This window comes from Rhizobium favelukesii (genome assembly GCF_000577275.2).
In the GTDB taxonomy this organism is placed as follows: domain Bacteria; phylum Pseudomonadota; class Alphaproteobacteria; order Rhizobiales; family Rhizobiaceae; genus Rhizobium; species Rhizobium favelukesii.
Genome location: NZ_HG916852.1, coordinates 4065671 through 4181013 on the forward strand (window position 1 = coordinate 4065671; position 115343 = coordinate 4181013).

The 115343-nt window shown below is 59.5% G+C and carries 99 protein-coding genes, 1 tRNA gene and 2 pseudogenes (2 of these 102 running past the window's edge); 54 read left to right on the forward strand and 48 right to left on the reverse strand.

The genetic code is table 11. The features are described 5' to 3' along the window. Together LPU83_RS58605 and LPU83_RS58610 are read right to left on the reverse strand one after the other, a co-directional pair. On the reverse strand, positions 1–1137 hold the 5' portion of the coding sequence (locus tag LPU83_RS58605) for an MFS transporter (protein ID WP_024313315.1). Its footprint begins 57 nt before the window's first position; 1137 of the gene's 1194 nt are visible here — the first part of the coding sequence; it begins with the start codon at positions 1135–1137; its stop codon lies off the left edge, out of view. 58 nt (positions 1138–1195) lie between these two features. Next, complete coding sequence (locus LPU83_RS58610; protein ID WP_029709897.1) at positions 1196–1972, reverse strand: DeoR/GlpR family DNA-binding transcription regulator; 777 nt, start codon at positions 1970–1972, stop codon at positions 1196–1198. Between the two features lie 246 nt (positions 1973–2218). Between LPU83_RS58610 and LPU83_RS58615 the strand changes: the two genes are divergently transcribed. The 3 genes from LPU83_RS58615 to LPU83_RS58625 all read left to right on the forward strand — a co-directional run bounded on the left by LPU83_RS58615 (position 2219) and on the right by LPU83_RS58625 (position 4534). Continuing rightward, positions 2219–2992, forward strand: a complete 774-nt coding sequence (locus LPU83_RS58615; protein WP_024313313.1) for an amino acid ABC transporter substrate-binding protein — start codon at positions 2219–2221, stop codon at positions 2990–2992. A gap of 103 nt (positions 2993–3095) precedes the next feature. Further along, positions 3096–3776: an amino acid ABC transporter permease gene (locus LPU83_RS58620; protein ID WP_024313312.1), complete on the forward strand. Its 681-nt coding sequence runs from the start codon at positions 3096–3098 to the stop codon at positions 3774–3776. Next, on the forward strand, positions 3773–4534 hold the full coding sequence (locus LPU83_RS58625; protein WP_024313311.1) for an amino acid ABC transporter ATP-binding protein: 762 nt from the start codon (positions 3773–3775) through the stop codon (positions 4532–4534). The genes LPU83_RS58620 and LPU83_RS58625 overlap by 4 nt, the downstream gene beginning before the upstream one ends. A gap of 22 nt (positions 4535–4556) precedes the next feature. Here LPU83_RS58625 and LPU83_RS58630 read toward each other — a convergent pair whose 3' ends face one another. From LPU83_RS58630 to LPU83_RS58640, 3 genes are all read right to left on the reverse strand, one after another. Beyond that, positions 4557–5117 (reverse strand): NADPH-dependent FMN reductase, encoded by a 561-nt coding sequence (locus LPU83_RS58630; protein WP_024313310.1) that lies wholly within the window; start codon positions 5115–5117, stop codon positions 4557–4559. Positions 5118–5180: 63 nt separating this feature from the next. After that, complete coding sequence (gene pyc / locus LPU83_RS58635) at positions 5181–8645, reverse strand: pyruvate carboxylase (protein ID WP_024313309.1); 3465 nt, start codon at positions 8643–8645, stop codon at positions 5181–5183. Positions 8646–8761: 116 nt separating this feature from the next. Next, positions 8762–9502, reverse strand: coding sequence for a helix-turn-helix transcriptional regulator (locus LPU83_RS58640; protein WP_024313308.1), 741 nt, complete (start codon positions 9500–9502; stop codon positions 8762–8764). A gap of 322 nt (positions 9503–9824) precedes the next feature. Here LPU83_RS58640 and LPU83_RS58645 point away from each other — a divergent pair, with 322 nt between their 5' ends. The 3 genes from LPU83_RS58645 to LPU83_RS58655 all read left to right on the forward strand — a co-directional run bounded on the left by LPU83_RS58645 (position 9825) and on the right by LPU83_RS58655 (position 14161). Continuing rightward, complete coding sequence (locus LPU83_RS58645) at positions 9825–11588, forward strand: glucan ABC transporter ATP-binding protein/ permease (protein WP_024313307.1); 1764 nt, start codon at positions 9825–9827, stop codon at positions 11586–11588. Positions 11589–11700: 112 nt separating this feature from the next. After that, positions 11701–12054 (forward strand): VOC family protein, encoded by a 354-nt coding sequence (locus tag LPU83_RS58650; protein ID WP_024313306.1) that lies wholly within the window; start codon positions 11701–11703, stop codon positions 12052–12054. Between the two features lie 220 nt (positions 12055–12274). Then, positions 12275–14161: an MFS transporter gene (locus LPU83_RS58655; RefSeq protein ID WP_024313305.1), complete on the forward strand. Its 1887-nt coding sequence runs from the start codon at positions 12275–12277 to the stop codon at positions 14159–14161. Between the two features lie 72 nt (positions 14162–14233). Here the strand turns inward: LPU83_RS58655 and LPU83_RS58660 are convergent, their stop codons facing one another. After that, entirely contained in the window at positions 14234–14992 is a 759-nt protein-coding gene (locus LPU83_RS58660; protein ID WP_024313304.1) for a phosphatase PAP2 family protein, read from the reverse strand. A 118-nt stretch (positions 14993–15110) separates the two neighbouring features. Next, positions 15111–16223 (reverse strand): 3-isopropylmalate dehydrogenase, encoded by a 1113-nt coding sequence (gene leuB / locus LPU83_RS58665; RefSeq protein WP_024313303.1) that lies wholly within the window; start codon positions 16221–16223, stop codon positions 15111–15113. A 180-nt stretch (positions 16224–16403) separates the two neighbouring features. Between leuB and LPU83_RS58670 the strand changes: the two genes are divergently transcribed. After that, positions 16404–17336, forward strand: a complete 933-nt coding sequence (locus LPU83_RS58670; RefSeq protein ID WP_024313302.1) for a pyridoxal-phosphate dependent enzyme — start codon at positions 16404–16406, stop codon at positions 17334–17336. Between the two features lie 57 nt (positions 17337–17393). Here the strand turns inward: LPU83_RS58670 and leuD are convergent, their stop codons facing one another. The 3 genes from leuD to LPU83_RS58685 all read right to left on the reverse strand — a co-directional run bounded on the left by leuD (position 17394) and on the right by LPU83_RS58685 (position 18924). Continuing rightward, entirely contained in the window at positions 17394–18002 is a 609-nt protein-coding gene (gene leuD, locus LPU83_RS58675) for a 3-isopropylmalate dehydratase small subunit (protein WP_024313301.1), read from the reverse strand. 139 nt (positions 18003–18141) lie between these two features. Next, positions 18142–18570, reverse strand: a complete 429-nt coding sequence (locus LPU83_RS58680) for a VOC family protein (protein WP_024313300.1) — start codon at positions 18568–18570, stop codon at positions 18142–18144. A 111-nt stretch (positions 18571–18681) separates the two neighbouring features. Next, complete coding sequence (locus LPU83_RS58685; protein ID WP_024313299.1) at positions 18682–18924, reverse strand: hypothetical protein; 243 nt, start codon at positions 18922–18924, stop codon at positions 18682–18684. Between the two features lie 113 nt (positions 18925–19037). Between LPU83_RS58685 and LPU83_RS58690 the strand changes: the two genes are divergently transcribed. After that, positions 19038–19946: an HpcH/HpaI aldolase/citrate lyase family protein gene (locus LPU83_RS58690; RefSeq protein ID WP_024313298.1), complete on the forward strand. Its 909-nt coding sequence runs from the start codon at positions 19038–19040 to the stop codon at positions 19944–19946. A 13-nt stretch (positions 19947–19959) separates the two neighbouring features. After that, positions 19960–20166: a DUF1737 domain-containing protein gene (locus tag LPU83_RS58695; RefSeq protein ID WP_018855932.1), complete on the forward strand. Its 207-nt coding sequence runs from the start codon at positions 19960–19962 to the stop codon at positions 20164–20166. A gap of 14 nt (positions 20167–20180) precedes the next feature. Here LPU83_RS58695 and LPU83_RS58700 read toward each other — a convergent pair whose 3' ends face one another. Next, positions 20181–20618, reverse strand: coding sequence for a metallopeptidase family protein (locus LPU83_RS58700; RefSeq protein ID WP_018855933.1), 438 nt, complete (start codon positions 20616–20618; stop codon positions 20181–20183). 161 nt (positions 20619–20779) lie between these two features. On the opposite strand from LPU83_RS58700, the gene LPU83_RS74290 reads away from it, so the two are divergent. The 5 genes from LPU83_RS74290 to bfr are packed head-to-tail and all read left to right on the forward strand — an operon-like array spanning position 20780 to position 27544. Next, entirely contained in the window at positions 20780–21727 is a 948-nt protein-coding gene (locus tag LPU83_RS74290) for an ImuA family protein (protein WP_024313297.1), read from the forward strand. Between the two features lie 10 nt (positions 21728–21737). Next, positions 21738–23183: a Y-family DNA polymerase gene (locus LPU83_RS58705; RefSeq protein WP_225039859.1), complete on the forward strand. Its 1446-nt coding sequence runs from the start codon at positions 21738–21740 to the stop codon at positions 23181–23183. After that, positions 23183–26611: an error-prone DNA polymerase gene (locus LPU83_RS58710; RefSeq protein ID WP_029709896.1), complete on the forward strand. Its 3429-nt coding sequence runs from the start codon at positions 23183–23185 to the stop codon at positions 26609–26611. The genes LPU83_RS58705 and LPU83_RS58710 overlap by 1 nt, the downstream gene beginning before the upstream one ends. 59 nt (positions 26612–26670) lie before the next feature. Next, positions 26671–27093 (forward strand): (2Fe-2S)-binding protein, encoded by a 423-nt coding sequence (locus LPU83_RS74295; protein ID WP_082321269.1) that lies wholly within the window; start codon positions 26671–26673, stop codon positions 27091–27093. Next, positions 27059–27544, forward strand: a complete 486-nt coding sequence (gene bfr, locus LPU83_RS58720) for a bacterioferritin (RefSeq protein ID WP_024313293.1) — start codon at positions 27059–27061, stop codon at positions 27542–27544. The genes LPU83_RS74295 and bfr overlap by 35 nt, the downstream gene beginning before the upstream one ends. 36 nt (positions 27545–27580) lie before the next feature. Here the strand turns inward: bfr and LPU83_RS58725 are convergent, their stop codons facing one another. The 6 genes from LPU83_RS58725 to rsfS form a co-directional block, all read right to left on the reverse strand. After that, on the reverse strand, positions 27581–28114 hold the full coding sequence (locus tag LPU83_RS58725) for an RNA pyrophosphohydrolase (protein WP_024313292.1): 534 nt from the start codon (positions 28112–28114) through the stop codon (positions 27581–27583). A 13-nt stretch (positions 28115–28127) separates the two neighbouring features. Next, positions 28128–29333, reverse strand: a complete 1206-nt coding sequence (locus tag LPU83_RS58730; protein WP_024313291.1) for a divergent polysaccharide deacetylase family protein — start codon at positions 29331–29333, stop codon at positions 28128–28130. 81 nt (positions 29334–29414) lie between these two features. Beyond that, entirely contained in the window at positions 29415–30737 is a 1323-nt protein-coding gene (locus LPU83_RS58735) for a S41 family peptidase (RefSeq protein WP_024313290.1), read from the reverse strand. Then, positions 30727–32190, reverse strand: a complete 1464-nt coding sequence (locus tag LPU83_RS58740; protein ID WP_024313289.1) for a murein hydrolase activator EnvC family protein — start codon at positions 32188–32190, stop codon at positions 30727–30729. Before LPU83_RS58740 ends, LPU83_RS58735 begins: the two co-directional genes overlap by 11 nt. Before the next feature lie 92 nt (positions 32191–32282). Then, positions 32283–32765, reverse strand: coding sequence for a 23S rRNA (pseudouridine(1915)-N(3))-methyltransferase RlmH (gene rlmH, locus LPU83_RS58745; RefSeq protein WP_024313288.1), 483 nt, complete (start codon positions 32763–32765; stop codon positions 32283–32285). Positions 32766–32880: 115 nt separating this feature from the next. Further along, entirely contained in the window at positions 32881–33324 is a 444-nt protein-coding gene (rsfS, locus tag LPU83_RS58750; protein WP_007791018.1) for a ribosome silencing factor, read from the reverse strand. Positions 33325–33528: 204 nt separating this feature from the next. Here rsfS and LPU83_RS58755 point away from each other — a divergent pair, with 204 nt between their 5' ends. Next, positions 33529–33888: a winged helix-turn-helix domain-containing protein gene (locus LPU83_RS58755; protein ID WP_024313287.1), complete on the forward strand. Its 360-nt coding sequence runs from the start codon at positions 33529–33531 to the stop codon at positions 33886–33888. Here LPU83_RS58755 and modC read toward each other — a convergent pair whose 3' ends face one another. From modC to obgE, 7 genes are all read right to left on the reverse strand, one after another. Next, entirely contained in the window at positions 33889–34956 is a 1068-nt protein-coding gene (modC, locus tag LPU83_RS58760; protein WP_024313286.1) for a molybdenum ABC transporter ATP-binding protein, read from the reverse strand. It lies immediately after the preceding gene. Then, on the reverse strand, positions 34953–35654 hold the full coding sequence (gene modB / locus LPU83_RS58765; RefSeq protein ID WP_024313285.1) for a molybdate ABC transporter permease subunit: 702 nt from the start codon (positions 35652–35654) through the stop codon (positions 34953–34955). Before modB ends, modC begins: the two co-directional genes overlap by 4 nt. A gap of 74 nt (positions 35655–35728) precedes the next feature. Continuing rightward, complete coding sequence (modA, locus tag LPU83_RS58770) at positions 35729–36514, reverse strand: molybdate ABC transporter substrate-binding protein (RefSeq protein ID WP_024313284.1); 786 nt, start codon at positions 36512–36514, stop codon at positions 35729–35731. Between the two features lie 488 nt (positions 36515–37002). Beyond that, complete coding sequence (locus LPU83_RS58775; protein WP_210363345.1) at positions 37003–37596, reverse strand: nicotinate-nucleotide adenylyltransferase; 594 nt, start codon at positions 37594–37596, stop codon at positions 37003–37005. Positions 37597–37633: 37 nt separating this feature from the next. After that, positions 37634–38917: a glutamate-5-semialdehyde dehydrogenase gene (locus tag LPU83_RS58780; protein ID WP_024313282.1), complete on the reverse strand. Its 1284-nt coding sequence runs from the start codon at positions 38915–38917 to the stop codon at positions 37634–37636. After that, the gene (proB, locus tag LPU83_RS58785; protein ID WP_024313281.1) at positions 38910–40079 is read right to left on the reverse strand and encodes a glutamate 5-kinase; all 1170 of its coding nucleotides are present in this window, start codon (positions 40077–40079) and stop codon (positions 38910–38912) included. The genes LPU83_RS58780 and proB overlap by 8 nt, the downstream gene beginning before the upstream one ends. After that, positions 40066–41148, reverse strand: coding sequence for a GTPase ObgE (obgE, locus tag LPU83_RS58790; RefSeq protein WP_024313280.1), 1083 nt, complete (start codon positions 41146–41148; stop codon positions 40066–40068). The genes proB and obgE overlap by 14 nt, the downstream gene beginning before the upstream one ends. Before the next feature lie 84 nt (positions 41149–41232). On the opposite strand from obgE, the gene LPU83_RS58795 reads away from it, so the two are divergent. Further along, positions 41233–42096, forward strand: coding sequence for an endonuclease/exonuclease/phosphatase family protein (locus tag LPU83_RS58795; RefSeq protein ID WP_024313279.1), 864 nt, complete (start codon positions 41233–41235; stop codon positions 42094–42096). Positions 42097–42138: 42 nt separating this feature from the next. On the opposite strand, the gene LPU83_RS58800 is transcribed toward LPU83_RS58795, so the two are convergent. From LPU83_RS58800 to rplU, 4 genes are all read right to left on the reverse strand, one after another. After that, positions 42139–42687 carry a GNAT family N-acetyltransferase gene (locus LPU83_RS58800; protein ID WP_037070134.1) on the reverse strand — a complete coding sequence of 183 codons (549 nt, stop codon included), beginning with the start codon at positions 42685–42687 and terminating at the stop codon, positions 42139–42141. A gap of 35 nt (positions 42688–42722) precedes the next feature. Then, positions 42723–43379, reverse strand: a complete 657-nt coding sequence (locus LPU83_RS58805) for a GNAT family N-acetyltransferase (RefSeq protein WP_007790983.1) — start codon at positions 43377–43379, stop codon at positions 42723–42725. 126 nt (positions 43380–43505) lie between these two features. Beyond that, positions 43506–43775: a 50S ribosomal protein L27 gene (gene rpmA / locus LPU83_RS58810; protein WP_004127267.1), complete on the reverse strand. Its 270-nt coding sequence runs from the start codon at positions 43773–43775 to the stop codon at positions 43506–43508. A 35-nt stretch (positions 43776–43810) separates the two neighbouring features. Next, complete coding sequence (gene rplU / locus LPU83_RS58815; RefSeq protein WP_024313277.1) at positions 43811–44128, reverse strand: 50S ribosomal protein L21; 318 nt, start codon at positions 44126–44128, stop codon at positions 43811–43813. 305 nt (positions 44129–44433) lie between these two features. Here rplU and LPU83_RS58820 point away from each other — a divergent pair. Then, positions 44434–44523, forward strand: a tRNA-Ser gene (locus LPU83_RS58820). A gap of 44 nt (positions 44524–44567) precedes the next feature. Here the strand turns inward: LPU83_RS58820 and LPU83_RS58825 are convergent. Next, positions 44568–44852 (reverse strand): annotated as a pseudogene (locus tag LPU83_RS58825) (IS481 family transposase); the annotation flags it as partial. Positions 44853–44996: 144 nt separating this feature from the next. Here LPU83_RS58825 and LPU83_RS58830 point away from each other — a divergent pair. The 4 genes and pseudogenes from LPU83_RS58830 to LPU83_RS58845 form a co-directional block, all read left to right on the forward strand. Further along, positions 44997–45149 (forward strand): annotated as a pseudogene (locus LPU83_RS58830) (site-specific integrase); the annotation flags it as partial. A 251-nt stretch (positions 45150–45400) separates the two neighbouring features. After that, positions 45401–45730 (forward strand): ArsR/SmtB family transcription factor, encoded by a 330-nt coding sequence (locus tag LPU83_RS58835; protein ID WP_024313275.1) that lies wholly within the window; start codon positions 45401–45403, stop codon positions 45728–45730. After that, entirely contained in the window at positions 45727–46206 is a 480-nt protein-coding gene (locus LPU83_RS58840) for an SRPBCC family protein (RefSeq protein ID WP_024313274.1), read from the forward strand. The genes LPU83_RS58835 and LPU83_RS58840 overlap by 4 nt, the downstream gene beginning before the upstream one ends. Before the next feature lie 17 nt (positions 46207–46223). Continuing rightward, the gene (locus LPU83_RS58845) at positions 46224–46637 is read left to right on the forward strand and encodes a GFA family protein (protein ID WP_024313273.1); all 414 of its coding nucleotides are present in this window, start codon (positions 46224–46226) and stop codon (positions 46635–46637) included. Positions 46638–46815: 178 nt separating this feature from the next. On the opposite strand, the gene LPU83_RS58850 is transcribed toward LPU83_RS58845, so the two are convergent. From LPU83_RS58850 to LPU83_RS58890, 9 genes are all read right to left on the reverse strand, one after another. Continuing rightward, complete coding sequence (locus tag LPU83_RS58850; RefSeq protein WP_141652535.1) at positions 46816–47412, reverse strand: hypothetical protein; 597 nt, start codon at positions 47410–47412, stop codon at positions 46816–46818. Between the two features lie 270 nt (positions 47413–47682). Then, the gene (locus tag LPU83_RS58855; RefSeq protein WP_225039760.1) at positions 47683–47988 is read right to left on the reverse strand and encodes a hypothetical protein; all 306 of its coding nucleotides are present in this window, start codon (positions 47986–47988) and stop codon (positions 47683–47685) included. A 592-nt stretch (positions 47989–48580) separates the two neighbouring features. Continuing rightward, on the reverse strand, positions 48581–50017 hold the full coding sequence (locus tag LPU83_RS58860) for a DUF6880 family protein (protein WP_024313269.1): 1437 nt from the start codon (positions 50015–50017) through the stop codon (positions 48581–48583). 216 nt (positions 50018–50233) lie between these two features. Beyond that, on the reverse strand, positions 50234–51010 hold the full coding sequence (locus tag LPU83_RS58865; protein ID WP_024313268.1) for a crotonase/enoyl-CoA hydratase family protein: 777 nt from the start codon (positions 51008–51010) through the stop codon (positions 50234–50236). Further along, the gene (locus tag LPU83_RS58870; RefSeq protein ID WP_051166626.1) at positions 51010–51897 is read right to left on the reverse strand and encodes a hydroxymethylglutaryl-CoA lyase; all 888 of its coding nucleotides are present in this window, start codon (positions 51895–51897) and stop codon (positions 51010–51012) included. The genes LPU83_RS58865 and LPU83_RS58870 overlap by 1 nt, the downstream gene beginning before the upstream one ends. After that, positions 51894–53879 carry an acetyl/propionyl/methylcrotonyl-CoA carboxylase subunit alpha gene (locus LPU83_RS58875; protein ID WP_024313266.1) on the reverse strand — a complete coding sequence of 662 codons (1986 nt, stop codon included), beginning with the start codon at positions 53877–53879 and terminating at the stop codon, positions 51894–51896. The genes LPU83_RS58870 and LPU83_RS58875 overlap by 4 nt, the downstream gene beginning before the upstream one ends. A gap of 7 nt (positions 53880–53886) precedes the next feature. Continuing rightward, complete coding sequence (locus LPU83_RS58880) at positions 53887–55494, reverse strand: carboxyl transferase domain-containing protein (RefSeq protein WP_024313265.1); 1608 nt, start codon at positions 55492–55494, stop codon at positions 53887–53889. A gap of 35 nt (positions 55495–55529) precedes the next feature. Further along, positions 55530–56693, reverse strand: coding sequence for an isovaleryl-CoA dehydrogenase (locus LPU83_RS58885; RefSeq protein ID WP_024313264.1), 1164 nt, complete (start codon positions 56691–56693; stop codon positions 55530–55532). 457 nt (positions 56694–57150) lie between these two features. Continuing rightward, complete coding sequence (locus tag LPU83_RS58890; RefSeq protein WP_024313263.1) at positions 57151–57465, reverse strand: DUF6074 family protein; 315 nt, start codon at positions 57463–57465, stop codon at positions 57151–57153. A gap of 235 nt (positions 57466–57700) precedes the next feature. On the opposite strand from LPU83_RS58890, the gene LPU83_RS58895 reads away from it, so the two are divergent. The 11 genes from LPU83_RS58895 (at position 57701) to LPU83_RS58940 (ending at position 68969) form a co-directional block, all read left to right on the forward strand. Beyond that, positions 57701–58345, forward strand: a complete 645-nt coding sequence (locus LPU83_RS58895) for a lysophospholipid acyltransferase family protein (RefSeq protein ID WP_024313262.1) — start codon at positions 57701–57703, stop codon at positions 58343–58345. Continuing rightward, positions 58342–59292 carry a phosphatidate cytidylyltransferase gene (locus tag LPU83_RS58900; protein ID WP_024313261.1) on the forward strand — a complete coding sequence of 317 codons (951 nt, stop codon included), beginning with the start codon at positions 58342–58344 and terminating at the stop codon, positions 59290–59292. The genes LPU83_RS58895 and LPU83_RS58900 overlap by 4 nt, the downstream gene beginning before the upstream one ends. Next, the gene (locus LPU83_RS58905; protein ID WP_024313260.1) at positions 59289–59681 is read left to right on the forward strand and encodes a hypothetical protein; all 393 of its coding nucleotides are present in this window, start codon (positions 59289–59291) and stop codon (positions 59679–59681) included. The genes LPU83_RS58900 and LPU83_RS58905 overlap by 4 nt, the downstream gene beginning before the upstream one ends. Then, on the forward strand, positions 59678–60331 hold the full coding sequence (locus LPU83_RS58910; RefSeq protein WP_024313259.1) for a CDP-alcohol phosphatidyltransferase family protein: 654 nt from the start codon (positions 59678–59680) through the stop codon (positions 60329–60331). Before LPU83_RS58905 ends, LPU83_RS58910 begins: the two co-directional genes overlap by 4 nt. 436 nt (positions 60332–60767) lie before the next feature. Then, positions 60768–60857 carry a K(+)-transporting ATPase subunit F gene (locus tag LPU83_RS58915; RefSeq protein WP_037070139.1) on the forward strand — a complete coding sequence of 30 codons (90 nt, stop codon included), beginning with the start codon at positions 60768–60770 and terminating at the stop codon, positions 60855–60857. 61 nt (positions 60858–60918) lie between these two features. Continuing rightward, positions 60919–62622: a potassium-transporting ATPase subunit KdpA gene (gene kdpA / locus LPU83_RS58920; RefSeq protein ID WP_024313258.1), complete on the forward strand. Its 1704-nt coding sequence runs from the start codon at positions 60919–60921 to the stop codon at positions 62620–62622. A gap of 8 nt (positions 62623–62630) precedes the next feature. Continuing rightward, entirely contained in the window at positions 62631–62786 is a 156-nt protein-coding gene (locus LPU83_RS73170) for a hypothetical protein (protein WP_167546216.1), read from the forward strand. Positions 62787–62827: 41 nt separating this feature from the next. Next, positions 62828–64915, forward strand: a complete 2088-nt coding sequence (gene kdpB / locus LPU83_RS58925; RefSeq protein ID WP_024313257.1) for a potassium-transporting ATPase subunit KdpB — start codon at positions 62828–62830, stop codon at positions 64913–64915. A gap of 12 nt (positions 64916–64927) precedes the next feature. Next, the gene (gene kdpC / locus LPU83_RS58930; protein WP_024313256.1) at positions 64928–65497 is read left to right on the forward strand and encodes a potassium-transporting ATPase subunit KdpC; all 570 of its coding nucleotides are present in this window, start codon (positions 64928–64930) and stop codon (positions 65495–65497) included. A 62-nt stretch (positions 65498–65559) separates the two neighbouring features. Continuing rightward, positions 65560–68268, forward strand: coding sequence for a sensor histidine kinase (locus tag LPU83_RS58935; RefSeq protein WP_024313255.1), 2709 nt, complete (start codon positions 65560–65562; stop codon positions 68266–68268). Continuing rightward, complete coding sequence (locus LPU83_RS58940) at positions 68265–68969, forward strand: response regulator transcription factor (protein WP_037070141.1); 705 nt, start codon at positions 68265–68267, stop codon at positions 68967–68969. Before LPU83_RS58935 ends, LPU83_RS58940 begins: the two co-directional genes overlap by 4 nt. A gap of 6 nt (positions 68970–68975) precedes the next feature. Here LPU83_RS58940 and LPU83_RS58945 read toward each other — a convergent pair whose 3' ends face one another. Continuing rightward, positions 68976–69758 (reverse strand): class I SAM-dependent methyltransferase, encoded by a 783-nt coding sequence (locus tag LPU83_RS58945; protein ID WP_024313253.1) that lies wholly within the window; start codon positions 69756–69758, stop codon positions 68976–68978. A 332-nt stretch (positions 69759–70090) separates the two neighbouring features. On the opposite strand from LPU83_RS58945, the gene galE reads away from it, so the two are divergent. Next, a complete protein-coding gene (galE, locus tag LPU83_RS58950; protein ID WP_024313252.1) occupies positions 70091–71074 on the forward strand; it encodes a UDP-glucose 4-epimerase GalE in 984 nt (327 codons plus the stop codon). Between the two features lie 155 nt (positions 71075–71229). Here galE and LPU83_RS58960 read toward each other — a convergent pair whose 3' ends face one another. Beyond that, positions 71230–71739, reverse strand: coding sequence for a DUF1993 domain-containing protein (locus LPU83_RS58960; protein WP_024313251.1), 510 nt, complete (start codon positions 71737–71739; stop codon positions 71230–71232). Positions 71740–72061: 322 nt separating this feature from the next. Between LPU83_RS58960 and LPU83_RS58965 the strand changes: the two genes are divergently transcribed. The 17 genes from LPU83_RS58965 (at position 72062) to LPU83_RS59040 (ending at position 95859) form a co-directional block, all read left to right on the forward strand. Further along, entirely contained in the window at positions 72062–72991 is a 930-nt protein-coding gene (locus LPU83_RS58965; protein WP_024313250.1) for a sugar ABC transporter substrate-binding protein, read from the forward strand. A gap of 70 nt (positions 72992–73061) precedes the next feature. Next, entirely contained in the window at positions 73062–74603 is a 1542-nt protein-coding gene (locus LPU83_RS58970; RefSeq protein WP_024313249.1) for a sugar ABC transporter ATP-binding protein, read from the forward strand. Positions 74604–74634: 31 nt separating this feature from the next. Next, entirely contained in the window at positions 74635–75660 is a 1026-nt protein-coding gene (locus LPU83_RS58975; RefSeq protein WP_024313248.1) for an ABC transporter permease, read from the forward strand. Between the two features lie 158 nt (positions 75661–75818). Beyond that, entirely contained in the window at positions 75819–76877 is a 1059-nt protein-coding gene (locus tag LPU83_RS58980; protein ID WP_024313247.1) for a dipeptidase, read from the forward strand. 48 nt (positions 76878–76925) lie between these two features. After that, positions 76926–78569, forward strand: a complete 1644-nt coding sequence (locus LPU83_RS58985) for an ABC transporter substrate-binding protein (protein WP_024313246.1) — start codon at positions 76926–76928, stop codon at positions 78567–78569. Between the two features lie 18 nt (positions 78570–78587). Continuing rightward, positions 78588–79655, forward strand: a complete 1068-nt coding sequence (locus LPU83_RS58990) for an ABC transporter permease (protein ID WP_024313245.1) — start codon at positions 78588–78590, stop codon at positions 79653–79655. Beyond that, positions 79652–80587, forward strand: coding sequence for an ABC transporter permease (locus LPU83_RS58995; RefSeq protein ID WP_024313244.1), 936 nt, complete (start codon positions 79652–79654; stop codon positions 80585–80587). Before LPU83_RS58990 ends, LPU83_RS58995 begins: the two co-directional genes overlap by 4 nt. After that, complete coding sequence (locus tag LPU83_RS59000; RefSeq protein ID WP_024313243.1) at positions 80584–81417, forward strand: ABC transporter ATP-binding protein; 834 nt, start codon at positions 80584–80586, stop codon at positions 81415–81417. Before LPU83_RS58995 ends, LPU83_RS59000 begins: the two co-directional genes overlap by 4 nt. Further along, complete coding sequence (locus tag LPU83_RS59005; RefSeq protein WP_024313242.1) at positions 81414–82163, forward strand: ABC transporter ATP-binding protein; 750 nt, start codon at positions 81414–81416, stop codon at positions 82161–82163. The genes LPU83_RS59000 and LPU83_RS59005 overlap by 4 nt, the downstream gene beginning before the upstream one ends. A gap of 160 nt (positions 82164–82323) precedes the next feature. After that, a complete protein-coding gene (locus LPU83_RS59010) occupies positions 82324–82518 on the forward strand; it encodes a hypothetical protein (protein WP_024313241.1) in 195 nt (64 codons plus the stop codon). 122 nt (positions 82519–82640) lie between these two features. After that, complete coding sequence (locus LPU83_RS73175) at positions 82641–82805, forward strand: hypothetical protein (RefSeq protein WP_167546217.1); 165 nt, start codon at positions 82641–82643, stop codon at positions 82803–82805. 307 nt (positions 82806–83112) lie between these two features. Then, positions 83113–83277 carry a DUF1328 domain-containing protein gene (locus LPU83_RS59015; protein ID WP_024313240.1) on the forward strand — a complete coding sequence of 55 codons (165 nt, stop codon included), beginning with the start codon at positions 83113–83115 and terminating at the stop codon, positions 83275–83277. Between the two features lie 360 nt (positions 83278–83637). Continuing rightward, the gene (locus LPU83_RS59020; protein ID WP_024313239.1) at positions 83638–92157 is read left to right on the forward strand and encodes a GH36-type glycosyl hydrolase domain-containing protein; all 8520 of its coding nucleotides are present in this window, start codon (positions 83638–83640) and stop codon (positions 92155–92157) included. 100 nt (positions 92158–92257) lie between these two features. Continuing rightward, the gene (locus LPU83_RS59025; RefSeq protein ID WP_024313238.1) at positions 92258–93478 is read left to right on the forward strand and encodes an OpgC family protein; all 1221 of its coding nucleotides are present in this window, start codon (positions 92258–92260) and stop codon (positions 93476–93478) included. Between the two features lie 11 nt (positions 93479–93489). Continuing rightward, a complete protein-coding gene (locus LPU83_RS73500) occupies positions 93490–93720 on the forward strand; it encodes a hypothetical protein (RefSeq protein ID WP_024313237.1) in 231 nt (76 codons plus the stop codon). Between the two features lie 112 nt (positions 93721–93832). After that, the gene (locus tag LPU83_RS59035) at positions 93833–94867 is read left to right on the forward strand and encodes an aspartate-semialdehyde dehydrogenase (RefSeq protein ID WP_024313236.1); all 1035 of its coding nucleotides are present in this window, start codon (positions 93833–93835) and stop codon (positions 94865–94867) included. Positions 94868–95040: 173 nt separating this feature from the next. Further along, positions 95041–95859, forward strand: coding sequence for a lytic murein transglycosylase (locus tag LPU83_RS59040; protein ID WP_024313235.1), 819 nt, complete (start codon positions 95041–95043; stop codon positions 95857–95859). Positions 95860–95917: 58 nt separating this feature from the next. Here the strand turns inward: LPU83_RS59040 and LPU83_RS59045 are convergent, their stop codons facing one another. Next, positions 95918–96559 carry a carbonic anhydrase gene (locus tag LPU83_RS59045; RefSeq protein ID WP_024313234.1) on the reverse strand — a complete coding sequence of 214 codons (642 nt, stop codon included), beginning with the start codon at positions 96557–96559 and terminating at the stop codon, positions 95918–95920. A 73-nt stretch (positions 96560–96632) separates the two neighbouring features. Further along, on the reverse strand, positions 96633–97508 hold the full coding sequence (gene pdxY, locus LPU83_RS59050) for a pyridoxal kinase PdxY (RefSeq protein WP_024313233.1): 876 nt from the start codon (positions 97506–97508) through the stop codon (positions 96633–96635). A 253-nt stretch (positions 97509–97761) separates the two neighbouring features. On the opposite strand from pdxY, the gene LPU83_RS59055 reads away from it, so the two are divergent. Continuing rightward, positions 97762–102537: an NAD-glutamate dehydrogenase gene (locus tag LPU83_RS59055; protein WP_024313232.1), complete on the forward strand. Its 4776-nt coding sequence runs from the start codon at positions 97762–97764 to the stop codon at positions 102535–102537. Positions 102538–102564: 27 nt separating this feature from the next. Beyond that, on the forward strand, positions 102565–103953 hold the full coding sequence (locus LPU83_RS59060) for an MFS transporter (RefSeq protein WP_024313231.1): 1389 nt from the start codon (positions 102565–102567) through the stop codon (positions 103951–103953). A gap of 15 nt (positions 103954–103968) precedes the next feature. On the opposite strand, the gene purH is transcribed toward LPU83_RS59060, so the two are convergent. From purH to htpX, 4 genes are all read right to left on the reverse strand, one after another. Next, positions 103969–105585: a bifunctional phosphoribosylaminoimidazolecarboxamide formyltransferase/IMP cyclohydrolase gene (gene purH / locus LPU83_RS59065; protein ID WP_024313230.1), complete on the reverse strand. Its 1617-nt coding sequence runs from the start codon at positions 105583–105585 to the stop codon at positions 103969–103971. Between the two features lie 95 nt (positions 105586–105680). Continuing rightward, positions 105681–107345 (reverse strand): heparinase II/III family protein, encoded by a 1665-nt coding sequence (locus LPU83_RS59070; RefSeq protein ID WP_024313229.1) that lies wholly within the window; start codon positions 107343–107345, stop codon positions 105681–105683. Between the two features lie 110 nt (positions 107346–107455). After that, positions 107456–108850 (reverse strand): RsmB/NOP family class I SAM-dependent RNA methyltransferase, encoded by a 1395-nt coding sequence (locus LPU83_RS59075; protein WP_024313228.1) that lies wholly within the window; start codon positions 108848–108850, stop codon positions 107456–107458. Next, positions 108841–109803, reverse strand: a complete 963-nt coding sequence (htpX, locus tag LPU83_RS59080) for a zinc metalloprotease HtpX (RefSeq protein ID WP_024313227.1) — start codon at positions 109801–109803, stop codon at positions 108841–108843. The genes LPU83_RS59075 and htpX overlap by 10 nt, the downstream gene beginning before the upstream one ends. Positions 109804–109926: 123 nt before the next feature. Here htpX and LPU83_RS59085 point away from each other — a divergent pair, with 123 nt between their 5' ends. After that, positions 109927–110151 carry a DUF1674 domain-containing protein gene (locus LPU83_RS59085; RefSeq protein WP_024313226.1) on the forward strand — a complete coding sequence of 75 codons (225 nt, stop codon included), beginning with the start codon at positions 109927–109929 and terminating at the stop codon, positions 110149–110151. Between the two features lie 496 nt (positions 110152–110647). Here LPU83_RS59085 and acs read toward each other — a convergent pair whose 3' ends face one another. Then, positions 110648–112603: an acetate--CoA ligase gene (gene acs / locus LPU83_RS59090; protein WP_024313225.1), complete on the reverse strand. Its 1956-nt coding sequence runs from the start codon at positions 112601–112603 to the stop codon at positions 110648–110650. Between the two features lie 228 nt (positions 112604–112831). On the opposite strand from acs, the gene LPU83_RS59095 reads away from it, so the two are divergent. Next, the gene (locus LPU83_RS59095) at positions 112832–113530 is read left to right on the forward strand and encodes a DUF1013 domain-containing protein (RefSeq protein ID WP_037070148.1); all 699 of its coding nucleotides are present in this window, start codon (positions 112832–112834) and stop codon (positions 113528–113530) included. Positions 113531–113587: 57 nt separating this feature from the next. Here LPU83_RS59095 and LPU83_RS59100 read toward each other — a convergent pair whose 3' ends face one another. Further along, positions 113588–115343, reverse strand: the 3' portion of a protein-coding gene (locus tag LPU83_RS59100) for a propionyl-CoA synthetase (protein ID WP_024313223.1). It continues 155 nt past the right edge of the window; the window shows 1756 of its 1911 coding nt (coding positions 156–1911); its start codon lies beyond the right edge, outside the window; it ends in the stop codon at positions 113588–113590.

The window sequence follows — 115343 nt, forward strand, 5'->3', positions numbered from 1 at the left end:
TACGACCACCAAGAGCACCGGCAGTGCCATGAACACGACGGTGAAGCCAATATGCTCGGCCACGAAGCCGATTGCCGACGGCGCGACCAGCATGCCGGAATAACCCATGGTGGTGACGACAGAGAGCCCGATCCCGGCTTTCAGACCTGGAATGTTGCCGGCGGCGGAAAAGGCGATCGGCACCATATTGGAAATGCCGATGCCACACAGGGCAAAGCCGACGATCGCCGTTTCGGCATCGGGCGCAAAGGCTGCAAGCAACATGCCGGCGATGGCAAAAAGCGTGCAGATGCGCAACGTTTTCACTCCACCCAGGCGATCACGAACGAGATCCCCCGCAAATCGCATGATGGCCATCGTCAGCGAAAACGCCGCAAAGCCAAAGCCGGAAAGGGCAATCGAGGCATCCAGCTCCTGCCGAAGATACAGAGCGCCCCAATCGAGCACTGCGCCTTCCGGAACCATTGAAAACAACGCCATGAGGCCGAGTAGCCAAGGAAGCGGTACAAGCGGCAGCCGCGCCTTCTCTTTCCTCTCGTCAGGATGCGGCGGATCGGCAAGGATCATCGGCCAGGCGACGCCCAGGAAGATTGCCGCAAGCAATGTTGCCAACTCGGCATGCCCGAGCACGCCGAGCTTGGCGATCAGCAGGCCACCGAGGCCCGAACCGATCAAGCCGCCCAGGCTCCAGAAGGCATGGCAGGACGACATGATCGCGCGCCGCATCGATTTCTCGACGGCGACGGCATTGGCATTCATCGCAACATCCATTGCGCCGATGAAGCCACCGAACAGAAAGAGCGAAACCGCTCCCGTAGCAATATTGGGCGCCAGAGTGAGCGCCAGAAGGATCGGCAGCAGGCAAAAGGCGGCCGCTTGCACGACGAGCCGCGAGCCATGGCGTGCAATTTGCGCGCCGGCAATCGGCATCATTGTCAGTGAGCCCAGACCGAAGACCAGGATCATGAGTCCAAGCTGGAACTTGCTCAGCTGCAGGCGTTCAGCAAACTCCGGGATCTTTGGCGCCCAGCAGCCGACAAGGAAACCGTTCATCAGGAAGAGCAGCGAAACGGCCGCTCTATTCTTCGTTACAAAACCGGTTCTGACGGCCGACGCCATTTTCGTCTGAGTATCCATCTCTTCTTCCGATATCCCACGAGCATCCGGCTTAAGGCCGATTGCCGCTTTGAATGAATTACGCCGCCTCGCCAGCGACAATCGTTCTGCACCCACGGTCGCGATATTGCGCAAGCACGTCAGGCTCGACATCGCGCTCGACAACCAGGCATTCGCAATGGGCCACCGGCAGCACCGCATGAGGCGCCGCCGTCCCGAATTTTTCTGACGTGGCGGCAACCATAACCTTCCGGCTCCTTGACGTCGCAAAGCGCTTGAATTCGGCGTCCTCGAAACCGAATGTGGTCACTCCCGCAGCCAGGTCGATGCCGCAAGCTCCAAGAATACAGAGATCCGGCGACAGGGATTCCATATCGCGCATCGCCTTGGCGCCCAGCGCGCCGCCAACCTGTCGATCGATCATCCCGCCAATGAGGATGACACTGATCGCAGGTTTCTCGATCAGCGCCGCGGCGATTGCGGGTGCGTTTGTCGCCGCGGTCAGCGTCATGTCCGGAGGTAGCGCGGCCGCAATGGCAAGGTTAGTGCTTCCCGCATCGAAGAAAACCATTGAACCAGGCGTAATCTGTGACACTGCAGCCAGCGCCAGCGCGCGTTTCCGATCACTTGCAACACCCATGCGATGCTTCATGCTGCCACCAGCCGAAGAAACCGGCAACGCGCCCCGGTATACACGTTCGCAAAGGCCCGCAGCCGCCATCTCGCGAAGGTCACGGCGTACCGTATCCTCGGACACGCCGAACTCTACCGCCAGTGTGGCAGCCAGAACGCGCCCATCGGTTTGCAGCTTGCGGGAAATGGCGCTTTGCCGCTCTTGCATCAGAAGTTCGTTCATGTTCGTGCCGGTTCTGTCGATCTCGCCCTCAATTGTGTATAAATACGCATAAACAAGTATGATCGCGCACGCAAGACCCGTCACTGACACGTTTCCTCGCAGCCTGAAACAAGCCGCGCCAAACTCGCCATAAATGAGAAAAATATTCGCACGTGCCCATTTTCTTTGCAGTTTTCTACGCTTCCCCTCACATGCTTTTCTGCGATTTTCGAAACATCGAACACACCGGGTGAATTGGATACAAAAATGAACCTTCTGAAGACCATCGCCGCCGCAGCGCTCATTCAGGCCGCCGCGCTTCTTCCTGCCGTTGCCGGCGAAAACCTCGCCGCCATCAAATCATCAGGCGTCTTCAAGATCGGCACCGAGGGAACCTACGCTCCGTTCACCTATCATGACGACAGCAGCAAGCTCGTCGGCTTCGACGTGGAGATCGGCGAAGCGGTTGCTGCCAAGCTTGGCGTCAAGGCAGAATTCGTCGAAGGCAAATGGGACGGGCTGATCGCCGGTCTCGATGCGAAGCGCTACGACACCGTCATCAACCAGGTCGGTATTACCGAGGCGCGCAAGCAGAAATACGACTTCTCCGAGCCGTATATTGCGTCAAAGGCCGTCCTCATCGTCCGCGATGGCGACGACAGCATTAAGGGCTTTGCAGACCTCAAGGGCAAGAAGTCGGCTCAGTCGCTGACCAGCAACTTCGGCAAGCTCGCCGAGCAGTCCGGCGCCGAACTCGTCGGCACCGATGGCTTCGACCAATCGATCCAACTCGTAATAACCAAGCGCGCAGACGCGACGATCAACGACAGCCTTTCCTTCCTCGACTTCAAAAAGCACAAGCCGGAAGCTCCGGTGAAGATCGTCGCCCAGCAGGAAAATGCCGACTATTCCGGTATCATCATCCGCAAGAGCGAGCCGGAACTGCTGGAAGCAATCAACAAGGCGCTTGCCGACATCAAGGCTGACGGCACCTACAAAAAGATCTCCGACAAATACTTCGGCCAGGACGTTTCGAAGTAAGTCATACCGCCGGCGGCTTGCTGCCGCCGCCACATCCTTTATATGTGCCTGAAAAGCGTTCAGCGAAATCTCGCTGGACGCATCTTTCTTTGGGGATTGCACCGTGCCGAACTGGCTTCAATTGATGGCGGATTCGCTCGGACCGCTCCTCTGGGCCGGCCTGATCTTCACGATCCCGCTGACACTCCTTTCCTTTGCGTTCGGCCTGATCCTCGGGCTGATCACCGCAATCGGGCGGCTCTTCGGACCAGCGCCGGTTGCCGCGATCGCCCGCTTCTATGTCTGGGCTATCAGAGGCACGCCGCTTCTGGTGCAGCTTTTCGTGATCTTCTATGGACTGCCGAGCATCGGCATCCTGCTCGATGCCTTTCCGGCAGCACTGATCGGCTTCACCCTCAACATCGGCGCCTACAGCTCCGAGATCATCCGCGCCGTCATCTCCTCCGTACCGAAGGGGCAGTGGGAAGCGGCCTACTCGATCGGCATGAGCTGGCGTCAGGCAATGAGCCGCACGATCCTGCCGCAGGCCGGGCGCGTTGCGGTGCCGCCACTTTCCAACACGTTCATTTCGCTGGTGAAGGATACCTCGCTTGCAGCCGCCATTACGGTCCCGGAGCTGTTCCAGGCTGCGCAGCGCATCGTCGCGACCACTTACGAGCCGCTGATCCTCTACATCGAGGCTGCATTGATATACCTTGCATTGAGCTCCGTCCTATCAGCGCTGCAGGTCCGCCTCGAGCGTCGCTTTGCGCGCTACGGCGGTATGCTGGAGGCAAACGCATGATCGAGCTTTCCCACATCGAAAAGCGCTTCGGCGACGCCGTCATCTTGAAAGATATCAGCATCCGCATTCCGGAAGGTAGCGTTACGGCCCTCGTCGGCCCGTCAGGTGGTGGCAAGAGCACGCTGCTGCGCTGCATCAACCTGCTCGAAATCCCGACAGCAGGCATGATCCGCCTCGGCGAGGAGAAGCTGAGCTTTGCGCCGGGCCAGAAGACCGGCTGGCAGGCGATCCAGAAGATCCGCCGGCAGACCGGCATGGTATTCCAGAACTTCCAGCTCTTTCCGCATCAGACAACCATCGAGAATGTGATGGAAGGGCTCGTCACGGTTCTGAGGTGGCCGAAGGAGAAGGCACGGGAGCGGGCAATGGAATTGCTGACGAAGGTCGGAATGGCGCACAAGGCCGATGCCTGGCCCTCGACGCTCTCGGGTGGTCAGCAACAGCGTGTTGCAATCGCCCGCGCGCTTGCCCCGTCTCCGCGCGTTCTTCTCTGCGATGAACCGACATCGGCGCTCGACCCCGAACTCTCCGCCGAAGTCGTCGACGTTCTCGGTCGTCTCGCCCGCGAAGGCACAACCATGGTGATGGCGACGCATGACCTGCGCCTCGCCTCCAAGATCGCCAACGACGTGGTCTTCCTCGAGGCCGGCAGCGTGGTGGAGACGGGAAGCGCAAGGAACATCTTCACGGCGCCGGAGCGCGAGCGCACCAAGCGCTTCATCTCGACGATCAACGCCGCCCATACCTACGACATATAGGCATGCGCGGCGACAGGATCCTTTAGACCGCGCGCGCCGCCTTCAGCGCCTTGCCCCACCAGATAAGCTGGTCGATTTGGTTCTTGGCGGCCTCGACGAGATGCGCGTAGTCGTTCAAGCTCTTTGCCTCCTTGGCGACCGAGAGATATTCCGGGAAAGATATGTGAACGCCCGTCTTCACGGAAACGGCGCTCATTTCCACGAAAATCAGCCGCAGCTGCTCGACTGCGCGGGCGCCCCCGACACCGCCATAGCCGACGAAAGCGACTGGCTTATGCACGAACTCCCCTAGATCGATCGCATTCTTGAGAACTGCGGTCGGGCCGTGGTTGTACTCGGCGGCTGTGAAGATATAGCCGTCGAACGCGCGCAGCTTCTTCTTCCAGCGCTCCGCCGTTTCGTTTTCAGCCGAGCTCGCGCTCGCCTGCCCGAGGAAAGACATCGGGTAATCCAACAGATCGAGAACTTCAACCTCGAGTTCGGGGCGGCTTACGGCAATTTCGGCAATCCAATTGGCGGGGTGCTCCGCAAAGCGGCCGATTCGTGTGCTTCCGACGATAACGGCAATCTTGAGCTTACTCATATCAACCCTTTCATGAAAAAAAGGCGGCCCCGAAGGCCGCCCCTCGGTCATTCTAAATGTTGGTCAGCCGGCGTAGCTGACCAACAGATCCTTGGCATCGATCTGATCGCCGGCCTTGACGAGCACTTCCGCGATCGTGCCGTCCTTCTCGGCATGAATTGCCGTTTCCATCTTCATGGCCTCGATGGAAACCAGCACGTCGCCGGCATTGACCGCCTGGCCCGGTGAGACGAAGACGCGCGAGATGACGCCCGGCATCGGCGCACCGACATGCGCGGCATTGCCCGGCTCCGCCTTGCGGCGGGCGGCAGCGCCGGTCGCGCCATGCGCACGATCCGGAACCTTGATGCGGCGTGGCTGTCCGTTCAGTTCGAAGAACACCGTGACCATACCCTGGCTGTCCGTGCCGCTCATCGCCTGGTTGACGATGACCAGCGTCTTGCCCTTCTCGATGTCGGCAAACAGTTCCTCGCCATCAGCAAGGCCGTAGAAATAGGCAGGCGTCGGCAGCACCGAGACCGGACCGTAGGTGTCGGAGGCCAGTGCAAAGTCGGTGAAGACCTTCGGATACATCAGATAGGAGGCGAATTCATAGTCGCTGACCTCGCGCTCCAGCTTGGTCTCGATCGTCTTGCGCTCGGCATTAAGATCGGCATCCTCGAGCAGCGAGCCAGGGCGGACCGTATAGGGCGCCTCACCCTTCAACGCCTTCTTCTGCAGCGCTGCCGGCCAGCCCGACGGCGGCTGGCCGAGGTCGCCCTTGAGCATCGAAACGACCGATTCCGGGAAGGAGACCTCCTTGTCGGCGCTGACGACGTCGGCAACGGTCAGGTCCTGCGACACCATCATCAACGCCATGTCGCCGACGACCTTGGAGGACGGCGTCACCTTGACGATGTCGCCGAACATCTGGTTGGCGTCGGCATAGGCCTGCGCCACTTCGTGCCAGCGGGCTTCCAGGCCAAGCGAGCGGGCCTGCTCCTTGAGGTTGGTGAACTGGCCGCCTGGCATTTCGTGCAGATAGACTTCCGATGCCGGCCCCTTGAGGTCGCTTTCGAAGGCAGCGTACTGGTGACGGACCGCTTCCCAATAGAACGAGATGCGGCGGATCCATTCCGGATCGAGGCCGGGATCGCGTTCGGAGCCGCGCAGCGCCTCAACGATCGAGCCGAGGCAAGGCTGCGAGGTATTGCCGGATAGTGCGTCCATTGCCGCATCGACAGCATCGACGCCGGCGTCCACGGCCGAGAGAACCGTCGCCGCGGCAATGCCCGAGGTGTCGTGCGTGTGGAAATGGATCGGCAGGCTGGTCGCGTCGCGCAGCGCCTTGAACAGGACCTTGGCGGCAGCCGGCTTTAAGAGACCGGCCATATCCTTGAGGGCGATGATATGCGCACCGGCCTTTTCGAGCTCAACGGCGAGATCGGTGTAGTACTTGAGATCGTACTTCGGGCGCGCAGAGTTCAGGATGTCGCCGGTGTAGCAGATCGTGGCTTCGCAGAGCTTGTTCTCTTCGGCGACCGCATCCATCGAGACGCGCATGTTGTCGACCCAGTTCAAGCAGTCGAAGACTCGGAAAAGATCGATGCCGCCCGCTGCGGCCTGCCGGACGAAGTATTTGACGACGTTATCAGGGTAGTTCTTATAGCCGACGCCGTTCGCCCCGCGCAGCAGCATCTGCAAGAGCAGGTTGGGGGCAGCCTCGCGCACGAGCGACAGCCGTTCCCACGGATCTTCCGTCAGGAAGCGCATCGACACATCGAAGGTCGCACCACCCCAGCATTCGAGTGACAAGAGGTTTGGCAGGGCATGCGCGTAGGTGCCGGCGATACGGGCGATATCGTAGGTGCGCATGCGGGTCGCAAGCAGCGACTGATGGCCATCGCGCATCGTCGTATCGGTCATCAGGATGCGCTTTTCGTTGCGCATCCATTCGCCGAACTTCTTCGGGCCGAGCTTGTCGAGACGCTGCTTCGTGCCGTCGGGAATACCGTTGCCGTTGGTATAGGGCACGATCGGCTCGGCGATATCTGCCGATGGCTTCGGGCGATCCTTGGCTTCCGGATGACCGTTGACCGTCACATCGGCGAGGTAGGTCAGAAGCTTGGTTGCGCGGTCCTGTCGCTTGACCTGCTGGAAGAGCTCCGGCGTCGAGTCGATGAAGCGCGTGGTGTAGCTGTTATCCCTAAACTTTGGATGCGTGATGATGGCTTCCAGGAAGGTCAGGTTGGTGGCCACGCCGCGGATGCGGAATTCGCGCAGCGCCCGGTCCATGCGGGCGATCGCCTCCGACGGGTTCGGTGCCCAGGCCGTGACCTTGACCAGCAGCGGATCATAGTAGCGCGTGATGATCGCACCGGAATAGGAGGTGCCGCCATCGAGGCGGATGCCGAAGCCGGACGCCGAACGATAAGCGGTGATACGGCCGTAATCCGGAATGAAGTTGTGCTCCGGGTCTTCGGTGGTGATGCGGCACTGCAGGGCATGGCCGTTGAGGCGAATGTCCTTCTGCTGCGGCACGCCCGATTCCGGCGTCCCGATCGCAAAGCCATCGAGAATATGAATCTGCGCCTTGACGATGTCGATGCCGGTAACGACTTCAGTGACCGTATGCTCGACCTGGATGCGCGGATTGACTTCGATGAAGTAGAACTTGCCGGTATCGACATCCATCAGGTACTCAACGGTGCCGGCACCGACGTAGTTGGTGGCGCCCGCAATCTTCAACGAATAGGCCGCCAGTTCCTGGCGCTGCGCCTCGCTCAGATAGGGGGCCGGCGCACGCTCGACGACCTTCTGGTTGCGGCGCTGGATCGAGCAGTCGCGCTCGAAGAGGTGCACGACGTTGCCATGCGTATCGCCAAGGATCTGGCTTTCGACATGGCGCGCACGCTCGACGAGCTTTTCCAGATAGACCTCGTCCTTGCCGAAGGCAGCCATTGCCTCGCGCTTGGCTTCCGTCACCTCGCGCGCAAGATCGGCCTCCGAGCGAATGACGCGCATGCCACGTCCGCCACCGCCCCAGGAGGCCTTCAGCATCACGGGGTAGCCAATCGCGGCGGCCATGCGGGCGACTTCGGCCATATCATCCGGCAGCGGTTCCGTTGCCGGCACGACAGGCACGCCGACGGAGATCGCCAGATTGCGCGCCGCGACCTTGTTGCCGAGTTGGCGCATGGTATCGGCCGTCGGGCCGATGAAGGTGATACTGGCATTGTTGCAGGCATCGACGAATTCCGGGCTCTCAGACAGCAAGCCGTAGCCCGGATGGATCGCGTCGGCACCGGAAAGCTTGGCGACGCGGATCACCTCATCGATCGACAGATAGCTCTCGATCGGCCCGAGATCACGGGCGAGATGCGGCCCGCGGCCGACCTGATAGCTCTCGTCGGCCTTGAACCTGTGCAGCGCCAGCTTGTCTTCTTCCGCCCATATCGCGACCGTTTTTATCCCGAGCTCGTTGGCCGCGCGAAACACGCGGATGGCAATTTCCGAACGGTTGGCGACAAGTATCTTGGAAATGGGCAATGCAGTCTCCTCACGGCATCGAAACGGGCAATGCTGCACCCGCGAAGAGAAGTCTTAACGCGCTGTCACGGAAAGTTCAATTTCTTGAACCGCCCCAAAATAGAATTTCTCTAAGACTAGGTGATGAGCCCATGCCGGAAGGCGACAGCAACTGCATGCTGCCTATTTTTGGCTTTCAGCTTGTCTTGCAGGCCATTCATGTACCAGTCGACAGTGTGGTTTGAAATCGTGAGGCGTTTGCCGATCTCCACCGACGTCATGCCTTCCGCAAGGTATTGAAGTATTTCCATCTCGCGGCGCGTCAAGCGCGTGTCGATGCCTGAGACGTCTTCAAGTGTCTGCGCCTCCCCCTTCAGATCAAGCAGACGCCAGAACGCCTTTCGGGCAACGGCATCAAAAAGGGAGATCTCGACAGGAGACAGGTCCACCGGCGTTCCGCCGACGCTCATGTTGCCGAGGATGCCGTTTCGGCCGTGGATGGGGAAAATGTAGCCATCCTTCAGGCCATGGCTATGTGCGTCCGCCATCATTTGCTCCATACGGCGGTGGTGCGGATCCTTGCGGAAAGCCGCCAGACTGTCCTTCCAACGAAATGGTCTTTGCGCATATGCGAGATAGCGTATCGTCGGATCGGTCAGAACGTATTTCTTCGAAATATAGATCTGTGGCCATTTCTCTGGCCAATGGCCGGCCAACATAAGACTGATTGGATCTTCAGTCGCTTTCAGATGTCGCAAAAGACCGTAATACTGGAAGCCGTAGGAGCGGATGATATGCTCCAGTTCGCCGACGACTCGCTCGGGCCTCCGACACTCTTCCAGAACGACAAGCAATTGAATTAATGAATGAATATTCACAGAAATGCCCCTACCCCAATTGGGCTCCGTGCCGAATGGTCACGACTAATGGACGTGCCTGGTTTGGGCGCCCTTCGACGCAATCAAAATGTCAATCTATGGTGTGCCAACGCGGCCTCGCAGCGCAAGTGAAAATTGCGAAAATCACGATACGCCCCAAAAAATTTCGGAGCGGTCCCTGGAATGGATCACTGCGGGCGCTGCAGGCGCAAAAGAATCCGGCCACCGGTGCCTGCCTGAACGCTCTGTTAATCGCTGGTTCAGGTACCTTTTTGTAGCGTTGCAGCGTCCCTTATTTCGCAAATGCACAAGAGGTATCGCCGTGTCGCTATTCAAGGTCTATGCAAGAGCTTTGCGCTATCTTGGCGCCTACAAGCTCCGCGTATCCCTGGTCATTATCGCGAACATCGTGCTTGCCGCGATCACAATTGCCGAACCGATTTTGTTCGGCCGCATCATCGATGCGATCTCCGGCAAGGGCGAAGTCAAACCCATCCTTTTCATGTGGGCCGGCTTTGCGGTATTCAACACGATAGCATTTGTTCTTGTCGCTCGTGAGGCTGACCGGCTGGCGCATGGTCGCCGCGCGACGCTTCTGACTGAGGCCTTCGGCCGTATCATTTCGATGCCGCTTTCCTGGCATCACCAGCGCGGCACCTCAAATGCGCTGCACACACTTCTTCGTGCATGTGAAACGTTGTTCGGCCTCTGGCTGGAATTCATGCGCAATCACTTGGCCACCGCCGTTGCGATCGTCATCCTAATCCCGACCGCGATGTCGATGGACCTTCGTCTTTCGGGCGTGCTCGTCGTGCTCGGCGTGGCCTACTGGCTGATCGGTCGTCTTGTCATGAGCCGTACCAAGGATGGCCAGGCGTCGGTCGAAAACCACTACCATTCGGTCTTTTCGCATGTCAGCGACTCGATCAGCAACGTATCGGTCCTGCATAGCTACAACCGCATCGAAGCGGAAACCAAAGCGCTGAAGTCCTTTGCGGAGCGCCTGCTGCAGGCTCAGTATCCGGTTCTAGACTGGTGGGCTCTGGCTGGCGCCATGAACCGCATGGCATCGACCATCGCCATGATGATCATTCTGGTGATCGGCACGCTGATGGTTCAGTCCGGTGAACTCCGCATCGGTGACGTCATTGCCTTCATCGGCTTTGCCAACCTGCTGATCTCGCGTCTCGACCAGATGCGCCAGTTCGCAACGCAGATTTTCGAGGCCCGCTCGAAACTCCAGGACTTCTACTCGCTCGAAGACTCGGTGCGTGAGCGCGAAGAACCGGCCGGCAATTCCGATATCGCCGACGTCAAGGGTGAAGTCGAATTCCGCAACGTGTCGTTCCGCTTCGGCAACACCGCGCATGGCCTGCACAACGTGTCTTTCACCGCCAAGGCTGGCCAGACGGTTGCGATCGTCGGCCCGACCGGCTCGGGCAAGACCACGATGATCAACCTGCTGCAGCGTGTCTATGACCCGGACAGTGGCCAGATCTTGGTCGATGGCCACGATACGACGAAGATCACCCGCAAGTCGCTTCGCCGCTATATCGCAACCGTGTTCCAGGATGCCGGCCTGCTCAACCGCTCGATCAGCGACAACATTCGCCTCGGCCGGGAAGGTGCTTCTGATGAAGACATGCGTCGCGCCGCAGAAGCCGCTGCTGCCGCCGACTTCATCGAGACACGCGAAGATCAGTACGACACCCATGTCGGTGAGCGCGGCAACAAGCTCTCGGGCGGTGAACGCCAGCGTGTGGCGATTGCCCGCGCCATCCTCAAGGATGCGCCGATCCTGGTACTCGACGAAGCCACAAGCGCGCTCGACGTCGAAACGGAGAACCGCGTGAAGGCCGCAATCGACAATCTGCGCCAGAACCGCACGACCTTCATTATCGCCCACCGTCTTTCGACGGTTCGTGAAGCGGACAAGGTCTTGTTCCTGGACGGCGGCCGGGTCGTTGAAGAAGGCAGCTTCGAAGAACTCAGCCATAGCAACGGCCGCTTCGCGGCATTGCTCCGTGCCAGCGGCATTCTCACCGACGAGGAAGTCCGCAAGGCACATACGACTGAAGCCGCCTGATCAAGGCATGCAACCCAATCGATCCAAGCCGGATGGTTCTGCCATCCGGCTTTTTTCTTGCCCGGCGAGAGCCATCTCCTAAAATATCTGAAGCGAAGACGCGGGAGGTCGCATGCAAGTCAGGCGAATTGTCGTCAATCTCGAAACCCCTGATCCGGCTGCCGCAAGGGAATTCTATCAGGGTATCCTCGGACTGGAGCTCCTAATGGATCACGGCTGGATCGTGACCTATGGCTCAAGCCAGCAGATGTCGGTACAGGTAAGCTTCGCGAGCGAGGGCGGCTCGGGCACACCGGTTCCGGGCCTTTCGATCGAGGTCGATGATGTCGATGAGGTCTTCGCAGCCATGAGTGCATCGGCCTTCGAAATCGTCTACGGGCCGACCAACGAGCCTTGGGGTGTTCGACGCTTCTATGTGCGCGACCCCTTCGGAACAATCGTAAATATTCTTTCGCATAGGCCGTGAAGCCGGAATCGCCCCGACCAATCGGGCGATATTGCGAGGCCGCCGCCATCCAGGGACAATCCGTGCAGGCGTTAGACTAAAGTCATAATCCCAAAGCCGCTCTCTGTATGGATGAGCTTTTCTGTCACACTCTCGTCAGGCGAACCGCGACCCCGGGGGTATGCTTTGAGGAGAGTATGGGCGCGCGCCGCGTTTCAAATCGTTCTGTGGAGGACAGAAAATGGCAAATATCACAAGCGTCGACGGCGCCAAGGCCGGTCCGATGACGGGCGAGGAGAAGAAGGTTATCTTCGCCTCATCGCTCGGCACGGTTTTCGAATGGTATGACTTCTATCTTTACGGTTCGCTCGCAACCTATATCGGCGCGACCTACTTCACCCAGTATCCGGAAGCAACGCGAAACATCTTCACGCTTTTGGCCTTTGCCGCCGGCTTCTTGGTGCGCCCGTTCGGCGCGCTCGTCTTCGGCCGCCTCGGCGACCTCGTCGGGCGCAAGTACACGTTCCTGGTGACGATCCTCATCATGGGCCTCTCGACGTTCCTCGTCGGCATTCTTCCCGGTGCGGCGACGATTGGCATCGCAGCGCCGATCATCCTGATCGGGCTTCGCCTGCTGCAGGGTCTTGCACTCGGCGGTGAATATGGCGGTGCGGCAACCTATGTGGCCGAACACGCGCCACATGGGCGGCGCGGCTACTTCACTTCATGGATCCAAACCACTGCAACGCTCGGCCTGTTCCTGTCGCTGATCGTCATCGTCGGTGTTCAGTTCCTGATGGGCAAGGAAGCCTTTGCCGCATGGGGCTGGCGCATTCCGTTCCTGGTCTCCGTCGTGCTTCTCGGCGTCTCCGTCTGGATCCGTCTGAAGATGAACGAGTCACCGGCGTTCCAGAGAATGAAGGCGGAAGGCAAGGGCTCCAAAGCTCCGCTCACCGAAGCCTTCGGCCAATGGAAGAATGCCAAGATCGCGCTGATCGCGCTTCTCGGCGCCACCATGGGTCAGGCAGTCGTCTGGTACGGCGGCCAGTTCTACGCTCTGTTCTTCTTGCAGAACGTGCTCAAGGTCGATCTGCAATCGGCAAACATCATGGTGGCCATTGCCCTTATCCTCGGCACGCCCTTCTTCGTCGTCTTCGGCGGCCTCTCCGACAAGATCGGCCGCAAGCCGATCATCATGGCCGGCCTGCTGATTGCAGCGGTGACCTACAACCCGCTGTTCAAGGCCATGACCTGGACGGCCAACCCGGCGCTTGCCGAAGCCCAAGCATCGGTCCGCGCAACCGTGACGGCCGACCCGGCTGACTGCAAATTCCAGTTCAACCCGACAGGAACGTCGAAGTTCACCAGTTCCTGCGACGTGGCGACGGCCTTCCTGACCAAGAACTCGGTGCCTTACGATGTCGTCCCCGGCCCGGCCGGTCAGCCTGCAACCGTCAAGATCGGCGATGAAACCATCACCAGCTTCGACGCCATTGCGGCCGGCGACAAGGCAAAGGGCCTGACTTCAGCTTTCGAAAAGAGCATCAATATTGCCCTTCATGACGGCGGCTATCCGCTGAACCGCGGCGCCGTCAAGGTCCCGGATGCCAAACTGGAAGCGTTCATTGCCGCCAATCCCGAGCTTGCGCTAAACGCAGATGCGATCCGCGCCGGCACCAAGGACACCATGCCTGCCGACAAGCTCGTGGCCGGCAAGCTTCTGACGGCGGATGAGACAAAGAGCGTCACCGACATGGCGGTCTACAACATTGCCAAGGGCGGCACCTTCGCCATGACGGCCGACCCGGCTCGCGTCAACTGGATCGGCACGATCGCCATTCTGTTCGTGCTCGTTCTCTACGTGACGATGGTCTACGGTCCGATCGCCGCGCTTCTGGTCGAACTCTTCCCGACCCGCATCCGTTACACCGGCATGTCGCTACCGTATCATATCGGCAACGGCTGGTTCGGTGGTCTGTTGCCCGCGACGGCCTTCGCAATGAGTGCCGCAACCGGCGATATCTACTTTGGCCTCTGGTATCCGATCGTCTTCGCAGCGATCACGCTGGTCATCGGTCTCATCTTCCTGCCGGAAACGAAGGACCGCGATATCCACGCCATGGATTGATCCTTGGAATCGAGATCTGAACAATGGCCCGGCGCTCGCAAAGCGCCGGGTTTTTTCGTGCCAGGCAATGACCTAAAGAACGCGGCTGAGCCGCGGTGTCGGCCAACCATCACGACCGATCGAGAACACCAGTCCGAAGCGCGCGAACAGGATGGATGTTGCGAAAGCCAGCCAGCCCCCCAATGCGAGGCCGGCTGCGACGTCGCTCGGATAATGCACACCGATGATGACGCGCGTGGCGCCCAGCCAGAGGCCAATACCGATGAAACCGAGCCGGAATCGAGGAAAGAGGAGCGCCAGGGCCATGAACAACGCGCCGATATTGGAGGAATGGCCCGACGGAAAGCTCTGGTGCAGGAAGTCCGTAGTGAAGGGCGAGAAGCTGAAGATGCCCTCCTGATCATAAAGCAATGGTCGAGCGCGGCCGAGGGCGAACTTCAGCAGATTGGAAATGACGCTGGCAAACAACACCGACAGACCGACATAAGCGGTCATCTGTCCAAGATAGACGAGCCGGAAGCGTCGGCGGACCTTCCATAATCGCCGGCGGACGAAATAGCCCGTAGCCAGGATCGTCGAAAGTCCCACCAGAATCCAGACGAGCCTGCCGATGTCGGTGACATCGCCGGCAATCGATACCAGCGGAGGCGAAAGACTTGTGACCGCCTGCCCCAGCGGCCGGTCGAAGACAAGGAAAGCGATGGCGACCGCGTTGACGGCGAAAAGCGTGAAGCCCTTCCAGGGAACCCGACGATGGATCGAGCGCCGCGCGTCGTAGCGCTTTCGCAGATAGCTCCGGCAGTTCGGCTTGCGATCGATGACTTCGTTCATTCTGCTCCCGCTCTTTGCTCAGTGCAGAACGGAAATAGGATCGGCATCAGTCGCCTTCAAGCAAAGGCCTTCCGCAGCAATCGATGCGGAAGGCTCGAGACGTGTTTCACGTGAAATATCAGATAGAAAGCGCCTTGAACTCAGCGAGGATCGCGTCGCCCATCTCTGTCGTGCCGACCTTTTTGCAGCCTTCGGCCATGATGTCGCCGGTGCGGATGCCCTTGTCGAGCACGTTGGCGATCGCCTTTTCCAGATTGTCGGCTTCATTCACGAGGTTGAAGGAATAGCGCAGGCACATGGCGAAAGAAGCAATCATCGCGATCGGATTGGCAATGCCCTTGCCGGCGATATCGGGTGCCGACCCATGTACCGGCTCGTAGAGCGCCTTGCGCTTGCCGGTCTTGGCGTCCGGTGCTCCGAGCGAGGCCGACGGCAGCATGCCGAGCGAACCGGTCAGCATGGCGGCAACGTCGGACAGCATGTCGCCGAAAAGGTTATCGGTAACAATGACATCGAACTGCTTCGGCTGGCGAACGAGCTGCATGCCGCCGGCATCAGCCAGCATATGCTCGAGCTGGACGTCCGAATACTTGGCCTTGTGCGTTTCCGTCACGACCTGGTTCCAAAGCACACCCGACTTCATGACGTTGCGTTTTTCCATCGAGCAAACGCGGTTCTGGCGGGTACGCGCCATTTCGAAGGCGACACCGGCGATCCGCTCGATCTCGTAAGTGTCGTAGACCTGCGTATCGATGCCGCGCTTCTGGCCATTGCCAAGATCGATGATCTCCTTCGGCTCGCCGAAATAGACGCCGCCGGTCAGCTCGCGGATGATGAGGATGTCGAGACCTTCAACCAGCTCCGGCTTCAGCGACGAAGCTGATGCAAGTGCAGGGTAGCAGATGGCCGGACGCAGGTTCGCAAACAGCTGCAAATCCTTGCGCAGGCGCAGCAGGCCGGCCTCCGGGCGCACCTCATAGGGAACACTATCCCACGTCGGGCCGCCGACGGCGCCGAAGAGAACGGCGTCCGCTGCAAGCGCCTTCTGCATGTCGGCTTCGGAGATCGCAGCACCATGCGCGTCATAGGCGCTGCCGCCGACCAGGCCTTCGTCCGTGACGAAGCCGGCATTCATCGCCTCGTTCATATAGGCAATGATCTTGCGGACCTCACCCATGGCTTCTGGGCCGATGCCGTCACCCGGCAACAGGAAAAGATTGCGCGTTGTCATGAAACCCTCCGCGGAAAAACAAGTTGCGGCTTCTTAGACCCGCAAAAACGGCATTTCAAGCGAGCGGGAGGCCGATTCGGTACGGTTGCGGAATTACTGCCGACATCTCGCGTTGACCAATCGGCGCATGAGGGTCCACACAAGGAGAACCTGTATCGACACGCTCACCTGGATACCATCATGCCATCTACGCCCCTGCATCTCGACACTCCGCTTTTCCGCACATCAGCCGGCTACAGCGCGAGCAACAAGCCGCTATGGCTGAAGCTCGATGCACTGCAGCCATCTGGAAGCTTCAAGCTCCGCGGTGTCGGCCGGCTTTGTCAGCATGAGATCGGGAACGGCGCCCGCGAGATTTTCTGCGCCTCGGGCGGCAATGCCGGGATCGCCGCCGCTTATGCCGGACGTGCACTCGGCATTCCGGTTACGATCGTGGTGCCTGAGACGACATCGCCAGAAGTCCGCCAATCTATCGAGGCAACCGGCGCGACTGTCCTCGTGCATGGATCAGTGTTCGACGAAGCCAATGCCTACGCAATCGAACGCGCGAATGCCAGGAAGGCAGCCTATGTGCACCCGTTCGACCATCCGCTTCTGTGGGAAGGGCACGGCACATTGATCGACGAGGTTGTCGCAAAGGGCGCCGACTTTGATTGCGTCATCACGAGCGTCGGCGGTGGCGGCTTGCTTGCGGGCATCGTTGCCGGTCTCAAGCGAAACGGCTTGTCGCATGTGCCCGTCATAGCCGTCGAAACCGAAGGAGCCGAGTCGCTTCATGCGAGCCTCGCGGCCAACGAACGCATCATCTTGCCGGCGATCACCTCAATCGCCAGTTCGCTCGGTGCGCGCCAGGTGGCGCAGCATGTCTTCGATCTGCCGAAGCACCACGCGATCGAAAGCGTCACGGTCACGGATGCACAGGCGCTCGCCGCCTGCCTGAAGTTCGCCGATGCCTATCGCATTCTGGTGGAGCCCGCCTGCGGGGCTGCGCTGGCAGTCGCCGACGTGCATGCCGACATCCTCGCCCGATTCAACAACCCGCTGATCGAAGTCTGCGGCGGCATCGGCGTCTCGCTGGAAAAGCTGAAAGCCTGGAAAGAACGGCTGCTGTAAGCCAACCAAAGAAAAAGCCGGGCAAAAGCCCGGCTTTGAGGCTTGCGCCTTTAAGACTTACGCAGCCCAGGGGTGCGACGCCGCGTTCTGCGCTTCGAAGTTGTCGATCGCCTTGCCCTTTTCGAGCGTCAGGCCGATATCATCGAGGCCGTTCAGCAGGCAGTGGCGCTTGAACTCGTCGAGATCAAACTTGATCGAACCGCCGTCCGGGCCGGTGATCTCAAAATTTTCCAGGTCGATCGTCAGGATCGCGTTGGAACCGCGCGAGGCGTCGTCCATCAGCTTGTCGAGGTTTTCCTGGCTGACCATGATCGGCAAAATGCCGTTCTTGAAACAGTTGTTGTAGAAAATGTCGGCGAAGCTGGTCGAGATGACGCAACGGATGCCGAAGTCGAGAAGCGCCCACGGCGCATGCTCGCGCGAGGAGCCGCAACCGAAATTGTCGCCGGCAACAAGGATCTTCGCATTCTGGTAGGCCGGCTTGTTCAGCACGAAATCCGGGTTCGGGGAACCGTCCTCATTGTAGCGGGCTTCGGCGAAAAGGCCCTTGCCAAGACCGGTGCGTTTGATCGTCTTCAGGTAATCCTTCGGAATGATCATGTCGGTATCGATGTTGACAACCGGCAGAGGGGCAGCGACGCCCGTCAGCTTTACGAATTTGTCCATGGCCTGGCTCCAATGTCAGCAGACGTAGTTTTGTTGATCAGCGTTTTAGTCCAGATTTCGACCGAAATGAAGGAAAATTTGCATCGTAGGAGAGGCCGCGCGCGGATTCGACGCGCAGCCAGCCATGGTCATTGTGAGATCAATTTGCATTCGCTGGCGCATTCATCGCCCAGAGAACCCCGAACGGGTCGCGAAGCTGGCCATATCGATCACCCCAGAACATCAGTTGGACGGGAAGGATCACCTCGGCGCCGGCAGCGACGGCACGGTCCCACCAGAAATCGATGTCGTCGACGACCAACTGAAGGGCGAAGCCCTGATGCTTTTCGAAGGGATGACCATGTTCGGGATAGGCATCGCACAACATCAACGAGCTTCCGTTGATGTAAAGATGGACATGCATCGTCCGTCCGTTTTCGTCCACGGGGACCACAAACGCCTCTTCGGCGCCGAAAGCACGCTTGTAAAATTCCGCGGCCTTCAACGCACCATCGACCGTGATATACGGCAGCAAGCCATTCTTGACCGGCGGCATCTTCATTGTGCCCGTTTCCGTTGTGGTATCCATGCTGTCCTCCATTGCTTGATTTGGTTCGGGCAGAAGCCCTGGCCTTCCAAAGACGCAGGAAGATCAGACGAGCCGACAGCGATGCCGAAAATTTTCTGGAAAACGATCCGGTCAGAGATCGATGATCGTGCCGCGGCCGTCATTCCAGATTCGCATGTTCTCGGCGGAATGAGGCTTGGTCTTGGGAGTAGCGCGGACCGGGGCAGGTTTCATCTTCAGTGAAAGCGCGCGGCCGGCCATAAGCACCGTCAGAATGCCGCCGACGGCAAGCGTCACCGAAAAGGTGAAGACTGCCAGCGCGACGAAGGCGGTGATGCCTGCGAGCAGGAGGAAGATGGAACGGATGCTTTGCATGAGCTTTAGACCTTTCTTCGGAAAGGAATGTGGTCCTTCACTTTCTTCTCTGCAAGATAAGCATGGCTTTTTGTTGTCTTGCTACTTGCCGCAAAGCTTGGCACAGATGCGTGATGAGCTCAAATTCCATGCCCCGCTCCGTCAGCCTGCGTCGTTCGGTGTTGAGTGTCCCCGCCATCAATAGCCGTGCCTTGGAGAAGACCCATGGACTGGATTGCGATGCGATCATCTTCGACCTGGAGGATTCGGTCGCTCCCGAGAAAAAGGCGGAAGCGCGCGAGAAGCTGAAGGCTTTCTTTTCCGGCAAGCCGCTCGCAAACAAAGAGCGGATCATACGTATCAACACACTCTCTTCGACCTTTGGCCATGCCGACATGGAACTGGTGCGAACCTTGGAACCTGATGCCGTTCTTTTGCCGAAGGTGAACGAGCCGCAGGACGTGATGTCGGTCGGCGATCTTCTCGCTGATGCAGATGCGCCGGAGAGCCTGCGCATCTGGGCAATGATCGAAACGCCGCGCGGCATCCTGAATGCTGCCGCCATCGCCGAGGCGGGGCGCACCCAGGGTTCAAGGCTCGATTGCTTTGTCCTCGGCCTCAACGATCTTCGCAAGGAAACGGGCGTCCTGCCGCAGCCAGGCCGCACCTATCTCGTGCCCTGGCTGATGCAGGTCGTTCTTGCTGTCCGTGCCTATGGCCTCGACGCAATCGACAGTGTCTTCAATGATTTCAGGGACGCCGATGCCTTCGATGCCGAATGCGCGCATGCCCGGGCCATGGGCTTCGATGGCAAGATGCTGATCCATCCGGCCCAGATCGATGCGGCAAACCGGCATTTTGGCCCGGACGCGTCGGCAATTGCCGAGGCGGAGGCGATCATCGCCGCCTTTGCCGACCCCGCTGCCGAAGGCCTCAACGTCATCAATGTCAATGGCCGGATGATCGAGCGGCTGCATCTTGTCCAGGCGGAAGGTCTGGTTCATAAAGCCCGGCTGATTGCAGAACGCCAAACGGCGAAGTGAAAGACGACTTTAGATGAAGCTTTATCGCCTTCTGACCGGCCAGGATGATGCCGCTTTCTGCCACCGCGTGACCGACGCCCTCAACAAGGGTTGGTCGTTGAACGGCTCGCCGTCGCTAACCTTCAATACCCAGACCGGCCAGGTGATGTGCGCTCAGGCGATCGTCAAGGAGGTCGAAGGCAAGGACTACCACCCGGACATGAAGCTGTCCGAACAATAGCGCGGGCGAGCAGCTTAACGCTCTGCCGCCTCTTCGGCGCTCGCCTCGATCCGCTCCATGTCGTCGTCGCTGAGACCGAAGTGGTGGCCGATCTCATGGATGAGGACATGGGTGATGATATCACCCAGCGTCTCGTCGTTCTCGGCCCAATAGTCGAGGATCGGCCGCCGGTAGAGGCGGATGCGGTTCGGCAGTTCGCCGGTTTCCATCGTGAAACGCTCCGAGATGCCCCGGCCTTCAAAGAGGCCGAGAAGGTCGAATGGCGTTTCCAACGCCATGTCCTCGAACACGTCGTCGTCTGGGAAATCCTCGATCTCAATCGTCAGATTGGTGGTCAGCGAGCGGAATTCTTCCGGCAGGTGGCTATACGCCTCCATCGCCAACGACTCGAAAGTGCTGATCGTCGGCGCGTGGCGGTCCCGCCAATCCTCGCTCTGGTCTATGCGGGCCATAAATATTCCTTCCTTTGCGGCCCATATAGAACCTTTGCGCACGATTTTCGAGAGCGGAATCAATGGCAGGAATAAATTCACATCAAATGCCTGTTGACTCTTTCATCTGCCTCTGGAATCCATAAGAACATAACAGGAACATTTAAGAGTTGGAGAACGTCATGGCACAGCCGGCCGTGGCGCGCGAGCGGCTTTTTGCACTCCGCGAAACCATTGCAAAGCTTGAAGGAAAGCCCGCGCCGGCTCTGGCAGCAGCGGAAAGCCAAGCCTTGGCTGAAAGCGGCCTCGCCGCGAAAAACGAAGGTGTCTTACGTCTTCCCCTTAAAATCCCCGCGCTCGACGAGGCGATTGATGGCGGCTTGCCGCTCGATGGAATTACCGAGGTTCGCTCCGACCTCTTGCGGGAGGCCGGTGCCGGCAGCGGCTTTGTGTTGGCGCTTGCCGCCACGCTGCAGCGTCAGGCCGAAGACAACCAAAATGCCTCGCTACCGGTCCTCTGGATTGCCGACACGGTGTCCACGATGGAGGCGGGAGAGCCCTACGCCGTGGGCCTGCGGGATTTTGGCCTGAAGCCGGACCTGTTCTTCTATGCCAGTCCGCGCAAGCTTGAAGACGCCCTCTGGCTTGCGGAAGCGGCAGTCGAAAGCGGCGTCTTTGCCGCGACGATTCTGGAGGTCCGGGGCAACCCGAAGCTCTTCGGCCTGACGGAGAGCCGTCGTTTGAGTTTGCGGGCAAAGGCATCCAGACGCCCGCTTTTCCTGTTGCGGCAGGCTGGAGAGGAAGAAGCCAGCAGCGCTTGTTTCCGCTTCCTTGCAGCACCCGCGCCGGCACAGGCGCGCCCCTTGCCGGATGGCACGATGCTGGGCGGCAGCATCGGCAATCCGGCTTTTCATCTCACCCTGGAGAAGAGCCGCAATCCGGCTCTCCTCTCCTTTCTGCTGGAGTGGAACCCCCATGACCGCCGTTTTTTTGCCGTCTCCCGATCAGCCGACCCTCGCCTTCCAGACGAACGCGCAGCGCATTCTGGCGCTCCATTTTCCGCATCTCCCGACCGACCGGATCGCAAGAAAGAAATGGGGTCTCTCCTGGCGTTCGCGCGGACGTCCTGAGGCGCCGCCAATCGTCTGTTCCAGTCGCCTCAACAATACGATGCGGCTGACGGCGCTGGATGAGGCGGCAGAAGCCCTCAATCTGAGAAAGAGTATGGGCGTCGCCGAGGCCCGCGCCATCTACCCCAAGCTCGATGTGATTGAGGACGACCCGGCCGCCAACCGACGCTTCCTGGAAGCGATTGCCGACTGGTGTGATCGCTATACCCCGCTTGTCGCGCTCGACAGGGTTGACGGCCTGTTTCTCGACATCACCGGCTGTGCCCATCTGTTCGGCGGCGAGACGGCACTTCTCAAGGATATTCTCGCCAGACTTTTCCAGATGGGGATTGACGCACGCGGCGCCGTCTCTTCGTCGCCGGGATTGTCCTGGGCTATCAGCCGTTTCGGTCCAGGCGGGATCATCGAACACGGGGAAGCCGAGCAAGCTCTGGCCTCTTTGCCGGTCGCGGCCCTCCGCCTCCAAGAAGAAATCGTGGGCGCCCTGAATAAAATGGGGCTCAAATATGTGGGCGACCTGCTGGACGCACCACGCGCCCCGCTTGCCCGCCGCTTCGGAGGAGCCTTGCTCTTGAGGCTCGATCAGGCGCTTGGGACAGATGAAGAGCCTGTATCTCCGCGGCTGCCAGTCGCGAGCCTCTCGGTCGAACGTCGCCTGATCGAACCGATCGGAGCCGAAGACGATATTCTCGCGCTCACCGGTCAGGTCGCTGTCTCCCTGAAGCCCTCGCTGGAAGCCCGTGGCGTCGGAGGTCGTATCTTCGAACTGGTCCTGTTCCGCGTCGATGGAAAGGTTTTCCGTATTTCCGCAGGGACGGCCCAGCCCCTGAGAGAGCCCAAGCGTATCGCCGCTCTCTTTGCTGAGCGCCTGCAGGCAATCCACGATGATTTCGATGCAGGCTACGGATTCGAAATCCTTCGTCTCAACGTGCTCCTCCACGAAGATTTCGTGACGTCGCAAGGCGACTTCGAAGCTTGCCAACAAAAGGATGCATCGCTTGCTGCCTTCGTGGATCGGGTTTCCGCCCGCCTTGGGCAAGACTGCCTGCAGACCTTTCAATTGCGGGAAAGCCACGTTCCGGAAAGAGCCGTCATTGCCGTACCCGTAATCGATCACCTATCCGCGCCAGAGATCAGGGAAGGACATCCTCCACCGGCCAGGAGCGAGCGGCCTATCCGATTGCTGCGCAAGCCGGAACGAATGGACGCCTTTGCCGTCGAAGTCCCCGATGGTGCACCCGCCAGCTTTTGCTGGCGACGCATGCAGCATCGGGTCCTGAAGAGCGAAGGGCCTGAACGGCTGGCAATGGAATGGTGGCTCGATGGGTCGGATGCGCGGGATAGGGATTATTTCCGTATCGAAGACGAGCAGGGACGCCGCTTCTGGATCTATCGGCATGGTCACTATGAGCGTGACGCAACACAGAACTGGTACATGCATGGAGTTATTGCCTGATGCCCGCGTTCTTCGAGATCGGCGCCAAGACCAATTTTTCGTTTCTGGAGGGTGCATCCAAGCCCGAAGAAATGATCGTCCAGGCTGCAGTTCTGAAGCTTGGAGGACTTGGCATTGCCGACCGCAATTCGGTTGCAGGCGTTGTCAGGGCGCATGCCCAGTCAAAGGCGATCCAACAGAAATTCGAGCGAATGAAAGCCGGGCTTCTGGAGGAGCATGAAAAGAAGGACGTCATTCTCGATCCGATCCGTTTTCAGCCGGGCGTCCGCCTGGTCTTCGCGGATGGAACGCCGGAGATCCTTGCCTATCCGCAGGATCGCAAAGGCTGGGCACATCTCTGCCGATTGCTGAGCGCTGGCAACCTAAGAGCCGAAAAGGGAAAGTGCATCCTGACGGAAGCGGATCTGATGGAATGGGGGGACAACATGATGCTCGCGCTCGTTCCCGATCCGTCCATTGCCGATGATGGCAATCACGCGGCGTTCGAAGCCTGCTTGGAACGCTTCCGAAAGCGTTTCCGAAAAAAATTCCACATGGCGCTCGCCCCCGCCTACGACGGCCGCGACAAGCGCATGTTCGCGACCATCTCCATGCTGGCCGACCGCAATCGCATCCCGCTGATCGCCACCAACCAGCCGCTCTACCACGACGCCAGCCGTCGCCCCCTCGCTGACATCGTAACATCGATCCGGGAACACGTTCCGATTCCCCAGGCCGGCTTTCATCTCGCGCCGAATGCCGAGCGCTATCTCAAGGAGGGGGACGAAATCCTGCGGCTCTTCAGAGACTGTTCGCATGCCATAACCAACACGGAAAAGTTCTTTGGCAGCCTTTCGTTTTCACTTGACGAACTGGAACACAACTATCCCCCCGAGAATGACGAGGGGGAGACGCCTTATGAAACCCTGGAACGCCTTACCAAAACCGGCGCGGCAAAACGCTTCCCCGGCGGCATACCGGAGAAAGTCCGGCGGAACATCGAATACGAACTGAGCCTCGTTCGCCAGAAGCAATATGAACCATACTTCCTGACGGTCCACCGGATCATCCAACACGCTCGCCATGAGAAGAAGATCCTCTGCCAGGGTCGCGGCTCTGCGGCAAACTCGGTCATTTGCTATTGCCTTGAAATAACGGAGGTCAATCCGGAGAAGAGCACGCTGCTCTTCGATAGATTTCTGTCGATGGATCGTGACGAGCCCCCGGATATCGATGTCGATTTTGAACACGAGAGGCGCGAAGAGGTCATCCAGCATATCTACGAGAAATACGGCAAGGAACATGCCGGCCTGACGGCAGGGGTGACGACCTACCGCACCCGGTCCGCCGGACGCGAAGTCTCGAAAGCCTTTGGCCTTTCGGAGGACGTCCAGTCCGCGATTGGCAGTCTGGTCTGGGGTTGGTCGGAGGAGAAACTATCCGAGCGGGAGGCAAAGGCCGCCGGGCTCGACATTTTCGACCCCATGACTAAGAACGTGCTGAAATACGCATCGGAACTTCTTGGCTTTCCCCGCCACCTCACCCAGCATGTCGGAGGCTTCGTCATCACCAGGGACAGGCTGGATGAAGTCGTTCCAATCATGAAGACGGCAATGCCGGGGCGCTACATGGTCGAGTGGGACAAGGATGACCTCGACAATCTGAAGATCCTCAAGGTCGACATTCTGGCGCTTGGAATGCTGACCGCACTGAAGCGGGCATTCGATCTGCTTCTCCTGCATTACGACGTCAAGAAGACGCTTGCCGATCTCGGCAACGACAAGCATGAAGACGAAGAGCCCGTCTACGAGATGATATGCCGGGCCGATACGCTTGGCGTCTTCCAGATCGAGAGCCGGGCGCAGATGAGTATGCTACCGCGCCTGAAGCCCAAAAAATTCTACGACCTCGTCATCGAGGTCGCCATCGTTCGGCCCGGCCCCATCCAGGGCGACATGGTCCACCCATACCTGAAACGCAGAGAAGAAAAGGCGCGCGGTATCCCAATAGCATATCCAAGCAAGGAGTTGGAAAGTGTCCTGGAGCGAACGCTTGGCGTACCGCTCTTTCAGGAACAGGCGATGCAAATCGCGATCACAGCGGCTGATTTCATGCCGGCCGAAGCCGATCAGCTGAGGCGGGCCATGGCGACCTTCAAACGGACGGGCACCATCGGCAATTTCGAGAAGCGATTCATTGAGGGCATGGTTAAGAAACAATACCCGCGCGATTTCGCCCAGCAATGCTTCAATCAGATAAAGGGTTTTGGCGAATACGGTTTCCCGGAAAGCCACGCCGCCTCATTCGCGCTACTCGTCTACGCCTCGTCCTGGGTAAAGGCTTACTATCCCGACGTCTTCTGCGCCGCGATGCTGAATTCGCAGCCGATGGGCTTTTATGCCCCCGCCCAGCTCGTCAGGGATGCCCGGGAACATGGCGTTGAGATCAGGCCGGTCGATATCAACGAGTCGAACTGGGATTGTCTGCTGGAAGAGGCCGAATTCGACAAAGGCGCAATTGATTTCCGGTATGCCGCCATGCGGGAGGTCATCCAGACAATGCGAGCGGTTCGGCTTGGGTTTCGGCAGATAAAAGGGCTGTCGGAAGCGAACATGCAGCAGCTGGTCGCCAACAAAGGCAAGGGCTATTCCTCGATCCGCGATCTCTGGCTGCGGTCGGGCCTGCAAAAGGCAGATATAGAGCGACTTGCCGATGCAGATGCCTTTCAATCCATCGGACTGTCGCGGCGGGAGGCACTCTGGGCTGTGCGGGCGCTCGATGCGAAGAGTGCTGCCGAAAAGCTCCCTCTGTTCGACCAGGTAAGCCACATCGACCTGCAGGTCGAGCCTGAAACACAGCTGCCGGAAATGCTGCCAGGCGAACAGGTCATTGAGGACTACCGTTATCTCTCGCTCTCCTTGAAGGGCCACCCCGTCTCATTCCTTCGCGATGAATTCCGCAAAGCCGGGGTCGTTCGGAATGTCGATCTTCTCACCGTCCCGAACGGCACAAGGGTGACGATCGCCGGCCTGGTCTTGGTGCGTCAGCGACCGGGCTCGGCCAAGGGCGTCATCTTCATGACATTGGAAGACGAGACGGGCGTTGCCAACGCCATTGTCTGGAAGAAGGCATTCGAAAGATACCGCGCGATCGTCATGGGAGCACGGCTCGTGAAGATTCATGGCAAGCTTCAGAGCCAGAGCGGCGTGATCCACACTGTCGTTGACCATATCGAGGATATGACGCATGCGCTTGGTATCCTGCAGAAGGAAGCCCGTCGATTCGGCGTTAGCGATCGTTCGGATGAAGCGCTGAATCCGACAATGGATCCTCGCCAAAGGAAAATCGCAAACTCACTTGAAAAGGCAGTCATGGAGAAGAGGCTGATTTCAAGCAGCCTTTCTGGAGAAACAACTCAAGTCATGCCGAAAGGCCGCAATTTTCATTGAGGACAGCTCATCAAGCTGCGACCTACTGGATTGCATCATACCTGAAGAGCTTCCTTTTCATTTTCGCAACATGCGACGAATGGTCTAGTCCACGGTTCGATTTTTTCTTGACACTCGCCGTCTTCTTTTGCAGAAAAGACGATAGTGAATGTCATGTTTGGAATGACGCCGTGCTTGTCTGCAGCTGCAACTACATAACTGATCACGAAATCCGGGAAGTCATCAACGAGCTTCTCGAGCAGGACTGTTGGCAGCTCATCGTGCCTGCAAAGGTATACCACGCCATGGAAAAACGGGGCCGCTGCTGTGGCTGCTTCCCGAACGTGGTCGATATTATCATCCAGACAACCGAGGAATATCACGCCCGTCACCACTCGACGGAAGACGAAATATTTGATTTCATGTCCCGCCTGAGAAAATTCCATGAAGAAACCAGGAGAGTGGACATTGAAAGGCGACAAAAAAGTCATCGAGCGGCTTAACGAGGCCCTCTTTCTCGAACTCGGCGCCGTAAACCAATACTGGGTCCATTACCGACTTCTTGAAGATTGGGGCTATACCAAGCTTGCCAAGAGGGAACGGGCGGAATCCATCGAGGAAATGCATCACGCCGACCGCCTGGTCGCACGCATCATCTTCCTCGAAGGTCATCCCAACCTCCAGACCCTTGCACCGCTTCGCATCGGCCAGAACGTCAAGGAAGTTCTGGAAGCCGATCTTGCCGGCGAATACGATGCGCGTACCGCCTACAAGAAATCACGCGACATCTGTCATGAGGCCGGCGACTATGTCTCGATGAAGCTGTTCGAGGAGCTTCTGGCCGACGAGGAAGGTCACATCGACTTCCTCGAAACGCAGCTCGATCTGCTCGGCAAGATCGGCGAATCGAAGTACGGCCAGCTCAACGCCGACTCCGCCGACGAGGCCGAATAAGATCGCCAATGACCGGCAGCCTTGGCCGCCGGTCGTTCACTCTGCGGCACTCAGGTCAGCCAGGTGCCTGAACTCATCGACGACCTGCTCGTAGACAGCCCGTTTGAAGGGCACGATGAGACCGGGCAGGCTTTCCATCGGCTTCCAATCCCAGGCATCGAATTCAGCGGCATGGCCCCCAGGTGGCGGATTGATCGCGATCTCGCTCTCGTCTCCATCGAAACGGAACGCGAACCAGCGCTGTGTTTGGCCGCGGAACTTTCCCTTCAGCCCGATGCCGACCAATTGCGGCGGCAAATCGTAGTTGATCCAGTTCTTGGCTTCCGCGAGCAGCGTCACAGTGCGAATCCCTGTTTCCTCGTAAAGTTCGCGGTAGGCGGCCTGGAGCGGATCCTCGCCCTTGTCCATGCCGCCCTGCGGCATCTGCCAAAGCTGCGGCGATCCATCATACTCGGAATTCTCTTCCGGAATCCTTCGCCCCGCCCATACGAGGCCCTGGCGGTTGAGGATCATAACGCCGACGCAGGGGCGATACGGAAGGTCCTCGGCTTTAGCGATCGGCTTGCTCATCGGCTCTCTCTATTCAAGGCCTTTTGGGATCGTTGGTCAGCGCGGCAACACCGACAATCTCAATTCCTCGCATGGCGGCTTCCTGCGTCCATTGCGCGATGGCATCAATGCTCTCATCAAAGGCGGCGGCAACGCCGATTGCCTGGCCATTGCGCTTTGCGACGCGTTCAAGTTCGTCCAGCTTCCCGATGATGGCGTTCACGTCAAGCTGCTTGTCCAGCTGTACATCGGCAAAGGCATAGGGCATCTCCGTCCCCTTTGCGATCACCGCGGTCTTGGTCTGGGCCGAGGTTCCGTCGTCAAGAAACAGCAGCCCGCGCTTTCCGATATCTCGCATGACCGGCTCCATGGCGTTCGGGTCGGCAAGGAAGCGGCCACCCTGATAGTTCATGATGCCCGTATAATTGGTGATCTCGCCCATCGCCCGGTGCAGGCTTTCAATATTCTTCGCAACCGACTTCGACGTCAGAAGCGTGTCGGGTCCGGGATCGTTCGCCGGGTAATCAAAAGGCTCGAATGGAACCTGCAGCAGGATCTCGTGGCCACCGCGGCGCGCTTCCTGCATCCAGCGCTGCAAACTGTTGCCGCTGGCGGCAAACGCGAACGTGACCTCCTCCGGCAATTGCTGGATGGCCCGCTGTGTACCGGTCTGGCTAAGTCCGAGGCCACTGACGACGATAGCGATGCGTGTTCCGTGCGCACCGGACCATGGTCGCGCATACTGGTCCATCGGGCGACGCCCGTCCGGCCCGACGATCGGCAGCCGTCCCAACTGCGTCTCTTCCAGAAGGGTGTCATTCGGTATCGCCGCCATCCGTGGATCCTGCCCGACCTGCGAGGCATCGACCAACACCGGGCCATTGCCGTCGCGTTGTCTCGGAGAGTACTTCGTGACGACAGATCCGTCGCCTGCGACCATCTGCTCTACATTCGCACCCGATCTTGGATTGGAAGACACCACGCCATTGGGAGCAGCAGCGGATGGAGATTGCGGCGGCACCTGGTTCGGAGCGGCGTCTGAAGGTGGCGCGGCCGTCTGGTCTTGCGCCGACGGCGCCTCCCGCTTCAACCCGTCGCCGCGAAACGCCGTATAGAGAGACGAAGCCCCAATCAGGACGAGGCAAATCCCGGCCACAACACGACCCGTACGCAGAATGCCGGGCCGCTGGCGCCTGGCCTTGCGATTCTGTCCCAGAGGTGCGTGCAAATCGGTATTCAAACTTCTTTTCCGCTTCAGAATCAGGACAGCAAAAAGGCGTCAGGCCGGATACACCATTCGGCCTGACGCCTAAAATTGCAATTACTTGGCGCTGACGGCCTTGTCCGGATTGGGCGGGAAGGACGGATCAGTCTTCTTGCCGCGAAGCAGGTCAAGTGCGTAGTTGAGCTGGACGTCGTCCTTCGGATCCGGAGGAACATAGGCAACGGAACCGGAGCCCTCGTCCGTCTCGCTCTTACCCTTGATGTGCCCGCGCAGGCTGGACTCGCCTTCCGTGACCATCTTGCCCTTGAGGTCATCCGGAAGGGGCTCCTCAACCTTGATATCAGGCGTGATGCCTGTGCCTTGGATCGAGCGGCCCGATGGCGTGTAGTACAGCGCCGTCGTCAGTCGCAGCGCTCCGTTTTCGCCGAGTGGGATGATCGTCTGAACCGACCCCTTGCCGAACGAGCGCGTACCGAGAACGGTGGCGCGGCGCAGATCCTGCAACGCACCGGCAACGATTTCCGAAGCAGATGCCGAACCGCCGTTGATAAGCACGATCACTGGCTTTCCATCGGTCAGGTCGCCCGGCCCGGCGTTGAAGCGGCGGGTCTCGTCCGCATTGCGGCCACGGGTGGAAACCACTTCGCCACGCTGCAGCAGCGCATCCGATACCTGGATTGCCTGATCGAGCAGACCGCCAGGGTTCAGACGCAGGTCGAGGACGTAGCCCTTCAGCTTGTCGGCTGGAACCGTCTTCTTGATCTTCTCGATCGCTTTTTCAAGATCGGGGTAGGTCTTTTCCGTAAACGAGATAACGCGCAGGTAGCCGACATCGTCCTCGACGCGCGACTTGACTGCCTGAACCGCGACGACGTCGCGAACGATCGTCAACTCGATCGGTTTATCAGCACCCTTGCGGATCAGAGTGAGCTTGATAGGCGTGTTGACCGGGCCACGCATCTTTTCGACTGCATCTTCCAGCTTCAGGCCGCGGACCGACTGACCATCGATCTCGGAGATGTAATCACCAGCAAGCACGCCGGCCTTGGCTGCGGGCGTGTCGTCGATCGGGGTGATGACCTTGACAAGCTCGTCTTCCATAGTGACCTCGATGCCGAGGCCGCCGAATTCGCCCTTCGTCTGGGTCTGCATATCGGCTGCATCCTTGGCATTCATGTAGCTCGAATGCGGATCCAGCGATGAAAGCATGCCGTTGATGGCATTTTCGATGAGCTTGTCCTCGGCCGGCGGTGTCACATACTGCGCGCGCACGCGCTCAAAGACGTCACCAAAAACGGAAAGCTCCTTGTAAGTGGAGGCTCCAGCCGCTTCCGCAGGAACACCCGCCGAATAGATAACGCTCATCGCGGTCGCACCCATCAATGCGCCGACCAGAACAAGAGAAGCCCTACGAATCATTGCGTGCCTTTCCAGTGTCTTTAGCGGTCCACCAAGGCCGGGAATCGACCGGTTTTCCATCTTTTCGAAATTCAATGTAAAGCGTTGGACGGTTGGTTTCCAGCGCCAATGCTGTTGCGCTCGCCACTCTTTTTGCGCCCATGGCAGCAAGCGGCTCGCCGGAGAAAACGAACTTGCCCTGGCGCGTGCTGATCGTCTCCATTCCGGAGAGGACGAGGTGGTAGCCGTCGCCGGTGTCGAGGATGATCATTTGGCCGTAGCTGCGGAATGCGCCCGCATAGACAACAAGCCCGTCAGCGGGAGCGGTGACCACCGTTTCCGGATTGGTGGCAAGCGTCATTCCCATCGCCTCATGGCCGGTTCCGTCGGCATCGCCGAACTGGCGGAGGATATCGCCTGCCACAGGCAATTCCAGCTTCGCCTTCAATTCTCCGAAGGGATATGCGGGCGCAATGCGGTTTTTATCAGGCACACCGCTCTCTGCGAGCGCCTTGGCTTGGGCGCGCTGCTCGTCGGTCAAGAGCTTGCGGTTCTCCTCGGCCTGGCGGGCTGCAGCGGCGGCTTCGCGAACCGATGCGATCTCGGTTTCCATCGATGCGACCAGACCCTCCAGGCTTGTCGCCTTGCTGGCAAGATCTTCCGAGCGTTTCCTCTCCGCATCCAGTTGCGCGGCGCTGCTGCGGCTCAGCTTTTCGTTCTCGGCGAGAAGCAGGTCCATGCGGCGCTCCTCCTCGATGCTGTTCGTCATCGTTGCGGTGAGGCTGGACTTCTCGGCAGCGCTTGCAGCCTGCAACGAAGAAAGGTTGGCGAGATCGGCGGCGAGCTTGTCGGTCTCCTTCCGGATGCCGGGAACCACCGCGCCAAGCAGGATTGCGCTCCGTACCGAGGCAAGCGCGTCATCAGGCGTGACAAGTAGCGCCGGCGGCGGATTACGCCCCATGCGCTGCAAGGCACCCAGCACCTCGGCCAGCAAGCCGCGCCGTTCATGCAGCGACCCCCGAACCGCATCTTCTTTTACGCCCAGATTGGCAAGCTTCTTTTCGCTCTCCAGGATCTGTTTCTCGAGCGACTTACGCCGCGTCGCCGAATCGATCAGCGCCTGACGAACACTGCTGGTGCTCTTGTCCAAATCGGCGATGCTCTTCTGAAGCTCGGCAACCTTATCGGACGAGAGGCCAATCGTCTTCGACAAGGCTTCAAGCTGAGCCCTTGTCTCGTCCCGTTTCTTCGCCAGGTCGGCCGCCGGATCGGCGGGCGGTTGTGCCACCACGGTCGTCGTCGCAGCAGCCGCCCCGGATGCTGTCGAGGCCGGCGGTCCGGTATCTCTCGACGCGTCCTGCGCGAAGGCGCTGACGGCGAAGGGTCGGTTCGCAATTGCCGTCACAGAGACGCTCAAGCCTGCGGCCAAGGCCGACAGAATGACGTATTTTTGCTTGAACGCACGTGTCGGCATACGAGCTGCGAGATCCTTTAAAATCGCGCGGAGATTAAGCTGATTTGGCATGCTTTGCCAGATCGATTGATGATGCGCGCATACCGCACCGGCTAGGGGCGATGATATGGATGGCCCGAAAGGATCGTAACGGCTCGGTACAACTGTTCTGCAATCAGCGTGCGAACCAACTGATGCGGCCAGGTCATCTTGCCGAGACAAAGGGTGGCATCGGCAAGGTCGTATAGCGACGGATCGAGACCGTCGGCACCGCCGATAGCAATCGTCAGGTCGCGCTTTCCCTGATCGCGATAGTTTCCAAGGAGGCTGGCAAATCCTTCGCTATCCAATGCCTTGCCCCGCTCGTCCAACAGAATGAGAACGCTCCCATCGGCCAGCGACTTTTGCAGCATCGCCGCTTCGTCACGCTTGCGGGTATCGGCATTCGAGGCACGACTTTCGGCAACTTCGGCCACGCGGGAGAATTCGAGGCCAACCGCGGGGCCGGCCTTGGCAAAGCGATCGAAATAGCGGGCCGCAAGATCTTTCTCCGGGCCGGACTTCAGCCGCCCCACTGCAAAAAGACCAACACGCATCATCCGCTCCCGCAGTTCGGCATAAGGCGACACACACGTGCCGCTGGCCGGGTTCGATCATCCGGCCAATGAAATGCCGTCTATCAGGCGCCGGACGCAGCGTCCAGGCAGCCTGTTAGTGCACCGTTTCCTCGTCCATATCAGGCGCGGCCCACATCTTTTCGATGTTGTAGAACTCGCGTATCTCAGGACGGAAGACATGGACGATGACATCGCCGGTGTCGATCAGGATCCAATCGCCGCCTTCCTGACCTTCGACACGGGCGCTTCCAAGGCCCTCGTCTTTGAGATCAGTCAGCAGGTGGTCAGAGATCGCCATGACATGCCTGTTCGAGCGCCCGGAGACGACGACCATGAAGTCCCCCAGTGCCGATTTTCCAGCGATGTCGATGGTGACGATATCTTCAGCCTTAGAGTCCTCGAGGCTTGTGAGGACGGCGTGCAGGGCGCGGGCGGCAGCATCGGCGCCACGTTCCGGGCTCTTTGGGACAACGGCAAGCGTTTTTCCCTTGGCGTGTACTGTTGTCAGCGCTTTCCCTTTCTCGGAATGACAAAACATGCACATCACTGATTTGGTGACCAAATCATAGTTAAGATAGGCACCAAACCATTAACGTTTCAAGACGCGCACAATCACAAAGCGTGAATGTCCGTCTTAGTAACAAACCTTTGTTGAATGGAGGACTGCATGTCGCCGGCTGTGTACAGCCCCTATGACCGCACGTAAAGTAAGTTCCGTTTCCGACTACAAAAGACCCGTCCGATGAAAAGCCCCGCCGCAGACACACTCACTCCGATTCTCCGCATCAGCTTTCCCCATCAAGACAGGCTTGGGCGCGGCAAGATGGAGCTGCTCGAACATATCAGGGACACGGGATCGATTTCCGCCGCCGGCAGAGCGATGGACATGTCCTATCGTCGCGCCTGGTTGCTTGTCAGCGACATGAACAGGATGTTCCGGGACCCCGTAGTCGAATCCCAGCGCGGTGGGCAGAAGGGAGGGGGTGCGGCTCTGACGCCGTTTGGCGATGAACTCCTTGCCCGCTTTCGAAAGATGGAGCGGATGATGAAGTCCACGCTTGCGGAGGATCTGGCATGGCTGGAGGCCAACAGTAGTCGCTGATCATTGTTCCAGGGCGACAGTCTTTATGACGGCGAAGACCGGCGCCCCGATGCACACGCCCAGCCGCTCTGCCGAAAAGCTTGTAATCCGGGAAAGAATGATATCCCCGCCACAATCCATCAGAACATCGACCGTCGCGTCATCAGCCTGCGTCATGTTCTGAACAGTGCCCTTCAGAATGTTCAACGCGCTTAGTGCCTCGGGCTCTCTCATCGCGAGCATGACATCACGGGAGGGGATCCGGACGCGAACGGCCTTGCCAGGTGTGAGCATCGCTCCCGGGACACGAAGCCGGGCCGATTTTAAGGCAATCGTCGCAATGCGATGCTGTGCGTCGACGCTTTCCACTTTACCTTCGAGGAGAGCACCAGTGTCACGCCGTTCGAACGAGGCGGGCGGATGGCTCAGCACATCCAAGGCTGAACCGACCGCCTCCACCTTGCCATCCTGCATGACCACGACCTGATTGGCGAGGCGCGCTACCTCGGTGATCGAATGGCTGACATAGACGATCGGAATATCCATCTCGTCGCGCAGCCGCTCGAGATAGGGCATGACCTCGGCCTTTCGGGCATCATCCAAAGCCGCCAGCGGCTCGTCCATCAATAGCAGACGCGGAGCAGAGAGCAGCGCCCGGCCAATTGCCACGCGTTGCTTCTCGCCACCGGAGAGCTTTTCCGGCCTGCGCTCGAGCAAGTTTTCGATGCCGAGCAATGCAACAATTCGATCCAGGCTCTCCGCCGGACCGGCGGCTTTGGCAAACCACCGACCATAGGACAGGTTGTGACGGACGCTGAGGTGCGGAAACAGCCGCGCCTCCTGGAAGACATAACCGAACCTGCGGCGATGCTTCGCAACAAAGATTCGCCGGTCGGTATCCGTGACGACCTCGCCGTCGAGGATCACCTGTCCATCGTCGGGCCGCGCCAAACCGGCAATGATACGGATCATAGACGTCTTGCCGGAACCGGAACGACCGAAAAGCGCTGTGATACCGCACTCCGACGTAAAGGCGGCATCAAGCGCGAAGGCACCAAGCCGCTGCTTTGCTTTCACGACGAGCGTCATTCCGGATCGATCCTCCGACCGGCGATGCGGGAGAGGAATTCCGAGGCAAGCAACGCGACCATCGAGATGGCGATGGCGACGAGGGTCAATCGCAAAGCGCCGGCATCACCGCCCGGCACCTGCGTAAAGGAATAGATCGCGGACGAAAGCGTCTGCGTCTCGCCCGGAATGTTGGAGACGAACGTAATCGTCGCCCCGAACTCTCCCATCGCTTTGGCAAAGGAAAGAACCATGCCGGCAATGATCCCAGGGAGCGTCAGGGGTAGCGTGATCGTCAGAAAGACCCAGATTGGACTGGCTCCCAGCGTGCCGGCTGCCTCCTCCAATTTTCGATCGACCGCTTCGATCGAAAGCCGGATGCTGCGCACCATCAAGGGAAAGGCCATGACCGCGCAGGCAAGTGCTGCACCTGTCCAGCGGAAAGATAATACGATGCCGAAATACTGATCGAGAAAACTGCCGATCGGCCCGCGCCGCCCGAAGAGGATCAGTAAAATGAAGCCCGTGACGACAGGGGGCAGGATCAGCGGCAGGTGAACGACACCATTGAGAACCGACTTACCCCAAAACCGCCCGCGCGCGAGCAGAAGGGCGACCCCGATGCCAAACGGGAGACTCGCCAGCATCGCCACCACTGACACGCGCAGGCTGAGCAAGATCGCCGTCCATTCATCATTGCTCAGGCCGAGCGCATCCAAGCTGTTTTCTCCAAAAATAGGAGGCCCTGTCGGACGGGCCTTCTCACGCTATGTCTTCATGCGAAAATTCGCAATCATTTCAAGATGGTGAAGCCTTGCTCGGTAAAAAAATGAGCCGCCTTTTCCGATTTCAGGAATTCCAGGTAAGCCCTAGCATCCGGGTTCTTGCTCTCGGAGAGAATGGCAATTGGATAAACGATCGGCGGATGCGAGTCCGCCGGGAACGTGCCGACGACAGCAACGCCCGTATCGGCGGCGGCGTCGGTCTGGTACACGATGCCATAAGGCGCCTCGCCGCGCGATACCAGGGCGAGCGCGGCACGAACGCTCTCGGCACCGGCGACCTTGGCCGCAACCGAGGGCCACACGCCAAGCGCTTCGAGTGCAGCCTTGCCATACTTGCCGGCCGGCACAGACTTCACCTCGCCCATCGCGAGTTTGCCGTCACCGAGCAGAGCAGCGAGGTCAAAACCCTTTTTGATCTCGACCGGCTTGGCGTGATCCTTGGTTGCGACAAGTACGATCCGGTTACCCAACAGATTTGACCGGCCGTCGACCCTGATCAGGCTCTTCTTCGCAAGATAGTCCATCCAGTCCAGGTCGGCGGAGATGAAGATGTCGGCAGGCGCGCCGCCTTCGATCTGCTTTGCAAGCGCCGAGCTCGCAGCATAGGAGGCAACGGCTTCCTTACCGCCGTCCTTTGCCCACGCGGCGTTCGCTTCATCGAGCGCGTTCTTCAGGCTGGCCGCCGCAAAAACAGTGACCTTTTCCGCAGCTGCGGCAGGCGTTGCGGCAACACCCGTGAAGACTGCCGAAATGGCAGCGGCGGCAAATTTGATCCATTGGCGGCGACTGCGCATGATCTCTCCCCGAATCTTCGAAATATCCGGAGAAATATAACGTTGCCAGCGACTTGGCCAGCGTTATATTTTCGTGAGCATAACCATCTGGTCGCTCGCCAACCCCCGACTTCACGCATTCGTGATGTGCATGGCTGAGCAATGCTACTCCTTGAAAACGCGAAAGCGACCCTAAAATTCTAGGGGAAAGCTTGCAGAGATCGTGATGCTTCGGCAGAAATCGTTGAGAATGCAAAAGAAATGAGCAAACTGGAAACGGTTTCCAGCTACAGCTATGCTCATGACGCATTGCTGCAATGCAATGGACTCGCTTCAAAAATCCGAGGACTATGGTACAACACTTTCATCGAACGGCGATCTCCTCCTCCCAAAGCCGTTGGATATGGATCGGCAACACTCCTCCTCCCAGTTGTCGATCAAGTTTATGAAGCCCGACGGATCTCCTCCCCCGTCGGGCTTTTCATTTGCGCTCTCACGGAAAATCGAACTTATTTCAAGGCACCGTTCGTGGCGCGGATGGCGGTCGAGCTGAGGCCGGATCGAGGACCGTGTATGAACGTCCAGGCTGGTGCCCGCCGCTTCCAGAGCGCGCGGGAATCGTCCTCATCGATGCGAGCGAAATCAAATGTCCTCGCCATCTTCGACGACAGAAACGACAGCGTGGAGCCCGGCCGGTCGATAACGGCAATCGGAAATGTGTTGACGATGTCCTGCCAGCGTTGCCACAGATGGAAAGTCTTCAGGCTGTCCGCCCCCATGATCCAGATGAAATGGACATGCGGGTTGCGCGCTTTGACGCGCGCCAACGTGTTCGCCGTGAAGCTCGTCGCGAAATCACGCTCGAACGCCGTGATCTTGATCGAGGGATGTCGGGCAAGCCGCTCGCTCAAAACGATGCGTTCGGCAAGCGGCAGCAGATGCCGCCGATCCTTCAGCGGATTGCCGGGAGTGACCATCCACCACAACTGGTCGAGGCCGAGACGCTTGATTGCGATTTCGGCGACCAGCGCGTGTCCCTCATGCGGCGGATTGAACGAACCGCCGAAAAGACCGACCACCATGCCCCGCTCGCTATGCGGCATGCGAAAGCAACGCCGGTCGATTTCGTCGTTGATCACGTCAGGGCCGGGTCTGTCCGGTGCCGTGCACGCGGTATTTGAAGGATGTCAGCTGCTCGACGCCCACAGGGCCGCGAGCGTGCATCTTGCCGGTCGCGATGCCGATCTCGGCACCCATTCCGAACTCACCGCCATCGGCAAATTGCGTCGATGCATTGTGCAGCAGGATCGCCGAATCAACCTCGGTGAAGAACCTCTCCACCACGGTTGGATCCTCGGCAATCACGGCCTCGGTGTGGTTGGAGGAGTAGGTCTGGATATGCTGGATCGCGCCGGAAATGCCGTCGACGACGGCGACCGAAACGATGGCATCCAGATACTCTGTCGACCAGTCTTCCTCCGTGGCGGGCTTCACGCCAGGCATTGCCTGAACAACGGCGGCCGAACCGCGGATCTCGCAACCGGCTCCCGCCACGGCTTCCAGCAGCGGACGAAGATGTGTATCGGCTGCAGCACTATCGACGAGAATCGTCTCCACTGCACCGCAGATACCCGTGCGCCGCATCTTCGCATTGACGACGATCTCCTTCGCCATACGGAGATCGGCGGACGCGTCCACATAAATATGGCAAAGCCCCTCGAGGTGCGCGAAGACGGGCACTCGGGCCTCATTCTGAACGCGCGCCACAAGACTCTTGCCGCCACGCGGAACGATAACGTCGATTGCACCATCCAGTCCGCGCAGCATCGCGCCGACGGCGGCCCTGTCGGTCACCGGCACGAGCTGAATGGCATGGTCTGGAAGTCCGGCGGCCTTCAAGCCCTGTACGAGGCAGGCATGGATCGCCTGCGAAGAACGCCGAGAGTCCGAACCACAACGCAGAACGACCGCATTGCCGGCTTTCAGGCAAAGCGCACCCGCATCCGCCGTCACGTTCGGACGGCTCTCGAAAATCACCCCGATGACGCCGAGCGGTGTGCGAACGCGCTCGATCTTCAAGCCATTCGGCCGCTCCCAGGCTGCGACCACCTCGCCGACCGGATCCTTGAGGGCGGCAATCGCGCGGATACCCTCGGCCATGTCGGCGATACGCTTTTCGGTCAAAGTCAAACGATCGACGAAGGACTCGAGCATATCAGTGCCGGCGACGTCCTTAAGATCCTTGGCATTCTCCGAGAGGATGTGATCGTTGCCGGCGAGGATCGCATCTGCCATGGCACTCAACGCCCTGTTCTTCGCCTCGGTGGATGCAAAGCCCAACGGTCGCGCCGCGGCCTTTGCCTTGCGGCCGATGTCGTTCATCAGCACGTCAATGTCAGGGCTCTGCGCAACGGTATCAAGCATAGCTTGCGTCCTTCTTCTGCCTTTCTGATTTTGATTTGATCTGCGAGGTCATCACCATGTCGTCGCGATGGATCATCGCCGCGCGTCCCGCGTATCCGAGAATCGCCTCGATCTCCGCAGACTTGCGGCCGGTGATCTGCCGCGCCTCTTCGGCATCGTAGCCGACAAGCCCTCGGGCGATCTCGCGGCCGTGGGGGCCGACGATCGCCACCGTATCGCCGCGGCTGAACAGCCCGACAACCTTGCGCACGCCTGCGGGAAGCAAGCTCTTGCCGGCACCGAGCGCAGCAACGGCGCCCTCGTCGACGTGAAGTTCACCCGCCGGCTGCAGCTGGCCCGCAATCCAGGTCTTTCTCGCTGTGACGGGCGTGCCTGACGGCGCAAACCATGAGGAACGCGCCCCACTCTCGATTGCAGAGAGCGGACTGTCCGTTTTACCGGAGGCAATGATCATTGCGCAGCCGGCCGTCGTGGCGATTTTGCCGGCATCGATCTTGGTGCGCATGCCGCCACGCGACAGCTCGGACGCTGCGCCACCCGCCATGGCTTCGATCTCAGGCGTGATCTCAGCGATCGTGGCGAGAAACTCCGCCTGGGGATCGAGATGCGGCGGCGCCGTATAGAGACCATCGATGTCGGATAGCAGAATCAAGAGATCGGCGCCGGTCATCGTCGCGACACGCGCAGCCAGACGATCATTGTCACCGTAGCGAATTTCGCTGGTGGCAACGGTGTCGTTCTCGTTGATGATCGGCACGGCACCGATCTTTAAAAGCTGATTGATGGTGGCGCGCGCGTTCAGATAGCGGCGGCGCTCTTCGGTGTCGCCGAGCGTCAGGAGAATTTGGCCGGCAACAATCTCGTCCCTCGACAGGCTTTCTGACCAGGCACGCGCCAGGGCGATCTGGCCGACGGCCGCCGACGCCTGGCTTTCCTCCAGCTTCAGCGCGCCCGAAGGCAGGTCGAGGACCGACCGGCCGAGCGCGATCGCGCCCGAGGAAACGACGAGGATGTCAACGCCCTTGGCTTTCAGCGCCGCAATATCGCGGCACATCGCGTCCAGCCATGCCTTCTTCAGACCCGTCTTGCGATCGACGAGGAGAGCCGAGCCAATCTTGATGACGACGCGCCGATAGCGCTGAAGCGACTTACGCGTCGTCATTCGCCTCGCCTTCGTCATCCGACACCATGTCGCGGTGGCGAAGCTTTGGTGCCTTGGCAAGCTTTTCCGCCGCACCGGCATTCGCCTCGACGATGATATCCCGCAGGGCACGCAACACTTCGGTCATGCCCTTGCCAGTCGCCGCCGAAATCTGGAACGGTGTCCTGCCGCAAGCCTTGGCAAGTTCCTTCGTTTTCTTCTTCAGTGTTGCATCGTCCAGTACGTCGATCTGCGAAAGCGCAACGATCTCGGCTTTGTCGGTCAGGTCGTTGCCATAGGCTTCGAGCTCCGTCTTGACCGTCGTATAAGCCTTGCCGACTTTTTCCTCCTGCGCAGACACGAGATGCAGCAGCACGCGCGTGCGCTCGACGTGTCCAAGGAAGCGATCGCCAATGCCCACGCCTTCATGCGCGCCTTCGATCAACCCGGGAATATCAGCGAGAATAAACTCCTGCCCGTCGATGGTGGCCACGCCGAGGTTTGGGTGAAGCGTCGTGAAGGGATAGTTGGCGATCTTCGGTCGGGCACGCGTTACAGCTGCAAGAAAGGTCGACTTACCGGCATTTGGCAAACCGACGAGGCCGGCATCAGCAATCAGCTTCAGATGCAGCCAGACCGTCTTTTCTTCGCCGGGCAGACCCGGATTTGCCCAATCCGGCGCCTGGTTGACCGACGACTTGAAATGCGCGTTGCCGAAACCGCCATTGCCGCCCGTCGCGATCCGGAACCGTTGCCCCTCTCTCGTCAGGTCGCAGATCAATGTTTCCTGGTCCTCTTCGAGAACCTGCGTGCCGACCGGAACCTTGAGTGTGACATCATCGCCGTTGGCGCCGGTGCGGTTTCTACCCATACCGTGCGTGCCGATTTTAGCCTTGAAGTGCTGCTGGTAGCGGAAGTCGATCAGCGTGTTGAGACCATTGACCGCCTCGACCCACACATCGCCGCCGCGTCCGCCGTCTCCGCCGTCGGGGCCGCCGAACTCGATGAACTTCTCGCGCCGGAAGGAGACACTGCCCCCGCCGCCGTCTCCGGACTTGATATAGACCTTTGCTTCGTCGAGAAATTTCATTTTACTTCCATTGTCCAGTGGCAGCTCATCGCCCCTCTTGCCGCTTTCGATATAGGCGGTTCAATCGGAGGTCAAAGGGTTATCGTGAAGTTTGCGAGCTATAACATACAGTACGGCTTCGGTCTTGATGGCATCTACGACCTCGACCGAATCGCTGCGAGCCTCGAGGGCGGCGACATCATCGCGCTCCAGGAGGTGACCCGGGGCTTCGTTCGCAACGACTATGCCGACATGGTTGCGGACCTTGCCGCGCTTTTTCCCAACCATTTCTGGGCCTATGGACCTGCATGTGATCTGCATGTCGAGGAGGCTTCCGACGGTTGGCCGCCGCGCGGAACCCGTTTCCAGTTCGGAAACATGGTGCTCTCGCGCTGGCCGATCCTGTCGACCCGAACACTGCTTCTGCCGCGCAGCCGAACGATCTCCAAGATTAATCTCCAGCGCGGGGCGACTGAGGCCGTTATCGGGACGCCTGCCGGCGCGCTGCGTGTTTACTCGGTGCATCTCGATCATGTCTCCATCGACGAGCGCGCCCGGCAGCGTTCCCACCTGAACGAGCGCATCAATGCCTTTGTTACCGAGGGCGGGTCGCTCACGGGTTCCGCAGAATTCGATATTAGCGATCCGCCGCTGCCCGAGGACTATATCGTCATGGGAGACTTCAACATGACGCCGGAATCGCCGGAATATTGCATTTTCGCTGGCGCCACCGACGGCTATTACGGCCGCGTCCCGCGCATTGGCACGCCCATCGACGCACTTGCGGCGCTGAAGCCCTACACGCCCGGCAGCTATAGCTGGATGGATCCCAAGGATCACGGCAAACGCATGCATCTTGATTACTGCTTTGTCAGCTGCGGCGTTGCTGGCCGCCTGAAATCGGCAAAGATCGATACGAATTCGGTCGGCTCCGATCACTTTCCCGTCTGGGTCGAGATCGAGGCATAGGGGTCGAGGCGTCCTGATGTATCGGGACGCCTCCTTTTCATCTCAAGCGATCCTGGCCTGTTGCAGGGCACCTGGCTTCAGCATCGTCTCGACATGCGTCACCATAGTGTTGCGCGCGAAGCTGTAGATTTCGCTGCAACCGGTCATCCGGAAGCCAAGCTTTTCCTGCAGCTTCAGCGACGCCGGGTTGTCGGCGAAGACACCGGAATGGACCGCTATCTCAGGCATTCGGCGCGAAAAGCGCCCCAACACAGCCGATACCGCCTCGCTCATGTAGCCCCGCCGCCAGTAGTAGCGGTTCAGCCAATAGCCAAGGTGCCAAAGTCCATGGCGAAGCTCGACCGAGACGACGCCGATATGAGCATCGTCGCCGGCCGTGATGGCAAACTGCCAATCGGGCATGCTTCCGGCCGTCACCGGCACCAGCCAGTCGAGCGCGTCCTGCCTGTCGTAGGGAGCAGGAACGCGCGCGAGCATCCGGGTGACGGCGAAATCGGACAACGTGTCTGCAATCGCATCCGCGTCACTCAGCCTGTGCGGGCGCAGCACCAGCCGATCCGTTGTGATGACCGACAGCGAACCGGGCGTCATCGACTGGCTCCTGGATCTTCGAAGACTGATCGCGTTCATAAGACGCTCCCCCAGCTTCTCAACGACATCCAGGTCTTGCGATCGAGCCTGTACCACTCGACCGGCACGTTGCTGCCGAGCGCCAGTGATGCCGCCAGCCCCGATCCCTGGAACTGGAAACCGCACTTCTGGATGACCCGCCGCGAAGCGACGTTCATGACCCGGCAACGGGCATCGATCTGATCGACATCCTGCCTTGTACGGAAGACCATATCGACCAGAGCGTGGCATGCCTCGGTCATAAAGCCTTGATTCCAGTAAGGTTCTCCAAGCCAGTAACCAATCTCGACAGTCCGCCCGTCGAGATGCGGTTCGACCCCGCAGCAACCCACAAATGCGCCGTTCTCCGCTTTGGTAATCGCATAGACGCACTTGCCGATCTCGCCGTTTTTCGTGCGACGCACGAAGTCGGCGGCATCATTGGCCGTGTACGGGTGCGGCATACGCGACACCATGGTGGCGACTTTGGCGTTGTTGGCAAGATGGGCAAGGGCGTCGATGTCTTCTTCGTGCGGCGCGCGCATGACGAGCCGTTCCGACAATAAGACAGGGCAATCGGTCCTTAACCGTTCCGGCCTCAGCCGTTCCTTGGGAGACCGCTGGTCTTCCCGGGGAGACCGCGATTGGCCTTCCCTTAACAATTCGCCTTGCATGTTCAGTCCTCCTTCGTTGGACAAGAAAAAAGGGGAGATGGCGCCCCATCTCCCCTGTTTTCTGGACTGAACCTGATACGCTCAGCCGGGTCGATGAGACGCCGGCTGTTTTAGAGCGCTACCGGCTTATTCCGCTGCTTCCGCTTTCGGCATTACAGACACGTATACGCGACCGTTGGCCTTCGTTCGGTAGTTCACATTGCCGGCGGTAAGAGCAAAGATCGTGTGATCCTTGCCGAGGCCGACGTTGGAACCCGGATGCCACTGCGTACCGCGCTGACGCACGATAATGTTGCCTGCGATGACGGCTTCGCCGCCGAACTTCTTCACGCCAAGGCGCTTGGATTCGGAATCACGACCGTTGCGCGATGAACCGCCAGCTTTTTTGTGTGCCATTGGAGTTCTCCTTTAAACCTTAAAGTCCCGTGATCTTACTGAGCAGCCACGATGTCCGTAATACGGACAACGGTGTGATGCTGGCGATGGCCGCGCGTACGCTTCGAGTTCTGACGACGGCGCTTCTTGAAGGCGATGACCTTCTTGCCGCGGTTGTGCTCGACCACTTCGGCCTTGACGGAAGCGCCCTTGACGAAGGGAGCACCAATCGCAGCGTCGGCGCCTTCGCCGATTACGAGGACTTCGGTGAATTCAATTGCGTCGCCAGCGGTTGCTTCAAGCTTCTCGATGGTCAGCACGTCGTTTGCTGCCACACGGTACTGCTTACCGCCGGTCTTGATGACTGCGAACATTTTTTATCCTTTCATGTTCGTTCCGGCTCATACCCGCAACAAGCAGGTGGCCGTCTTTTTATCAGTCGAGGTTAAGCAGGGATTTCAGAGGCTTTCGCCCAGAACTCTCGCTGCCGGTGATCCGCCCCGCGCGAACGCGAGACTGGCAAGGCGCGGACTTATCCACACCTATTGCGAAGCCGAGATACGCGAGGCCAAAAACACTGTCAAGACAAAAGGATGAAAAGCATTGAGATTTCGTCTTGCCAGCCCGTCATTCTCTCGCTAAGAGAACGCCCGCGCCGAACAAGCGCCGACCAGACCGCGGAGAGGTGGCAGAGTGGTCGAATGCACCGCACTCGAAATGCGGCATACCTGCAAGGGTATCGTGGGTTCAAATCCCACCCTCTCCGCCATTAAATCCTCTGTCCAGCCCGGAGACATAGGTAACAAAACGTACTTAACACATGGGTGACAACCTCGTGCCGAACGGGTTGTCGATGGTTTGCAAAGTCCTCTGCTCCAGGTCGATATCTCCCAGATCATAGTGCATGAAGCTAACGAGCCAAATACCGTCGTCGACTTCCTTGATTCCCAGTTTCTGTCCTGCCAGCACGGTCGAGATATTGATCTTCTTGCGGTAGATGCAGATGCGGCCGCAATTGGTCACCAGTGCGTCACGGTCGTGGAACGGATAATCGATCTCCGGCAGCCCGTTATATCGGCGCGCCGATGGTGTGTAGAGAACGACCGGCGACTCAGCGTCCTTCGTTTCGAGACCTGTTGGCAACGCCGAAGTGATAGGTAGATGTTCGTTATGCGCCGGGGTAGTCCTTGGCTTCCTCCCAGGGGCATCTACGGGTGATCTTCGGTATCGATGGGAGATCACATGGCGACGATCCGCAAACTTAGAGGACGCTGGCAAGCACAGGTTCGCCGGCGCGGCATGAAACCCCGCTGCAAGTCCTTTGGTACGAAGCTGGAAGGGGAGAAGTGGGCGCGTGACCTGGAGGCCCCGGTCGATCGCTTCGGTGCCGCGCCGGTCTCAACGTGATCGAGGTTTCTACGATCAGCGGGCACAAGGAACTGCGAATGCTCCGGAGATACGCACACCTCAGTGCGGATGATCTCGTTGCTCGTCCGGGGTAGCCATGCATGTGCCTAGCATGCAGGCTGTGGCAGCCACTACTGCGATGCGGAAGGGGGCGGCGAGAGCCGTCCCTTCGTGCATTGGCGCATAGGTTAATTCAAATAGCATTGACTAATTGATTAGTGTCGGCTATTTGATTGCTCATGACCGAGGCTGAAACCATAACTGCTGTCATGCGCGCCCTTGCTGATCCCACGCGGCGGGCCGTGTTCGAGCGCATCGTCAATTCCGACGAGATCACCGTCGTTGAGTTGACCCGCGGCAGCAGTGTGACGCAGGGCGCTATCTCACAACATCTCAAGTCCTTGAAACAGGCCGGCCTTGTTTGCGAGCGCCCCGAGGGGCGCAATGTCTATTATCGTGCCCTCCCCGACGGTCTGGACCCGCTAGCCGACTGGATGAGCGACTATGGCGTATTCTGGCGCGAACGCTTCGCCGATCTGAGAAACCTGCTGAAGGAAATTGACCCATGAACCAAGCCGTGAATCCGGACACGCAGGCCATTGTGGTCGACGACGTCTTCCCGCACGCGCCCGCAGTCATCTGGAAAGCCTTGACGAGCGGCGAGCTCATCGGCCGTTGGCTGATGGCGCCGACTGGCTTCGAGCCTGCAGTCGGCAGCCATTTCACCTTTCAAACCAAGCCGGCAGGCGAATGGGACGGCACCATTCATTGCGAGGTGCTGGAGGTCGTGCCGAATGAGCGTCTGTCCTATGCGTGGAAGGGCGGCCATGAGGGCAATGACGGCTATGGCTCGAAACTGGAGACCGTGGTCACCTTCACCCTCTCCACGGCCGAGACGGGCACGCGCCTGCGCCTCACCCATTCCGGCTTCGTGCTTCCGAAGAACGACACCGCCTACCGCAACATGAGCGAAGGCTGGAAAAAAGTGGTCAAGAATCTCGACAGAGTGGTCGCCGAAGAGGCGTCTTCGCAAAGGCTGCATTGAAGCAACAGGAGAACGACATGAACACGCCCTATACCGGTGGCTGCGCCTGCGGCGAAATCCGCTACGAGATATCAGGCGAACCGGCCGTCATGGTTGACTGTCAGTGCCGGCAATGTCAGCGCGACAGCGGCACCGGACATCAATCGCACCTGACTTTTGTTGCGGCTGAGGTGAAGGTCAAGGGAGAAGCATCGCATTGGCAGACCGTCGGCGATGGCGGAACCGTCAAGCGACGTGCCTTCTGCCCGACATGCGGTTCGTCCGTCCACATGACATTTCCCGACATGCCGGATGTGTTCATCGTCACGCCGGCAAGCCTCGACGACCCAAGCCGCTATAAGCCACAGCTGGTGTCCTGGACAGCAGCCGGACATGCCTGGGATCACCTCGATCCGGCACTGCCGAAATTCGACAAGATGCCGACGACGTGAAACATCGACGTTGCCAGCCGCCATTGGGGGCTGCCGCTTAGCCGCAATGTGGTGAAGCTCGTCCGCCGTCCGGTAATCCGAAACGAGCGCAGCCGGCGCCTGACCGGTGACGAGGAGCAACGTCTCCTCGATGGCTGCGACGCCGGACAGATCCCATTCCTCAAGACGATCGCCATTCTCACCATCGAGACCGGGATGCGCCGAGGGTAGATCCTGGACTGAAGTGGTCCGACGTTTCCCATAATCGCCGGGTGATCACGAGCGCCGCCGCCTTCTTGCGATCCTTCGCGCTGTCGGCCCAGCCCACTTTCTTGAGCTTCGTCGCGCTGATGCCTTTGGGATAGGGCGGCGCATCGGCCGAGAACCATGCGGGCGGCACGCGCTCGATGCCGATCGCCGAAAGCTCCTTCAGCACGCGTGCGGCGTCCTTGTCGTCGCCCGAAATAATGCGCGTGCCGAATGCGTCACAAAGCTTGTCGCGTTCCGCTTCGAAGGCTGCGTCATGCGTGGCCTTCGCGGCGGTCCATGCCGCGTCCCAGGCCTTCTGATCGTCTTTGCTGAAGCGCTTCAGGAAGACCAGCGAGGCCTTAACCGTCGCATCGGCTGAGCGGAAAGTTTCTTCCGGCAGCCCCACTACAGCGAGGCTTTTAGCCTTGCCCTCGCACCAGCGCCACAGCCATGTCAGCGACGGATTGTTGAGATTGCCGTCGGGCAAGACGATGCCATTGGATCCCTTGCGTTCCAAGGTTGTCCCGTAGCCTCTGGTTTTCGTCAAGCATGGATCTCGTCGCCCAAATTGGCTAGGGCCACATTCTCGGCACGACCAAGTATTTGCTGCGCATCCCAATACTCAGGATCGACCGGCTGGCGATGTCTGGCTGCATGTAAGCGAATGTTCGCGAGTTTAACATGAGGCTCAGACGTGTTAAGAAAATGCGTTTTTTTAACTCATTGAGCGCACATGTTAAAGCCGACCAACATCGCAGGACCACGCTGACGGCGCGTCCGTGATAGTTAGGCGCTACGCAATCCGCCGCGGTGTGATTCAGCCGAAGCTCTCGACTGCCCTCTCGATCCCGGGCCGGGACTTCGCCAGGTCATCGCGGTTCATGACCGCCTTGATCTCAACACTGGCATCAAACGCAAGGAACCATGGCTCAGCAACACCCGGTATCTCCGAGGTGTCCGTCATGTCGAAGAAAATAAGGCCCGTTCTTTTCCCGTCGAATTCCGTGAAGTAGGCCGCTTCGGGTTTGAGATCAGCGAGGATCGATTGAATCTTGGTGACGAGGCTGCCGTCTTTGATTGCTGCGTTTCCCTTGTCAACGGGAAGCGAAACTTTGAGCATCATTCGCATTTCTATCCTCCTTTTTCGTGCATATGTGGCTCTCAGCGACGCCTCATGCCCGACGAGCGGGTCGACGAGGCCGTGCTTTACGTTGCTTTAAGCGCCTCAGCATATAAGAATACCATGAGATACGTCATCGCTGCGTTTATTCTGGCGTGCTTCGCTACCTGGGATTTTGCCGAGAAAAAGGGATCCGTCTCTTTGGCGGCTCTGGATACCATCACTCATTATGCGAAGCAGCCATCTCGAATTCTACAAAGGCTAGCGGCTCGATAATAAGTAGCGCGCGCTTCCCTATTCCATACGCCTCGGGATCTGGGAGATTTGGATTTTCTGACTTGCGTTCGGGATTTCTGCCGCCCCGTCAGCGCGCTGAATGGCCGCCGCTGCGACAATGGAATAGTTCACGGTGAACACGACCACCCGCGCTCGTGGCGCGAAGGGAGCTCAGGCTTTTTCGCCAAAGCTTTGATGCGCCCGGATAGTCCTTGGCTCACCTCCAAGGGAGGATCATCAACAGCGGTGGGAGATGATATGGCGATGATCAGAAAACTAAGAGGGTGCCTTGGCCCGTGCAGATGCAGATGATCCTTCCTCACGGTCCTGCGGCGGTCCAGAATCCGGTCTTCTTCGCGTGCTTGCCCCTCAACTCTGCAACATAGCCGGGATGTGACGTAAAAGTGTCGAAGTCGCTAATCTTCGTCGACAGTCGCTCACATTCAAAGAGATGCCGCGCGGCAAAGCGATAGCGACTGGATTTCGCTCGATCGAGCGTAAAGTCGATCATAACCCGCAGGGCGATGGTCGCTGCCAACGGATACTTCTCCTGCAGATGCTCGGACGCCGGTGTCAACAGTTCGTAGGGATCGCCATCAAGTTCGGCTGCACGCGTGCGAACGAGCGTCGCAGCCTTGTCGAGCGCCGGCCATGACACCAGGAAGGCGAGCGCTTGGTGGACATCCTGGAAGCGGCTCACATAGTTGAAGGCGTTCTCTTCTGCTTCGAGATCATCGAAATCCGGTAGGCGCTTCAGAAAAGCTCGCAGGTGCCGCTCGTTCAGCGATTGTTCGAAGCACTGCCAGCGAAAGGCCTGCGCTTCGTCACTCCGGCTGAGAGCTTCAAGCACATCGAGGCGGGCCTCTTCCCACTCGAACGGGGATGGTCTGCCCTTCATCTCAACGCGATTGATGGCATCCCATGCCTCTCCGGCAGGGTCCGCCTTCAGCAGACGCTGGGCGATTTCTGCCGCAATCGTTGGCACGGATCTCGCCTGCTCGCTCTGCTGCGCGATGAAGGCATCAACATCACCCTGGGCGTCGGCGATCTGCTCCAATGCTGACCTGATGGTTCTGTCGCGATGGAGGAGATTGATCTCGTCTTCGTAAACCGGACCACTGCTTCCCCAACCGATCACGACACGGCCTGCCTCAGCCGGCGCATCGACCGGCGCTTTTGCCCAATCGTCGAACAACGACTTCAGCCAATCGAGGCCTTCCGCACCCAGCGCTGGCGACAGATTCTCGATCAGACGATCATACTGCCCGTAGTCATTGCCTTGCAACGCGCGAAAGGTTTGTTCGGCGAGCAGGCGCGGGTCCGGTCTTGCCGCGTTCGCTATCGTGCCCAGATCGACGCAGGTTTGATAAAAGACATCCATGATTGTGCCGTTGCCATCGTCGCATCGCTCGAAAATCGAACGCGCCAAGCCCATGAAGCGCCACATCACCTCCAGCGCCTCGTCTGGATCGCTGCTGGCGATCGTATCAACGATCACGTGCCGCTGCGTCTCCAGATCGCTCTTCAAGGCCTTCACCCGGCGCCAGTTGATCACGGAGCGGGAGCGCTCGATCGATGAAAGCCGCTTTGTTACCTCCCTTGCAACTTCAGCGCTGCTCTGCTTTCCGGCAAGTTCGATCCGCAGCCGTCGCTTGTGCGCGGCACTGCCAGTGCTGATGTCGATCAGAAGCTCTGCAAGCCGCTTCGCGCCGAGTGCTTCCAGGTTCTTCGCATTGAGGGTGGTCTTCGGTGCCATCGATTGTCACTGTCTGTTTTAGGTCGACTTTACTTGGGCAAGCGCAGAAGTCCAAGGCTGCAGCTGTCGGCTTGCATCTGCTGCATTGTCGTGAATACTCGACCTTCAACATGAGGTGAGGAGCGAAATGGCGCTCACACAGGGCACGGAAATCCGAATTGGACGAGCAACTCTCAACTTGACGCCAAGTTCTTCCGTTGCAGTCGAACCTGCCCGCTATGAATTTGAACGCTGCCTTTCGAAGAAAGCGGAAATGCCGGCCTGTGCCTCGTCCGTCTCCCAGCTATCCGCGAGCTGAGAAATCACGCTCTCGACGATCTCGTCCGTGATCGGCGAGGCGAGAGAACGCACCAGGGCCTTGGCGCGTGCTGCAGCCTGCGGCGAGGCCGCAATGAATTCGTCGACCTCCCTGTCGACGGCGCGATCGAGATCGGCGGGCGCGACAATGGAAGCGACCAGACCGATCGACTTGGCATGGGCAGCGTTAAACATTCGACCGGAGACGAATAGGGACCGCGCTGCAGAACTGCCGATCCGCGCTACGACATAAGGGCTGATCGTTGCCGGTATTAGCCCAAGCCGGACCTCCGTCAGGCCGAAACGCGCTGCCTCCGAGGCAATCACGGTATCGCAGACGCTGATCAACCCGATACCGCCGCCGAAAGCGCTCCCGTGGACGCAACCAATAAGCGGCCTCGGCAGTTCGTTCAACGCCTTGAACATCATAGCCAGCCGTCGCGCTTCCGCAATTCTCTCCGCCCGGCTCGCCTGGAACTGCGCTCTCATCCACTCCAGATCGCCCCCTGCACAGAAGCTCTTGCCGGCCCCGGCAAGCACGATGGCGCGAACCCTCTTGTCCGACCCAAGTGCGCTTGCGGCTTCGGTCAACTCGTCGATCATCTCGGCGGACATTGCATTGTGCTTGTCTTTGCGGGCAAGCGTAAGCCGCGCGACACCGCGTTCGTCGATCGAGATCATCAGCGTTTCCGGCATTATCCTGCGCTCCTTAGGCCCTGCGCAAAACGGGCGGCCTGTTCCAGCTTCTCCGCCGAGAGCCCGGTCCGGTAGCCCTTGCGGGCAAGGAACTGCGCGACAGCCAAAGTATCGACGTTGCCCTTTGCGCCCGGCGCATAAGGGCAGCCGCCCAATCCGCCGACCGACGCATCGAAAACCCGCAGCCCGTGCTTTAACGAAACGTCGATGTTTTCGAGGGCCCAGCCGTCGGTGTCGTGGAAATGACCGGCAAGCATCGTCGCCGGTGCAAAGGAAAGGACCGTTACCAGCATCTGGTCGACCTCGTCGGGGCGTCCTCGGCCGATTGTATCGCCGAGGCTGATCTCGTAGCAGCCCAATGCATGCAGGCTCTCGACGACCCGCGCCGCCGCATCGGGCGAGACGGCCCCCTCATAGGGACATTCGACCACGCAGCTGACGTAGCCGCGCATGGGGACGCCGCGCGCAAGGCTTGCTTCGGCAACCGGCTTGAAACGTTCGATGCTCTCGGCGATCGAGCAGTTGATATTCTGCTGCGAGAAGCTTTCCGAGGCAGACGCGAAGATCGCGACTTCGTCCGCGCCCGCCGCCATTGCAGCCTCGAAGCCTTTCATATTCGGCGTCAGAACGGCGTAGCGGACCCCAGGTCTGCGCTTGATACCGGCCATCACCTCGGCGGCATCAGCGAGCTGCGGCACCCACTTCGGGCTGACAAAGCTCGTCGCCTCGATCCGCTCGAAACCACATTCCGAGATCATGTCGATCAGGGCGATCTTCGTCGCCGTCGGAATCAGATCCTTCTCGTTCTGGAGACCATCGCGAGGCGCCATCTCGACGATCGACACGTCCCGCGGCAGCAGTGAAGATTCTCCGGCCTGCACAATCACGTCTCCTCTACCCGCAGCGTCAGAAGTACCGCGCCTTCGTCGACCTGCTGCCCTTCACTCACCTCGACGGCTTCCACCGTTCCATCGCGGGCTGCGACAAGCGTGAGTTCCATCTTCATGGCCTCCATGACCACAAGCGCGTCACCCTCGGAGACTTCCGCCCCCGAACTCGTACGCACGATCTTGATAAAGCCCGGCATCGGCGCGATCAGTCTGTTGCCGTCAGCCACATCCGTCGTATTGAAATCGAGCGGGTTGCCGAGATGAAACACATGCGTCCTGTGATCCACGCTGACAACCAGATGATGCGCCGCCACGCTCGCCTTGACCTGCACCTGCCGGCCATCGACCTCCGCCCTGCATCCGTCATCCTGCCTGCTGACGATCTTCACGGGAATGACTCGCCGGCCATCGTGCACCGCAAAGAAATCGAATCCCTTGGCGGCAACCCGCAGCGTTGAATGCCCGCCCTGGTAGGTTAGCACCACGATACGCTGCATTTCGCTCCAAAGCTGCCAGTGCCCCAGCGTCAGCCATGGGTCGCCATCCGATGATTGCGCAAGTGCGCCCAACGACAGGACGGCGGCAAGCGCAACGACGGTGTCCACCGGCGGCTCGATTGCGGTCAGCGATCGAAGGTTGCGATCGATCAGCCCGGTATCCGGATGGCCAGCAGTAAATTCCTCCTGTGCGCTCAGTCTGGCGAGAAAGTCGAGATTGGTGGTGACGCCGACGACATGCGAGCTCTGCAAGGCTCTGGTCAGTCGCAACAGCGCGACACTCCGACTGGGCCCGTGCACGACCATCTTGGCGATCAGAGGGTCGTAATGAGCGGAGACCGTGTCGCCGGGACGGATCCCGGCATCGATCCGCGCCGTAACGTCAGGAAAATCTAGATGCCTGATCGTTCCCGTCGCGGGCAGGAAACCCTTGGCCGCATCCTCGGCATAAATTCGCGCCTCGAAGGCCCAGCCGTAGATTTCGAGCTCCGACTGCTTCTTCGGCAGGGCTTCACCAGCCGCCACGCGGAATTGCCACTCGACCAGATCGACCCCGGTGATTGCCTCAGTGACGGCATGTTCGACCTGAAGGCGGGTATTCATCTCCATGAAATAGAAGCGATCCGGCCAAAGGCCGTTTGACACGTCCGCGATGAACTCCACGGTGCCGGCACCACGATAGGAGATGGCACGCGCCGCGCGCACGGCCGCCTCGCCCATCGCACGGCGCATCTCTGGCGTCATGCCAGGCGCTGGCGCCTCCTCGATCACCTTCTGATGGCGGCGCTGGAGCGAGCAATCGCGCTCGAAAAGATGAACGACGTTGCCATGCCGATCCCCGAAGATCTGAACTTCGATGTGGCGAGGTCGAATAAGGCACCGCTCTATCAACACGGCATCGTCACCGAAGGCGGCCATGGCCTCCCGTCTTGCGGCGGCGAGCGCCTCTGGAAAATCCTCTTCGCTGTCGACCCGTCGCATTCCCTTGCCACCGCCACCGGCGCGGGCCTTGATAAGGACAGGGTAGCCGATCAAGGTCGCCTGATCGGCCAGAAACCCGTCGTTCTGTTCCTCGCCATGATAGCCCGGGACAACCGGGACCCCGGATTGTTCCATCAACGCCTTTGCCGCATCCTTCAATCCCATGGCGCGAATGGAGGATGCCTGCGGTCCAATGAAGACGATGCCCGCAGCCTCGACGGCTGCAGCAAAATCGGCATTCTCGGACAAAAACCCGTAACCGGGATGAATGGCTTCAGCGCCGGTCCGTTCCGCCGCAGCCAAGATCCGTTCGATCGAGAGATAGCTTTCCTGTGCGCTGGCGGAGCCTAAGCGGACGGCCTCGTCGGCCATCTCGACATGCAGCGCCCCGACATCGGCATCCGAATAGACCGCCACTGTGGCAATCCCCATGCGCCTGGCAGTTCGAATCACCCGACAAGCAATCTCGCCACGGTTTGCGATGAGAATTTTCTGGAACATCGCTACCTCACATCCGGAATAGGCCGAAGCGCGTCGCTTCAATCGGTGCATTCAGCGCCGCAGACAGCGAGAGACCGAGCACATCGCGGCTCTTGGCTGGATCAATCACCCCATCATCCCAAAGGCGCGCCGACGCATAGAGCGGATGGCTCTGCCGTTCGAAGAGATCGAGCACCGGCTGCTTGAAAGTAGCCTCCTCCTCCGGCGTCCAGGGGGTGCCGGCACGGGAAAGCGCTTCTCCCCGCACGGTCGCAAGGACACCGGCCGCCTGCTCTCCACCCATGACCGAGATGCGGCTGTTCGGCCATGTCCAGAGAAAGCGCGGCGAGAAGGCGCGCCCCGCCATGCCGTAGTTGCCCGCACCAAAGGAACCGCCAACCAGCATCGTCACCTTCGGCACGCCAGTCGTTGCGACCGCGGTAACGAGCTTGGCGCCATTCTTCGCGATGCCTTCCGTCTCGTATTTGCGGCCAACCATGAAGCCGGTGATGTTCTGCAGGAAGACGAGCGGTATCCTGCGCTGCGAGCAGAGCTCAATGAAATGGGCACCCTTCAGAGCCGACTCCGAGAACAACACACCGTTATTGGCGACAACGCCAACGGGAATACCGTGGATATGGGCAAAGCCGCAGACCAACGTCGTCCCGTAGCGTGTCTTGAACTCATCGAAGCGGGAGCCGTCGACGACACGAGCAATGACTTCGCGCACGTCATAGGGCACGCGTAGATCGGCGGGGACGATACCCGCAATTTCGGCCGGATCAAACAGCGGCGCTTCGACCGGTTGCCGCTCGATGCCGCGAACCTTGCAGCGATTGAGGTTGGCGACAGCGCGCCTCGCCAAGGCCAGTGCGTGGGCATCGTCACGAGCGAGATGGTCGGCAACGCCGGAGAGCCTTGTGTGCACATCGCCACCGCCGAGATCCTCCGCCGAAACAACTTCGCCGGTCGCGGCCTTGACCAATGGAGGACCGGCAAGAAAGATCGTCCCTTGGCCTTCGACGATGATCGCCTCATCGGACATAGCAGGCACATAGGCGCCACCCGCCGTACACGAGCCCATGACCACGGCAATCTGGGGAATTCCCGCTGCCGACATATTTGCCTGATTGTAGAATATCCGGCCGAAATGATCGCGATCCGGAAACACCTCGTCCTGGTTCGGCAGATTCGCGCCGCCGGAATCCACCAAATAGATGCAGGGCAGATTGTTCTGGGCGGCAATTTCCTGCGCTCGCAGATGCTTCTTCACCGTCAGTGGAAAGTAGGTGCCGCCTTTGACGGTCGCATCGTTGCAGACGATCATGCAATCGCGCCCCGAGACGCGGCCGATGCCGGTAATCAGGCCCGCAGCCGGCGCTTCGTTGCCATACATTCCGTGGGCCGCGGTCAATCCGACCTCGAGAAACGGTGTGGCTGGATCGAGGAGGCCCGCGATGCGATCGCGCGGCAGCATCTTGCCGCGGGCAACATGGCGCTCGCGCGCTGTCGCTCCGCCGCCATTTGCGGCACTCCCAGCAGCTTCCTCGATGGCACGGATCGCTTCGGCCATCGCCGCGCGATTTGTCCTGAAACTCTCGGAATTCGTCGAAATCTGCGACTTCAAAACCGTCATTTGTCACCAGGATGGTTGTCGGATGAACTTTCAGATTAGGCCGTCTCAGCAAATAGCTCGCGGCCAATCAGCATGCGTCTGATTTCAGAGGTTCCGGCACCGATCTCGTAGAGCTTTGCGTCGCGCAGCAGCCGGGCGGCGGGATAGTCGTTGGTGTAACCATTGCCGCCGAGCGCCTGGATCGTCTCCAGGGCCAGAAGCGTCGCTTTCTCGGCGGCATAGAGGATGCAGCCGGCAGCATCCTTGCGTGTCGTCTCGCCGCGATCGCTGGCGGCCGCCACCGCATAGACGTAGGCACGCGCCGTGTTCATGGTCACGTACATGTCGGCGAGCTTTCCCTGCATCAGCTGAAACTCGCCGATCGCCTGACCGAATTGCTTTCTCTCATGAAGATAGGGCACGACGACATCCATGCAGGCCGCCATGATGCCGATCGGCCCAGCGGAAAGAACGACGCGCTCATAGTCGAGTCCCGACATCAGAACGCGTGCACCACCGCCGACAGTATCGAGCACATTTGTCTCGGGAACCTCGCAGTCCTCGAAGATCAATTCGCAGGTGTTGGAACCGCGCATGCCTAGCTTGTCGAGCTTCGGGCCGGTTGCAAAGCCCTTGAAGGCCTTCTCGACGAGGAAGGCGGTGATGCCGCGCGGTCCTGCTTGCGGGTCTGTCTTTGCGTAGACCACCAGCACATCGGCATCCGGGCCGTTGGTGATCCACATCTTGTTGCCGTTGAGAACGTAACTTTCGCCTTGCTTCTCCGCCCGAAGCTTCATCGAAACGACGTCTGATCCGGCGCCCGCCTCCGACATCGCAAGTGCGCCGACATGCTCGCCGGAGATAAGCTTGGGCAGATACCGCGACTTCTGCTCTGCCGTTCCATTGCGGCTGATCTGATTGACGCACAAATTGGAATGGGCGCCGTAGCTGAGCCCGACTGAGGCCGAAGCGCGGCTGATCTCCTCCATCGCGACGCAATGGGCCAGGTATCCTAGACCGGCGCCGCCATAGGCCTCCTCGGCCGTGATCCCGAGCAGCCCCATGTCGCCCATCTCGCGCCAGAGCGGCGTCGGGAAACGGTTGCTGCTGTCCGTCTCGGCCGCGAGCGGCGCAATATGCTCCGTCGCAAAGCGTCGAACGCTGTCGCGAAGCGCCTCGATCTCGTCCGCCAGACCAAATCTCAAACCACCTGAATACATGCCTTCCCTCCCAAGTCCGGCGCGCGGTTGGCGCAGCGTCCGGCATGCGTGTGTCGTTATTCTCCCGTCATTGTTTTTCACGCGCGTATCTTGTCGGCAGCTCCTCCACTGCCTGTCGGCTCGATAAATTTCGTTGAAGAACGCGAAAATGGCAAGCATTTCCGGTCGGCCGGTCCGTCCGGACCGCCAGTTTGCTCCTGGTGGATCTTCGATAGATCTTCCGCCGGCATCTGCCCTTCCTCCCGAGATAGGCGACGACTCGAATACGCACGGGGTCTTTGGAGATCCGCGCGCAATGAGGATGCTAGCACCGGGCGCACGGTATTTCTGAACCAAGAAGGCTCGTCTTGCGCAACGTATGGAAAAGAATTGGCCGTCGGGACGACAAATTCGCCCGATCGGGCCGCCCGATGAAGTCAGGCAACCCAATGGGCGGCAAGAGCCGATGGCTGTGAGATTAGCGCTTTATGGCGCGGCCGCTGCGGCTTTCGGAGAGCGCGCGCACCTGATGGCGGCGAACGAGCTCGGCCTGTACCTCAGCCTGAAATGTCATGATCTGGTCGCGAACCTCAGCTTCGGAGCAGCCGAGCAACGTCAGCTCGTCCGCCAGCCGGCGGCATTCCGTCTTCCAGAAGCGCACTGCGTCCTCACCGTGGCTACGATCCAACTCGGCCGCACACCGATCAATGTCACCGGCGCGCGACGCGACCGGGAAAATAACGATCTCGCTTGTCGTCATTGCTTGCAGAGTTTTGTTTGACTGTACTGGCATCGACTCGTTCCGTTGTGTCCGACTCATTCCTAGCTGACCATGGTTAACGCTTTCCCCATCACGTCAGGCGAACGCATTGCTTCGGCTCACCGCGGGTCGCATCAGCCGTCGCTGACACGCTCAGCGGCGGGTACTTTGAGCGCTGTCTTCCGCCACAAGCAGGACTTCCTAACCGTCAAAAATGCCGCTACGCTTCTGCAAGCTGCTTTGTCGATGCAGCGGGGGGCTGAAATCGGTGAGAAGTGTGATCGCGAAGCCTGTCGCGGCGGCCATCGTGGTGTTCGCCCGTGCAATTACTGCAGTGCGCGCCATCTGGCCGAATGACGGCATTCCCGAGGGGCAATGTGTTTATTTTGCCAATCATTCCAGCCATGGCGATTTCATTCTGGTCTGGGCTGTCCTGCCGCCGAGTTTGAGACGCCGAACACGCCCTGTCGCTGGCGCGGAATATTGGCTGAAATCGTCGATCAACCGTTTCATCGGCCGCGACGTCTTCGACGCAGTGCTTATCGAGCGGGATCGCGACAAGCGCACCCGCGATCCGATTGAAGTCATGGCCGAGGTGGTCGATTCCGGGGCGTCGCTGATTCTCTTTCCCGAAGGCACGCGCAACCAGACAGAGGCGCAACTGCTGCCATTCAAAAGCGGGCTTTTCCATCTCGCCTCGACCCGGCCGGGCATTCAGCTCGTGCCGGTCTGGATCAACAATCTCAATCGCGTCATGCCAAAGGGCGAGATCGTCCCGATCCCCCTTATCTGTACCGTGACCTTCGGCAACTCCATGCAAATCGAAGCCGGCGAGAGCAAGGAAATCTTCCTCGAAAGGGCGCGCACGGCGCTCCTCGATCTGTCACCAAAACACCCAGGCGGTCACGAATGAATGCAACAAACTCCGACCTGTGGACGCTTGTCCTTGGTATCTTCACGCTCCTCGTCGTTTCCTCGGCCATTGGCTACCTGCTGCAGCGACGCCTGCCCGCCGGTAAGTCAAATGCCGCAATCGAAAACCTGAACGCGCGCATCACCGCATGGTGGATCATGGTCATCCTGATCGGCCTTGCCTTTCTCGCCGGTCGGATCGGTGTGCTGCTGCTTTTTGGCTTCTGTTCTTTCGCGGCGTTGCGCGAATTCATTACCCTGACCGACACCAAACGTGCGGATCATTGGGCGCTCGCGGCTGCCTTCTTCGTCGTGCTGCCGATCCAGTATTGGCTGCTGTGGGAGAAGCAATACGGTATCTTCTCGATCTTCATCCCAGTCTACGCGTTCCTGCTGATGCCAATCATCTCCGTGTTGCGCGGCGATACCGAGCGTTTCCTGATACGCATTGCCGAAGTGCAATGGGCACTGATGATCTGCGTATTCTGCGCCTCACACGTTCCGGCATTGCTGACGCTGACGATCCCGGGCTACGAAGGCCGCAACGTTCTTCTGATCGCCTTCCTGGTGATCATCGTTCAGCTTAGCGATGTCCTGCAATATGTCTGGGGCAAGCTGCTCGGTCGAACCAAGATCGCGCCAAGCCTGTCTCCGTCAAAGACTGTGGAAGGCTTTGTCGGCGGCGTGGTCAGTGCGACATTGATCGGCGCCGCCCTGTGGTGGATCACGCCATTTACGCCGTTTCAAGCTGGGGTCCTGGCCTTCGTCATCACGATGATGGGCTTCTTCGGCGGTCTCGTCATGTCGGCAATCAAGCGAGACCGCGGGGTCAAGGACTGGGGCCATCTGATCGAAGGCCACGGCGGATTGATCGATCGGCTCGACTCCGTGGTGTTTTCCGCGCCGATCTTCTTCCACATTGTCCGCTATTGGTGGTCGACCACATGATGGCACCCGTTCGCCGGCTTGCCCAAAGCAGTGTGACGCACGTGCTTTTCGCGTTCGTCGCCATGGGCGGTTGGGCGGTCCTTGCCAACAGCAATCACTCTCCGCAACGGGCGCTGCTGGCCGGCATTGTGCAGGGCGCACTCTCAGCCTGTCTCACCCTCTTTCTCAAGACGGTGATCGAACGGCTCTCGAAGCAGTTCAAGGGGGGCGCCGGTCTCTGGGCGCCACCGTTGATCGCATGTCTTGCCTCGACTGCCGTGCTGATCTCGATCCACGCATTGAGCGGCACGCCGGAGATCCTGAGAACCATCGCGGTTCCGCTGGCCGTCTCGACGAGCTACGCGGCGGTTTACAACTACTTTCTCTATCGAAAGAGGATCAGCGCATGACGGAAACGGGGGATCGGCGGCCGCTGGCAAGCAGAGACACCCAATGGGCGCGGCGCATTGCACAATGGCTGGCGACGAGGTCGGTCACTCCGAACCAAATCTCTCAGGCAAGTATGGTCGCGGCGGCGATGGCGGGCGGTTCGTTCTTCCTTGCCGGATCTGAAATGGGATGGGCGCGGGCTCTTCTCCTTGTGTTCGCGGCCGCCTTCTGCCAGCTGCGTCTCTTGTGCAATCTCTTCGATGGCATGGTTGCCGTCGAAGGTGGCAAGGGTGCAGCCGACGGACCGTTCTGGAACGAATTCCCCGACCGTGTCGCGGATATCCTGATCCTGGTCGGTGTGGGATATGGCATCGGATCGCCCGGGTTCGGCTGGGCAGCGGCGTCGTTTGCCGTGCTGACGGCGTATGTTCGCGAGCTCGGTCGAGCAACGGGAACGGCGAGCGACTTCTCTGGCCCGATGGCAAAGCAGCACCGAATGGCGACAATCACGGCTGCAGCGGTTCTCTCCGTTCTCGAGCCACTGTGGAACGGCCACAACCAAATCCTGGTCGCAGCCCTCTGGCTGATTGCCGTCGGCGCGGCGTTCACAGCCATGCGGCGGAGTAGAAACCTCGTTCGAAACCTGAACGCGGGGCACACCCACAACTGACAGATTTCCTTTTGTCATCGTCAGGCGTACCGAAAAGCCCGAAAGTGCGCTTTGCAGCCGAATGGCCGGGCAATAGAACAACCGCGTCGCTTCTTCTTTTCCCCGAAGCGGCCTAGGACTAGCCTCGCTTCGGCGAGGCATTTTTCTTCCATCTGCATTTATAAGATTTTTATATCCGCGGCCCGCCGCCGATCTCGAACGCTTATGCGGTTCGGTCGCATATTAATGTCCGAGAGATCCAAGGATCATCTCCACGCCAGAAAGCATGAAAGGTGCCATCCGGTGGATGGCGCCCTTTGTCTTGTCTGACTCCAAAAGAACAACAGGAGTCAAGATCGATGATGGACATAGTTCTACTCGCGACAGCAATCGTATTTTTCGCCCTCTGCTTTGCTTACACCAAAGCCTGCGACCGGCTTTGACCGGAGGAAACGCCATGACCCTCGACTATATTCTCAGCGGTGCCGTCACCGTATTTCTCGCGATTTACCTCACATACGCTCTCATTCGCCCCGAGCGCTTCTAGCATCGCGCCCTCTCCCATTGCGCGACAGGCGGAACCAATCGGGTATTGAAAGTTACCTCCCATGACCCTCAACGGATGGCTTCAGATTCTGCTCTACTGCGGGATCATCATCGTGCTCGTCAAACCGCTCGGCGGTTACATGACTCGCGTTTTCAGTGGCGAACGCACGTTTCTCTCACCGGTCCTCGCTCCGATCGAACGGGGACTTTACGCGCTTGCAGGCACCAGTGAGCGCGAGGACCAGCACTGGACTTCCTACGCATTTGCGATGCTGATGTTCAACCTGCTCGGCGTCGTCGTTCTCTATGCATTGCTGCGCTTGCAGGCTGTCCTGCCCTATAACCCGGCCGGCATGGCTGCCGTCGGGCCGGAGCTTTCCTTCAACACCGCCACGAGCTTCGTCAGCAATACCAACTGGCAGAACTACGGCGGCGAAAGCACGATGTCTTATCTCAGCCAGATGGCGGGCCTAACCGTTCAGAATTTCGTGTCTGCCGCGACCGGTATGGCAATCGCGATTGGCCTCATCCGCGCCTTCTCGCGTGCTTCGGGCAAGGCAATCGGCAATTTCTGGGTCGATATGGTCCGCAGCACGCTCTATGTGTTGCTGCCGATCTGCATCGGGCTGACGCTGGTCTATGTCTATCTTGGCGTCCCGCAGACCCTGGGTCCCTATGTCGATGCAACAACCCTCGAGGGCGCCAAGCAGACAATCGCCCTCGGCCCGGTCGCCTCGCAACTCGCCATCAAGATGCTTGGCACGAACGGCGGCGGCTTCTTCAATGTAAACTCTGCGCATCCGTTCGAGAACCCCGACAACATCTCGAACATGATCCAGATGGTCTCGATCTTCGCAATTGGCGCCGCCTTCACCAACGTCTTCGGCCGGATGGTCGGCAACCAGCGCCAGGGCTGGGCCATTCTTGCAACCATGGGCATCCTCTTCATTGCCGGCGTGGCTGTCACCTACTGGGCTGAAGCCGCTGGCAATCCGCTGATGCATGCCTTTGGCCTGCAGGGCGGCAACATGGAAGGCAAGGAAGTGCGCTTCGGCGTCGCCATGTCCTCGCTCTTTGCGGTGATCACGACGGCGGCTTCCTGCGGCGCCGTCAACGCCATGCACGGCAGCTTCACGGCGCTCGGTGGGCTCATTCCGCTGATCAACATGCAGCTCGGCGAAGTCATCGTTGGCGGCGTTGGCGCGGGCTTCTACGGCATCATCCTCTTCATCATCGTCGCTGTCTTCGTGGCAGGCCTCATGGTGGGCCGCACACCGGAATATCTTGGCAAGAAGATCGAGGCGAAGGAGATGAAGATGGCCGTTCTCGCCATCCTTTGCCTGCCGCTCGCCATGCTGGTCTTCACCGCGATCGCCAGTGTGCTGCCCTCCGCGGTCGCCTCGATCGGCACGGCTGGCCCGCACGGTTTCTCCGAAATCCTCTATGCCTATACGTCCGCTGCGGCGAACAACGGCTCGGCTTTCGGCGGCCTGACGGGTAACACTCCCTGGTACAACATCACGCTCGGTATCGGCATGCTGATGGGCCGCTTCCTGGTCATCGTTCCGGCTCTTGCGATCGCAGGTTCGCTGGTTACCAAGAAGACGGTTCCCGCCTCGGCAGGTACGTTCCCGACCGATGGCCCACTCTTCGTCGGCCTTCTCAGCGGTACGATCCTGATCGTCGGCGGCCTGACCTTCTTCCCGGCGCTGGCGCTTGGCCCGGTCATCGAGCACCTGGTCATGATCGCCGGCCAGACCTTCTGAGGTGAAGCATGATCCTTCGTCACAGGCTTCGCAAATCCTTCAATCCACGTCCCGGTTCGCCGGGACGGGACAGCCAGCGGATGACCCGTGCCTCCGGCATCATTCTCGTGATACTCGCCGGTCTCCTCGTCATCGTCGCGGTACTTCGGATCCTACACGGCTGATCGCACAACGGTCGCCTTACTCTTTCAAGCTGGAGTCTCTTATGAGCCAGGCAAAATCAGCGAGCGTCATGGATACTCGCATTCTCATTCCGGCCGTGGGCGCTGCCTTCAAGAAGCTGAACCCGCGCACCCTTGCCAAGAACCCGGTCATGTTTGTCGTGGCCACGGTTTCGGCGTTGACCACCCTCCTTTTCATCCGCGATCTCGTCACCGGCGGTGAAAATCTCGGCTTCTCCTTCCAGATCAACCTCTGGCTCTGGTTCACCGTGCTCTTCGCCAACTTCGCCGAAGCAGTCGCCGAGGGGCGAGGCAAGGCGCAGGCGGACTCGCTGCGCAAAGCCCGCACCGAGACCCAGGCAAAACTGCTGACGGCCAATAACGGCACAGGCTACCGCCTCGTCCCGGGCACGAGCCTGAAGGTCGGCGATCTCGTCCTCGTCGAGGCTGGCGACATCATTCCCTCTGACGGCGAGGTGGTCGAAGGCGTGGCCTCGGTCAACGAGGCCGCAATCACCGGCGAGTCCGCCCCTGTCATCCGCGAGTCCGGCGGTGACCGTTCAGCGGTTACCGGCGGCACACAGGTTCTCTCCGATTGGATTCGCGTCCGCATCACCGCCGCTGCCGGGTCCACCTTCCTCGACCGCATGATCTCTCTTGTCGAAGGCGCGGAGCGCCAGAAGACTCCAAACGAAATCGCGCTCAACATCCTGCTCGCAGGCATGACGCTGATCTTCGTTCTGGCAACCGCCACGATCCCGAGCTTTGCAAGCTATGCCGGCGGGTCTATTCCAATCATCATCCTCGTTGCTCTCTTCGTGACACTGATCCCGACCACGATCGGGGCGCTTCTTTCGGCGATCGGCATTGCCGGCATGGACCGTCTCGTGCGCTTCAACGTGCTTGCCATGTCGGGTCGCGCCGTTGAGGCAGCCGGTGACGTCGATACATTGCTCCTTGACAAGACGGGAACGATCACCCTCGGCAACCGTCAGGCGACGATGTTCCGCCCGGTACGCGGCGTTTCCGAACAGGACCTCGCCGACGCGGCGCAGCTTGCGTCGCTCGCTGACGAAACGCCGGAAGGCCGGTCGATCGTCGTGCTTGCCAAAGAGATATACGGCATCCGCGGCCGCGACATGGCGAGCCTGAAGGCCACCTTCGTACCCTTCACTGCACAGACGCGAATGAGCGGCGTGGATGTCGAAGGCTCGTCGATCCGCAAGGGCGCCGTCGATGCCGTCCTTGCCTACGTCGGCGCCGCGCTTGCACCGGTTTCCGGCAATGCGGCTGTCGCCATCCGCAGCAACACAGAGGTCGTGCGGGAACTGCAGGCCATCGCTGATGAAATCGCCAAGGCAGGAGGCACGCCGCTGGCTGTCGCCCGCGACGGACGCCTTCTCGGCATCATCCAGCTGAAAGATATCGTCAAGGGCGGTATTCGTGAGCGCTTCGTCGAACTGCGCCGGATGGGCATCCGCACGGTCATGATCACTGGTGACAACCCGATGACGGCGGCTGCAATCGCCGCCGAAGCCGGCGTGGACGACTTCCTCGCGCAGGCGACACCTGAGAACAAGCTGTCCCTGATCCGTGAGGAACAGGCCAAGGGCAAGCTCGTTGCCATGTGCGGCGACGGCACGAACGACGCCCCCGCACTCGCCCAGGCCGATGTCGGCGTCGCCATGAACACCGGTACGGTCGCCGCCCGCGAAGCCGGCAACATGGTCGACCTTGACAGCGACCCGACGAAGCTCATCGAAATCGTCGAGATCGGTAAGCAGCTGCTGATGACGCGTGGCGCGCTGACGACCTTCTCGATCGCCAACGACATCGCCAAGTATTTTGCCATTATCCCGGCAATGTTCCTGGCGTTCTATCCGCAGCTCGGCGTGCTGAACATCATGGGGCTCGCGACACCGCAGAGCGCCATCCTGTCGGCCATCATCTTCAACGCGCTGATCATCGTCGCGCTGATCCCCCTGTCGCTCAAAGGCGTGAAGTACCGCGCGATCGGCGCCGGCGCGCTGCTTTCCCGCAACCTACTCGTCTACGGCCTCGGCGGCATCATCGTCCCGTTCATCGGCATCAAGGCGATCGACATGGTCATCACGGCCATCGGTCTCGCTTAAGGAGTTGACATCATGTTGAAAGAACTTCGTCCGGCAATCGTTATGATCGTTGCCACCACGGCTATTACCGGCCTACTCTACCCGCTCGCCATGACCGGCGCCGCGCAAGCGCTCTTCCCGGCGCAAGCAAACGGCAGCTTGATAGAAAAGGACGGCAAGGTGATCGGTTCGACGCTGATCGGCCAGGCGTTCACGAGCGATAAATACTTCCACGGTCGTCCTTCTGCCGCGGGCGATGGATACAACGCCGCCTCATCGTCGGGCTCGAACCTTGGCCCGACCAGCCAGAAGCTGCTTGATCGCGTAAAGGCTGACTATGAGACAGCAAAGGCGACCAATCCGAATGCGGAGGTACCGATCGACCTCGTAACCGCCTCGGGCAGTGGCCTCGACCCGCATATTTCACCTGAGGCTGCCTACTTCCAGATACCGCACGTGGCCAAGGCCCGCGGCACGGATGAAGCCAAGCTGAAGGCGATTGTCGATGCCGCCATCGATCACCCCGAACTCGGCATTCTCGGTGAAGCCACCGTCAATGTTCTGGCATTGAACCAGTCCCTTGATGCTTCTATGTCTCAGTAAGGTTGAAAGCCCCGGGCGCCTGCGTGCGCCCGGGGTTTGCTCGTCAGGGAAAGATGACACGCATGCCGGAAGACAACCGCGACAAGGTCGGCAGGCCCTCGCCGGATGCGCTGCTTGAGAAGGCGCGTCAGGAGACCCGCGGCCGTCTGAAAATCTTCCTCGGCGCAGCGCCCGGGGTGGGCAAGACCTATGAGATGCTGGAATCGGGCCGCGCTAAGATCTCCGATGGCGTCGACGTGGTGATCGGCATCGTCGAGACCCATGGGCGCAAGGAAACCCAGGCGCTGGTCGACGGCTTCGAAGTCATTCCCCGCGTCAAGATCGACTACAAGGGCCGCCCGCTCGAGGAGATGGATATCGACGCCATCCTCGCACGCCATCCGAGCCTCGTTCTCGTTGACGAACTCGCACATACGAACGCCGAGGGTAGCCGTCATCCGAAGCGCTACCTCGACGTGAAGGAATTGCTCGACGGCGGCATCGACGTCTATTCGACGCTGAACATCCAGCATGTCGAGAGCCTGAACGACGTCGTCTCACAGATCACCCGCATCCGCGTCCGCGAGACCGTTCCGGATTCGATCATAGACATGGCCGACGACGTCGAGATCATCGATCTGACGCCAGATGATCTGATCAAGCGACTGCATGACGGCAAGGTCTATGTTCCGAAGACTGCCGAGCGGGCTCTGACCAACTATTTCACTCCCGGCAACCTGACCGCGCTGCGCGAACTCGCATTGCGCAAAACCGCGCAGCGTGTCGACGACCAGCTTCTGACCCACATGCAAGCGCATGCCATCCCCGGTCCCTGGGCTGCCGGTGAACGGGTTCTTGTGTCTGTCGATCAGCATCCACGCTCCACCTCGCTGGTGCGCTACGCGTCTCGAATGGCTGCGCGACTGCGGGCGCCATGGGCAGCCGTCTATGTCGAAACCAACCGGTCGATCAATCTGACTGAGGCCGACCGCGACACGATTGCAGCCACGCTTCGGCTGGCTGAACAGCTGGGCGGCGAGGCAATCACCATTCCCGGCCGCGAGGTCTCCGAGGAGCTGGTCCGGCACGCCGCGGCCAACAATGTCACGCATATCGTCATCGGCGCACCCAGCAAGCCGTCATGGCGTGACTGGTTGCACCGTTCCATAGCCGACGATCTGATCAGAAAGTCTGGCAATATCAGCGTTCACGTGATTTCGGGCAGTGAGAAGGAAGGGACATCCACGCGCGGCGTCAACGCCGCTCCTTCTTCGCCAGCATTCAATATCCAAGCCTATCTCTCCGCCACCACCTATGTCGCAATCGCGCTCATTGTCGGGGTCGTGCTCGATCAAGTTCTTGATGTCCGCAACCTTGCCCTCGTGTTCCTGATGGCCGTGCTGACCTCAGCCGTCATTCACGGCCTTCGTCCAGCGCTCTACACCTGCATCCTCAGCGCGCTATCCTTCAATTTCTTCTTCCTGCCGCCCCGCTACACGCTGACGATCAGCGATCCGGAGAGCGTGCTTGCGCTGTTCTTCTTCCTGGGCGTCGCCGTCATCGCGAGCAACCTGACCGCAACGGTCCAACGCCAGGCCGCGGCGGCCCGGCAGCGCGCCAGAACGACGGAGGACCTCTACCTGTTTTCCAAGAAACTGGCCGGCACCGGCACGCTCGATGACGTTTTGTGGGCCACAGCATTCCAATTGGCCTCGATGCTCAAGGTGCGGGTCGTCCTTCTGCTTCCTGAAGAAGGCACCATCGCCGTTAAAGCCGGCTATCCGCCGGATGACACGCTGGACGAGGCAGACATTGCGGCCGCCCGGTGGGCCTGGGAGCATAATCACGCTGCCGGTCGCGGCGCCGACACCCTGCCCGGCGCCAAGCGCCTCTATGTGCCGCTGCGAACCGGACGCGCAGCCGTGGGCGTGATCGGCCTGGACAATGATAGACGCGACGGCCGGCTCCTGATGCCCGAGCAGCAACGTCTTCTCGACGCATTGGCGGACCAGGCGGCGCTGGCGATCGAGCGCATTCAACTCGTGGCAGATGTTGATCGCGCAAGACTTGCTGCCGAAGCCGACCGTTTGCGCTCTGCCCTGCTGACCTCGATCTCGCATGACCTGAAGACGCCGCTCGCGGCTATCCTTGGCGCTGCGGGCACACTCCGCGACTATCTCGATTCCATGTCTCAGGAAGATCGCGTCGATCTTCTCTCGACCGTCATCGACGAATCGGAGCGGCTCAATCGCTTTATCGCCAACCTGCTCGATATGACGAAGATCGAGTCTGGGGCGATGGAGCCGAACTATGCGCTGCACTACCCGGGCGACATTGCCGGCAGCGCGTTGCGCCGCGCCGAGAAAATTCTCGCACACCACAAGACCGTCGTGACAATTCCCGCGGACCTGCCGATGGTTCGCGTTGACCCGGTATTGTTCGAGCAGGTGCTTTTCAATCTGCTCGACAATGCTGCCAAATATGCGCCGCAAGGATCATCGATCCGTATCGATGGGTGGGCGGACGGATACAATGTCATGATTCAGGTTTCGGACAAGGGACCCGGTATTCCGCCCGCTGACGTGGATCGCGTCTTCGATACATTCTATCGCGTGCGCAAGGGTGATCAGGTTCGAGCGGGAACGGGCCTCGGCTTGTCAATCTGTCGAGGTTTTGTCGAGGCGATGGGCGGCACGATCACAGCCGCAAATCGCTCCGATCGTTCCGGTGCCGTCTTCACCATCCGTCTTCCAAAACCAAATGAGATTCAGAAACTGGATGAGCTCCAATGACCGGTTCAGCCGTAAAAATTCTCGTCGTCGACGACGAGCCTCCGATCCGCAAGCTGCTTCGCGTTGGCCTCACCGCGCAAGGCTATGAGGTGCACGAGGCGCCGAACGGCGCTGCGGCCCTACAATCGGCCAAGGACGAGCCACCTGATCTGATCGTGCTCGACCTTGGCCTGCCGGACAAATCAGGTCACGAACTGTTGAGGGAGTGGAGAGACGCGGGCCTTACCTTGCCGATCGTGATCCTCTCCAGCCGCACAGACGAAACGGGTATCGTCAACGCCCTCGAGGCTGGGGCCGACGACTACCTGACAAAGCCGTTTGGCATGAACGAACTCGGCGCCCGGCTCCGTGTTGCCTTGCGTCATCGGTTACAACAACAGGGTGAGCGGGCGATCTTTCGGGCCGGAGGCCTGTCCATCGACCTCGTCAAGCGCATCGTCAAAATCGATGGCAGGGAAATCAAGCTCTCGCCCAAGGAATACGACATTCTGAGGGTCCTCGCCCAGCACGCAGGAAAGGTCCTGACCCATCAATTCCTGCTGAAGCAGATCTGGGGACCGGCTGCCGACGTGCAGTATTTGCGCGTCTACGTTCGCCAGCTGCGCCAGAAGATCGAACTGAGCCCGGACCAGCCGCAATACATCACGACGGAAACCGGTGTCGGATACAGGCTGAAAGAAGCAGACCCGCCGCCGGTCTAACTTGGTTCATCGGTAGGCACGCTCAGACAACGCACGCATGCCGAGCCCGACCATCACTTCGTAAGCGATGCGGCGCCGCATCGGATTGTGCAACCGGATCGCCGTCGAGCCGAGGAATTTGGTCTCAAGGTGATCGAATGCCTTGAGCTCGGTCGAAGTCTTGATCGTGCGCGAGTAGAACTCGTGAAACGCCTGGCGGCAAAGATAGGTCTTATATTTCGTCAGGCAGAAAACCGAAAAGCGACCGGCCCCTTCGCGCAGGAAGTCGGTTACCCCGGCGGTGACCTCCGGCCAAGCCGGATTGAAGGTGTCGTCGAAAACGATGATGCCATGCTCGGCAAGCGACGCGGCGGCAAGACGGCTATCGGCCTCGACGTGATGCAGCATATGGCCGCCGTCGATGCTGAAGAAGCGGACCATGCCGGCTCTTTCGATAATGTCCTCGGGCCTGAGCAGCGTGCTGTCGCTCTTGATGACGCGCGCTCCATCTACGGAAAGGCCGAGTTGGCGACCGCCCGCCACGAAACGGTCATATTGCGCGACACCGTGATCTGGCTTCACGATATCGAAGGGATCGATAGCCACGATCTTCTCCGCGTCTCCGCAGATTTTTCGCAACAGGAAGTAGGATCGGCCGTAGTAAACGCCTATCTCGGCTAAGCCGCCTTGCAAGGATGCCGCCTGCTGGGACCGCAAAATGGCGAGAAATACCAGCGCGTCAGGCGGATCAATGTATCCCTCGATCGCCTGAAGATCATGGAATATGAACTTTCTGATCGACGAAGTCATAGAGATACGCTTCCCGATTTATCGCAGATATTACCAGATTAAACTCCTCTCGCAGAAAATACGAATGCGTCTAAAATAATACAATAGAAGTACTTGGAAATATATTTTGTCGCGAGAACAATCCGAAGACCGCGTCTACGTTACTTTAAGACCTGGCCGCTGCGGGCGTTTCACGAACAGTAAATTCATCAGAAAAACTTCGGTCGAGCAATTTGCTAATGCCGTCGCCGACAAAATGAAGGCAACGCCCCTCCCCGTACGTTTCTTTCTTTTTCTCGCCATCGACCTGCCCTAAGTCTACCCTCATCCGAAACGGGAATTGAAGGTGGTGCATGGCAGGTGAAACGGTTCTGGTCGTGGGCGGTGCTGGGTATATCGGCTCGCACACGTGTCTCGATCTTGCGAACAAGGGCTTCAAGCCTATCGTTTTTGACAATTTCTCCAACGGACATCGCGAGTTCGTGAAGTGGGGACCTGCGGAAGAAGGCGACATTCGGGATCGGGCTCGTCTTGACGAGGTTCTGGCCAAGCACAAACCGGCCGCCATCCTACACTTTGCCGCGCTCATCGAGGTCGGTGAATCGGTAAAAGACCCGGTTGCTTTCTACGAAAACAACGTCATTGGCACGCTGACGCTATTGGCCGCCGCTCAGGCGGCTGGCGTCAAGGCATTCGTCTTTTCGTCTACTTGCGCAACCTATGGCTTGCCGCAGAGCGTGCCGCTCGATGAAACGCATCGTCAGGTGCCGATCAACCCATATGGCCAAACGAAATACATCATCGAGCAGGCGCTTGCCGACTATGACAGGTACACGGGGTTTCGATCTGTCGTGCTCCGCTACTTCAATGCAGCCGGGGCCGATTTCGAAGGTCGTGTCGGCGAGTGGCATCAGCCGGAAACCCACGCCATACCCTTGGCGATCGATGCCGCCCTCGGTCGCCGTGAAGGCTTCAAGGTGTTCGGCACCGACTATGAGACGCGTGATGGCACCTGTGTCCGCGACTACATCCATGTGCTCGACCTCGCCGACGCCCACGTCCGCGCCGTGGAGCATCTGCTGCGGGGCGGGGAGTCGATTGCTCTCAATCTCGGCACCGGCACGGGAACCACGGTGAAGGAACTGCTCAACACTATCGAGCGTGTGTCGGAGCGGCCGTTTCCTGTGGAATATGCCGGTCGTCGCGAAGGCGACTCGCACACGCTAGTTGCCAACAATGACAAGGCGCGGGAGATTCTCGGCTGGACGCCGCAATATGACCTGTCTCAGATCATCCGCTCGGCGTGGAACTGGCACGCAAAATCAAACCAGCACTGACATGCATCCATGACCGGTCGACCGAACATCCTGCTCATCACCGCGGACCAGCGGCGCGGTGATTGTCTGTCGGCGACCGGACATGCCTGCGTCGGGACGCCGAGCGCGCCGCCACGCATCTCACGAAACGGGGTCAGCCCCGGCGGTAAGTTCCATCAGGCGAGGCGTCCGAGATAGTCCATCTTGCCGACCGGAACGCCCTGGTTGCGCAGGATCGCGTGTGCCGTCGCAAGGTGGAAGAAGAAGTTCGGCAGTGCGAAGGTCATGACATACTCGTCGCCGCGGAACGTGATCTTGTTGCCCCCTGGCGAAAGAGCGATTTCCCGCGTTTCCGTTCCCTCGAGCGCAGCAGGCTCGACGGTAGCGAGATAGGCTTCCGTCTTGGCGACACGCTCGCGCAACTCGGTGATCGTCACTTCGTTGTCCTCGAATTTCGGCGCTTCGCTACCGGTCAGCCGCGCGATCGCCAATTTGGCGCTATCGGTCGCGCGTTGATACTGACCCGAGAATGGCAGCATGTCCGAAGACAACCGCGCGGCAACAAGATCGGCTCCGTCGATGCCTTTTTCTTTCGCGAAGTCGTCGGCTTTATCGAGATAGGTCTTCAAGGTTTCAAGACCGTGCTGGAAGACGGGAACTGTCAATCGGTACATCGAGATGGGCATCGGTTTCTCCATGGGAGGCAGCGAACTGCTGCCGTTGGCGCGTTTATATAGTTCGCAACATCGCGCTTTTCACCGCCATGGGGTTGTCCGGCGAGATTTTCGTAGGGCGTCGGCGACCTCGTCCTTGAATTGGACTTGACGCCCCTGGCAGAAAATGGAATGAATATTCCGCAATAGAAATTTTACGGTTCGTTTGTTCCGTTTCTTGACGGACGGCCAACGGGAGATGGCACACAGCGAACAGATACTGGCTTTTGGGCACTGCCCGAAGCTCCGGCGTGAGGAGGGTGCAGCCGGACACCGCTTTGTGGAGGAAAGAAAAATGAAGAAATTTATCATGGGCACTGCTATGGCGCTCGTCCTGTCGACGGCCGCTCACGCTGAGACCGTCGGCGTCTCTATGTCGAAGTTCGACGACAACTTCCTGACTGTTCTGCGCAACGGCATGCAGAACTATGCCAAGACGCTGAACGGTGTGACACTGCAGGTCGAAGACGCCCAGAACGACGTCGCCAAACAGCAGAGCCAGATCCAGAATTTCATTGCTTCCAAGGTCGACGCGATCATCGTCAACCCGGTTGACACCGACGCCACGGCAGCCATGTCGAAGATCGCAGCTGAAGCCGGCGTTCCGCTGGTTTATGTCAACCGTGAGCCGGTCAACGTTGACAGCCTACCGGACAAGCAGGCTTTCGTCGCTTCGAACGAGCAGGAATCTGGCACGCTCGAGACCAAGGAAGTGTGCCGTCTGCTCGGCGGTAAGGGCAAGGCTGTCATCCTGATGGGCGAACTCTCCAACCAGGCTGCTCGCATGCGCACCAAGGATGTCCATGATGTTGTCGCAACCGACGACTGCAAGGGTATCGAGCTCGTTGAGGAGCAGACGGCAAACTGGTCGCGCACAGAAGGTTCGGATTTGATGACCAACTGGCTCTCTAGCGGCATCGAATTCGACGCCGTCATCTCGAACAACGACGAAATGGCAATTGGCGCCATCCAGGCCCTCAAGGCGGCCGGCAAGGACCTCAGCAAGATCGTGATCGGCGGCGTTGACGCCACCCAAGACGCGCTTGCCGCGATGCAGGCCGGTGACCTCGACGTGACGGTCTTCCAGGACGCTGCCGGGCAGGGCAAGGGCTCGCTCGATGCGGCTCTGACGCTTGCAAAGGGCGAAAAGGTGGAGAAGAAGGTTTACATTCCTTTCCAGCTCGTCACGCCTGAGAACGTCAAGGACTTCGTCGCAAAGAACTAACGCTTTGGAGAGCCAGGATGCGGGACATGGTTCCGCATCCTTCTTCAGTCCCTGTCCGGGAGGAGATGAGATGGTTGTCAGCCCGTCTACAATGGCTGCAGTGCGTCAGAGTGGCGCTGTTCCGAATGCGGAATACCTGCTGAGCGCAGAAGGTGTCCGGAAGGAGTTTCCGGGTGTCGTCGCTCTCGACGACGTTCAGTTCCGGCTGAAGCGCGGCACAGTGCACGCTCTGATGGGCGAAAATGGCGCCGGCAAGTCGACACTGATGAAAATCCTCGCCGGCATCTATATTCCCGATAAGGGCGAAGTGCGCCTCAAGGGCGTAGAGATTCAGCTTAAATCACCGCTCGACGCGTTGGAAAACGGCATCGCCATGATCCATCAGGAACTGAACCTGATGCCGTTCATGACGGTCGCCGAGAACATCTGGATCCGTCGTGAGCCGAAGAACAAGTTCGGCTTCGTCGATCACGCGGCAATGTTCCGCCAGACCGACGAGCTGTTTCGACGGCTGAATATCGACATCGACCCCGAGATCCAGGTTAGCGAACTTTCGGTCGCCAACCGGCAGATGGTCGAGATCGCCAAGGCGGTCTCCTACAATTCCGACGTGCTGATCATGGATGAACCGACATCGGCGCTGACCGAGCGCGAGGTCGAGCATCTCTTCAGGATCATTCGCGACCTCAGGGCTCAAGGCATCGGCATCGTCTACATCACGCACAAGATGAACGAGCTGTTCGAGATTGCCGACGAATTCTCAGTGTTCCGTGATGGCCGTTATATCGGCACACATGCGTCAACGGACGTCACCCGCGATGACATCATCCGCATGATGGTCGGCCGCGAAATCACCCAGATGTTCCCGAAGGAGGAGGTGCCGATCGGCGACGTCGTCCTCTCGGTCAAGAACCTCTCGCTGAACAACGTCTTCCATGACGTTTCCTTTGACGTGCGATCGGGCGAGATCCTCGGCGTTGCCGGCCTCGTGGGATCAGGCCGATCCAACGTCGCCGAGACCTTGTTCGGTGTGACGCCGGCGACGTCGGGCACGATCGAGCTCTTCGGCAAGACGACAGACATCGCCTCGCCGACCGTCGCAATCCGGAATCGTATGGCATTCCTGACCGAGGACCGCAAAGACACAGGCTGTCTGCTGATCCTCAGCGTTCTCGAGAACATGCAGATCGCCGTTCTCCAGGACAGCTTCGTCAAGGGTGGCTTTGTGCAGGAAAGCTCGATCGAGGCGACTTGCGAAGACATGGCCAAGAAACTCCGGGTCAAGACCCCCAACCTCGATGAGCGCGTGGAAAACCTTTCCGGCGGCAACCAGCAGAAGGTTCTGATCGGTCGCTGGCTGCTTACGAAACCGAAGATCCTCATTCTCGACGAGCCGACACGCGGCATCGATGTCGGCGCCAAGGCCGAGATCCATCGTCTGGTGACGGAGATGGCGAGAAATGGAGTAGCAGTGATCATGATCTCGTCCGAAATGCCGGAAGTCTTGGGCATGAGCGACCGCATCATGGTGATGCACGAAGGGCGTGTAACCGGTTTTCTCAATCGCGACGAAGCAACGCAGATCAAGGTTATGGAGCTTGCCGCGCAGTGACGCGGCCTCCGGCAACCGAAGGGAGGATATCATGAATACAAACGCAGCTGAGGCGGCAGCCCCCCTCGCAACGCGCGCGCGCAGACGACGTGTTCCGCCTGAACTCAGCATTTTCCTCGTCCTGGTCGGCATTGCGCTCATCTATGAAATTCTGGGCTGGATTTTTGTGGGCCAGAGCTTCCTGTTCAATTCGCAGCGCCTGACGATCATGGTCCTTCAGGTCGCCGTCATCGGCATCATTGCGGTGGGTGTGACGCAAGTTATCATCACCGGCGGCATCGACCTATCATCCGGCTCGGTCGTCGGCATGACCGCGATGATTGCGGCAAGCTTCGCGCAGGCATCGACCTGGCCACGAGCGCTCTATCCTTCGCTGACCGACCTGCCCTTCTTCATCCCGATCGGCGTTGGCCTCCTCATCGGCCTCGCAGCCGGCTTTATCAACGGACAGCTGATCGCAAAGACCAAGATCCCGCCGTTCATCGCAACGCTGGGCATGATGGTCTCGGCGCGCGGCATTTCGAAGTGGTACACCAAGGGCCAGCCGGTTTCGGGGCTCACCGATCAGTTCAATTTCATCGGCACCGGCATTTGGCCCGTGATCGTTTTCCTCGTCGTCGCGCTGATCTTCCACATTGCGCTGCGCTATACCCGCTACGGCAAGTTCACCTATGCCATCGGCGCCAATGTGCAGGCTGCGCGGGTTTCCGGTATCAACATCGAAGCCCACCTGATCAAGGTTTACGCAATCGCCGGTCTCCTGGCGGGTCTTGCTGGCGTGGTCACGGCAGCCCGCGCCCAGACCGCGCAGGCCGGCATGGGTGTCATGTACGAACTGGACGCCATTGCTGCGACTGTTATCGGCGGTACGTCCCTGACGGGTGGCGTCGGCCGCATCACCGGAACAGTTATCGGCACGATCATTCTCGGCGTGATGACCTCGGGCTTCACCTTTCTCAGGGTTGATGCCTACTACCAGGAGATCGTCAAGGGGCTGATCATTGTGGCTGCCGTCGTGATCGACGTTTACCGGCAAAAGAAACGCGCCAAGCACTGACGAAAAGCACTTCGGAACGGGAGCCTTGGCTCCCGTTTTTTGTTTCCGCTAACCATTGATGCGGAAGCGCAAAATTTCTGAAAAAAGTGGTAGCGTATTCCGTCAGCTTTTCTATTCTGCGCTCTTCATATCGCCCGCCCGGGCACACAGGAACGCAGATGCAATTCGTATTCGACGGCCATAACGACGTCCTCCTCCGGCTTTGGACACATGAACGGGATGGTGGCGATCCAGTCGCTGAATTTTCAAACGGAACAGACCTAGGCCATATCGATGCCCCGCGCGCCAAGGCTGGCGGGCTGGCCGGCGGCCTATGCGCAATCTACGTGCCCTCCGGCGATCTCGTTTTTGCCGATCCCGACAAGAACGGCCACTATGTCACCCCGCTTGCCGCGCCCCTCGAACCGCTTCCCTCGCTGAGGATCGCTACGGAAATGGCCGCGATCGCGCTTCGCCTCGACCGCGCAGGCGCCTGGCGCCTCTGCCGCAGCGTCAAGGACATTCGCCAAGCGATGGCCGACGGCGTCTTCGCGGCTGTGATGCACATGGAAGGCTGCGAGGCCATTGGCCCCGATCTCGCAGCGCTCGAAGTGTTCCATGCCGCCGGCTTGCGGTCACTGGGACCGGTATGGAGCCGGCACAATGTCTTCGGCCACGGCGTGCCCTTCGCATTTCCGATGTCGCCGGACACCGCGCCCGGCCTGACCGAGGCAGGCTTGGCGCTTGTGCGCGAATGCAACCGGCTCGGCATCCTGATCGATCTGGCGCACATCACCGAGAAAGGCTTCTGGGATGTTGCAAAGACAACCGATCAGCCGCTCGTGGCCAGCCACTCCAACGCTCATGCGCTAACGCCCGTTGCTCGTAATCTCACTAACAAGCAGCTCGACGCCATTAGAGAAAGCCGCGGCCTCGTCGGCGTGAACTATGCGACCGCGATGCTGCGCAGCGACGGTCGCTCCGATGGCGACACACCGCTCAGCGACATGGTGCGCCATATCGATTATCTCGTCGAGCGCATCGGCATCGATTGTGTGGCTCTCGGCTCGGACTTCGATGGCGCAACCATTCCCGAAGAAATAGGGGATGCCGCCGGTAACCAGAAGCTGATTGCCGCCCTCCAGCGCGTTGGCTATGGTGCACGAGATCTCGAAAAATTGGCCAGCGGGAACTGGCTGAGAATTCTGACTTCGGCGTGGGGAGAAGAGTACGCCTAAGCTTGCCTATCGCTTTGTATTGAAATGGAAAACAGGGGAACAAAAACCATGATAGTCAGCAAATTCAACCGCACCTTCCGTCTGCTTTCGGCAGGCGCCGCTCTGTCGATCATGATGGCCGCCGCACCGGCTGCCTTCGCGGAAACGCCGAAGGACACGCTGGTCGAAGGCTTCGCCATCGACGACATCATCACCATGGACCCGGGTGAGGCGTTCGAACTGTCGACGGCCGAAGTTACGAGCAACACCTACAGCCTGCTCGTCCGTCTCGACATGAGCGACACGTCGAAGGTCAAGGGCGATCTCGCCGACAGCTGGACGGTGTCTGATGATGGCCTGACCTACACCTTCAAGCTCAAATCCGGCCTGAAGTTCGCCTCCGGCAATCCGATCACCGCCGAAGACGTTGCGTGGTCCTTCGAGCGCGCAGTCAAGCTCGACAAGAGCCCGGCGTTCATCATTACCCAGTTCGGCATCAATGGCGACAACGTGACCGAGAAGGCAAAGGCGACAGATGAAAACACCTTCGTCTTCACAGTCGACAAGCCTTACGCGCCGAGCTTCGTTCTGAACTGCCTGACGGCAACTGTTGCCTCGGTCGTCGACAAGAAGCTGGTCATGGAGCACATCAAGTCCGTGACGCCGAGCGCCGACTACAAGTACGACAACGACTTCGGCAACGAATGGCTGAAGACCGGTTATGCAGGCTCCGGCGCTTTTAAGCTGCGCGAATGGCGCGCCAATGAAGTTGTCGTGATGGAACGCAACGACAATTACTATGGCGACAAGGCGAAGCTCAACCGCGTCATCTATCGCTTCATGAAGGAAAGCTCGGCGCAGCGCCTGGCGCTGGAAGCAGGCGATATCGATATCGCGCGCAACCTGGAGCCCGGCGATCTGGATGCGATCGCCAAGAATGCCGACCTGACGACCGTCGCTGCGCCGAAAGGGACCGTCTACTACGTCAGCCTCAACTCCAAGAACGACAACCTGAAGAAACCGGAAGTCCAGGAAGCCTTCAAGTATCTTGTCGACTATGATGCGATCGGTTCGACGCTGATCAAGGGCATCGGCGAAATCCACCAGACCTTCCTGCCCAAGGGCCAGCTCGGTGCGCTCGATGAAAACCCTTATAAGCTCGACGTGGCCAAGGCGAAGGAACTGCTTTCGAAGGCCGGCCTGAAGGACGGCTTCTCGGTGACGATGGACGTTCGCAATACGCAGCCGGTAACGGGTATTGCCGAATCCATCCAGCAGTCGCTCGCCCAGGCCGGTATCAAGATGGAAATCATCCCCGGCGACGGCAAGCAGACCCTGACGAAGTTCCGTGCACGCACGCATGACATGTACATCGGCCAGTGGGGTTCGGACTATTTCGACCCGAACTCGAATGCCGACACCTTCACCACCAACCCAGACAACTCGGACGCTGGTACGGTCAAGACGCTCGCATGGCGCAACACCTGGGAAGCGCCAGAGCTCGACAAGGAAACGAAGGCTGCATTGCTGGAGCGTGACGGCGCCAAGCGCGCTGCCATGTACGAGGACATCCAGAAGAAGTTCCTCGCCAACAGCCCCTTTGTGATCATCTTCCAGCAGATCGAAGTCGCAGGCGCTCGCAAGAGCTTGAAGGACTTCAAGCTCGGCCCGAGCTTCGACACCAACTATGTCGGCCCGATCGGCAAGGAATAATCCGGCAGGATTGATCCGTTGAGCATCATTGAGACAAAGACGGAGGTACGGCCCAAACCGGGCCGTGCTGTTCCCGTTGCCAAGGCGGTCGGGCGATTTCTTGTCGCCGCCGTCACCACTTATCTCGGCCTCCTGGCCGTGACTTTCTTCATCGGCCGCGTCGTACCGATCGATCCGGTCCTTGCGATTCTCGGCGACCGCGCGCCGACACATGTCGTCGAACGCGTCCGACACGAGCTCGGTTTCGACCTGCCGCTCTACCAGCAGTTCTACATCTATCTGAAGAGCATCCTTTCGGGTGACTTCGGAACCTCGGTGCTGACCACCAATCCTGTCATGGTCGACATCAGGCGCGTCTTTCCCGCGACGATCGAGCTCGCAACGCTCGGGACGATCATCGGCTCCGCAATTGGCGTCCCGCTGGGCGTCCTCGCTGCAGTCCGGCGAGGCAGCACGGCCGACCAGGTCGTCCGCGTCATTGGCCTGATTGGCTATTCCGTGCCGATATTCTGGCTGGCACTCATTTCGCTTGTCATCTTCTACGCCCAATTGCGTTGGGTGGCCTTCCCCGGCCGCATTGATATTGTCTTTGAATACAGTTTCACGCCGGTGACCGGCTTCTATCTCCTCGACAGCGCCATGCAGGGGCAATGGGACGTCTTCTATGACGTTTTTCGCCACATCATCCTGCCGGCCTCGTTGCTCGGCTATTTCTCGCTGGCCTACATCAGCCGCATGACCCGAAGTTTCATGCTCAACGAGCTGAGCCAGGAGTATGTGGTCGCGGCGCGCGCCAAGGGACTAACGGAAACCCGGGTGATCTGGGGTCACGCATTGCGCAACGCCGCGGTGCCGCTTGTAACCGTCATTGCACTTTCATATGCCGGCTTGCTTGAGGGTTCGGTGCTCACCGAGACTGTGTTCTCCTGGCCGGGCATCGGGCTCTACATCACCAATTCCCTTCAGAACGCGGATATGAACGCCGTCCTTGGTGGCACCATCATTATTGGCACGGTTTTCATCGGCATCAATCTTCTGTCCGACCTTCTCTACCGGACGCTTGACCCCAGGACGCGAAGCCGATGACGGTTCCCGCAAATCAATCAGCGCCACTGAGCCGCCGCGAGTGGCTGCTTTCCGATCGGCCGCAGTCGCGCACGCAGGCGCGATTGGGCCGAGCCTACGTGACCTGGCGCCAGTTCAGCGCAAACCGCCTCGCCGTCGTCGGTTTGCTGATCATCATTGCGCTCCTGTTTGTGGCTGCCTTTGCGAATGTACTTGCAACCCATTCGCCTGTTGTGGGCGACCTGAAAAATGCGCGTTTGCTGCCGCCGGGCTCAGAGGGCTATTGGCTTGGCACCGACGATCAGGGACGCGATATCTATTCCCGCCTCATCTATGGCTCTCGTCTGACCCTGCTCGTCGTCGTTCTCGTCGCAGCCATCTCGGCGCCGATCGGCCTGATCGTCGGGACGGTGTCGGGTTATGCCGGCGGCTGGGTCGATGCGACGCTGATGCGCATTACCGATATCTTCCTGGCATTCCCGAAGCTGGTTCTGGCCCTCGCCTTCGTCGCGGCGCTCGGGCCTGGCATCCAGAACGCCATCATTGCCATTGCTATCACCTCCTGGCCGCCTTACGCCCGCATTGCGCGCGCGGAGACGCTAACCGTGCGACGCTCCGACTATATTTCCGCGGTCAAGCTGATGGGCGCATCACCTTTGCGGATTGTGGTCCGGCACGTCATGCCGCTATGCCTTTCCTCGCTCATCGTGCGCGTCACACTCGACATGGCTGGGATCATCCTGACAGCCGCCGGTCTCGGCTTCCTCGGTCTCGGCGCGCAGCCTCCGTTACCCGAGTGGGGCGCGATGATCGCCTCCGGCCGGCGTTTCATCCTGGACCAGTGGTGGGTCGCCGCAATGCCTGGTTTCGCTATCCTGATCGTCAGCCTCGGCTTCAACCTGCTCGGCGACGGCCTGCGCGATGCGCTTGACCCGAAGGAGAGCGGCCAATGACCGAGCTCCTCACGGTTCAAAACCTCAAAGTCAGCTATCCCACGCGCACGGGCGTGATCGAAGCAGTCCGCGGCGTCTCCTTTGCCCTTGGAAAGGAACGCCTCGGTATTGTCGGCGAGTCCGGCTCCGGCAAGTCCCAGACGGGGCGCGCCATCATGGGGCTAACCCCGAAACACGGCATCGTCTCGGCCGACAAGCTCGACTTCAACGGCATCGATCTTCTCGCCGCATCCGCCAAGCAGCGCCGACAGTTGCGCGGCAAACGCATCGCGATGGTTCTCCAGGATCCCAAATATTCGCTCGATCCCGTGATGTCGATCGGCCGGCAGATTTGCGAAACGTTGCGAACCCATGAAAGGGTCGGCAACGCGGAGGCGCGCGATCGCGCGCTGGCGATGTTGGAGGCGGTTCAAATCCGCGACCCGAAGCGGGTATTCGACCTCTATCCGCATGAGGTCTCGGGCGGCATGGGTCAGCGCGCAATGATCGCCATGATGCTGATCGCCGATCCGGAGCTCTTGATCGCCGACGAACCGACCTCCGCGCTGGATGTCACGGTCCAGCTCGACGTTCTCCGGATCATGGACCGACTCGTGTCGGAACGCGGAATGGGGCTGATCTTCGTGTCCCACGACCTCCGCCTGGTTTCGTCCTTTTGTGACCGCGTCATCGTTATGTATGCCGGCAAGGTTGTCGAAGAACTCAAGGCATCGGAACTTAAGAACGCGCGCCACCCATACACGCAGGGCCTGTTGAACTGCATGCCCCAAATTGGCGAAAGCAGGCATCCCCTGCCGGTCCTCGATCGCAAGCCGGAGTGGGCCGCATGACCATCGCACTGTCAGTCGATAAGCTGAGTGTAATCTATGATCACTTCCACGCGCTAAAGGACGTCAGCGTCGATATCGAGACCGGCGGGTCATTCGGCCTAGTGGGCGAGTCCGGATCCGGAAAGTCGACCTTGCTCCGTGCTGTTGCTGGCTTGGCGCCGGTGGCGAGCGGCAGCATCAGAATCCATGGCGATCCCCTCGTCGGCGCCAAGCGATCCAAGGCCTTCTACAGACAGGTGCAGATGGTCTTCCAGGATCCCTATGGGTCCCTGCACCCCCGCCAGACCATCGATCGCCTCCTGCTCGAGCCGCTGGCGATACATGGCATCGGTGACAATGACATGCGGATTGCCCGCGCCCTCGATGAAGTCGGGCTTGGAAACGGCTTCCGCTTCCGGTACCCGCATCAGCTTTCTGGCGGTCAACGCCAACGAGTTGCGATTGCCCGCGCATTGATCGTCGAGCCGACGATTCTCCTGCTTGACGAGCCGACCTCGGCTCTTGACGCCTCGGTGCAGGCGGAGGTTCTGAATCTGCTCGAGCAGATTCGTCGTGATCGCAAGCTGACCTTCGTTATGGTCAGCCATGACCTCGGCGTCGTCACGCATATGTGTGATCGCCTGGTAGTGATGCGCGACGGCACCGTCGTCGAGCGACTGACCGCGACGCAGCTGGCGCAGGCAGCCGTGACGGAGGACTACACGCGAAATTTGATGATCGCCAGCAAGGGCTTCGTAAAAGCTTGAAGGGCAATCCTTTCGAAGAATTGATTTCGCTGAGGCTCGCTGGACCTCAGCCTTAACGATCAACTAAAACACGACCATTCGACTAGACTATTGACACCTCCCTTACTTCTGTCATGATCCGGTTAACGCCCGTTAATTTTCGTGATCATGGAGATCAGGCATGTTTTTTCTCGGCGGCATGACAATGGGATACCTGCAGCCACCGGCCAAAACCGATAGAGAAGCTGCAATCTCGACATCCATTCCCGCAGAGAAAGACCGGCGCTTGCTGGAAACGCCAGAAGCAGCGGTGAGGCCGCGCTATGGTGCCGGGAACGAGCGTTCCCTGCTCTGGGCGTGGCGAACTCTCGTCTAGGCACAAACGGACGGATTTTTTAACGCCGCCTAGCAGGACAGAATTTTATCTCTACTTATCAGATAGAGAAAATACGAAAACACGCTCTAACAAAAAGAAGCGCGGAGAAACGGAGGCAGCACATGGCAGACTTGGGTATCTCGCACGCTCATGTGAATCAATATGGTTCCGTCCAGACCAAGAAGCCGGTCACGGCACGCAGCAAGATTCAGCTTGTCGTTCACGCAACGCTTGTCACGGCGGCATTTCTTTTCGTCGCAGCCCTCGTCTTTGGCGTCGTCGGATAAGCCAAGAGCACGTAGCAGTCGGAAGATGCCGTGTCGGAACCATCCCGGCTCATCCTCTCGTCACATTCATTGTGAAAGGGAAAATGACGATGAAAGGCATTTTGCTTTGGTTGATCGGTATCCGATCCCGGTGATTATTCTACTCTGTCTCTTCCATGCAGTTTAAGACTGCGTTCGGTTGCCGGTATTGCAAAGGCGCGTCGATTTGGACGCATCTTTTCTGTTGGCTGAAGCCGGCCTTGGAGCTCCAACGGAACCAATAGGGCGACCTCCCGTTATTTTGTCAGCAAAGACAAAGGAGATCGCCATGCTTTACTATGCACTTGTATTTCTCGTTGTGGCGCTGATCGCCGGCGTTTTGGGCTTTGGCGGCATTGCAGGTGCTTCGGCGTCAATCGCTCAGGTTCTTTTCTTCCTGTTCCTGATCCTGTTCGTCGTCTCGCTGGTTGTGCGCCTCATGCGGCGCGCTTGACAAAAACATTGGTGTAAAATGGGAAACCGGCGCTTGCCCAAGCGCCGGTTTCCTTTCGACCGCAGGAAATATCCGCACGGTGCCCGATTGCATCCTTTGAAACATCTTGACTTGAATTATCGCAATGGTGTCCAACTTTCCCGGAATGGCTCCGAAAGGGTGGAGGGCGCAACGGAGCCGTGTTCGCACATCGCCCACATAGGTCGCGTTTAAACCGTTTCGCATCGTCGGTTGATTACCGCTTCGATCTTGCTGTCCGGGATCAGGAAACCTCGGCACTGTTCATGCGGCAGTCATATTTGGCAGTGCAAAAGGCTACGCAAAATCATCATAACTTTGTTTGGATCCAGAACCGAACCCATGTCAATTTCCGCCACGTCTCCGAGCCCGTCCCGCGAGTCCGAAACGAAGCAGATCGATCATAACGACTCGATCCGCTCAACGTATCTTTCCATCGAGGATATCAAGGCAATAGGCGCCTCCGTCGCCGCCCGCGGCGTCGACTTGCTGCCCGCTTTTGCGCCCTTCGATTTCTTCGCGCGGCATAAGGAAAACGAGAAGGAAATCCTGCGGGTCTACCGCACCACGGCAACGGACGTGGAATCGGGTGAAACGATCACTCCCGCAGCGGAATGGCTGCTCGACAACCACTACATTGTCGAGGAAGCGATCCAGGAAATCCGTCGGGACTTCCCGCGGCGCTTCTATCGGGAACTGCCGACGATCGACATCAGCGGTGTGCAGATTCCGCGCACGCTGGCGCTCGCGTGGCTTTATGTCGCCCACACCCACAGCACGATCTCGCAGCAAAGCCTGACGGCCCTCGTCGATGGCTTCCAGCAGAGCGAAACGCTGAGGATCGGTGAACTCTGGGCACTGCCGTCGCTTGTTCGCTATGTGCTCGTGGAAAACCTGCGTCGCATTTCGATCCGCGTCGAGCGCAGCCGTCGGTTGCGTCGACGCGCCAACGAGGCTGCAGACGAGCTTGTGCGGCTGACGGACCCGGGAAGGGCGGCCGAGTATCTTAGGTCGCTGGAGTCTCTTGCCGACGACAACACCTTTGCGACGCAGTTCCTCTATCGCATGCGCGACGGCTCGCAAGCGTCCAGCGTGGCGATCACATGGCTGGACGAGCGTCTTGAAGCCCTCGGCCGTGACACCGAAGAGGCGACGATGGCGGAACATAGCCGCCTGTCCTCCGGCAATGTCACGATGGGCAACATCATCCGCAGTCTTCGCGAGATCGACGACACCGAATGGTCGGTCTGGGTCGAGCAGGTGAGCCATGTTGACAAGCTGCTGTGGGACCATTCCGACTACGGTGATCTTGATTCCGGCTCGCGCAACAAATACCGCAAGCAGATCGAAAAGCTGGCCAAGCGCTCGCCACTGTCGGAAATGGAAATTGCCCAACTGGCGCTCGATATGACTGAGGAGGCGAAGGCCTCCGGCGAGACGCAGCCAAATGAACCAAACGTCGGTGGCTTTCTCACCGGTGCCCAACGGCCAAAACTCGAGGCGCGATCGAACTACCGCCCAACGCCGACGCAGCATTTTGTCCGCGCCGTTCGCCGATTCAATTGGCTGTCGATCGCCGCTCCGGTGATCCTGCTCACGATCATCGCGATGGCGGTCGTCGGCAAGTTCATGGCCAGTGCAGGCATGGGACCGCTGGAAATCGCGATCCTGCTGATCATGTTCTCGCTTCTGGCCTCCGAAGGCGCGACCGGTCTCTTCAACACCGTGCTGTCGTTCTTCGTCATACCGGCTCGACTGGTCGGCTACGAATTCAAGGAAGGCATTCCGGAGGAAGCACGCACGCTTCTGGTCGTTCCCTGCCTTATCTCCAACCGTGACAGCGTCGATGAGCTGGTCCGAAATCTCGAGGTCCACTACCTCGCCAACCCGCGCGGCGAAATCTACTTCGCGCTGCTCAGTGACTGGCCGGACAGCCAGGCCGAGGAAACGTCTGCCGATCTTGAGGTTCTGGACTACGCTCGCCGCGAAGTCGCAAACCTCTCGGCGCGCTATGCCTTTGATGGCAAGACGCGTTTCTATCTCTTGCATCGCCGCCGGCTCTACAATCCGTCCGAAGGTGCCTGGATGGGATGGGAACGCAAGCGCGGCAAGCTGCACGAATTGAACCTGCTGCTTCGCGGCGACCGTGATACGACCTACCTTCCGGGTGCAAATATCGTACCGGCAAACGTTCAGTACGTGATGACGCTCGATGCCGACACACGCCTTATGCGTGATGCGGTCACGAAGCTCGCAGGCAAGCTCTACCATCCGATCAACCGTCCGGTCATCAATCCGGCTACGGGTCGCGTCGAAAGCGGCTATGGCGTGCTGCAGCCGCGCGTTACCCCATCCCTGACAACAGGCAAGGACGCTTCGGTCTTCCAGCGCGTGTTCTCGATCAACCGCGGCCTCGACCCGTACGTCTTCACCGTCTCCGACGTCTATCAGGATCTGGCGGGTGAGGGCACTTTCACCGGCAAGGGCCTTTATCATGTCGATGCCTTCGAAGCGTCGCTGAAGGGGCGCATCGAGGAAAACTCGGTGCTCAGCCACGACCTGCTCGAGGGTTCGATGGCCCGTTGCGCGCTGGTCACCGATCTGGAGCTCGTCGAAGATTTCCCGATCCGTTACGAGGTCGAAACCTCGCGCCAGCATCGTTGGGCGCGTGGCGACTGGCAGCTGTTGCCGTACATGTTCAATCCGAAGCACGGCGTGACCGGGCTCGGCCGCTGGAAGATGTTCGACAATCTCCGCCGCTCGCTGACACCGATCGCCTGGTTCTTCGCCTCGGTGCTCGGCTGGTATTTCATGAGCCCACTCGGCGCACTCGTCTGGCAGATCCTCTTGATTTTCTGCCTCTTCGTCGCTCCCACGCTCTCGCTTATCCACGGCATCATTCCCCGCACCAGCGATATCGTCGCGAGGGCTCACCTTTACACCGTTTGGTCCGACATTCGCGCGGCCAATGCCCAAGTGGCCCTGCGGATCGTCTTCATCGCCGATTCCGCTTGCATGATGGCCGATGCCATCGGTCGCTCGCTCTATCGCCTGCTTTTCAGCCACAAGCTGATGCTGCAGTGGCGAACGGCAGCCAGTGTCCAGGCCGGCAAGCAGGGAACGATCCGGTCTTACTACAAGGCAATGTGGCACGCCCCGGTGCTGGCCCTTCTCGCGCTCGGCTTTGCCGCACTTTCCGGCGACAACGCCTATCTCGTCGGCGTTCCTTTCGCCCTTCTCTGGTTCCTGTCGCCACTGGTCGCCTACTATGTCAGCCAGTCTGCCGAGACCGAAGACCGGCTTGAGGTCGCCGATTCCGTTTCCAGCGAACTCCGCAAGATTGCCCGCCGCACGTGGCGATATTTCGAGACGTTCACGACCGCCGAACAGAACTACCTGCCGCCGGACAATGTTCAGGAAACGCCGCATGTGATCGTGGCGACGCGCACGTCTCCGACCAATATCGGCGTCTACCTGCTATCCGTCGTCTCCGGCCGCCATTTCGGATGGTTCTCCTTCGAGGAAACCATCGAGCGGCTCGAACAGACGATCGCAACGATCGACAGGATGGAGAAGTTCCGCGGGCACCTGTTCAACTGGTATCACACCGATACGCTCGAGACGCTTGGACCGCGCTATGTTTCCGCAGTCGATAGCGGCAACCTTGCTGGCCACCTCATCGCGATCTCGTCCGCCTGCCGCGACTGGGCGGAAGCGCCGTCAGCTCATATGCAGGGCAACCTCGACGGCGTCGGCGATACTGCCGGCATCCTTGCAGAAGTGCTGTCCGAGCTGCCGGACGATCGCAAGACGGTTCGCCCGCTGCGCCGTCGCCTGGAGGAACGAATCATCGGCTTCCAGAACGCGCTGGCCGCAGTCAAGCGCGAGCACGAGTTCGCATCCATTCGCATCATCAACCTCGCCGTACTGGCGCGTGATATTCAGAAGCTCGCTGCCAACCTCGACCACGAAGTAAAGTCTGCTTTGAGCGTCGAAGTCACGCGCTGGGCGGAGTCTCTGGTCAAGATCTGCGAAGCCCACATCTCCGACAGCACTTTTGATCTATCCAACATCGACGCGTTGCGTCCACGTCTGACTGCCTTGCGCGACAAGGCACGCGACCTCGCCTTCTCGATGGACTTTGGTTTCCTGTTCCGACCCGAGCGGCGCCTGCTCTCCATCGGCTACCGGGTGGAAAGCGGCGAACTCGATCAGGCGTGTTATGACCTACTGGCGTCGGAATGCCGCCTCACCAGCCTGTTCGGCATCGCCAAGGGCGACTTGCCGACAGAGCATTGGTACCGACTCGGCCGCCAGGTCGTTCCGGTTGGCTCGCGCGGTGCACTCGTCTCCTGGTCCGGCTCGATGTTCGAGTACCTCATGCCGCCGCTCGTCATGCAGGAGCGCGGCGGAGGCATCCTCAACCAGACCAACAATCTGGTCGTGGTCGAGCAAATGAACCATGCTCGCAAGCTGGGAATTCCGTGGGGTATTTCGGAAGCGGCGTTCAATGCGCGCGACCACAACCTGAACTACCAGTACACGAACTTCGGCGTACCATCGCTCGGCCTGAAGCGTGGCCTTGGCCACAACGCGGTTATCGCGCCCTATGCTTCGATCCTCGCCAGCCAGTACGATCCTGACGCGGCACTTGAGAACCTTCAGCGCCTGCGCAAGCTCGGCGCGCTCGGTAAGTTCGGCTTCCACGACGCCGTCGATTTTACGCCGACCCGCGTGCCCGAAGGTAAGACTTGCGCGGTCGTCTACAACTACTATGCTCACCATCACGGCATGTCGATCGCGGCCGTCGCGAACGTGGCCTTCAACGGCCACTTGCGCGAACTCTTCCACTCGGATCCGGTGATCGAGGCTGCCGAGCTCCTTCTCCAGGAGAAGGCACCGCGGGATATTCCGGTCATGAGTGGCAAGCACGAGTCCGATACGCCAGCCAGCATCCAGGACGACCTGTTGCGTCCTGAACTGCGCAAGATCTATGATCCGGCATCGCGCGACCGCGAGCTGGTCTTCCTCTCGAACGGCCACTACTCGCTGATGCTGACTGCAACCGGCGCCGGCTATTCCAGGTGGAACGGCCAGTCGGTCTCCCGTTGGAAAGCCGATCCAACCGAGGATCGCTGGGGTAGCTTCATCTTCCTGCGCGATACCGCAACCAACGAATGGTGGTCGGCGACCGCGGAGCCAAAGAGCGTCGAAGGCGAGCAGGTCAGGGTTCTCCTTGCCGACGAAAAGGCGGAGTTCACCAAGACCGTCGGTGACCTTACCAGTGAGGTCGAGTGCATCGTCGCCACTGAGCACGACGCCGAAGGCCGACGCCTGACGCTCGTCAACAGCGGAACGGAGGATCGCTTCATCGAGGTGACCTCGTATCTCGAACCGGTTCTGGCGACGGACGATGTCGACAACGCACACCCGGCGTTTGCCCGGATGTTCGTCAAGACGGAAATCGGCAAACGCGGTGACGTCATCCGCGTCGAGCGCAACAAGCGCGATCCGAACGAGCCGAACATGGCCGTTGCTCACCTTATCGTCGACAACTCCGGTTCTTCGCGCCACACCGAGTTCGAGACCGACCGCCGCAAGTTCCTCGGACGGGGACGCACCCTCTCGAATGCTGCCGTTTTCGACCCTGGCGCGACCCTTTCCGGCACCGACGGCTTCGTTCTCGACCCGGTTCTCTCCCTTCGCCGCACGGTCCGCGTGCCGCCCGGCAAGAAAGTCAGCGTCATCTTCTGGACTGTCGCTGCCCCGAGCCGCAATGAGGTGGACCAGGCCGTTGATCGGTATCGCCACGCGGACGCCTTCAACCACGAGCTCGTCCAGGCATGGACCCGCACGCAGGTGCAGATGCGCCATGTCGGCGTCACGTCGCAGCAGGCGGTAGCCTTCCAGCATCTCGGCCGCCACCTGGTTTATCCGGATATGTATCTGCGCGCCGATGCGGCCGCAGTCGCCGCCGGCATGCAGTCGCAGTCGTCGCTTTGGCCGCTGGCAATTTCGGGGGATTTCCCGATCTTCACCCTGCGCGTCAATGATGACATGGATCTCGACATTGTCAGAGAGGCATTGCTTGCGCAGGAATACCTTCGCTCGCGTGGCGTCACCGCCGATCTGGTCATCATGAACGAGCGCGCCTCATCCTATGCGCAGGACATGCAGCACGCCGTCGACCAGATGGCAGAAAACGTTCGCCGTATGGGTCAGGCCGATGGCTTGCGTCAGCACATTTTTACGGTCCGCAAGGATCTGATGGAAGAGTCGACATATCACGCCCTCATCTCCGCCTCGCGCGTGACCTTCCACGCCAAGAACGGCAAGATTATCGATCAGATCAATCGCGCCGTCGCGCTCTTTTCCCCAAGCAAGGAAGAGCAGCAGGAACTGGAACGCGCCGACCGGGCAAAGACGCCTGTCAAGCTGGTCGCCGCGGCACCCGCCTCATCGCCGTCAAAGGTGGTGATCGAGGAGGAAGGCGACCTTAATTTCTGGAACGGCATCGGCGGTTTTGCCGTCGACGGTCGCGAATATGTCGTGCGCCTTCCCGGGGGTCACGCGACGCCTCATCCGTGGATCAATGTGATCTCGAATGAGAAATTCGGCTTCCACGTGTCTGCGGAAGGAGCGGGTTTCACGTGGAGCGTAAACTCGCGCGATTATCAGCTGACCTCGTGGTCGAATGACGCGGTCATCAACCGCCCAGGTGAAGCGATTTACGTCGTCGATCGCGAGAGCGGCGCGGTGTTGACCCCGTTCGCGAGCCTCTCGGAGCGTCAGGATATTCGCTTCGAAGCACGACATGGTCTGGGCTATTCCGTATTCTCCAGCGTCCAGAACGAAATCGCGCTTGAGGTCACGCAAACCGTCGATCGCGAGAAACCGGTCAAGCTGCAGCGGATCCGGCTACGCAATACCGGCTCCAGACCAAGAAAGCTGCGGCTCTACGGCTACGTCGAGTGGGTTCTGGGCAACAACGCGCAGAAGTCTGCACCGTTCATCCTCTCTGAGCACGACGAGGAGACGGGCGCGCTGCTGGCGAGCAACAACTACAGCATCGATTATTCCGGTCGCGTGACTTTCTTTGTGGCCAGCGAGAAGCCATCGAGCTTTACCGCCAGCCGTCGAGAATTTATCGGCAAAACAGGTACGATCCAGACACCGCATGCACTGAGTTCGGTGGCCAACCTTTCCGGCACGACCGAACTCGACGGCGACCCGGCAGCGGTTCTGGCGATCGATATCGAGATCGGACCGGACGAGGAGCGGGATGTCTGCTTCTTCCTCGGCGAGACCGAGACGAAGGCCGAGGCGAGGGCGTTGATCAGCGATATCCGCAAGATCGCCTTCGAGGACGTTGTCCAGGCAAACCGTGCCTTCTGGCAGGGTTTCACTGGGAAGCTGCAGGTTTTCACGCCCGATCAGAGCATGAACAATCTGATCAATACGTGGCTGCCCTACCAGAGCCTTGGCTGCCGTATCATGGCGCGTACGGCCTTCTATCAGGCGAGCGGTGCCTTCGGCTTCCGCGACCAGTTGCAGGATACATTGGCATTCGTCATCCATGAGCCGTCGATTGCCCGCAAGCAGATCCTGAACGCCGCCTCGCGTCAGTTCCGTGAAGGTGACGTTCAGCACTGGTGGCTGCCCGGTACTGGCGCCGGCGTCCGGACAATGATCTCGGACGATGTTGTTTGGCTCGCCTACGCGATCCATCACTACTGCAGCGTTACGAGCGACAAGAGCGTCCTCGACGAGCAGCTCGCCTTCCTGGAAGGGCCGGCGCTCCTCGAGGGCCAGCACGATTCCTTCTATCTGCCTGAGGTCTCCGACGACACGGCGAGCGTCTACGAACACGCCGCCATCGCGCTTGATCTCGCGATCGCCCGGAAGGGAAAGAACGGGCTGCCGTTATTCCTTGGCGGCGACTGGAACGATGGCATGAACCGCGTCGGCATCGGCGGCCAGGGAACGAGCGTCTGGCTCGGCTGGTTCCTTGCGGGCGCGCTGCGCTCGTTTACCGCCTATGCGCGGGAGCGGGGCGACACGGCACGTGTCGAGCAGTGGACCAAGCACCTGGCAGAGCTTAAGGCTGCGCTTGAAACTGCAGCTTGGGATGGCGCCTACTACAGGCGTGGTACGTTTGACGACGGCAGCTTGCTTGGTTCGAAGGAAAGCCTCGAATGCCAGATCGACTCGATCGCCCAGTCCTGGAGTGTGCTATCCGGCGAAGGAGATCCGGCGCATGCTGCGAAGGCGATGAACTCGGTCTTGGATAAGTTGGTCGATCCCGAAGCGCGGATCATCCGCCTCTTTACCCCGCCCTTTGCTAACTCGGCTAAGGATCCGGGCTACATCAAGGCCTACCCGCCAGGTGTTCGCGAAAACGGTGGTCAGTACACCCATGCCGCGACCTGGGTCGTCATGGCGCTGGCCGAGCTTGGCCGCGGCGATGACGCTCTGCGTTGTTTCGAACTGCTCAATCCGATCAGCCATGCGCGTGACCCGGTTTCGGCGGAGCGCTATCGCGTCGAACCCTACATCATCGCAGCTGATGTCTACGGCGAGGGCACGCTCACCGGGCGCGGCGGCTGGACGTGGTACACGGGCTCGGCCGGGTGGCTCTACCGGGCGGTGACCGAGGGCATCCTTGGCATCCGGGTAAAGGACGGTTGCTTGTACGTGCGTCCGGCACTGCCGAGCACATGGGACGGCTTCTCTGCCGAGATCGAGCATGCGGGTGCTAAATATCTCATTTCGGTCTCAAAATCGTCCCATCCTAAAGGTTACGGTGTCACCATCAACGGACGCGAAGTCACCGATCCCGACGAGGGATATCCGGTCGGATAACAGCATTTTTCCACGCTAATCATCCGGCGATTCGTTGCGGCCAAAAGGGAACCCTTTTGGCCGCAACTGCGTTTGCAAAATCGGAAAGCAGGAGAAGTCCATGGCAATAGCGCTCGAAGGAACGATCAGCGCCAAGCAAAGTTCTGTGACGATAGCGACGCCGAAACGTGACACACGATTGGACGTTCTGCGCGGACTCGCGCTCATCACGATTTTCATCAATCATGTTCCCGGTCAGATTTTCGAGAACCTCACAACCAAGAATTTCGGCTTCTCGGATGCGGCCGAAGGCTTCGTCCTGATCTCCGGCATTGCCGTCGGTCTGGCCTACGGATCGCGCTTTCAGCCAGGGGCGTGGCTGCAGACGGCAACAAAAGCCACGAAGCGAGCATTCACGCTTTACCTGGCTCACATGATCACGACATTCATGACGCTCGCCCTATTTCTCACCGGCGCATGGATCTTCCATCGGCCCGGGCTTTTGTGTGAGATCAACATCCTTGCAGTCCTCACCAATTTGAAGGCCGGGATCCCCTCGTTGCTGCTACTCGGGCATCAGATCGGTTACAACAACATTCTGCCGATGTATGGCGCGTTGATGTTGATGGTCCCGATCATCCTTCTGCTCAATGCGGCAAGCCCCCTCCTTGCCCTCGCCGTTTCGGGCACTGTCTGGCTGTTTGCCGGCGTTTACGAGATTGCTCCGCATAACATGTTGATCGAAGGCTACTGGTTCCTCAATCCGTTGTCCTGGCAGTTCCTCTTTACGATCGGCATCGTCGGAATGATGCATGTGCGCCGCGGCGGCAAACTGCCGCAGCACCCAATTCTTTTTGCGCTCGCGGCCGCCTATATCGTGTTGTCCTTTGCCTGGGTTGTCGGTCAGCTCTGGAGCTTCGGAATCGCACTGACGTCGCTCGGGCTGCCGCCCGTACTGACGGGCTTCGACAAGACGTTCCTGTCGTTACCGAGGCTGCTGCACGTTTTGGCGTTGACCTATCTCGTCATCAACATTCCGGCGATCTCACGCCTGCTTCAACGGTCCACGGACAATCCGCTGACCGTCCTCGGTCGCCATTCGCTGAGCATCTTCGTCGCCGGCACCATTCTGGCGATGGTTGGTCAGGTCGTGCTCTACATCAACAATCACGATCAGATCGCCGGGCCAGTCTTCGTGGTCATCGGCATCGCCATCCAGTTCGCCTACGCCTACCATCTTGAGCGCAAGCGCAGGCTTGAGATGGGGGACCATAGGAGATTGCCCGATCGAAGCATGATTCCGGTTCCCGTGCGCGTCGATCGTTGGCGGGATCGGCGCTAGACGCCGGCGGCATGAGGGCTGCTGGAAGACCGACCATCGGCCGCCACGCTGCCGCATCTGATCGCAAAAACCTTGACTCCTGTGGAAAACCTTTTAAGAGCAACGGCGGAAAAGGGATATCCATGGTTCGCGACGAACACGCCATTGCTGCATGCAATGACCTGGCACAAAATGCCGGGATGGGTACTGCCGTTCCGGTTTCTTCCAAAACCAAGGCCAAAACGACGACGAAAACCGTCTGACGTCTCTGGCCTGCCGCTCTCTCCCCGGCCCGGCTGGGGACAAGGAAGCCGCGATGTTTTCGCGCTTCCCCCTCACCGGATAAGAGGAGAGAAGAGAAAGAGAGCTTGAGAAATGGGTTTTAAAGTTGCAGTTGCGGGAGCGACCGGAAATGTTGGCCGGGAAATGCTCAACATCCTCTCCGAGCGCGGTTTCCCTGCCGACGAAGTCGTAGCGCTTGCGTCTGCGCGTTCGCAGGGCACTGAAGTTTCCTACGGCGACAAGACGCTGAAGGTCTCCAACCTTGAAAATTACGACTTCTCCGATACCGACATCTGCCTGATGTCGGCCGGCGGCGAGGTTTCCAAGAAGTGGTCGCCCAAGATTGGCGCCCAAGGCTGCGTCGTCATCGACAACTCGTCGGCATGGCGCTACGACGCGGACGTGCCGCTGATCGTTCCGGAAGTCAACCCGGACGCAATTGCCCAATTCAACAAGCGCAACATCATTGCCAACCCGAACTGCTCGACTGCACAGCTCGTCGTGGCGCTCAAGCCGCTGCACGACTTCGCCAAGATCAAGCGCGTGGTCGTTTCGACCTATCAGTCCGTTTCCGGCGCCGGCAAGGACGGCATGGACGAGCTGTTCAACCAAACGCGCGCCGTCTTCGTCGCGGATCCGATCGAGAACAAGAAGTTCACGAAGCGCATTGCCTTCAACGTCATCCCCCACATCGACAGCTTCATGGAAGACGGTTACACGAAGGAAGAGTGGAAGGTTCTCGCCGAGACCAAGAAGATGCTCGATCCCAAGATCAAGGTGACCTGCACGGCAGTTCGCGTTCCGGTCTTCATCGGCCACTCTGAATCGGTCAACATCGAATTCGAGAACGAGATCACCGCCGATCAGGCTCGCGACATCCTGCGCGAAGCTCCCGGCTGCCTCGTCATCGATAAGCGAGAGAACGGCGGTTACATCACGCCGTACGAGTCTGCCGGCGAAGACGCGACCTATATCTCGCGCATCCGCGAGGACGCGACGGTCGAGAACGGCCTGAATATTTGGGTGGTTTCCGACAACCTCCGCAAGGGGGCTGCTCTTAATGCGATACAGATCGCCGAGCTGCTTATCAATCGCGGACTTGTGAAGCCGCGCAAGAAGGCGGCCTAACCAACTGTTAACTGTGATTTGTTAAGTCCCGCTTATTAAGATAGGGCTTGCTTGGCGCGGGTTTGCTGTTTTTGGCTTCCCGCGCTTGCCAATACAAAGATGGTGACAATATTGCCGAAAGCGGGCCGCTGGCCCGGTTTGAAGGCTAGTCAGATCGGGATCGGGGTATCTCCATGCGCATGACAAAATTATTGCTGGTAGCTGCGGCCGCCTGCATTCTCCACGCAGTTCCTGCAGCCGCCAAGGCCGCCCAGTGCGGCAACAACGGTGCCGGCTTCGATGAGTGGGTTGGCGAGTTCAAACAAGAGGCTGCGGCACAGGGTATCAGCCCCAAAACTCTTGATCGCGCCTTCGCGAACGTCGCCTACAACAGACCCACAATTGCCGCCGACCGCGGCCAGAAGAGCTTCAAGCTTTCCTTCGATGCCTTCATGCAGAAGCGTGGCGGCGCGACAATCATTTCACGCGGCAAGGGGATGAAGCGCTCCAATGCAGCCCTCTTTGCATCGATCGAGCGCCGCTTTGGTGTTCCAGCCGGCCCGCTGATCGCGATTTGGGGCATGGAGACTGGATTCGGCAGCTACATGGGCAACCAGCACACGCTGTCGGCCGTGTCGACGCTCGCTTATGATTGCCGGCGCTCTGATTACTTCACCGACCAGCTTTACGCAGCGCTGCAACTCGTCTCGGAGGGTTACCTCAGCCCGCAGGCGCGCGGCGCAGCCCACGGCGAGATCGGACAGACGCAGTTCCTGCCGCGCAATGTCGTGCGCTTCGGGGCCGATGGCGATGGCGACGGCCGCGTCGATATGGTTGGCTCACGCGCTGACGCGCTTGCCTCAACTGCCAACTTCCTGAAAGGCCATGGTTGGCAGGCTGGTGCCGGCTATCAGCCAGGCGAGTCCAACTTCGCAGCCATTGCCGGCTGGAACGCGGCGACGGTCTACCAGCAGGCAATCGCCTACATAGGCCAGCAGATCGACGGCAACTGAGAAGAGTTCAACGTACGCCAAGAGCGCCGAACCGAAGTTCGGCGCTTTTTATTTTCGCCTAGACGTCAGGGCGAATGAAGTCACGGGTTTCAGCGTCCATAACCCACAGCTCTCCGGTCGAAATGTCAAACCAGGCACCGTGAAGCGCTATCTTGCCGGCGTCTTCCAAGGCCTTGATGTCCGGAAACGTCCTGAGATTCTCGATCGAATTGCGGATCGACACGCGCTCGAGGGCGGTTTGGCGCTCGGCGAGAGTCATGACATCATTGGCGCCGATCTGCTCAGCCGCAGGCCTGACCAGCGACATCCAGCGTCCGATAAAGTCACCCGGCGACAGGGGCTCAGCATTCGGGTCCAGCGCCGCCCGAATACCCCCGCAACGGCCATGACCCATGACGACGATATCGGTAACCTTCAGCACCTGGACTGCGAATTCCAGCGCTGCCGACGTCGCGTGGAAATGGCCATCCGGCTGATAGGGCGGCACCATGTTGGCAACATTCCGAATGACGAAAAGTTCACCGGGGCCTGCGTCGAAAATCAGTTCGGGGGCAGCGCGCGAGTCCGAACAGGCGACCACCAGCGTACTTGGGTTCTGGCCGTGCTCTGCCAGTGTCCTATAGCGATCGCGGGCGTCCGCATAACGCCCGTTCATAAAGTTGCGATAACCGTCCAGAAGGGTGCTTGGAAAACGCTGCATGATCTTCGATTACAGCCTACGCCCCCCAAGATCAATATCGCACTGCAAGATATGAAATGCGGGTGCGTGACCGTTACCCCTTGCGCCTTTGTGCCGGGTGCAACAAGCGTCGCATCTGGACCATCGCCATCGGCGTTGCCAGGCTCGACGAGTCGCTTGCCAGTGTCAATTCATCACTGCCCCGCTTCACGGCGCGAGCGAGCACCTCGTAGACGCTCGCCGTTGCAAGCTGAAGCGCCTTCTCATCCTCCATGCCGGACAGGAGCCGCGATAGAAACAGCGCCGCGAGAAGATCACCAAGGCCATTCGGCGGCTTGTCGATAAGGCGATGTTCCGCCAGCAGCGCATGGCGCCCCGAGAGATAGAGATTCCCTGTGCCGCCAGCCATCATGGGCACGGCGGAGGTCACCAGCATGCGGGACGGTCCCAGCGATAGGGCAGCATCCATGATCGCTGTATTGTCCTCCAGCGGAGCACCGGCGAGCCAGGCGAGTTCATATCGATTGGGCGTTGCAAGCGAAGCGAGCGGTATCAGATGATCCCTGATTGCCTCGGCCGTTGGCTGCGGCACGTAGAGACCGCCCAGATCCCCCATGACCGGATCACAAACATACAGCAGCTCCGGCTTCCGCTCCCGCAAAGCCGTCACCAGGCGGGCAACCGAGCGCGCCTGCGCGGCATTGCCGAAATACCCCGAGAGAACAGCCTTCACTTCGCCGATCCAGGGCGCGCGGATGAGATCGTCGATCGCCGCATCAAAATCGGCTTCCGCAAATGTGAGCCTTGTCGACGGGCCGTGACCGGGGTGCCACGGAAGCACGATCGTCGGCAGTGCCCAGACCTGATGGCCTAGAGTCTCTAGTGCAAAGACCGCCGCACGATTTCCGACGGAACCACGGACAACGTGGCTGGAGATAACGATGACAGTTCCTGCGGCGTTTTCCGACATGATGCTCCACTCGGCTTTCGATGAACGTTGATCTCCTTTTTGCGGCTTCACTGTCAACTGCTCTTCACACAGGCATGAAAACGTCGGCTCCGAGAAATTCCATATGTCTACGACGAAGCAAAATCTTTCGAAAATTTGCGTTCGGGTGGTCAAAAACGCATGAAAGCTGCCTCGTATTGCGCTCTTTTAGAGATTCTTTCGTCAAATCTTCTGTTACTTTGCGCTAAATCGAGGAGATGAGGGAGTATCTGCGATGGCTGGTCGAAACAATCCGAAACGAGAAAAACAGCTCGAAAGCGCGACCAAAATCGCGGCGGCAACCGGGGAAACCTCTCTCGATCCCGAGTTTTTGTTCGGCCGCGCGAGCGGCGACGATCTGGAACACTACACACCGGAAATGCTGGCGCTTTCTGCCGTGCATTCGGCAAAGGAATTAGCAGCCTGGGCGGGCAATTCGGCGCGCATCACCATCGATACCATCGCCGATGTGGAGCCCGACGGCGTTGCCGTTTCCATTCTCTCGGTCACCGACCACAACATGCCGTTCCTGTATGAATCGGTGATGGGCGAGGTCACCAGCAGCTATCGCGACCTCTATATGGCCGTGCACCCGATCCTAGTGCTGGAGGAAGGCAAAGCGCCGGAACTTTACTCCGCTGATCTCCCGAGCGAGCCGGTCAATCGCGTCAGCCATATCCAGCTGCACCTTGCGCCTCTGACGGCGGCCCAGGCCGCCGACCTCATCAAGCGGGTGAAGACCGTGGTCGAGCAGGTGCGCGTGACGGTGTCCGACTGGAGGCCTATGCTGGAGAGGCTCGGAACGGTGATCGATGAGCTTTCCGCTTACAAATCCAGCCGTAGGAAGGCGGAACGGGATGAAGCGCTTGCCTTTCTGACGTGGCTACGCGATGCAAACTTCACGTTCCTCGGGATGCGAGAATATGTCTACTCCGGAAAAGGCGCCAGCGCGAAGGTGGAGCGGGACAAGGGCACCGGTCTCGGCATTCTCTCGAACCCCGACGTGCTTGTTTTGCGCACCGGCAAGGACGCTGTTACGACAACACCGGAAATCCTGGCATTCCTGGATGGCCCGGATTTCCTGATCGTTACCAAAGCCAACGTGAAGTCGATCGTCCATCGCCGCGCCTATATGGACTATGTCGGGGTCAAGCGCTTTGACGCCGACGGGAATGTGACCGGCGAGTTGCGCATTGTCGGCCTCTTCACCTCGACCGCCTACACATCCCTCGCCAGCGATATCCCGCTGCTCCGCTCCAAAATCGAGCGGGTGAAGGAACACTTCGGCTTCGACCCGATGAGCCACTCGGGCCGTATGCTGGACAACACGCTGGAATCCTATCCGCGCGACGACCTCTTCCAGATCGACACGATGCTCCTGGCCGGGTTCGCTGAGCAGATCAACGATCTCGCCGACCGGCCGCGAGTCCGCGTCCTGCCCCGCATCGATCATTTCGACCGTTTCGTTTCAGTGATCGTTTACGTGCCGCGCGAAGAGTACGATTCGATCGTGCGTGAGAAGATCGGAGCCTATCTGAAGACCGTCTATGATGGCCGTGTCTCGGCTTACTACCCGGCCTTTCCTGAAGGCGGCGTTGCCCGCGTCCACTTCATCATTGGCCGGTCCTGGGGCAAGACGCCACGCGTGCCACAGGCAAAGCTAGAGGAAGCTATTCGCGCCATCACCGCACGCTGGGATGATCGCTTCGAAACCCTTGCCGGGCCGAAGGCGCCACGCCTGCAGGTCAGTCACGCTTTTCAGGATCTCTTCACGCCGGAAGAGACCTTTGGCGATCTGGGGGACATTGCTGCATGCGCAGCCGGAGAACCGATCCGTATCACTTTTTACACGCGACAGAAGGACGGCGTTGAACTGCTGTGCCTGAAGATCTTTCACTCTGGTGGCCAACTCGCCTTGTCCCGCCGCGTCCCATTGCTTGAGAATCTGGGTTTCAACGTCATCAGCGAAGGAACCTTCGATATCGATGTGACCCTGCCCGGCGGCTCGGAGAAGCTGGTCGTGCTGCATGACATGGAGCTCGAAGCTCGAGGCGGCATTGAAATCGACCTCCACCGACATGGAGCGACGTTGGAGGAAGCCTTCCTCGCAGCTTTCAGCGGAGTCATCGACAATGACAACTTCAACCGGCTGATCGTCTCGGCGGGACTGACCGCGCGCGAAACCAGCGTGCTTCGCGCCTACGCACGTTATCTGCGCCAAGCGGGTATTCCTTACTCGCTGGACTATATCGCAACGACGCTTGACAAATATCCGGCAATCGCGGCGATGGCCTTCCGGCTATTCCACGACACGCTCGATCCCAAGATCACCGACAAGACGCGGATGAAGAAGGTGAGCGAACAGCATGAAAAGATAGAGGCGGCGCTTTCCGACGTTCCGAGCCTTGATGACGATCGAATCCTGCGCCGCTACGTCAACGTCGTGGACGCGACACTGAGGACCAACTACTTCCAGCGCAATCAAGACGGCTCACCGAAGGCGATGCTGGCTTTCAAGCTTGACCCGCATCTGGTCGACGGATTGCCCGAACCACGGCCGTTCCGCGAGATGTTCGTCTATGGCGTCGAAGTCGAAGGCGTACACCTGCGCTTCGGCAAGGTGGCGCGTGGCGGCCTGCGTTGGTCCGACCGTGCTGAAGACTATCGAACCGAAGTGCTGGGGCTTGTGAAAGCGCAACAGGTCAAAAACGCGGTCATCGTGCCGGTTGGCGCGAAAGGTGGCTTCTATCCGAAGAAGCTCCCGGTCGGCGGCAGCCGCGACGAGATCTTCAACGCCGGTCGCGAAGCTTACAAGACCTATATTCGCACGCTGCTGTCGATCACCGACAACATCAGTGGCGCCGATATCGTGCCGCCGAAGGACACGGTAAGGCTCGACGGCGACGACCCCTATTTTGTCGTGGCAGCCGACAAGGGGACCGCAACCTTCTCGGATACCGCCAACGCTCTCGCGCAGGAAGCTGGCTTCTGGCTTGACGATGCCTTCGCGTCAGGCGGCTCGGCTGGGTACGACCACAAGAAGATGGGCATTACTGCACGCGGCGCCTGGGAAACGGTGAAGCGACATTTCCGTGAAATGGACATCGACATCCAGACCACGCCGTTTACGGTTGCAGGCGTCGGTGACATGTCCGGCGACGTGTTTGGCAACGGCATGCTGTTGTCGCCAAAAATCCGGTTGGTCGCCGCTTTCGACCACCGCGACATCTTCATCGATCCCGATCCGGACATGGAAAAGGCCCTTGCCGAACGGCAGCGGCTTTTCAATCTGGCGCGGTCGAGCTGGCAGGATTTCGACAAGGGTGTCCTTTCGAAGGGCGCCATGATCATTTCGCGATCGGCAAAGTCCGTCACACTGACGCCCGAAGCGGTGGCTGCGATCGGCATCGACAGGGCCGTGGCAACGCCGTTCGAGATCATCACGGCCATTTTGAAGAGCCCGGTCGATCTGCTCTGGTTCGGCGGTATCGGCACTTACGTCAAAGCGCCGTCAGAAACAGACGCCGAGGTCGGCGACCGTGCCAATGACCCCATTCGGGTAGCGGCGGAAGACGTGCGCGCCAAGGTGATCGGCGAGGGCGCAAATCTTGGTGTCACGCAGAAAGGCCGTATCGCCTACGGACTGAGGGGCGGGCGCTGCAATTCCGACGCGATTGACAATTCAGCCGGCGTCAACACGTCAGACGTCGAGGTCAACATCAAGATCGCGCTTGCCGCTGCGATGCACGATAATCGTCTCACGCGGGCAAAGCGCGACCAGCTGCTGTCATCGATGACGGAGGAAGTCGGAAAGCTTGTGCTCAGGAACAACTATTTGCAGTCTCTGGCGATTTCGCTGATTGAGCGCAAGGGCACAGCCAACGGGCTGGAACTTGCCCGGCTCATGACGGTGTTCGAAGGCGCCAAGCAATTGAACCGCAAGGTGGAGACGCTACCCGACGATACGGTCCTTGCCGAGCGCTATGCGGCAGGCAAGCCACTGACCCGACCCGAGATCGGCGTTCTACTTTCCTATGCCAAGATCGTGTTGTTCGATGCCCTGGCAGCCAGCGATTTGCCTGACGATCCCTATTTCGCTGCGACGCTTTCGAACTACTTCCCCGCAAAGATGCGGAAGACGAACGCGTCTGACATCGACGCCCATCGTCTGAAACGCGAGATCATTGCGACCGTGCTCGCCAACGAGGCCATCAACCGAGGTGGCCCCGGCTTCGCCGTCAGCATGATGGATGCCACAGCGGCATCCGCGCCTGAGGTCGTTCGGGCGGCAATCATCGCCCGTGACGGCTTTGATCTCGGACGGCTTTGGACGGAAACGGATGCATTGGACGGCAAGATTGGCGGCCAGATGCAGAACCGCATCTACGAGGAAATCAGCCACACGTTCACGCTGCTGACGCGCCTCCTTCTGAAGACACAGATGGCCAAGGGCGATATGGCCGCAACGATCGAAGGACTTCAGACTGCCCTGAAGAAGCTCAAGCCGATTTTCGCCAACCAGACGGTGCCAGAGCTCGAGGCGCGCCAGCAGGAATATCGCGACGCCGGCGTGCCCGATAAGCTGGCCGCCGAGATCTCAGGGCTGCTCGGCTTTGCGCTCGTGCCCGAGATCATGCAGATCGCCGAACGCACGGGCGAACCGCTGGCTCGCGCCGCGGAAAGCTATTTTGCCGTCTCCCAGACCTTCCGGATCGGACGGTTGCTCGCCGCCGGATCGCGGATCATCACAGCCGACCATTACGAGAACCTGGCGCTGGCACGCAGTATCGACCAGATCGCCAGTGCGAGACGTGATATCGTCATTTCGGCACTTGCCAACCATGGGAAGGACAAGCTTCCGGTCCAGGCTTGGCATGCCGGCGATCGCGTCAGGATCAACCGGATTGCAGAAGAACTATCCGGGTTGAGCGAGAGCGGCGATCCGAATCTTGCCCGGATCACTGTCGCCGCGGGTCTGTTGACCGACCTTGCGCGCGACGGGACGAGGTGACACAGTTCCGCTCGGAATCAGGAGCGGATTGTGAATCGCATCGACTGGACGGGAACTCAGCCGGCTAGGGCATCGGAAAAGGGCATCTGGGGCTGGATGCTCTTTGACTGGGCGGCCCAGCCGTTCTTCACAGTCGTGACAACGTTCATCTTCGGCCCTTACTTCGTGTCACGCCTGACGGTCGATCCGGTCTCCGCCCAGGCGATGTGGAGCAACATGGCGACGATCTCCTCGGTGATCATCGCCATTTTATCGCCCGTCCTCGGATCGATCGCCGACCAGTCCGGCGCGCGAAAGCCGTGGATCGCTTTCTTTGCCGTCATCAAGATTGCAAGCCTCTTCGGCCTCTGGTTTGCGGCACCGGGTTCGCCGCTGGTCTACCCAGTAACCTTCATGATCCTGGCGTCGATCGCAGCCGAGTTCTCGATCGTCTTCAACGACTCCATGATGCCGCGGCTTGTCAGCAAGGACGAGGTCGGCAAACTATCCAATACGGCCTGGGGTCTCGGTTATCTTGGCGGGATGATCGTCCTGATCGCCGTGGTGGTCCTGCTTGCGGGAAGTCTCGAATCCGGCAAAACGATTCTCGGTCTCGAGCCCTTGTTTGGTCTCGATCCACACCAGGGCGAGGATGCCCGCATCACCGGGCCGATCTCGGCCGTCTGGTACCTGATCTTTATTCTTCCGATGTTCTTTTTCACGCCCGACACAAGCAAGGGCCTTCCGTTCGGCACCGCCGTCCGTACTGGCCTTGCCGAGCTGAAAAACACGCTTGGCGAGCTAAGGCACCGCCGAGGCATCCTTCACTTCCTGATAGCACGAATGATCTATCAGGACGGCGTCAACGGACTGCTGATACTCGGTGGAGCGTTTGCCGCCGGAATGTTCGGTTGGGCGACGATCGAGATCGGGATCTACGGAATTATTCTTAACATCGTTGCGATTTTCGGCTGCATCATTGCAGGTCGGGTGGACCGGCACATTGGCTCCAAATCGACGATCATCATCAGCTTGACGATGTTGCTGCTCGCGACTATTGGCATTGTGTCGACGGGGCCGGGATACACACTCTTCGGCTTTTTCGAGCTGCCAACCGTCGATTCCGGCGGCCTCTTCGGGACGGCGGCCGAGAAAGCGTACATTGCCTACGGCCTGCTGATCGGCCTTGCGTTCGGCCCGGTGCAGGCTTCATCGAGGTCCTACCTCGCGCGGAGCGTAAGCCTGAACGAGGCGGGCCGCTATTTCGGCATCTATGCGCTTTCGGGACGCGCCACGAGCTTCATGGCGACGCTGTTGTTTTCCGCCGTGACCTACATGACTGGCTCGTCGCGGCTCGGAATGGCAACGCTTGTGCTCTTCCTGGCCGCAGGGCTCGTCCTGCTTGTCCGAACGCCCTATCCTGCAGACAGGGCGTAACGGCAGGGCTACCGCTCAGTGGCGGAAGTGCCGCATTCCGGTAAAGACCATCGCGACATTGTGCTCATTGGCAGCGTCGATCACTTCCTGGTCGCGCATCGACCCGCCGGGCTGGATGACCGCCGTCGCACCAGCCGCAATCATTGACAGCAAACCATCGGCGAAGGGCAGGAATGCCTCCGAGGCAACGGCCGAACCGCGCGTCAGCGGCTCTGCGAGGCCAAGGGCCCTCGCCGCTTCCTCGGCTTTCAAGCCGGCGATGCGCGCAGAATCCACCCGGCTCATCTGGCCTGCCCCAATGCCAGCCGTCTGCCCGTCCTTCGCATAGACCACGGCGTTCGACTTGACATGCTTGGCCACTTTGAAGGCAAACGTCATGTCTTCGAGTTCCTGCTGTGTCGGTGCCCGCTTGGTGACCACCTTCAGCTCCAGGTCCTCGACCATGCCATTGTCGCGGCTCTGCACGAGCAAGCCGCCGGAGACGGTTTTCGCCGTGAGGCCGGCAAGCCGCGGATCCGGGAGGCCACCTGCCGTAAGCAGGCGGAGGTTTGCCTTGCGCGCGACGATGGCCTTTGCCTCCTCAGTCACATCGGGCGCGATGATGACCTCGGTAAAGAGCTTGATGATCTCTTCCGCCGTTTCCGCGTCAAGCGTCCGGTTAAGGGCGATTATGCCGCCGAAGGCAGAGACGGAATCGCAGGCAAGCGCGCGCTTGTACGCCTCAAGCAGGCCCGAAGCCGTCGCCACGCCGCAGGGGTTTGCATGCTTGATGATCGCGCAGGCCGCGGTTTTCTCCGGCAGGAACTCTGCGACAAGCTCGTAAGCCGCATCAGTGTCGTTGATGTTGTTGTAGGAGAGCTGCTTGCCCTGAAGCAGTGACGCCGTGGCAACGCCGGCGCGGCGCTCGCCCGTAACATAGAATGCCGCCTTCTGGTGCGGATTCTCGCCGTAGCGCATCTCTTCCTTGAGGACGCCGCCAACGACGCGGTGTCTCGGCGTGTCGATCGACAGCGCCTCGGCAAACCAGTTGGAGATCATTGCGTCATAGGCCGCGGTGCGAGCGAAGGCCCTGGCAGCCATCTGCTGGCGGAACCCATACACGGTCTGGCCGCCACCGGAAGTGAGCTGCTCGAGCAGTTCGGGATAGTCCGCTGGGTCAGTGAGGATGGTGACATAGGCGTGGTTCTTGGCCGACGCGCGGATCATCGCCGGACCGCCGATATCGATATTCTCGACGGTCGTCGGGTAGTCACCGCCGGCGGCACGGACGTCCTCGAACGGATAAAGATTGATGACGACGAGATCGATACCCTCGATGCCGTGCGCCTTCATCGCCGCTTGGTGTTCCGCATCATCGCGGATGGCAAGCAGGCCGCCGTGCACTTTCGGATGCAACGTCTTGACGCGACCGTCCATGATCTCAGGAAAACCTGTGACGTCGGAGACATCGGTCACCGCAAGTCCGGCCGCTGCAATTGCCTTATGAGTGCCCCCGGTCGACAGGAGGCGAACACCCTTATCGGCAAGTGCGCGCGCGAGCTCGACGATACCGGTCTTATCAGATACCGAAAGCAATGCGGTCCTGACGTCGACTTTGTCGGGTGCGGGGATTTTCTTGGAAACAACGGCCATGAGGCTTCTCCATTTGGTCTTCAGGAGATATCCGGCGAGGGATAAGAAGATGATGGCGCCGCGTTAGCACAGCTTTGCGTCCGCGAAAACAGTCACTAGCTCTTGCGTGATAAAAACCAGCGTATTTCCGGCCGGTCAGGGTAGGAGAAGGCGATCTCCATCAGATCGGATCCGCAGATACCCGAGGCGTCCGCGAAGAAGACGTCCTCGCCGATCAACACCTCGTTGCCGGGCGACGAGAACAGCCATGTTTCGCCATCGGGTGCCGTCATCATCACCGACTCTTTGTCGAGCGGCTTCAGGTTGATCGAGGGGTGGGCATGGAAACGCGCCACGGCACGCACGGCGTCATCGACCTTGCCTTCCGGCGCGACAAGCCGATCACAGCCGGTAACGATCAATCCCGTGGCGTTCAGGGTCAGCTCTCGCTCATGCAGAACGCCAAAGGCGTTGAGGTAGCCGTCGTGGCTCGCCTTGATCACGTCGCGTCCATCATCTGCGAGCGCGCGATCGACACTCACAGTCTTCACGCCATCGGTGATCACATTCGCGATGAAGTCGGACGGTGCAAAACGGCTGGACGACGTGTCATTAACCGTCACGGTGCTATGCGCAGCAGTCGTTCGAGCAATCTGAACGTAACGCCGGCCGGCAAATTTCGGCGATCCCGAATTGACGATAAAGCGGTGACGCCCGGAGGACATCTCAAACGACAGGCAACCCGCATGCGCCGTGCGGGACAAATTTCCAGCAGGCGGCAAACCGGTATCAGCAATGACCACTGTTCTTCCCGCGGCCAGCCGCTGATAGCGCGAATGGGGCATCGCCTTGAAGGGATCGCCCGCGGTCTCGTCATAGCGCAGCAACGACATCAGTTCCGTCGCGAGAGTCGACGTCGCGCCATTGAAAAGCGCGAGATCGCCATCCTGATGCCTGAAGAAGCGCAGAGCCGGATACATCCGATCGATACCGGAGATCAGCTTCTGCGGCAGGTCATGGCCCAGATTGACGTAAGTTTGCCTCAGCGGAAGGAGATCGAGGAGCAGCTCCAACCCGGTTCGCGGATTGCGCGAGACATGGCCTCCGTCAGGCAGAATCTGGCTGTCGAACTCGTGGTCCAATGCTTCAGCCGCGCGTCGGAGCGCACCTGCGCGTGTCGGCATTGCAATGGAGGCCATCGCGAGGGCAATCCGCAACCGGAAGCGAACCTCTCCGGGCGGTGCGTACTTTGCAATTCGCCGTAGAAAGCGGACTTGAAAGGCGAGTGACCGCAAGAAGCGGCGATAGAAGCCGCGATCGGCATTGTGAAGAACAACGGGAGAATGCGAGAGCCAGGCAATCACGCGCTGCGCTGTAACATCGATCTCCCAGGCAATACCTTCGATGCGGCCGCCATGCAGCGATAGCCAGTTGTTGACGATGGAGCGGGCAACGCTCGAGTGAAGGTCACTCTTCTTGGTCCGCATGTGGCGAAGCCAGCCGAAGCTGTGAAGTCGTAGCGCGAAGGATCGGGACGGAAGGCTGAAATTGAAAGGCGACTTGCCGCCTGTTTCGAGAAGGCGTCCGGCAAGCGGGAAGCGGCCGTTCAAAATCTCTTCGGCCACATGCGGATCAACCGCACGCAGGTCGGTGGGGGCGACGATTAAGCGCTCCGGAGCGTGAATCGTATGGCGGAAGAGACGCAGCCGCAGGATTGCTCCGCGGCACAGGGTGCGCCGCCAAGCCTCTCCCACGTAAAGAGTCGAGAACCCGGACCACATATCTATCGTCTATTGACCCGCGTCGTTAAGAATAAGTGAATAAGCCCGGAATCAGTGACACGTACGTATCAAATTATGACAGGTGCTCAACTATGCCAGTTGCCTTTCAATCAGGCAACACGGCGCATGACGACGGCGTAGAAGCCATCGAGACCACCCGCAAAACCGGAGGGAACGTCCAGCATGTCAGGTGTCGTGCGGAATTCGCCGAGGGGACTGATAGCAGACTCGAGCCCCGGCCAACGCTTGGCATCAATTGCAACTCGCTCGACCATCGGTGTATCCGAAAGGACGCGGGCTGCGACCTCTTCTCCCTCGGTGGGATCAAGCGAGCAATTGGAAAAGACGATTGTGCCACCCGGCTTCAGCAAGGTGAGTGCGTGGCGCAGCAGGCGCTCCTGAAGCACTGCAAGTTTCGCTATGTCTGCCGGTCCCTTGGCCCAGAGCACATCCGGATGCCGGCGCGTCGTCCCCGTCGATGAGCAGGGCGCATCCAGTAGTATCGCGTCAAAAAGCTCCGCTGGCTCGTACTTCGTCAGGTCGCTAGCGACCGTTTCGGCACTCAGTCCTAGCCGATCGAGATTGGCTCGCAAACGCTTGATACGGTTTTCGGATTGCTCGACCGCCGTGACGTCGCCGCCAGCGAACACCAGTTGGGCCGTCTTTCCGCCAGGGGCCGCACATAGATCGGCAACGCGTTTCCCTGTCAGGTCACCAAAGAGTTGAGCGGGGATACTGGCGGCTGCGTCCTGAACCCACCATGCGCCCTCCGCAAATCCCTCGAGGGAGGGAATACCGCCCTCGAAGGCGGCCAGCCGCACACCACCGGTCGGCAGCGCAAAACCACCCAAACGTTCCGCCCAGCTTTGCGCATCGGCCTTGACAGTGAGATCGATCGCTGCCGGCTCGAGTTGCGCTTCAGAAATCGACTGTGCCTTCTCCTTGCCGTAGGCTTTTTCGAGCCTTTGAAGAAACCATTCCGGCATCACCGGAATGTTGCTGATCTCGGCGAGGACCTCCTCTTTCTCGCGGCCAAGACGGCGTAGGACAGCGTTTACCAACTTGGCAAAGCGACGATTGCGCGGGTCTTGATTTGATTGCTCGACCGCGAGATCGACCGCGGCATGATCCGGCACATCGAGGTAGAGGATCTGCGCCGCGGCAACCGCGAGAACATGATGCAATGCCCGCGCGCCTTCGGGAAGCGGCGATTCAAGCAGGCGGGAAATCGCGGCATCTATGCGTGGCAAATGCCGCAACGTCGCATTGAGAATGGCGCGCACCAGTGCGCGGTCACCCTCGTTGAGAGCCTTGTAAGCCGGATTGCCATGCTCATTGTCCAGCGCGCCGTCAAGCGCGAGCTTCCGGTCAACGACCGCTGCCAGGATCTTGGCCGCAGCGGCACGAACCTGCAATCCAGGTTTTACCGGCCCAAGGACAGGCCCCGCGCTGGAAGGCTTTGGCTTACGAAATGGCTTCTTCTTGCCGTCTGAATTCAAGACCACGGACCTTTCGGCGGTTGGGAACCACCGCGATCAAGACCGGTATCCGGAACCGAACGCGATTTGCGCATCGGATTATCAGCGCGAGCCGGCGGCGTCGAGACATTCATCCCGCTGCGTGCCATTTCCTGCAGCGCCGCAATCCGGTTTTCCGTGTTCGGGTGTGTGGAGAACAGGTTATCCATGCCGGCGCCGGTCAGCGGATTGACGATGAACATATGGGCGGTTGCCGGGTTGCGCTCGGCATCGTAGTTCGGCACATGCGACGCGCTCCGCGCGATCTTGCCAAGTGCCGAAGCAAGCCAAAGCGGATTGCCGCAAATCTCCGCGCCACGGCGATCGGCCGAGTATTCGCGCGTCCGGCTGATGGCCATCTGAACGATCATCGCGGCAAGCGGCGCGACAATCATCGCCAGCAACACTCCGATGAAACCGAGCGGATTGTTGTTGTTTTCCCGGTTGCCACTGAAAAAGAACGCAAAATTGCCCAGCATGGAGATCGCGCCGGCGAGCGTCGCCGTGATGGTCATCGTCAAGGTATCGCGGTTTTGCACGTGGGCGAGCTCATGCGCCATGACGCCGGCGACCTCTTCCGGTGTCAGCGCGCTCAATAAGCCGGTGGAGGCAGCAACGGCAGCGTTCTCAGGATTGCGACCCGTCGCGAAAGCGTTTGGTTGCGCGCTGTCGTAAAGATAGACCTTCGGCATGGGGAGGCCGGCACTACGCGCCAGATCCCTTATGATTGCGAAGAACTCCGGCGCATTGCGCTCGTCTATCTCCTGCGCGTGATAGGCCGAAAGCACCATGCGGTCGGAATTCCAGTAGGAAAAGAAGTTCATGCCAGCGGCGATCACGAACGCAATCATCATGCCGCCGCGCCCGCCAATCAGAAAGCCGACGGCCATGAACAAAGCGGTCATGAAGGCGAGCAACATGGCTGTACGGACGAGGTTCATCGCTATCTCCAAAATACCCCTAAGCAGACCGCACAAGGCAACAGGGTTTCAATTGCGGCGCCGGCGCACTATGATTTGGTCATTCACCAGCCATTTTCAATGTTTTTCGGGCGGAATCGCGGGATGCAGGCAGCGGATAATGATAACAACGAAACCATGGCGACTGAAGCCGCCGAGGCTCCCCACAAGTTGCTCTCGCCGGCTGCCAAGCGCGCGCTTGCCGAGGCTGAAGAGCGTCGCCGAAACGAGAAGCCGGTAGAAATGCCGCCGGAGACAGGTGGCCGCGGCGGTGCAGATCCTTCCCGCTTCGGGGACTGGGAAATCAACGGCAGAGCGATCGATTTCTAAGTAAATATTCCTATTCGCGGTCCTTATTGGTCGGAATTTATACCCTTCATGGGAAGGATTGCTCCCTTGTCGCATTGGCCTTTATTGTGATTCCGGTCACGTCTGGGGCGCGAGACGAAATTGAAGGGCCTGTGTCGGCCGCGACCCTGAGGGCGATCGGTGGCGACACGCTGCTGGTCGAAGCGACCTAGGCCGCAGCAACGTGCGGATTCGCGGCATCGACGCGCCGAAGATGCACTCCAGATGCGCCGAAATAAGGCGCGCGGGGATCGATGCTCGCCACGCACTGGAAACCGTGACATCCAGATCACCCGAGATCCGGCTTACGCAAGAATTTCGGCCGTATGCTTGGCAAATGTCACCCTTTCGGATGGCAGGAATCCGGCTCAGGATCTCTGAGAGGAAGGGATCGTAAAGCTCAACAACGGCGGCCGAAAGCCGCGAGAAATCTGTCCCGAAGAGAATGCCGCCCCGATCGCTCGGAGCGGCCCTTTGTTTAGGCTGTCGCCTTGTTCTGGCGGTTGGCAATCAGGTCGTCGACAACAGCCGGATCGGCAAGCGTCGAAGTATCGCCCAGAGAGCCGAAGTCGTCCTCGGCGATCTTCCGCAGGATACGGCGCATGATCTTGCCCGAACGGGTCTTCGGAAGCCCCGGCGCGAACTGTATCTTGTCAGGAGCGGCGATTGGGCCGATTTCGCTGCGAACGTGCTTGACCAGTTGCTGGCGCAAATCGTCCGAACCTTCATTGCCGGCCATGAGGGTGACGTAGCAATAGATGCCCTGGCCCTTGATCGGGTGAGGATAGCCGACGACAGCCGCTTCCGAGACAAGATTGTGCGAAACGAGTGCCGATTCGACCTCGGCGGTGCCCAGGCGGTGACCCGACACGTTCAGCACGTCATCAACGCGACCGGTGATCCAGTAGTAGCCGTCCTCATCCCGTCGGCAGCCATCGCCAGTAAAATACTTGCCTTTGTAGGTCGAGAAGTAGGTCTGGATGAAGCGCTCGTGGTCGCCATAGACAGTACGCATCTGCCCCGGCCAGCTGTCGGTAATGCAGAGGTTCCCGTCGGCGGCACCCTCCAGCACCTTGCCTTCATTGTCGACGAGCTGCGGCTTGACGCCGAAGAATGGGAATGTCGCCGAGCCTGGCTTCAAGTCGGTCGCGCCTGGCAGCGGTGTAATCATGTGGCCGCCGGTTTCCGTCTGCCACCACGTATCGATCACCGGGCAGCGCTTGTCGCCAACCACATTGTAGTACCATTCCCAGGCTTCTGGGTTGATCGGCTCGCCAACCGTTCCGAGTAGGCGCAGGCTTGAGCGCGACGAGCGCGTAACGAAATGGTCGCCGGCGCCCATCAGCGAGCGAATCGCCGTCGGCGCAGTGTAGAAGATATTGACCTTGTGCTTGTCGATGACCTCCCAGAATCGGCCCTGATCGGGAAAATTCGGCACGCCTTCGAACATAAGCGTCGTCGCACAGTTCGCAAGCGGACCGTAGACGATGTAGGAATGTCCGGTCACCCAGCCTACGTCGGCGGTGCACCAGTAGATATCACCGGGGTGGTAGTCGAACACATATTCATGGGTCATTGCCGCATAGACGAGGTAGCCACCCGTCGTATGCAAGACACCTTTTGGCTTTCCGGTGGAGCCGGAGGTGTAGAGGATGAACAGCGGATCCTCCGCCTTCATCTTCACCGCTGGGCACTCCGGCTTAACCGTAGCGGTTTCCTGATGGTACCAGAGGTCGCGGCCCGGCGCCCAGCCGGTCTTGCCGCCCGTGCGGCGTACCACAAGAACCTTGTCGACGATGACATGCTGCCGAGCGGCGATATGAATTGCCGTATCGGTATTGTCTTTCAGCGGCACCGGCTTGCCACCACGCACCCCTTCATCGCAGGTGATCACGAAAGTGGATTCGCAATCAACGATACGGCCGGCCAGTGCTTCCGGCGAGAAACCGCCGAACACGACTGAATGGACCGCCCCAATGCGGGCGCATGCGAGCATCGCATAGGCCGCCTCAGGAATCATCGGCATATAGATGGTGACGCGATCACCCTTCTTGACGCCATGCTTCTTCATGACGTTCGCCATGCGGCAAACATGCTCATAGAGCTCGTTGTAGGTGATCTTCTTGTCGACGTAGGGATTGTCGCCCTCGAAGATGATAGCCACCTGATTGCCGTTGGTCTTCAGGTGCCGGTCAATACAGTTGTACGAAACGTTCGTCTGCCCGTCCTCGAACCACTTGATCGAGACCCGACCGGTGAAAGACGTGTTCTTGACCTTCGTGTAGGGCTTGAACCAGTCGATCCGCTTGCCATGCTTGCCCCAGAACTTGTCGGGGTTCTCGACGCTTTCCTCGTACCATTGCTCGTACTTGGCCTTATCGATAAGCGCATGGTTCTTCACCGGCTTTTGCACCGGGTAGATCTTTTCGGTCATGGAATTCCTCCTCACTCGGACACCGGGCGACCAAAAAGCGAAGCAGCCCGGACTGGCTGTGGGCATTCATAGCAGGTCACATTTGCCCGGCAATTAGACAAAGGTCATTTCATTCGTGATCAATTGCAATTCTGCGTCACTGCGGTTATATAGCGCCATATTTCCCGGACATAGTGGTGACAATCCACGGACCGCGACACCGGCGCGGACGACAGAAGGACTATATCCATGGCTCAACAATTGCTCATGCCGAAGGCGACTGCCATCTGGCTCGTCGACAACACAGCCCTGTCTTTCGACCAGATCGCTCAGTTCTGCAGACTGCATCCGCTCGAAGTGAAGGCAATTGCCGACGGCGAAGCCGCGCAGGGCATCAAAGGTCTCGATCCGATTGCGACCGGTCAGCTTTCGCGCGACGAAATCGCCCGCGCTGAAAAAAACCCGGCGCACAAGCTGAAGCTCTCCGAGCCCAAGGTTCGCGTACCCGAATCCAAGCGCCGCGGCCCGCGCTACACGCCGGTTTCCAAGCGCCAGGATCGTCCGAACGCCATTCTCTGGCTGGTGCGCAATCATCCGGAACTGAAGGATGCTCAGATTTCTCGCCTGGTTGGCACCACGAAGTCGACGATCGAGCAGATTCGCGAACGCACTCACTGGAACTCTGCGAATCTCGCGCCGATGGACCCGGTAACACTCGGTCTTTGCAGCCAGATCGACCTCGACATGGAAGTCGAGAAGGCGGCGAAGGGCCGTCCGCTGCCGACCGCCGCCGAGCTTGGTGCAACCCTGCAGTCGGCGCACGAGACAGAGCGCCTGACGCCGAATGAGCGGGAAGAGGAGAAGGAAATCGATGCCGATGCCGTCTTCGCAAAGCTCAAGTCTCTGAAATCTTCTCCGAAAGACGAGGACGAAGACGATCAGTATTGATCCTCTTTGATGATCGACACACAAGGCCCTGCGTAAGCGGGGCCTTTTCTTTTGCGCCTACATCGGTAGGGAACCGAACCCACGCTTGCGTAGCGCTTCGGCTATCTCCTCGAGAATAGTGGGATCGTCGATCGTCGCTGGCATTTTCCACGGCACGCCGTCGGCGATCTTCTGGATCGTGCCGCGCAATATCTTGCCGGAGCGGGTCTTCGGAAGGCGGTCGACGATTATTGCGGTCTTGAATGCGGCGACCGGGCCGATCGCGTCGCGGATCAGCGTCACGACTTCCGATTCGATCGCCGATGTTTCCCGTGAAACATTTTTCTTCAGGACGAGAAAGCCACAAGGTACCTGGCCCTTCAGCGGATCAACAATTCCGACAACCGCGCATTCGGCAACATCTGGATGCGTAGCGCAAGCCTCCTCCATTGCCCCCGTCGACAGTCGATGACCAGCGCAGTTGATGATGTCGTCGGTGCGCGACATGATGAAGAGATAGCCATCTTCGTCGATATAGCCGGCGTCAGCAGTTTTGTAGTAGCCAGGAAACTCTGCCAGATAGGCCGAACGGAAACGCTCATCAGCATTCCACAACGTGGGGAGGCAACCGGGGGGCAGGGGAAGCTTGACAACGATATTCCCAAGCGTCCCCGACGCAACGGAGTGGCCGGCATCATCAAGCACGCGGATAGCATAACCGGGCATGGCCACCGATGGTGAGCCATGCTTCACCGGCAAGACCTCAAGACCGAGCGGGTTCGCCACCATCGGCCATCCGGTTTCCGTTTGCCACCAATGATCGATCACCGGAACGTCTAGCATTCGCTCGGCCCATTTCAGTGTCTCCGGATCCGCACGCTCTCCCGCCAGGAACAGGGCACGGAAATTCGGCATCGCATAGGCCTTGATGTGAATACCATCGCTGTCTTCGCGGCGAATGGCGCGGAAAGCAGTGGGTGCGGTGAAAAGAACGCGGACATCGTGCTCTGAGGCGATGCGCCAGAAGACGCCGGCATCCGGCGTGCCAACCGGCTTTCCCTCAAAAATCACGCTGGTAGCGCCTACTAAAAGCGGTGCATAGACGACGTAGGAATGGCCGACGACCCAACCTATATCGGAAGCTGCCCAGAACACTTCACCTTGCTTGACGCCGAAGATGTTGGCCATTGACCAGGCGAGGGCGACCATGTGACCGCCATTGTCGCGCACGACGCCTTTCGGCTGACCCGTCGTCCCGGATGTGTAGAGAATATAGAGTTCGTCCATTGCACTGACGGGGGTGCATTCAATAGTAACGCCGCGATTTCTCGCAACGGCAGTTTCGAAATCCTCGTCGCGACCATCGATCAGCTCAGCCGCAAGCTGCGGCCTCTGCAACACAAGACAATGGGCAGGCTTCGACTTGGCGATTGAAATCGCCTGATCGACCAGCGGCTTGTATGGAACGACACGTCCCGGTTCGAGCCCGCAACTTGCCGTGAGGATCAGTTTCGCTCCCGAATCGTCGATGCGTGCGGCGAGCTCGTTTGCCGCAAAGCCGCCGAACACCACGGAATGAACCGCGCCGATACGGGCGCAGGCAAGCATTGAAAAGATGGCTTGCGGCACCATTGGCATATAAATGATGACGCGGTCGCCCTTCGCGATCCCACGTTGTCGCAGCGTCGCTGCAATGGCGCTCACTTCGGCAAGGACTTCGCCATAGCTAAATGCAGCCTTCGCACCGCTAACCGGGCTATCGTAGATAAATGCGGTATCGTCGCCGCGGCCGGCCCGGACATGGCGGTCAAGGCAATTGAAGCAGGTGTTGGTT

What these genes read in the sequence shown, in the direction of transcription:
- LPU83_RS58610 (WP_029709897.1), bottom strand. Translation starts at nt 1,972, where the DNA reads ATGAACGAACTTCTGATGCAAGAGCGGCAAAGCGCCATTTCCCGCAAG.
- LPU83_RS58615 (WP_024313313.1), top strand. Translation starts at nt 2,219, where the DNA reads ATGAACCTTCTGAAGACCATCGCCGCCGCAGCGCTCATTCAGGCCGCC.
- LPU83_RS58625 (WP_024313311.1), top strand. Translation starts at nt 3,773, where the DNA reads ATGATCGAGCTTTCCCACATCGAAAAGCGCTTCGGCGACGCCGTCATC.
- LPU83_RS58630 (WP_024313310.1), bottom strand. Translation starts at nt 5,117, where the DNA reads ATGAGTAAGCTCAAGATTGCCGTTATCGTCGGAAGCACACGAATCGGC.
- LPU83_RS58650 (WP_024313306.1), top strand. Translation starts at nt 11,701, where the DNA reads ATGCAAGTCAGGCGAATTGTCGTCAATCTCGAAACCCCTGATCCGGCT.
- LPU83_RS58655 (WP_024313305.1), top strand. Translation starts at nt 12,275, where the DNA reads ATGGCAAATATCACAAGCGTCGACGGCGCCAAGGCCGGTCCGATGACG.
- LPU83_RS58660 (WP_024313304.1), bottom strand. Translation starts at nt 14,992, where the DNA reads ATGAACGAAGTCATCGATCGCAAGCCGAACTGCCGGAGCTATCTGCGA.
- leuB (WP_024313303.1), bottom strand. Translation starts at nt 16,223, where the DNA reads ATGACAACGCGCAATCTTTTCCTGTTGCCGGGTGACGGCATCGGCCCA.
- LPU83_RS58670 (WP_024313302.1), top strand. Translation starts at nt 16,404, where the DNA reads ATGCCATCTACGCCCCTGCATCTCGACACTCCGCTTTTCCGCACATCA.
- leuD (WP_024313301.1), bottom strand. Translation starts at nt 18,002, where the DNA reads ATGGACAAATTCGTAAAGCTGACGGGCGTCGCTGCCCCTCTGCCGGTT.
- LPU83_RS58680 (WP_024313300.1), bottom strand. Translation starts at nt 18,570, where the DNA reads ATGGATACCACAACGGAAACGGGCACAATGAAGATGCCGCCGGTCAAG.
- LPU83_RS58685 (WP_024313299.1), bottom strand. Translation starts at nt 18,924, where the DNA reads ATGCAAAGCATCCGTTCCATCTTCCTCCTGCTCGCAGGCATCACCGCC.
- LPU83_RS58690 (WP_024313298.1), top strand. Translation starts at nt 19,038, where the DNA reads ATGAGCTCAAATTCCATGCCCCGCTCCGTCAGCCTGCGTCGTTCGGTG.
- LPU83_RS58695 (WP_018855932.1), top strand. Translation starts at nt 19,960, where the DNA reads ATGAAGCTTTATCGCCTTCTGACCGGCCAGGATGATGCCGCTTTCTGC.
- LPU83_RS58700 (WP_018855933.1), bottom strand. Translation starts at nt 20,618, where the DNA reads ATGGCCCGCATAGACCAGAGCGAGGATTGGCGGGACCGCCACGCGCCG.
- LPU83_RS74290 (WP_024313297.1), top strand. Translation starts at nt 20,780, where the DNA reads ATGGCACAGCCGGCCGTGGCGCGCGAGCGGCTTTTTGCACTCCGCGAA.
- LPU83_RS58710 (WP_029709896.1), top strand. Translation starts at nt 23,183, where the DNA reads ATGCCCGCGTTCTTCGAGATCGGCGCCAAGACCAATTTTTCGTTTCTG.
- LPU83_RS58725 (WP_024313292.1), bottom strand. Translation starts at nt 28,114, where the DNA reads ATGAGCAAGCCGATCGCTAAAGCCGAGGACCTTCCGTATCGCCCCTGC.
- LPU83_RS58735 (WP_024313290.1), bottom strand. Translation starts at nt 30,737, where the DNA reads ATGATTCGTAGGGCTTCTCTTGTTCTGGTCGGCGCATTGATGGGTGCG.
- LPU83_RS58740 (WP_024313289.1), bottom strand. Translation starts at nt 32,190, where the DNA reads ATGCCGACACGTGCGTTCAAGCAAAAATACGTCATTCTGTCGGCCTTG.
- rlmH (WP_024313288.1), bottom strand. Translation starts at nt 32,765, where the DNA reads ATGCGTGTTGGTCTTTTTGCAGTGGGGCGGCTGAAGTCCGGCCCGGAG.
- rsfS (WP_007791018.1), bottom strand. Translation starts at nt 33,324, where the DNA reads ATGTTTTGTCATTCCGAGAAAGGGAAAGCGCTGACAACAGTACACGCC.
- LPU83_RS58755 (WP_024313287.1), top strand. Translation starts at nt 33,529, where the DNA reads ATGAAAAGCCCCGCCGCAGACACACTCACTCCGATTCTCCGCATCAGC.
- modC (WP_024313286.1), bottom strand. Translation starts at nt 34,956, where the DNA reads ATGACGCTCGTCGTGAAAGCAAAGCAGCGGCTTGGTGCCTTCGCGCTT.
- modA (WP_024313284.1), bottom strand. Translation starts at nt 36,514, where the DNA reads ATGCGCAGTCGCCGCCAATGGATCAAATTTGCCGCCGCTGCCATTTCG.
- LPU83_RS58775 (WP_210363345.1), bottom strand. Translation starts at nt 37,596, where the DNA reads ATGCCGCATAGCGAGCGGGGCATGGTGGTCGGTCTTTTCGGCGGTTCG.
- LPU83_RS58780 (WP_024313282.1), bottom strand. Translation starts at nt 38,917, where the DNA reads ATGCTTGATACCGTTGCGCAGAGCCCTGACATTGACGTGCTGATGAAC.
- proB (WP_024313281.1), bottom strand. Translation starts at nt 40,079, where the DNA reads ATGACGACGCGTAAGTCGCTTCAGCGCTATCGGCGCGTCGTCATCAAG.
- obgE (WP_024313280.1), bottom strand. Translation starts at nt 41,148, where the DNA reads ATGAAATTTCTCGACGAAGCAAAGGTCTATATCAAGTCCGGAGACGGC.
- LPU83_RS58800 (WP_037070134.1), bottom strand. Translation starts at nt 42,687, where the DNA reads ATGACGCCCGGTTCGCTGTCGGTCATCACAACGGATCGGCTGGTGCTG.
- LPU83_RS58805 (WP_007790983.1), bottom strand. Translation starts at nt 43,379, where the DNA reads ATGCAAGGCGAATTGTTAAGGGAAGGCCAATCGCGGTCTCCCCGGGAA.
- rpmA (WP_004127267.1), bottom strand. Translation starts at nt 43,775, where the DNA reads ATGGCACACAAAAAAGCTGGCGGTTCATCGCGCAACGGTCGTGATTCC.
- rplU (WP_024313277.1), bottom strand. Translation starts at nt 44,128, where the DNA reads ATGTTCGCAGTCATCAAGACCGGCGGTAAGCAGTACCGTGTGGCAGCA.
- LPU83_RS58835 (WP_024313275.1), top strand. Translation starts at nt 45,401, where the DNA reads ATGACCGAGGCTGAAACCATAACTGCTGTCATGCGCGCCCTTGCTGAT.
- LPU83_RS58840 (WP_024313274.1), top strand. Translation starts at nt 45,727, where the DNA reads ATGAACCAAGCCGTGAATCCGGACACGCAGGCCATTGTGGTCGACGAC.
- LPU83_RS58845 (WP_024313273.1), top strand. Translation starts at nt 46,224, where the DNA reads ATGAACACGCCCTATACCGGTGGCTGCGCCTGCGGCGAAATCCGCTAC.
- LPU83_RS58855 (WP_225039760.1), bottom strand. Translation starts at nt 47,988, where the DNA reads ATGATGCTCAAAGTTTCGCTTCCCGTTGACAAGGGAAACGCAGCAATC.
- LPU83_RS58860 (WP_024313269.1), bottom strand. Translation starts at nt 50,017, where the DNA reads ATGGCACCGAAGACCACCCTCAATGCGAAGAACCTGGAAGCACTCGGC.
- LPU83_RS58865 (WP_024313268.1), bottom strand. Translation starts at nt 51,010, where the DNA reads ATGCCGGAAACGCTGATGATCTCGATCGACGAACGCGGTGTCGCGCGG.
- LPU83_RS58875 (WP_024313266.1), bottom strand. Translation starts at nt 53,879, where the DNA reads ATGTTCCAGAAAATTCTCATCGCAAACCGTGGCGAGATTGCTTGTCGG.
- LPU83_RS58880 (WP_024313265.1), bottom strand. Translation starts at nt 55,494, where the DNA reads ATGACGGTTTTGAAGTCGCAGATTTCGACGAATTCCGAGAGTTTCAGG.
- LPU83_RS58885 (WP_024313264.1), bottom strand. Translation starts at nt 56,693, where the DNA reads ATGTATTCAGGTGGTTTGAGATTTGGTCTGGCGGACGAGATCGAGGCG.
- LPU83_RS58890 (WP_024313263.1), bottom strand. Translation starts at nt 57,465, where the DNA reads ATGCCAGTACAGTCAAACAAAACTCTGCAAGCAATGACGACAAGCGAG.
- LPU83_RS58900 (WP_024313261.1), top strand. Translation starts at nt 58,342, where the DNA reads ATGAATGCAACAAACTCCGACCTGTGGACGCTTGTCCTTGGTATCTTC.
- LPU83_RS58905 (WP_024313260.1), top strand. Translation starts at nt 59,289, where the DNA reads ATGATGGCACCCGTTCGCCGGCTTGCCCAAAGCAGTGTGACGCACGTG.
- LPU83_RS58910 (WP_024313259.1), top strand. Translation starts at nt 59,678, where the DNA reads ATGACGGAAACGGGGGATCGGCGGCCGCTGGCAAGCAGAGACACCCAA.
- LPU83_RS58915 (WP_037070139.1), top strand. Translation starts at nt 60,768, where the DNA reads ATGACCCTCGACTATATTCTCAGCGGTGCCGTCACCGTATTTCTCGCG.
- kdpA (WP_024313258.1), top strand. Translation starts at nt 60,919, where the DNA reads ATGACCCTCAACGGATGGCTTCAGATTCTGCTCTACTGCGGGATCATC.
- LPU83_RS73170 (WP_167546216.1), top strand. Translation starts at nt 62,631, where the DNA reads ATGATCCTTCGTCACAGGCTTCGCAAATCCTTCAATCCACGTCCCGGT.
- kdpB (WP_024313257.1), top strand. Translation starts at nt 62,828, where the DNA reads ATGAGCCAGGCAAAATCAGCGAGCGTCATGGATACTCGCATTCTCATT.
- kdpC (WP_024313256.1), top strand. Translation starts at nt 64,928, where the DNA reads ATGTTGAAAGAACTTCGTCCGGCAATCGTTATGATCGTTGCCACCACG.
- LPU83_RS58935 (WP_024313255.1), top strand. Translation starts at nt 65,560, where the DNA reads ATGCCGGAAGACAACCGCGACAAGGTCGGCAGGCCCTCGCCGGATGCG.
- LPU83_RS58940 (WP_037070141.1), top strand. Translation starts at nt 68,265, where the DNA reads ATGACCGGTTCAGCCGTAAAAATTCTCGTCGTCGACGACGAGCCTCCG.
- LPU83_RS58945 (WP_024313253.1), bottom strand. Translation starts at nt 69,758, where the DNA reads ATGACTTCGTCGATCAGAAAGTTCATATTCCATGATCTTCAGGCGATC.
- galE (WP_024313252.1), top strand. Translation starts at nt 70,091, where the DNA reads ATGGCAGGTGAAACGGTTCTGGTCGTGGGCGGTGCTGGGTATATCGGC.
- LPU83_RS58960 (WP_024313251.1), bottom strand. Translation starts at nt 71,739, where the DNA reads ATGCCCATCTCGATGTACCGATTGACAGTTCCCGTCTTCCAGCACGGT.
- LPU83_RS58965 (WP_024313250.1), top strand. Translation starts at nt 72,062, where the DNA reads ATGAAGAAATTTATCATGGGCACTGCTATGGCGCTCGTCCTGTCGACG.
- LPU83_RS58970 (WP_024313249.1), top strand. Translation starts at nt 73,062, where the DNA reads ATGGTTGTCAGCCCGTCTACAATGGCTGCAGTGCGTCAGAGTGGCGCT.
- LPU83_RS58975 (WP_024313248.1), top strand. Translation starts at nt 74,635, where the DNA reads ATGAATACAAACGCAGCTGAGGCGGCAGCCCCCCTCGCAACGCGCGCG.
- LPU83_RS58980 (WP_024313247.1), top strand. Translation starts at nt 75,819, where the DNA reads ATGCAATTCGTATTCGACGGCCATAACGACGTCCTCCTCCGGCTTTGG.
- LPU83_RS58985 (WP_024313246.1), top strand. Translation starts at nt 76,926, where the DNA reads ATGATAGTCAGCAAATTCAACCGCACCTTCCGTCTGCTTTCGGCAGGC.
- LPU83_RS58995 (WP_024313244.1), top strand. Translation starts at nt 79,652, where the DNA reads ATGACGGTTCCCGCAAATCAATCAGCGCCACTGAGCCGCCGCGAGTGG.
- LPU83_RS59000 (WP_024313243.1), top strand. Translation starts at nt 80,584, where the DNA reads ATGACCGAGCTCCTCACGGTTCAAAACCTCAAAGTCAGCTATCCCACG.
- LPU83_RS59005 (WP_024313242.1), top strand. Translation starts at nt 81,414, where the DNA reads ATGACCATCGCACTGTCAGTCGATAAGCTGAGTGTAATCTATGATCAC.
- LPU83_RS59010 (WP_024313241.1), top strand. Translation starts at nt 82,324, where the DNA reads ATGTTTTTTCTCGGCGGCATGACAATGGGATACCTGCAGCCACCGGCC.
- LPU83_RS73175 (WP_167546217.1), top strand. Translation starts at nt 82,641, where the DNA reads ATGGCAGACTTGGGTATCTCGCACGCTCATGTGAATCAATATGGTTCC.
- LPU83_RS59015 (WP_024313240.1), top strand. Translation starts at nt 83,113, where the DNA reads ATGCTTTACTATGCACTTGTATTTCTCGTTGTGGCGCTGATCGCCGGC.
- LPU83_RS59020 (WP_024313239.1), top strand. Translation starts at nt 83,638, where the DNA reads ATGTCAATTTCCGCCACGTCTCCGAGCCCGTCCCGCGAGTCCGAAACG.
- LPU83_RS59025 (WP_024313238.1), top strand. Translation starts at nt 92,258, where the DNA reads ATGGCAATAGCGCTCGAAGGAACGATCAGCGCCAAGCAAAGTTCTGTG.
- LPU83_RS73500 (WP_024313237.1), top strand. Translation starts at nt 93,490, where the DNA reads ATGAGGGCTGCTGGAAGACCGACCATCGGCCGCCACGCTGCCGCATCT.
- LPU83_RS59035 (WP_024313236.1), top strand. Translation starts at nt 93,833, where the DNA reads ATGGGTTTTAAAGTTGCAGTTGCGGGAGCGACCGGAAATGTTGGCCGG.
- LPU83_RS59040 (WP_024313235.1), top strand. Translation starts at nt 95,041, where the DNA reads ATGCGCATGACAAAATTATTGCTGGTAGCTGCGGCCGCCTGCATTCTC.
- LPU83_RS59045 (WP_024313234.1), bottom strand. Translation starts at nt 96,559, where the DNA reads ATGCAGCGTTTTCCAAGCACCCTTCTGGACGGTTATCGCAACTTTATG.
- pdxY (WP_024313233.1), bottom strand. Translation starts at nt 97,508, where the DNA reads ATGTCGGAAAACGCCGCAGGAACTGTCATCGTTATCTCCAGCCACGTT.
- LPU83_RS59055 (WP_024313232.1), top strand. Translation starts at nt 97,762, where the DNA reads ATGGCTGGTCGAAACAATCCGAAACGAGAAAAACAGCTCGAAAGCGCG.
- purH (WP_024313230.1), bottom strand. Translation starts at nt 105,585, where the DNA reads ATGGCCGTTGTTTCCAAGAAAATCCCCGCACCCGACAAAGTCGACGTC.
- LPU83_RS59070 (WP_024313229.1), bottom strand. Translation starts at nt 107,345, where the DNA reads ATGTGGTCCGGGTTCTCGACTCTTTACGTGGGAGAGGCTTGGCGGCGC.
- htpX (WP_024313227.1), bottom strand. Translation starts at nt 109,803, where the DNA reads ATGAACCTCGTCCGTACAGCCATGTTGCTCGCCTTCATGACCGCTTTG.
- LPU83_RS59085 (WP_024313226.1), top strand. Translation starts at nt 109,927, where the DNA reads ATGCAGGCAGCGGATAATGATAACAACGAAACCATGGCGACTGAAGCC.
- acs (WP_024313225.1), bottom strand. Translation starts at nt 112,603, where the DNA reads ATGACCGAAAAGATCTACCCGGTGCAAAAGCCGGTGAAGAACCATGCG.
- LPU83_RS59095 (WP_037070148.1), top strand. Translation starts at nt 112,832, where the DNA reads ATGGCTCAACAATTGCTCATGCCGAAGGCGACTGCCATCTGGCTCGTC.